The sequence below is a fragment of the Streptomyces sp. NPDC048182 genome, assembly GCF_043202555.1.
Lineage (GTDB): Bacteria > Actinomycetota > Actinomycetes > Streptomycetales > Streptomycetaceae > Streptomyces.
Window position 1 is genome coordinate 310725 of sequence record NZ_JBIDAQ010000004.1, and the last position, 110298, is coordinate 421022.

A 110298-nucleotide genomic window follows, 5' to 3' on the forward strand; every position below is an offset into this window, starting at 1 on the left:
TCCATCAAGGACCCCGCGCGACCCAAGGTCATCGACCGGGTGCAGGACAACGTCAACTTCGCCTTCTGGCACTCCGCGACCTTCAACCAGAAGGCGGACAAGGTCGTCTTCACCGACGAGTTGGGCGGTGGCGGCGCCGCCACCTGCAACGCGGAGATCGGTCCGAACCGCGGCGCGGACGGCATCTACGACATCACGGGCCGGGGCGACAGGCGCAAGCTGGTCTTCCGCAGCTACTACAAGATCCCGCGCCACCAGGCGGACACCGAGAACTGCGTCGCGCACAACGGCTCGCTGATCCCGGTCAAGGGCAAGGACCTCATGGTCCAGGCCTGGTACCAGGGCGGCGTCTCGGTGTGGGACTTCACGAACTCGTCCAGGCCGAAGGAGATCGCCTACTTCGAGCGCGGCCCGCTGAGCACCGAGACGCTGGACGTCGGCGGCTCCTGGTCGGCCTACTACTACAACGGCTACATCTACTCGAACGACATCATCAAGGGCTTCGACGTCCTGAAGCTGGACGACCGGCGCACCGACCCGGCGAAGCGCGTCCACCTGCGCGAGCTGAACACGCAGACACAGCCGGACTACTTCGACTGACCGGCGGCCGAAGGGCGGCCCCCAGAGCCGGTCGAGAAGAACCTCGACAGGTCCGTGTCGCACGTCTCGCCGGGCGCCTCGTCGCCCGGCGGGACCCCCAGTTCCCACGCGAGCCCGTAGCGCCCGAACAACTCGGCGCGCAGCACCGGCACCGGCATCGGCGCCCCCGGCATCAGCGCCGCGTACACCGCGCCCATCAGCAGCGCCCGCAGCATCGGGTAGTCCCGGTCCGCGTCGGGCGAGCCGTGCCGGGCCACGGTGTCCCGCAGCAGCTCCGCCAGCCGCTGCTGCTCCGGGCAGGCGACGAACCCCTCGGCCTGCAGCAGGCTCGCCATGTGCTGGCGCATCAGCACCGGCCGGTCCCGGGCGAGGCCCAGGATCGCGTCGATGGCGCGGGCCATGCGCTCCGGCCCCTCGGCGGTGCCCGGCTCGCGCTCCAGGGCCTCCTCCAGGGTGCGGTGCATCAGCCGGTGCACGGCGGACTGCACCAACTGGCGCTTGCCGGGGAAGTAGTAGGACACCAGACCGCGGGCCGAGCCCGCCCGGTCGGCGATGGCGCCGAGCGTGGTCGCGTCGTATCCGTGCTCGCCGACCAGTTCCACGGCGGCCTGCAGGAGCCGCTCTTTCGAACGTCTCCGCAACTCTTCATTGACCGAGGCGCTGCGCGGGGACATGCTGTACTCCTGCGTTGACTGGCTGCCAGCCAACTATACTCAGCGCAGGCGGCCGGGCCCCCTGCGGGTCCGTCACCGCTACCGTACGCTCTGGGCGGCGCGGGGGATCGTCCAGAGCGTACGGTCTGGCTGCTGGTTGCCCGAGGCTACGTCTCCCGGCGCGTCGGTTCCGTAACCCACCGCCCCGCCCACCGCCGGTGGGCCAGGACCGCCAGGCACACCACCAGGGCGCCGAGGAGCCAGCCGCCCAGCACGTCCGTCGCCCAGTGGACGCCCAGCCACACCCGGGTCGCCCCGACGCCGGCCACGCTGACCGCCGCCACGGCGAGGGCGGCGAGCCGGGGGCCGCGAGCGGCGCCGTAGTGGCCGAGCAGCCACACCAGGAGGCCGCACACGACGGTGACGGTCAGGGCGTGTCCGGAGGGGAAGGCCGCGTAGTGCGCGAGGTCCACCGGGTCGGGCCAGGCCGGGCGGGCCCGGTCCACGACCGCCTTCAGCACCTGCTGGAAGAGTCCGGCGGCGACGGCGGTCACCGCGAGCCACCCGGCGGTGAAGCGGTCCCCGCGCCGCCACCACAGCCACACCACCACCGCCGCGCACAGCAGGCGCATCGTCCAGGGGTCCCACACCCAGTCGCTGAGCACCCGCATCACCCGCGTCGCCCCGCGATGGCCCGTCGCCCAGCGGTGCGTGGTGTCCGCGATGTCGTCGTCCAGCCCGGTCAGGGGCGCCCATTCCACCGCGACCAGAGCCAGCAGCAGCGCCGAGCACAGCCCGAGCGCCCAGGCGGCGCGACGGGCGGTGCGGGACGGTGGGGGACCGGGCGGGGAGTCGACGGAGGACGTCTGCATTCCGCGATCCTCGCCGAACGGGGGTGCGCGGGGCCAATCCCGCGTGTCGGCCGCAGCGAGCGGGAGCGCCTCACGGGGTCACCCGGCCCTCACAGGTTCACCCGGTCCTCACGGGGTCACCAGCCCCTCACAGGGTCAGCAGCATCGCCAGCATCGCGATGCCCATCGCCAGCCGGCAGGCCCGCGCCAGCTCCGGGCGGTCGCCCCAGCCCGCTGCCGGACCGGCGCCCGCCACCGCGACGGCCGGTATCAGCCGCGCGCCGGTCAGCAGGACGTAGCCGGTGAAGTACAGCAGCAGCGCCGCCGTCAGCGCCGGGACGCCGGAGCCGCCCGTGCCGTGATGGTGGGGCGCTCCACCGGGTGCCGCGGCCATCGCCACCGCCATGTGGACCATGGCCGCCGCGCCGACGAGGTGATGCAGGTGACGCCGGCGCCATCGGGCCGCCCACAGGGCGCGCAGCCCCGCCGCGCCGAAGACCAGCGCGTACAGCGGCCAGGTCCAGCCGGGCGGGCTGAACACCGCGGCGGGCACGGCCATGGCGGCCATGCCGAACCCCATGAGGGCCTCGCCGCCCGCGGCGCGGCGCTGCTCCTCGACATCGCTGCGCATCCGCAGCAGGCAGTAGGCGCCGGTCGCCGCGCACAGCGCGACCAGCAGCCAGCCGGACGAGACCGGTCCGTGCACAGGGGGCCTCCCCGCTCGTCGCTCGACGGTCGGTCGAAGACCTGCCCGGGCGAGGCGGCGTGCACGCGGGCGCAAGGAGGCACGCGGGCGTGTGCGGGGGGAGCGCGATGCCCTCGGCCAAGTGCTTTATAGGTAAAACACCTGCTAATCTCCTTGCATGACCCCCCGCCTCCCGCTCGCCGGTGTACTGCGGACGCGCCGCCCCTCCGACATCTGGTTCAAGCCCGCCCTCAGCTCCGTCGCCGCCGTCGCCCCGCCCAACCTCGTCCTGCTGGCGCTCGGCCGGCTCGACCTGGCGATGTACACCATGGCCGGCTCCCTGTGCGCCCTCTACGCGCACAACCGCCCCTACGCCGCCCGCGCCGGCATCCTCGCCCGGGTGATCGTCGGCATGCTCGCCGGCGTGGCCGTCGCCCTGGTCACCGCCTCGCTCACCACGAACGCCGTCGTCCTCGTCACCGTCGGCGCCCTGCTGGCCGCCGCGCAGAAGGCGCTCTGCGACGCCACCCGGCTCGGCCCGCCCGGCAACGTCGTCCTGTGCTTCATCAGCTCCGCCTGCCTCTTCGTCCCGCAGAGCCTCGGCCAGATCCCCGGCCACCTGGCGCTCGGCGCGGCGGCGGGCGCCTGGGCCTGGCTGGTCTGCATGGCCCCCGCGCTGGTCCGCCCGCACGGCCCCGAACGCCGCGCCACTGCCCAGGCCCTGCGCGCCGCCGCCGCGTACGCCGCCACCGACGGCACCGCCGAAGGCCACGCCGCCGCCCGGGCCACCGGGTACACCGCAGTGCAGGCTGCCTGGCAGACGCTGCTCGCCCTGCCGGCCACCGGGCCCGGCGCCGCGGGACGGCACGCCCTGGAGCGGCTCGTCGTCCGCGCCGAGGTCGCCCTCGCCGCCCCCGCCGACACCGACCCGGAACCGCTGCGCGCCTGGGCCCGTGCGCTGCGCGGCACGCGCCGGGTCCCGCACACCGGCGCCCCCGGAGCGACCGCCGACGAACTGTTCGGCGTCGACGCCGAACGCGCCGCCGCACCCCCCTCGCTGCGCCGCCGGATCGGCCCGCTCGCCCCCCTGGCCCTGCGCACCGCCCTCGGCTGCGCGCTGGCCGGCTACGCCTCCCTGGCCCTCGGCGTCGGCCGCCCCTACTGGGCCCTGGTCACCGCCGCCGCCCTCTACCAGGCCAACCTCACCCTGACCTGGAGCCGGGCCGTGCAGCGCGTGGTCGGCAACCTCGCCGGAGTGCTGCTGTTCGCGGCGATCGTCCCGCTGGCCCACCTCGGGCAGGTGCTCCTCGTGCTGTGCTGCCTCGCCCTCAACTTCGGCGCCGAGGCGCTCATCACGCGCAACTACTGGCTCGGCAGCGTGTGCGTGACCCCCATGGCACTGCTGATCACCGAGTTCGCCGGCCCGCAGCACACCGGCGAGCTGATGACCGAGCGGGCGGTGGACACCCTGGTCGGCGCCCTGGTCGGCTTCCTGGCCGCCGTCGCCGTCACCAACCGGCGCGCCGGCGACCAGGTCGAGCGGGCGGTCACCGCCGCCGACCGCGCCCGCGAGCGCGCCGCCCGGCTGCTCGCCGAGCCGGCCCCCGCGGCCGGGGACCTGGAGGCCGCCCGCCGCGCGCTGAGCGGTGCGCTGGCCGGCCTGCGGGCCGCCGTGGAGGCCGCGTCCGGCGAGTGGTGGCAGCGGGCCCTGCCGCAGGAGCGGGTAGTGCTCGCCGAGCAGTCCGGACACCGTACGCTCGCCGGGATCGTGCGCCGCCAGGCGACGCGCCCCGCCGGGGACGCCGGCACGAGGACGGAGGACGTACGCCCATGACCACCCCCGAGGGCCGGACGAGCGGCGACGGGGACACCGTCGCAGCGGTGGTCCGGCAGTGGCGGGCCGTGCACCCGGATCTCGACACCGGCCCCATGGAGATCATCGGCCGCGTCAACCGCTGCGCCGCCCTGCTCCAGCAGGCCGAGGACGCCCCGCTGCGCCGCGCCGGTCTCAGCCGCGCCGAGTTCGACCTGCTGGGCGCGCTGCGCCGCACCGGGCACGAGCTGACCCCGGGCGACCTGGCGCGGGAGACCTTCTCCTCGGGGGCGGCCGTCACCAAGCGGCTCAAGCAGCTCACCGAGCGGGGACTGGTCGAGCGCCGCGCCGACACCCGCGACCGCCGGGTCGCCCACGTCGGCCTCACCGGCGTGGGGCGCGACCTGGTCGACGGCATCCTGCCCGACCAGCTCGCCTACGAGAGCGCCGTGCTCTCCGAGATCGGGGCCGCCGACCGGGAGGAGCTGGCCGCCCTGCTCGCCGCGCTCCTCGGCCGCCTCGAGGGCCGCCTGGACGCGCTGCGGTTCTGACGGCCCGCCGGGCCCGCGCTCAGGGCTCGTCGCCCGCCCGGTAGACGCCGAACATCGCGCCCTGCGGGTCGCGCAGCACCGCGATCCGCGGTCCCTCGGGCAGCGAGGTGGGTGCCATGAGCACGGTGCCGCCCCCGCCGGTGGTGTCGTCGGCGGCGGTGTCGACGTCGGCCACCGCGAAGTACGGCAGCCAGTGCGCCGGCACCTCGTGCGGGAACTTCTCGTCCATGGCGACCAGGCCGCCGAAGTCCGCACCGCCGACGCCCCACTGCGGATAGCCGGCGTCGCCGGTCACCGTCCAGCCGAACACCGTGGTGTAGAAGTCCTCGGCCCGCCCGGGCTCCCGGGTCAGCAGCTCCACCCAGCCCAGCGAGCCGGGCGCGTTGAACACCCCGGCTCCCGGGAACGCCCCGGCCTGCCACAGCTGGAACACCGCGCCCGTCGGGTCCTCGGCCACCGCGAACCGGCCCGAGTCGAGCACGTCCACGGGACCCTGCCGCACCGCCCCGCCGGCCGCCGTCACCTGTCGCAGCGCGGCGTCCGCGTCGGGCACGGCGAAGGAGACGCTCCAGGCCACCGGCTGCCCCGCCGCGTACAGCCGGGTCACCGCGGCCACGGCCGCCTCCCCCAGCCGGGCCAGGGTGTGGCCGCCCGCCTCCGGGCGGGGGTCGGTCTCGCACCGCCAGCCGAACAGCTCGGTGTAGAACCGCCGCGCCGCCTCCGGATCGCTGGTGCCCAGCTCGACCCAGCAGGGCCCGCCGGGCACCGGTTCATGCACCTTCATGACACCGGCCGTCCCTTCGGTAGCCCCCTGTTGCACGCTAAGTCGACCGCCCGGCCGGGGCCATCCAGAGGGCGCGGCGAGGCCCTAGATGCCGGGCCGGTAGCGCAGCGGATGGTCGGCCGGCACCTCCACGAGCACGATCGGCGTGCCGTCCGGGTCGGCGATCCACATCTCCACCAGCCCCCACGGCTCCTTGACCGGCGGCCGGACGATCTCCACGCCCGCCGCCCGCAGCTCCGCGTGGGCCGCCTCGGCGTCCTCGACCTGGAGCCACAGGCGTGGCCCCGGCGGTGCGGGCGCCTCAGCGCGCCCGGAGACCTCGAGGAAGCCGCCGCCCAGGAAGTAGACCGTGCCGCGCTCGGGCCCCTCACCGAACTCGCGCTGGACGGCGAGGCCGAGCTGCTCCCCGTAGAACGCGCGGGAGCGGTCGGGGTCGACGGGCCGGAGCAGGATCCGACTGCTGAGTACATGCACCATGCGTCCCGACCTTAGGGCCTGCCCGGCGGCGGCGTTACCCTCACAGGTGCCCGTGCCGCGCACCTGATCGAACCGGAGACGCCCCGCATGCACGCCGCCACCGCCCTGACCTTCCGCGAGGCCGCCGCCGCCGACGTGGCCGGGATCGTCGCGCTCGTCGAGTCCGCCTACCGCGGCGAGTCCAGCCGCGCCGGGTGGACCACCGAGGCCGATCTCCTGGAGGGTCAGCGCACCGATCCGGAGGGGGTCCTGGCGCTGGTCGAGTCGCCCGACTCGACGCTCCTCGTGGTGGAGCGCGACGGCGCGCTCGTGGCCTGCTGCCAGCTGGAGCACCGCGGCACGCACGCCTACTTCGGGATGTTCGCCGTCAGCCCGGCCCTCCAGGGCGCCGGCCTCGGCAAGCAGGTCATCGCGGAGGCGGAGCGGCGGGCCCGCGCCGACTGGGGCGCCACCGAGATGCACATGACCGTGATCTCGGTGCGCGACGACCTCATCGCCTTCTACGAGCGGCGCGGCTACGGCCGTACGGGCCGGATGAGCCCCTTCCCGTACGGCGACGAGCGCTTCGGGCTGCCCCGCCGGGCCGATCTGCAGTTCGAGCTGCTGGTCAAGCCGCTCGCCTGAGCCGCGCCGCGGCCCGGCGGCTCACGCGGTGAAGCGGCCGGTGCGGCGGATCTCCGGGAAGTCCGTGGTGGCGCCGTCCAGGCCGAGCGCCCGCACCAGCCGCAGGTGGTCCTGGGTGTTGACCACCCAGCCGCAGACCCTGAGGCCCGCCTTGCGGGCCCGCTCCACGACCTCGAGGGTGATCCGGGTGATGTCCAGGCAGAGCGTGCCGGCGCCCGCCGCGACCGCCCGGTCCACCACCTTGGGGCCGTAGTACTGCGCCACCAGCGCGGTGCGCACCCCGGGCACCAGGCGGGCGATCTCCACGATCGCCTCGTCGTGGAAGGAGATCACCTCCACCCGCTCCACCAGGTCCCGGCGGAGCATCACCTCGGCCAGCGTCCGGGCCGCCGCCGTGTCCTTGATCTCCGCCTGCACCGGCAGCGACACGGCGTCCAGCACCTCCTCGAAGACCGGGATCCGCTCCCCGCGCCCGGCGTCCAGGGCGCGCAGTTCGGCGAGCGTCTTGTCGGCGATCGCGCCGGTGCCGTCGGTCGTGCGGTCCACCTCCGCGTCGTGCATGACGACGAGCGCGCCGTCCTTGCTCAGGTGCAGGTCGAGTTCGACGACGTCCAGTCCGCCCTGTTCGGCGGCGACGAAGGAGCGCAGGGTGTTCTCGGGCTCGACGCCCATGGCTCCGCGGTGACCGATGGTGAGGAAGTTCAAGGCTCGACTCGCTTCCGTGGACGGCGGCGACGGCGGCACCGGCGGCTCTCCGGCCCCATCGGACGGTTTCCCCACGGCGACGCCCGCTATACGGCGGGAGGAGGGTGACCGGGCCGCACGGGAAATCGTGCGGCAGCTACGGGGGTCTGACAGGATAATTTTCGGGTACTCCCCTTGTCGGGAGAAAGCATCAACACATACGGTGTCCTGACGCAAGCTTCTCCCGTGGAGGATGGGTCATGACGGAAATTCTTGTGCAGGTGGGTGCGGAGGGGCAGATTCCTTCCGTGAGCAGGGTGGTGGAGCACCCGGCGTGGCCCGTGCTCAAGGGTGCCGTGGAGCGGATCCGGCCATGGCAGTCCAAGGACGGCTCGATCGACTTCGCCGCCGAGGGCGCCCCGGAGCGATCCGCCGCCGAGGCCGCCGTGCGCGAGGTCACCCGCTCCGTCGAGGACCTGTCCCCGCTCCTCCCGCACGACCGCGCCTACCACGAGGCCCTGGTGGCCGACCTCGGCCGCTGGGCCGACGGCGGCTTCGAGGTGCCCGACTTCCTGGACTCGCTGCTCGCCTTCCAGCCCGCGGCCGGCCGCGCCGACGGCCTCCAGCACCTCGTCGTCTTCCCGATGTACACGCAGAACGGCAACCCGGACCGCAACCTCGAGGCGGTCGTGCTGCGCATGGTCTGGCCGGACTGGCTGGCCGAGCTGGAGCGCACCCGCTACGACAACCCGCTGTTCTGCGGCATCACCTTCGAGGACTTCACCGCGGGCTACGACACCAACTCCGCGGTCCTCTTCCCCGAGACCATCGCCGTGCGCGAGGCTCCGGAGCGCTTCTCCTGGGGCGGCATCTTCTGCGACCGCGAGGCCGCCCGCTTCCGCCGCGTCACCGAGGCCGCCGTCGGCGTCCTGGGCCTGGAGCTGCCCGAGGACATCGCCGCCATGGTCGACGACCAGAAGCGCTGCGAGGCGGCCTTCGTGCTGTGGGACATGGTCCACGACCGCACCCACAGCCACGGCGACCTGCCCTTCGACCCGTTCATGATCAAGCAGCGCCAGCCGTTCTGGATGTACGGCCTGGAGGAGCTGCGCTGCGACCTCACCGCCTTCCGGGAGGCCGTGAAGCTCGCCGAGGAGGGCGTCCCGCAGGCCCGCGACGTGCAGTACGCCGTGCTGTTCGACCGCATGTTCCGCTTCCCGGTCACCGGCGAGCGGGTGCGCAACTACGACGGCCTCGGCGGCCAGCTCCTCTTCGCCTACCTGCACAAGCACGACGTCGTGCGCTGGACCGACAACAAGCTGTTCATCGACTGGCAGCGCGCCCCCCAGGTCACCAACCAGCTGTGCGCCGAGATCGAGACGCTCTACCGCGACGGCATCGACCGCCCCAAGCTGGTCCACTGGTTCGCCGGCTACGAGCTGGTCTCCACCTACCTGGCCCCGCACCCCGGCTCCACCTGGGCCAAGGGCCCCGACGCCCTCGACCTGACGCAGCCCCCGCGCAAGCTGGTCGACGACGTGCTGCCGGACGAGTTCCCGCTCAGCATGTTCTACGAGGCCCTGTCCAAGAAGCTGAAGAAGGTGATCGCCTCGACCAGGGGCATCACCGCGGACGGTGCCGAGCGGGCCGCCGCGTGAGCGACGGCACGGACGAGACGACTGAGGGCGCACGGGCTCGGGAGGCGAGGACCATGGGGAACGGGGCGAACGGGCCGCTGGACGGCGCGGTGATCGCGGTGGCCGGAGCGGGCGGACCCGCCGGCCGGGCCGCGGTGCTGCGGCTTGCCGAGGCGGGGGCGACCGTCGTCGGCTCCGACAACGACCCGGAGCGGCTGGCCGAGGCGGTGGACGCGGCCCGCTACGCGCACGGCGGCGCCGCCGTCACCGGCGAGACCGTCGACCTGCTCGACCTGGCGGCCACCTCCCAGTGGGCCGCCCGGATCGAGAAGGACTTCGGGCGCGTCGACGGCCTGGTCCACCTGGTCGGCGGCTGGCGCGGCAGCCAGACCTTCGCCAAGACCGACCTGGGCGACTGGGAGCTGCTCGAGAAGCTGCTCGTCCGCACCGTCCAGCACACCTCCCTCGCCTTCCACGAGCAGCTCCAGCGCAGCGACCGCGGTCGGTACGTGCTGATCAGCGCGGCCGGCGCGAGCAACCCCACCGCCGGCAACGCCGCCTACTCGGCCGCCAAGGCCGCCGCCGAGGCCTGGACGCTGGCCATGGCCGACTTCTTCCGCAAGGCGGGGGGCGAGCAGGGCCCGACCTCCGCGGCTGCCATTCTGGTGGTCAAGGCGTTGGTGCACGAGGCGATGCGCGCCGAGCGGCCCAACGCGAAGTTCGCGGGCTTCACGGACGTCACCGACCTCGCCGAGGCCGTCGCCGGGGTCTGGTCGAAGCCCGCCGCGGAAGTGAACGGAACCCGTCTGTGGCTGACCGAGAAGCCGTGAACCCCCCGAAGACCGACGCACGGCGCCACCACGACCCCGAGGCCCGCGGCTTCGCCAGCGACAACTACGCCGGCGCCCACCCGGAGGTACTGGCCGCCCTGGCCCTGGCCAACGGCGGGCACCAGGTGGCGTACGGCGAGGACGCGTACACCGAGAACCTCCAGCGGGTGATCCGCGGCCACTTCGGGGCGTCCGCCGAGGCGTTCCCGGTCTTCAACGGCACCGGCGCCAACGTCGTCGCGCTCCAGGCGGTCACCGACCGCTGGGGCGCGGTGATCTGCGCCGAGAGCGCCCACATCCACGTCGACGAGGGCGGCGCCCCCGAGCGCATGGGCGGCCTGAAGCTGCTCACCGTGCCCACCCCGGACGGCAAGCTCACCCCCGAGCTGATCGACCGGCAGGCGTACGGCTGGGACGACGAGCACCGGGCCATGCCCCAGGTCGTCTCGATCACCCAGAGCACCGAGCTGGGCACCCTCTACACGCCGGGCGAGATCCGCGCGATCTGCGAGCACGCCCACGCCCGTGGCATGCGGGTGCATCTGGACGGCTCCCGGATAGCCAACGCCGCCGCCTCCCTCGACGTGCCGATGCGGACCTTCACCAACGCGGTCGGCGTCGACCTGCTCTCCCTGGGCGGCACCAAGAACGGCGCGATCTTCGGCGAGGCGGTCGTGGTGCTGAACCCGGACGCCGTGCGCCACATGAAGCACCTGCGCAAGCTGTCGATGCAGCTGGCCTCCAAGATGCGCTTCGTGTCGGTGCAGCTGGAGGCCCTGCTGGCCAAGGACCTGTGGCTGCGCAACGCCCGGCACGCCAACGAGATGGCCCAGCGCCTGGCCGAGGGCGTGCGCGCCGTGCACGGCGTGGAGATCCTCCACCCGGTGCAGGCCAACGCGGTCTTCGCCCGGCTGCCGCACGAGGTGAGCGAGCGGCTCCAGCAGCGCTTCCGCTTCTACTTCTGGGACGAGGCCGCCGGCGACGTGCGCTGGATGTGCGCCTTCGACACCAGCGAGGACGACGTCGACGCGTTCGTGGCGGCCCTCAAGGAGGAGATGGCCGCCTAGCCCCGACTGCATAAGTATGCGCTCACTTGGAAAGTCATTGACGGTCGGGTGGGCGCATTCCTATGCTCTGCGGCATGCAGCTGATCCAGCAGGACCCCGATCTGTCCGCCTACTTGGACTCCGACGAGGTCATCGACCATCACCATCCGCTGGTGCGGGAGACGGCCACGCGACTCGCGGGGGACGCGAAGGACTCGTATGACTATGCGCGACGGGCCTTCGAGTTCGTGCGCGACACCATCCCGCACTCGCAGGACACCGGCGACCCGCGGGTCACCTGGCGGGCCTCCGACGTCCTGGGGCGGCGCACCGGCATCTGCCACGCCAAGGCCCACGCGCTGACCGCGCTGCTGCGGGCCGAGGTCATCCCGACGGCGCTGTGCTACCAGCGCTTCGACGTGCTGCACGGGCTCGTCGCCGTGCGCTTCGACGGGTCCTGGCACCGGCAGGACTCGCGGGGCAACAAACCCGGCGTCGACGCGCGCTTCTCGCTGGGCGGGGAGCAGTTGGCCTTCCGGCCCGACCGCGCGGCCGGCGAGGCCGACCTCCCGGAGCTGTACGCCGCGCCGCACCCGGCCGTCCTGGCGGCCCTGAAGGCGGCCGACGACCGGGAGCAGCTCTGGGCCACGCTCCCGGCGGCCCTCTGAGACCGGCGCCCCGGGCGGGCCGTCAGTGCGCCTGGGCCGTGCGCAGCTGCTCCGGCGTCGGGGCCGAGCCGCCGAGGTGGGCCGGCATCCACCAGGTGTCCTCCGCGCTCCTCGGGCGCACCGGGTAGGCGCGCTGCGCGGCCTCCAGGAGCTCCTGCACCCGCTCGCGCAGCCGGCGGGTCAGCGCCCCCGCGTACTGGTCGCGCGGGGCGTCCATCGGCTCGCCCACCCGGATGGTGACCGGGGTGTGGCTGCGCTTGAAGTTGCGCGGGTGGCCCTTGGTCCACAGCCGCTGGGTGCCCCACAGCGCCATCGGGACCAGCGGGACGCCCGCCTCCTGGGCCAGCCGCGCGGCGCCCGACTTGAAGCTCTTCAGCGTGAACGACTCGGAGATCGTCGCCTCCGGGAAGACGCCGACGATCTCGCCGGAACGCAGCGACTCCAGGGCGTGCGCGTACGCCGTCTCGCCCTGCTTGCGGTCCACCGGGATGTGCTTCATGCCGCGCATCAGCGGACCGGAGATCCGGTGCCGGAAGACCGACTCCTTCGCCATGAAGCGCACCAGCCGCTTCTGCGGCAGCGCGGCCAGGCCGTCGAAGATGAAGTCCAGGTAGCTGATGTGGTTGCTCACCAGCACGGCGCCGCCCGAGCGCGGGATGTTCTCCGCGCCCCGGAGGTCGATCTTGAGATCCCACACCTTGAACATGGTGCGGGCGAGACCGATCACCGGTCGGTAGACGAACTCTGCCATGGGCGGGTAGGGCCCTTCCTTCTCTGCCTGGGATCCTGGGAAGGGACTCCCAGCCGAAGTTACGCAGCCGTAGGTTTTGCGGCTTGTCGCAGATCGTGCCCGAAGAACGGCCCGGGAACCAGCCCCGGTGCCCGTACCCGGCGAGATCCTCATCACGTCCCCGGCGGGTCGGCGCCGGCGAACCGGGTACCGGGACCGGGAATGACCGGCCGCGCGCGTGCGCTGCACAGACGACGACTCGGACGGGCGGCGCGCGGCACACGCGGGCCCACCACGACAGGGCCGCGACGGCGGCGGAGCAGAGGGGTGCGCGTGCACGGGCGGGACGAGGGGGCGACGGTGCTCGGCGCGGGCGACCTGGGCCGGGAGCTGGGGGCGCGCGCCACGCTGGTGCAGTTCTCCAGCGCCTTCTGCGCGCCCTGCCGGGCGACCCGGCGCGTCCTCACCGAGGTGGCGGGCCTGGTGCCCGGCGTCGCCCACGTCGAGATCGACGCCGAGGCCCGCCTGGAGCTGGTGCGCGCCCTCGGCGTGCTGAAGACCCCGACGGTGCTGGTCCTCGACGCCACCGGCCGCGTCGTGCGCCGGGCCGCCGGACTGCCCCGCAAGGCCGACGTGATCGCCGCCCTCGGGGAGGCGGTGTGAGCGCCTCGCCCCGCCGGTCCGCCGCCGGGCCCGCGTTGCCCGCCCCGCGGCGGGAGGCGCACCCCGGCACCCAGGACCTGCTGCGAGCCGTCTTCCGGCGGCACCCGGCGGGCGTCGCCGTGATCACCGCCCCCGGGGAGGCCGGTCCGGTCGGCTTCACCGCCACCTCGCTCGCCTCCGTCTCCGCCGAGCCACCGCTGCTCTCCTTCGGCATCGCCGCCGGCGCCTCCAGCTGGCCCGCCGTCTCGCGGGCCGCGTACGTCGGCGTCCACCTGCTGGGGGAGCACCAGCAGGAGCTGGCGGCCCGCTTCGCCCGCAGCGGCGCCGACCGCTTCGGGCCGCCGACCGCCTGGCGCGAGGGCCCCGAGGGCGTGCCCGTCCTCGACGACGTGCCGGCCTGGCTGGTCTGCCGGGTCGCCGGGCGGGTCCCGGCGGGGGACCACCGCGTCGTGCTGGCGGAGATCGCACACGGCGACGCCACGGGGCCCGGCCGGCCGCTGGTGTACCACCGGGGGCGTTTCACCGGCCTGCCGGAATGATCCCGCGCGTTCTGCGCGGCGGTGGGATTCCGGTTACGCTGCGTTGCGAAGGTCACAGTTCAAAGCGCTTGCTCAGCGGGCATGAACTGGGTGTACTGACGAGTAATATTCCGGCCGGAGCGCGGGTCGCCCCGATCGGACCCGACCGGAATCGGCCGCTTGTGGCGCCTATGCTGCCTGCAAGCAGGCAGCACTGAAATGTCGATGCAGTAGGAGAGCCGGCGTGAGCTTGAGGATCGTTGTCACCGTGAAGTACGTGCCCGACGCCACCGGCGACCGGCACTTCGCCGATGACCTGACCGTCGACCGCGACGACGTCGACGGTCTGCTCTCCGAACTGGACGAGTACGCGGTCGAGCAGGCGCTGCAGATCTCGGAGAACTCCGACGACGACGTGGAGATCACCGTCCTGACGGTGGGTCCCGAGGACGCCAAGGACGCCCTGCGCAAGGCGCTGTCCATGGGCGCCGACAAGGCGATCCATGTCGAGGACGACGACCTGCACGGCACCGACGCCGTCGGCACCTCCCTGGTCCTGGCCAAGGCGATCGAGAAGGCCGGCTACGACCTGGTCGTCTCCGGCATGGCCTCCACCGACGGCACCATGGGCGTCGTCCCGGCCCTGCTCGCCGAGCGCCTCGGCGTCCCCCAGGTGACCCTGCTCTCCGAGGTCTCCGTGGAGGGCGGCACGGTCACCGGGCGCCGTGACGGCGACGCCGCCTCCGAGACGCTCGAGGCGTCCCTGCCGGCCGTCGTGTCGGTCACCGACCAGTCGGGCGAGGCCCGCTACCCGTCCTTCAAGGGCATCATGGCGGCCAAGAAGAAGCCGGTGGAGTCCTGGGACCTGTCCGACCTGGACCTGGAGGCCGAGGAGGTCGGCCTGGCGGGCTCCTGGACCGCGGTCGACGGCGCGGCCGAGCGTCCGGCCCGTACGGCGGGCACGATCGTCAAGGACGAGGGCGAGGGCGGCAAGCAGCTCGCCGAGTTCCTCGCGGGCCAGAAGTTCATCTAGGCCCCGATCCGTCCCCGCCCCCGCACCCTTCGCAAGCAGGAGAGAAGAAGTCCCATGGCTGAAGTTCTCGTCTACGTCGACCACGTGGACGGTGCCGTCCGCAAGCCCACGCTGGAGCTGCTGACCCTCGCCCGTCGCATCGGCGAGCCGGTCGCCGTCGCGCTGGGCGCCGGCGCCGGTGACACGGTCGCCGCGCTCGCCGAGCACGGCGCGGTCAAGGTCCTCACCCACGAGGCCGCCGAGTACGCCGACTACCTGGTCGTGCCCAAGGTCGACGCCCTCCAGGCCGCCCACGAGGCCGTCTCCCCGGCCGCCGTGCTCGTCCCGTCCTCCGCCGAGGGCAAGGAGATCGCCGCCCGCCTGGCGCTGCGCCTGGGCTCCGGCATCATCACCGACGCCGTCGACCTGGAGGCCGGCGACTCCGGTCCGGTCGCCACGCAGTCGGTGTTCGCCGCGTCGTACACCACCAAGTCCCGCGTCTCCAGGGGCACCCCGGTCATCACGGTCAAGCCGAACTCGGTCTCCGTCGAGGCCGCTCCGGCCGCCGGCGCCGCCGAGGCCCTGTCGGTGTCCTTCTCCGCGCAGGCCACCGGCACCAAGGTCACCGGCCGCACGCCGCGCGAGTCGACCGGCCGCCCGGAGCTGACCGAGGCCGCGATCGTGGTCTCCGGCGGTCGCGGGGTCAACGGCGCGGAGAACTTCGCGCTCATCGAGGGCCTGGCCGACTCGCTCGGCGCGGCCGTCGGCGCCTCCCGCGCCGCGGTGGACGCCGGCTGGTACCCGCACACCAACCAGGTCGGCCAGACCGGCAAGTCGGTCTCCCCGCAGCTGTACATCGCCTCCGGCATCTCCGGCGCGATCCAGCACCGGGCCGGCATGCAGACCTCGAAGACCATCGTGGCCATCAACAAGGACGCCGAGGCCCCGATCTTCGACCTGGTCGACTACGGCGTGGTCGGCGACCTCTTCGAGGTCGTCCCGCAGCTCACCGAGGAAGTGCAGACCCGCAAGGGCTGACCACTCCTCACGGACGCCGTCCGGCCGAGGCCCTCGCGATCGTCCCTGGTCGCGGGGGCCTCGGCATGTGCGCAGGATGGCCGGGACGGTGTTGACCGGGGGAGGGGCGGCAGATAACTTCGCTCTACGGATAATTGATTCCGGTCAGCGGAAAACAGGAGGGTGTCGGATGGGTCAGCAGGAGAAGGTGGCGACGAGTCTCGCGGGTGCCGTCAGCGAGGAGATCAGCGCCTCCCTCGCACCGGTGGACGCGGAGCTGGAGCGCCGCTACCCCGGCGACCCGGGGACCCGCCAGCCCGTCCACACCGTCTACGTGCCCGGCGACGCCTTCGCCGCCGACACGATCCGCACCTGGGGCGACCGCGCGCTGGCCGCCCTCGACCAGCACGCCCCCGACGCCGCGTCCTTCGCCGCCGTCCTGGGGCTTTCCGACGAGCTGGCCGAGCCGGTCTACTCCCGGGTGCGCGCCAAGCTGGAGCGCGAGCCGATCGAGGATCTGCGCGTCGACTTCGAGGACGGCTACGGCAACCGGTCCGACGCCGAGGAGGACCAGGCCGCCGCCCGCGCCGCCCGGCTGATCGCCGAGGCGTACGCGGAGGGCACCGCCGCCCCCTACATGGGCATCCGCATGAAGTGCATGGAGGCGGCGGTGCGCGACCGCGGCATCCGCACCCTCGACATCTTCCTCAGCGGCCTGATGGAGGCCGGCGGCCTGCCCGACGGCCTGGTCCTCACCCTGCCCAAGGTGACCTACCCCGAGCAGGTCACCGCCATGGTGCGCCTCGTGGCGGCCTTCGAGCAGGCGCGCGGCCTCGCGCCGGGCCGGATCGGCTTCGAGATCCAGATCGAGACCAGCCAGTCCATCCTCGCCGCCGACGGCACCGCCGCCGTCGCCCGCCTGATCCAGGCCGCCGAGGGCCGCGCCACCGGCCTGCACTACGGCACCTTCGACTACAGCGCCTGCCTCGGCGTCTCCGCCGCCTACCAGGCCAGCGACCACCCGGCCGCCGACCACGCCAAGGCCGTCATGCAGGTCGCCGCGGCCGGCACCGGCGTCCGCGTCTCCGACGGCTCCACCAACGTGCTGCCCATCGGCCCCACCGCCAAGGTCCACGACGCCTGGCGGCTGCACTACGGCCTCACCCGCCGCGCGCTCGCCCGCGCCTACTACCAGGGCTGGGACATGCACCCCGGGCACATCCCCACCCGGTACGCGGCCGTCTTCGCCTTCTACCGCGAGGGCTTCGAGCAGGCCGCCGGCCGCCTCGCCCGCTACGTCAGCCAGACCGGCGGCGACGTCATGGACGAGCCCGCCACCGCCAAGGCGCTCAGCGGCTACCTCCTGCGCGGCCTGGACTGCGGCGCCCTCGACATCGCTGAGGTCGCCCGCCTGGCCGGCCTGACCCGCGCCGACCTGGAGTCCTTCTCCGCCCCGCGCCGCGGCGACCTCACCGCCTCGGCGCAGTAGCACCCGCCGTGCCGCCGGCCGCCGCGCCGCTCACCCGGCCGGCGGCAGCTCCCCCGACCCCCGGGTGACCAGGCGGGTCGGCAGCTCGATGCGGTCGGGGGCGATCAGCGAGCCGTCCAGCTGGCGGAAGAGCCGCTCGGCGGCGGTGCGGCCGAGGGTGGCCGCGTCCTGGGCGACCACGGTGACGCCCGGCCGCAGCAGGTCGGCAAGCTCGATGTCGTCGAAGCCGACGAGGGCGACCGGGTGGGCGTGTTCGGCGAGCACCCGGACCACGGTGACCGTCACCCGGTTGTTGCCGGTGAAGATCGCGGTGACCGGCTCCGGGCCCGCCAGCATCTCCTCGGCCGCGCGCCGCACCCGCTCGGGGTCGGTGACTCCCAGGGAGATCCAGTCCTCCCGCACCGTGGTGCCGGCGTCCTCCATGGCCGCCCGGTAGCCGCGCAGCCGCTCGGCCGCGGTGTGGATGCGGGGCATGTCGCCGATGAAGCCGATCCTGCGGTGGCCGTGCGCGATCAGGTGGGCCACGCCGTCGCGGGCGCCGCCGAAGTTGTCCGACAGCACCACGTCCGCGTCGATCCGGCCCGCCGGGCGGTCCACGAACACGGTCGCGACGCCCGCCTTCAGCTCCGGCTCCAGATACCGGTGGTCGTCGCCGGCCGGGATCACCACCAGGCCGTCCACCCGCCGTGCGCACAGCGCGAGGACCAGCTCGCGCTCGCGGTCCGGGTCCTCCGCGCTGGAGCCGTTGATCAGCAGGGCGCCGTGCGCGCGGGCCACCTCCTCCACGGCCCGGCTGAGCGGCCCGTAGAAGGGGTCGGCGAGGTCCTCCAGGACCAGGCCGATGCTGGCGGTGCGGCCCTTGCGCAGCACCCGGGCGCTGTCGTTGCGGCGGAAGCCGAGCGCGTCGATGGCCTCGCGCACCCGCCGCTCCGTCTCGGGGGTGACGCCGGGCTCCCCGTTGACCACTCGCGAGACGGTCTTGAGCCCGACCCCGGCGCGGGCCGCCACGTCCTTCATCGTCGGCCGGTTGCCGTAGCGCGTCCCGGGGCGGGGCTGTGCGCGGCGATGCGTGTCGGGCACGGTGCGGTGTCCTGTCCTGTGGTCCCACGAAAGTGGCGATCATGCGGTTGTATGAGGGTGTGGCGTCGAGCATAGAGCCTGGACAACGTTGTCAGATTCGGGAGAGACTGTCCATCGTCATCCTGTGACCACCCCCGCCGTCCCTTGCCGACCCCTTTCGCCCTGGAGAAACCGACTCACATGCAGACCGACCTCGTGGCAGCGCTGGACATCGGCGGCACCAAGATCGCCGGCGCGCTGGTCGACGGCCACGGCCGGATCCAGGCGCGCGCGCAGCGGCCGACCCCCGCGCAGGAGGACGGCGAGAGCGTGATGCGGGCCGTCGAGGCGGTGCTCGGCGAGCTGACCGCCGCCCCGCTGTGGGACCGGGCCACCGCCGTGGGCATCGGCAGCGCGGGCCCGGTGGACGCCTCGGCCGGCACGGTCAGTCCGGTGAACGTGCCCGGCTGGCGCGAGTTCCCGCTGGTCCGGCGGGTGCGGGACGCCGTCGGCGGGCTGCCCGTCGAGCTGATCGGCGACGGCGTGGCCATCACCGCCGCCGAGCACTGGCAGGGCGCCGCCCGGGGGCACGACAACGCGCTGTGCATGGTGGTCTCCACGGGCGTCGGTGGCGGCCTGGTCCTCAACGACCGGCTGCACCCGGGCCCGACCGGCAACGCCGGGCACATCGGCCACATCAGCGTCGACCTGGACGGCGACCCGTGCCCGTGCGGCTCGCGCGGCTGCGTCGAGCGCATCGCGAGCGGCCCCAACATCGCGCGCCGCGCCCTCGCCGACGGCTGGCGTCCCGGTCCGGACGGCGACGCCTCGGCCGCGGCCGTGGCCGAGGCCGCGCGGCGCGGCGACCCGGTCGCGACGGCCTCCTTCGGCCGCGCCGCACAGGCCCTGGCCGCCGGCATCGCCGCCACCGCGACCCTGGTGGAGATCGACATCGCCGTGATCGGCGGCGGCGTGGCCAAGGCGGGCGAGGTCCTCTTCGCCCCGCTCCGCCAGGCCCTCACCCGCTACGCCACCCTGTCCTTCGTCCAGCGCCTCACGGTCGTCCCCGCCCAGATGGGTACCGACGCGGGTCTGGTGGGCGCGGCCTCGGCGGCCCTCACGAAGGCGGCGGAGAGCCGGGCGGCCCACGTCTGACCTGCGGTGCCTGCGCTTCTGACCTGCGGCGCCCACGCTTCCGGCCTGCGGCGCCCGCGCGTTCCGGCCGGGCCGTGACCGGGGGGCGGCCCCTGCCGTTGTGAGGGCATGAAGAAGCGCAGCATGCTCGCCATCGCCTCCCTGGCCACCGGCTTCGTCGTCGCGGCCGTCAGCCCCTCGCACGCCGCACCGGCCGACCTCCCGCTCCACCTCGACGTCCAGGACACGCTCGACGACGTCCAGCACACGGTCGCCACCGACAGCCTCCACGTGGACGACGACGCCCTGGGGCAGCTCGGCTGACGCCCGCCACCCTCGCGCACGGCGCCGACCCCTCCGGGGGCCGGCGCCGTCGTCGTACCGGCACCGCACCGCCCTCAACTGGGTGTGGTTTCCGTGGCAGGGTGGAGCGGGCAAGCCACAGGGGGCCAACAGAAGAGGGGGACTTGTGACCGTCGTCTGGATCAACGGCGCGTTCGGTGCGGGAAAGACCACCACCGCACGGGAGCTGATCGACCTGATCCCGCACAGCACGCTCTTCGACCCCGAGCACGTCGGCGGGACGCTCACGCACCTCCTGCCGCCCAAGCGCCTCGCCGAGACCGGCGACTTCCAGGACCTCCCGATCTGGCGCCGGCTGGTGATCGACACGGCCGCCGCCCTGCTCGCCGAGGTCGGCGGCACCCTGGTGGTGCCCATGACGCTGCTGCGCCAGGAGTACCGCGACGAGATCTTCGGCGGCCTCGCCGCCCGCCGCATCGAGGTCCGGCACATCCTGCTGGCCCCGGCCGAAACGATCCTGCGGGAGCGGATAGCCGGCCGCCCGGTGCCCGCGGACCTCCCCGACGGCGACCTGCGCGTGCGGCAGTGGGCCTTCGACCACATCGAGCCCTACCGCGCCGCCCTCGCCTCCTGGCTCGCCGCCGACGCCCACCCGGTCGACACCGGCGCCCTCACCCCGCACCAGGCGGCCGTCCGGATCGCCGAGGCCGTCGGCGACGGCACCGTACCGGCCTGCGACATCGTGCAGACCCCCGAGCCGTCCGCGGAGACCGTCGCCGCCGGCGTACTCCTCTTCGACGAGCAGGACCGGGTGCTGCTCGTCGACCCCACCTACAAGCCCGGCTGGGAGTTCCCCGGCGGGGTCGTCGAACGGGGCGAGGCGCCCGCCCGGGCCGGGGTCCGCGAGGTCGCCGAGGAGACCGGGATCCACCTCGCCGACGCCCCCGGCCTGCTGGTGGTCGACTGGGAGGCGCCCGCCCCACCGCGCTACGGCGGCCTGCGGCTGCTCTTCGACGGCGGCCGGCTTGCCCCCGCCGACGCCCGCCGGGTACTGCTGCCAGGACCCGAACTGCGCGCCTGGCGCTTCGTCACCGAGGACGAGGCCGCCCGCCTGCTGCCGCCGGTGCGCTACGCGCGACTGCGCTGGGCCCTACGCGCCCGGGAACGCGGGGCGCCCTTCTACCTGGAGGCCGGCACGCCGGTCGGCTGAGCGCCGGCCGACCGCGCCGGACGCACCGGACACACCGGACGCACCGGGCCCTTGGGCACGGCGTCAGCTCGCCGCGTAGTTCCGCAGGAACAGCGCCTCCGCCACCGACAGCCGCTCCAGCTCCTCGGGCGACACGCTCTCGTTCAGCGCGTGGATCTGCGCCTCCGGGTCGCTCAGCCCGATCAACAGGATCTCGGCGTCCGGATACAGCGCGGCCAGCGTGTTGCACAGCGGGATGGAGCCGCCCTGGCCGGCGTAGCTCATCTCCTGGCCCGGGTAGGCGACCGCCATGGCGTCGGCCATCGCCCGGTACGCCGGGCTGGTGTGGTCGGCGCGGAACGCCTGGCCCTGGCCGACCTGCTCCACGGCCACTCGGGCGCCCCACGGCGTGCGCGCCTCCAGGTGCGCCCGCAGCAGCTTGGTCGCGTCCGCGGCGTCCGTGCCCGGCGGCACCCGGAGGCTGACCGTCGCCCGGGCGCTCGCCTGCACCGACGGCGTGGCGCCGACGACCGGCGGGCAGTCGATGCCCAGCACCGTGACGGCCGGCCGGGCCCACAGCCGGTCGGCGACCGCGCCGGACCCGATCAGCTCCACGCCGTCCAGGACCCGGGCGTCCCGCCGGAACTGCCCCTCCTCGTAGGCGAGCCCGTCCCAGGTGCCGTCCGCGTCGAGACCGTCCACCGTGGTCGAGCCGTCCTCGGCGCGCAGCGAGTCCAGGACGCGGATCAGGGCGGCCAGCGCGTCCGGCGCCGCCCCGCCGAACTGACCCGAGTGCAGGTTGCCCGCCAGCGTGTCGACGCTCACCCGGAGCATCGTCATGCCGCGCAGCGTGGTGGTGACCGTCGGCAGCCCGGTACGGAAGTTGCCCGTGTCGCCGATGACGATCGTGTCGGCCGCGAGCAGCTCCGGGTGCTGCTCGGCGTAGCGCTCCAGACCGCCGGTGCCCTGCTCCTCCGAGCCCTCGGCGATCACCTTGACGTGCACCGGCACGCCGCCGTTCGCCTTCAGCGCGCGCAGCGCGAGCAGGTGCATCAGCACGCCGCCCTTGCAGTCGGCGGCGCCGCGCCCGTACCAGCGTCCGTCGCGCTCGGTCAGCTCGAACGGCGGCGTGTCCCAGCCCGCCTCGTCCAGCGGCGGCTGCACGTCGTAGTGCGCGTACAGCAGCACGGTGCGGGCGCCCTGCGGGCCCGGCAGGTACCCGTACACCGACTGCGTGCCGTCCGGGGTGTCCAGCAGCGCCACGTCCTCGAAGCCCTCGGCGCGCAGCGCGGTCGCGATCCAGTTCGCGGCGGCCTCGCTCTCCTCGCGCGGGAACTGGGCGAAGTCCGCCACCGACTTGAAGGCGACCAGCTCGGCCAGCTCCTCCTTCGCGCGGGGCAGCAGCGAGGAGACGGTCTCGGCGACCGGATGCGAGGACATGGGCACGCTCCTTGTGGGTGCGACGTTGTACCGATGCGAAGTTGTACCGGTGGGACGGCGGCGCGGTGGCCGACGGCGCCGGCGTACCGACCCCCGCGGGACGCGGTCCTGCGAGCGGCCCCCGCGCCGTCGATCCTCCCACAGCGGCCTGCGGCGGGGCCCGCCCGTAGGATGCGGGGGACAGGTGCGGGCATGCGGTTTGATCGGAGCAGTAGACCATCGTGAGCAGCGAGAACTCTTCGGCGGACGACGCGCGTCAGGTCTGGGACGTGGTCGTGGTGGGCGCGGGACCGGCCGGGGCCTCGGCCGCCTACGCGGCGGCGGTCGCGGGGCGGCGCGTGCTGCTGCTGGAGAAGGCCGAACTGCCCCGGTACAAGACCTGCGGCGGCGGCATCATCGGCCCCTCACGCGACACCCTCCCGCCCGGCTTCGACCTGCCCCTGAGGGACCGGGTGCACGCGGTGACCTTCTCCAACAACGGGCGTTTCACCCGGACCCGGCGCTCCCGGCAGATGCTCTTCGGCCTGGTCAACCGGCCCGAGTTCGACCAGCAGCTGGTCGAGCACGCCCAGAAGGCGGGCGCCGAGCTGCGCACCGGCGCCACGGTGACCCGGGTGGAGCAGCACGGCTCCTCGGTCCCCGACCGGCGCACGGTGGCGGTCGTGCTCCAGGGCGGCGAGACGGTCCTCGCCCGGGCCGTGGTCGGCGCCGACGGCAGCGCCAGCCGGATAGGAGCACACGTCGGGGTGAAGCTCGACCAGGTCGACCTCGGCCTGGAGGCGGAGATCCCCGTCCCGGACACCGTCGCCGAGGACTGGCGCGGCCGGGTGCTCATCGACTGGGGGCCCATCCCCGGCAGTTACGGCTGGGTCTTCCCCAAGGGCGACACGCTGACGGTCGGCGTCATCTCGGCGCGCGGCGAGGGCGCGGCGACCAAGCGGTATCTGGAGGACTTCGTCGGCCGCCTCGGCCTGGCCGGCTTCGAACCGGCCGTCTCCTCGGGGCATCTGACGCGCTGCCGTGCCGACGACTCGCCGCTCTCCCGCGGCCGGGTCCTCGTCTGCGGCGACGCGGCCGGGCTGCTCGAGCCGTGGACCCGCGAGGGCATCTCCTTCGCCCTCAGGTCGGGGCGGCTCGCGGGGGAGTGGGCGGTCAGGATCTCCGAGGCGCACGACGCGGTGGACGCGCGCCGGCAGGCGCTCAACTACGCCTTCGCCGTCAAGGCCGGGCTCGGCGTCGAGATGAGCGTCGGCAAGCGCATGCTGGCGATCTTCGAGCGCCGTCCGGGCCTCTTCCACGCCGCGCTGACCGGCTTCCGGCCGGCCTGGCGGGCGTTCCGCGACATCACCCAGGGGTCGACGACGCTGGGCGAGCTGGTGCGCAGCCATCCGCTGGCCCAGCGAGCCCTCGCCGCCACGGACCGCACGCCGACGGCTCCGACGGCTCCGGAGGCCCCGGCGGCCGGCGCGGATGCCGGGGGCGGCGGGAACGCCGGCGGCACCGAGGGCGGTGGGGGCACCGAGGGCGGCGGCGCGGAGCCGGCCGGGGGCGGGGTCACTTCCTGACCTCCACCCGGAAGACCGGGTGGTCGGGCGCGATGCGACGCAGCTCCGACTCGGGGGAGTCGGGGCCCACCCCGTTGAAGAAGACGCCGACCTCGGCCTTCCAGCGCTTGAGGTAGGCGCGGAGCACGGCCGGCTTGTCGTCGTCGGCGACCTCGGTGGCGGTGAACGCGTCCACCCGCTTGCCGAGCCGCAACTCGCCGCCGCCGGCCACCCGCATGTTGCGGGTCCACTGGACGTGCCCGCGCGGGGCGACCAGGTACTGCGCGCCGTCGACGGTCAGCAGGTTGACCGGGGTGGTGCGCCACTCGCCGCTGCTGCGGCCCCGGACGGCCAGCACGCGGGAGCCCCACACGCTGAGCCCGCGGCCGGTCAGCCAGGCGACGGAGCGGTTGAGGACGTGGACGGTGAACCAGCCGGGCTTGCGGACGTGCGGGGTCTGCGTGGACATGGAATCTCCCGTTGGATTGGTGCTCTCGCTTGTGAGCACTGCTCTCTTTCTTGCGTTCAGTCTGCCCGGCCGAGCGCTCCAATGCAAGAGCGGTGCTCTCGAAAGTGTGCACCGCTCACGAATGTGTGCGCTGCTCTCGATCCGTGGGAGACTGGCCGCATGAGCACAGACCGCAGCAGCACCGGCAGCACCGCACGAGGCGCCCGCGCCCGGGCCAGGGTCGAGGTCACCGCCGCCATCAAGGAAGCGGCCCGCAGGCAGCTCGCCGAGGACGGCCCCGCCAAGCTCTCCCTGCGCGCGGTCGCCCGCGAGCTCGACATGGTCTCCTCCGCCCTGTACCGCTACTTCCCCAGCCGCGACGACCTGCTGACCGCCCTCATCATCGACGCCTACGACTCCCTCGGCGCCGCCGCCGAGGCGGCCCGCGACACGGCGACGGCGGCCGGTGAGGGACCCGCCCGGCGCTGGACGGCGGTCTGCGAGGCGGTGCGCGCCTGGGCGCTCGCCCACCCCCACGAGTACGCCCTGATCTACGGGTCGCCGGTGCCCGGCTACACCGCCCCCCAGGACACCGTCCGCGCCGCCTCCCGGGTGGGCCTCGCGCTCATCGGCATCGCCCGCGAGGCGCACCGAGGCCGGGGCCTCGCCGTCCCCAAGCTCGTCGCGGAGCTGGAGCCGGAGGCCCGCCGCATGGCCGCCGACCTCGCCCCGGACCTGCCGCCGGCGGTGGTGGCCACGCTGGTGGCCGCCTGGGCGCAGCTGTTCGGGCTGGTCGGGTTCGAGGTGTTCGGCCAGTTCCACCGGATCGTGGAGGAACGGGCGCCGTTCTTCCGCCAGGCCGCGGCCGGCCTCGCCCGCACGGTCGGCATCGAGCACTGAACCCATCGGCCGGCATCGAGCACTGAGCCCACCCCCCGGGCACCGGGGCGGTACTCCCCGGGGAGTACGCCCGGCCACCGCGCGCGGGTGACGCCGTCGCCCGCCCCGGGCGTCTAGCGTGGCGGTCATGGACGGACAGCGCGCCCGCGAGGCCGAGGACGGTTGGCCGCGCGGCGACCGGCGGCCCCGGCGCGCGTGGCGGGGCCCGTGGGCCGACGAGGAGCCGCGCCGCCGGCGCCCGCCCTGGCGGTCCACGGTGCTCGTCACCGCCTTCGCCCTCACCGGCTCGCGGTTCGCCGCCCACGCCCAGCACGGGGACCGGGCGGCCCTCGACCCCCTCGCCTGGGCGCTGCTGGCCGGGGCCGGGGCCGTACTGCTCTGGCGGCGGAGCCATCCGGTCGCGGTCGTGGCCGGCACGGCCGCCGCCACCCTGCTCTATCTGGCCGCCGGCTACCCCTTCGGCCCGGTCTTCCTGCCGGTGGCCGTGGCCTCCTTCCACGCCGTCGTCGCCGGGCACCGCCGGGCCGCCTGGGCGGCGGTCGGGACCCTGTGGGCCGGGCAGCTCCTGCTGGCGCACTGGCTCTACCGGTGGCTGCCGCCGGCCGGGGACGGGGCCCCTCCCTGGGAGCAGCAGGCCGTCACCGCCACCTGGGCGGTGGCGGTCCTCGCGCTGGCCGAGCTGGCCCGGGTCAGGCGCGAGCAGTGGGCGCGGGAGCGGGCCGAACGGGCCGAGGCGGCCCGGCGTCGCGCCGACCGGGAGCGGCTGCGGATCGCCCGGGAGCTGCACGACGTCCTCGCGCACAGCATCTCGGTCATCAACGTCCAGGCGGGCATGGGCCTCGCACTGCTCGACACCGACCCCGAGCAGACCCGTGCCGCGCTCACCACCATCCGCGCCAAGAGCAAGGAGGCGCTCGGCGAGGTACGCCAGGTGCTCGGCACCCTGCGCGCCCCCGGGGGCGCGCCGCGCGCACCCGCTCCCGGCCTCGACCGGCTGCCCGAGCTGGTGGAGCAGGCGGCGGCCGCGGGTCTCACCGTCGAGGTCGAGGGCGAGCCGCCGCGGCTGTCGCCGGGCACCGGACTGGCCGCGTTCCGGATCGTCCAGGAGGCCCTCACCAACGTCGTACGGCACTCGGGGTCCCGGCGCGCGCGGGTGCGGTTCGGCCGGGACGGCGGCACCCTGCGGCTGCGCGTGGACGACGACGGGCCGGCGACCGGGGCCGAGGCGGGCGGCAGCGGGCACGGGCTGGCCGGCATGCGGGAGCGGGCGGCGGCGCTCGGCGGCACCATCGAGGCGGCCCGCGCCCGGACGGCGGCTTCCGGGTACTGGCCGAGCTGCCCGTCACCGCCGTGGTGCCCGCCGCGGCCGAGGAGGAGGAACGGTGATCCGCGTACTGCTCGCCGACGACCAGTCGCTGGTCAGGGCCGGCTTCCGGGCCCTCCTCGACGCCCAGCCGGACATCGCGGTGGCCGGGGAGGCGGCCGACGGTGACGAGGCGGCGCGGGCGGTGCGCGAACTGCGCCCCGACGTCGTCCTGATGGACATCCGGATGCCCGCCCTGGACGGCCTGGCCGCGACCCGTCGGATCACCGCCGACCCGGACCTCGGCGAGGTGAGGGTGGTCATGCTCACCACCTTCGAACTCGACGAGTACGTCTTCGAGGCGATCCGCTCGGGCGCCTCCGGCTTCCTGGTGAAGGACACCGAACCGGACGAACTCCTCCGCGCCGTAAGGGCGGTGGTCGCCGGGGACGCGCTGCTCTCGCCGGGCGTGACACGGCGGCTGATCGCCGAGTTCGCGGCGCGCTCGAAGGAGCCCGCGGCGGCGGGCCGGCTGGCCCTGCTCACGGAGCGGGAGCGGGAGGTGATGGCGCTGGTCGGCATGGGCCTGTCCAACGACGAGATCGCCCGGCGCCTGGTGGTCAGCCCGCTCACCGCCAAGACCCACGTCAGCCGCACGATGGTGAAGCTGGGCGCCCGGGACCGGGCCCAACTGGTCGTGCTGGCCTACGAGTCGGGCCTGGTCCGGCCGGGCTGGCTGGGCTGATCCGCGCGTCCGAACCGCAGCAGAACGCTCGCCACCCGCACGCCGAACACGGCGACGGCGACCACCAGGCCGGCCGCCACCAGTACCCGCCGCATCCCGGCCGGCGGTCCGAACACGTACGCCGGCCCGGCCACGGCACCGAACACCACCACCGCCGCGAAGGCCGCGCTGCACAGCGCGTACCCGATCTCCACGGTGATCGCGTCGCGTTCGCCCTGAGTGCGCCGTCCCTGACCGGTCGTCATACCGCCAGTCTTCCCCTAGGGGGGCGGGGCGGCAAGCGCCCCCTGTTCGCCTGCCGCCCCGCCGGTCCTGGGGATCTGCCCCGCACCCGGTGCCTAGTCGGGCACGGCCACCGGCTCCGGCTGCTCCAGCGGAGCACCCTGGGCGACCACGACCGACCCCCGCTTCGGGCGGGGCCGGCCGCGCAGCCCCGTGGCGCTGATCAGCAGGCCGGCCAGCGCGACGAAGGTGACCACGGTGAAGCCGGGCCGGTAGCTGTCGAGCAGGGCCTGGGGCGAGGCGGGCTCCGCGGGGGCGTGTGCGGTGATGACGGCGGTGACGACGGCCAGGAAGATCGCGCCGCCCACCTGGACGGAGGTGTTCAGCAGGCCGGAGACCATGCCCTGCTCGTGCTCCGGCACGCCGTTGGTGGCCTGCACGTTGAGCGAGGGGAAGGTGAGTGCGAAGGCCGCGCCGACCAGCAGCATGGTGGGCAGGACGACCGCCGCGTAGACCGGATTCAGGTCGATGCGCAGGAAGAGCAGGTAACCGGCGACCATCAGGGCGAAGCCCACCGCGGTCAGCCGCGCGGTGCCGAACCGGTCGATGACGGCGCCCATCTTGGTGGCGGACAGCGCCACCAGCGTGCCGGCGGGCAGGAAGGCCAGCGCGGTGTGCAGCGCCGACCAGCCGAGCAGCGACTGCGTGTAGAGGGTGACCAGGAACTGGAAGCCGATGTAGCTGCCGCAGAAGGTCAGCGCGCCTAGCTGGGCCCGCACCTGGGGTCCGGAACGCAGCACACCGAGCCGGATCAGCGGGCTGGGGCTGCGCAGTTCGACGGCGGTGAAGGCGGCCAGCAGCACGGCGACGGCGACGAAGGAGAGGATCGTGCGCGCCGACGCCCAGCCTGCCTCGGAGGCCCGCACGACGGTGAACACCAGCAGCAGCATCGCGCCGGTGCCGAGGACGGCGCCGGGCACGTCGTAGCCGCCGGTGCCGCGCTCCCGGCGACCGCGGGGCAGCAGCTTCAGGCCGGCGACGAGGGCGACGAGGGCGATGGGTGCGGGCAGCAGCATGGTCAGCCGCCAACTGGCCTCGGTGAGCAGGCCGGAGAAGACCAGGCCCATCGAGTAGCCGGTGGCGCCGCAGGTGGTGTAGATCGACAGGGCGCGGTTGCGCAGCGGGCCCTCGGCGAAGGTCGTGGTGATGATGGACAGTCCGGCGGGCGCGGTGAACGCCGCGCTCAGGCCCTTGACGAAGCGGCTGCCGATCAGCAGCGGCCCGGAGTCGACGAGGCCGCCGAGCAGCGAGGCCACCGCGAAGACGCCGAGCGCGATGAGGAACACCTGACGCCGGCCCAGCAGGTCGGCGGCCCGTCCGCCGAGCAGCAGCAGCCCGCCGTAGCCGAGGATGTATCCGCTGACGACCCATTGCAGGGACGCGGTGGACAGGCCCAGGTCGGCACCGATGGAGGGCAGCGCGACGCCGACCATCGAGACGTCGAGGGCGTCGAGGAACATCGCGGCGCAGAGCACCAGCAGGGTGCCCCACAGGCGCGGGGTCCAGCGCTCCTCGGCCCGGGGGGTGGTGGTGAGCGGAGAGGTCATGCCGGGAACCGTACATGCGCATGCATTGAATGCGTAGGCATTTAACGCTCGCGCAACGGGACACGGGTCGAGGGGCGGATGAGCCTCGGTGCAGAGGTCGCTCAGGGCGTGGACGCCGCCGCGCGCCGGGTGGCGAGCGCGACGAGCACGGCCACGCCCGCCAGCACCGCCACGCTGGTGAGCGCGGCCGGCAGCGAGAGCCAGTCGGCCATGAAGCCGATCGCGGGCGGCCCGAGGAGCATGCCGCCGTAGCCGAGGGTGGAGGCGGTCGCGACCCCGCTGGGGCCGCCCAGCGCCCCCGCCCGCTCCACCGCGACCGGGAAGATGTTGGCGAGACCGAGCCCGGTCACCGCGAAGCCGAACAGCGCCGCCCAGGTCGTGGGCGCGAGCGAGGCGAGCAGCATGCCGGCCACGGCGGTCGTGCCGCCCGCCACCACGGTCGGCGTCCGGCCGAGGCGCTCCAGCAGGGTCGTGCCGGTCAGCCGCCCGATGGTCATCGCCAGCGCGAAGCAGGAGTACCCGACCGCGGCCAGACCGGGCGAGGCGCCGAGGTCCTCCTTCAGGTGCAGGGCACCCCAGTCGGCCATGGCGCCCTCGCCGTACGCCGTGCACAGGGCGATCAGGCCGAAGGTGACCACGAGGCGCCGGGTGCGTCCGTCCATCCGGCGCGGGGCGCTCTCGGTGCGGGGCGTGTCGTCCGGGTCGGCGGCGGGCGGGCAGCGCAGCAGGGCCTGGCCGGCGACGAGGGTGACGAGCAGGCCGACCGCGCCGAGTCCGGCCAGATGCGTCACCGGCGACAGCGCCCCGGCGACCAGCCCGCCGAGACCGGCGCCGATCATGCCGCCCAGGCTGAAGGCGGCGTGGAAGCTCGGCATGATCGGCCGCCGTAGTGCGGCCACGAGATCGACGGCGGCGCTGTTGAAGGCCACGTTGATGCCCCCGTAGGCCGAGCCGAACACCAGCAGGACGAGGCCGAGCGCGAGCGCGGAGTGTGTGAGCGCCGGGAGCACGATGCTCAGGCAGAGCAGCACCGCGCAGGCGACGGTGACGGGGTGGCTGCCGTACCGCCGGCACAGCCGCCCGGTCAGCGTCATGGTGACGACGGCCCCCGCCGACACCCCAAGCAGCGCCAGCCCCAGCGCCCCCGACGAGGCGCCGGTCCGCTCCTTGATGTCCGGGATCCGCACCACCCAGCCCGCGAAGACGAAGCCGTCGAGGGCGAAGAAGGTGGTGAGGACGACGCGCAGGCGGGTGAGGTCGCGGGTGGAGGCCGGGACGGCGGTGTCCGAGGCGGGTTTGTTTATCAGCGGCACAAAGTCAGGCTAGGTGCCGCTGGGAGGTGGGGCAAGGGAGGGGGCGGCGGCCGTGATGCGGGGTGGGGCGCTGCCGGGGGGAGCCATAATGCGGGGCATGTCGCTGAGGGGAACCGATGCCTATCGGGACGTCGGCGCGCTGCCGGTGTTGGTGCGGCGAGCCGTCGAGGCGGCGCGGGCGCATGCGTTCGCGTTCTCCTGCCGGCCCGAACAGGGGCGTCTGCTCCAGGTGTTGGCCGCCGGGGGCGCCCCACCGTATCGCCGAGACCGGGACGGGGTGCGGTGTCGGTCTCGCCTGGCTGGCCTCGGGCGCGTCGGCGGGCACCCGGCTGGTCGGCGTCGAGCGCGACGCGGGGCGGGCCCGCGTCGCCGCCGACGTCTTCCGGGGCAGCGACCAGGTCGAGATCCTGCACGGCGACTGGCGGCGGATCGAGGAGCACGCCCCCTACGACCTGCTCGTGCTCGACGGCGGCGGGCAGGCCAAGGGGGACGGTGTCGCCGATCCCGCGCGCCTGCTCCGCGCCGGCGGCACCGTCGTCGTCGACGACTTCACTCCGGCCACCACCTGGCCACCGCGTTACGACGGCGCACCCGACCGGCCCCGGCTGCACTGGCTCGAGCACCCGGAGCTGCACACCGCGGAGCTCCGCCTCGCGGCCGACCTCGGTGTGCTCGTCGGTACCCGGCTGCCGCCGCGCTGAGCGGTCCCGCCGACCTCAGCGCGGCAGGCTGGCCAGCGCCGTCAGCAGGCGGTCGACGTCCTCCCCGTCGGTGTACGGGGCGAGGCCCACGCGCGTGCCGCCCTCGTCGCCGAGGCCCAGGTGGCGGGAGGTCTCCAGGGCGTAGAAGGAGCCGGACGGGGCGTCCACGGCATGGCTGGCCAGGTGCTGGGAGACCTCGGCCGGGCGCAGGCCCTCGACCGTGAAGAGGAGAGTGGGGGTGCGGTGCGCGGCGCGGGAGTGGAGCGTGACGCCGCCCAGGGCGGCCAGGCCCTCCTCGATGCGGGTGCGCAGGGCGTCCTCGTGGTGTTCCAGGGCGGCGAAGGACGCCGTCAGGCGGGCGCGGCGGTCGTGGCCGGGTGTGCCCGGGGCCAGATCGGCGAGGAAGTCCACCGCGGCGCGGGTGCCGGCCAGGAGTTCGTAGGGCAGGGTCCCCAGCTCGAAGCGCTCGGGGACGGCGTCGCTGGAGGGCAGCAGCTTGTCGGGGTGCAGGGTCTCCAGGAAGTCCGGGTCGGCCGCCAGCACGCCCAGGTGCGGGCCGAGGAACTTGTACGGCGAGCAGACCAGCGTGTCCGCACCCAGCGCCGTCAGGTCCACGGCGGCGTGCGAGGCGTAGTGCACGGCGTCCACATGCAGCAGCGCGCCGGCGCGGTGGGTCACGGCGGCGATGGCGGGGATGTCCGGGCGGGTGCCGATCAGGTTGGACGCGGCGGTGACCGCCACCAGGCGGGTCCGCTCGGAGAGGGCCGCCTCGATGTGCTCGGGAAGCAGTTCGCCGGTCGCCGGGTCGAAGTCCGCCCGGCGCACCGTCGCCCCGGCCGCCTCGGCCGCCTGGATCCAGGGGCGGACGTTGGAGTCGTGGTCGAGCCGGGTCACGACCACCTCGTCGCCCGGCCCCCAGCCCTTGGCGAGGGTCCGGGACAGGTCGTAGGCCAGCTGGGTGGCGCTGCGTCCGAGGACCACGCCCCGCGGATCGGCGGCCAGCAGGTCGGCCAGCGCGCCGCGTGCCTCGGCCACGAGGGCGTCCGCGTTGCGCTCACCCTCGGTGGTCCGGCCCCGGTTGGCCAGCGGGCGGGACAGGGCCTCCGCGATGGCGTCGATCACCGGCTGCGGGGTCTGCGTGCCGCCGGGTCCGTCGAAGCGGGCGGAGCCGGACTTCAGGGCGGGTATCCGGGCGCGGATCGCGGCGACGTCGAGGGTCATGGGGGCTCCTGCGGTTCCGGTGGGGGTGCTGGCCGCTCCCCATGGTCGCAGTGCGCCCCGCGCACCCGCCACGCCCCTACGCCGCCACCACACCGTGCCCGCGCAGCCGCCACGCCCCCTACGCCGCACACCGTCCCCGCGCACCCGCCACGCCCCTACGCCGCCACCACACCGTCCCCGTGCGCCGGCCGGCGTTCCCGGCCGCCGGGGTGGCGGTGGCGCCAGGTCCAGAAGACGGCGCAGGACAGCAGGGCCCAGCCGCCCAGGACCAGGTAGGGGAACAGGTGCTGGTGGCCCTGGAAGTACACGGCCGTGTGCTGCGCGTTGACCGAGGCGCCGGGCGGCAGCCACTGGCCGATGGTGCCCAGCGGGGAGGGCAGCAGCGGCCAGGAGACCGCGCCGCCGGAGGAGGGATTGCCGAGCAGCACCATCAGGCCCCAGGTCGGCAGCATCGCCCAGCGGCCGACCAGGGTGTTGAACATGGTGAAGACCATGCCGCTGGTGAACAGGGTGAGCGCGAGGATGGCCCACGACTCCGCGAACGGCAGCCGCAGCGCGCCGAGCAGCCAGTCCACCGTCGCGGCGATGGCGAAGGCGCCGAGCAGCGCGTAGGCGACGGTGAAGAGGATGCGTTCGAACGGGGTCAGCGTCCGGGCGTGCACGCTGAGCTGGATCGCCCCGACGAAGCCGATGATCACCGCGGCCAGCGAGATGTAGAAGATGGCGAGGCCGCGCGGGTCGCCCCGCTGGAGCGGGTTGACGTCCCGCACCGTGACCCGGACGCCCGTCTCCTTGCCCACCGCCGGGGCCGCGTCCGACAGCACCTGCGCCACCGAGGCGCCGGAGGCGCTGGACAGGTCCAGGACCGCGGTGCGGCCGTCGCCGCGGATCTCGAAGATCGCGAAGACCTGCTGGTCCTCCAGTGCCTGCCGGGCCCGGCCGGTGTCCCGGTAGGTGTGCACCTTCACGGAGGCGTTCAGCGCCTTCTCCAGACCGCCCAGGAACGCACGCCCGCGCGCCTGCTCGTAGCCGCCGACCACGGCCGTGGGAATCGAGCGGGGCGTCGGGTCGGCCATGGAGTACGTGTAGGAGCCGGCGAAGAGGCCGGCCGCCGCCGCGAGGATCAGCACCAGCACGACGGCCGGCCAGAACGGGGACTGCCGGAAGGCCGACCACCGCTCCCGGCGGGTCGGGGGGCGGGCGTGGGCGCCGTGGGTTCCGTGGGACGTCTCAGCCATGACGGGCGCTCTCCTGCGCGGGGCGGGGTGACACCTGGGGACCGGGGGCCGTCAGACGCGTACGAGCGGTGTGTCCACCAGGTGCTCCGCCACGAACCACGCCTGCAGTTCGTTGGTGCGCACCACGTCGGACACGAGCAGGTCGTTCGTCCCGTCGTCGCCCAGCTCCTGCGTGCGGGACGCGGCGTCGTGGCAGTCGGCCAGGATCAGCTCGTGCGCCTCCAGGAGGCGCGAGAGCATCGCCGGCACCTCCTCCACACCGTCCGGCGGACGGGGTACGGCGGTGAGTTCGGCGACATGACGGGGGTCGCCGACCGCGACGCCGCCCAGCGTCTGGACGCGCTCCGCGAGGGAGTCGATCAGCTCCAGCTGCTCGCCCGCGTGCTTGTCGAGGAGGAGGTGCAGCTGGTAGAACGTCGCCCCGCGCATCAGCCAGTGGTACTTCTTGTACAGGTCGTGCAGGATCCGGGTGTCCGCCAGGACCTTGTTGAGCCGCTGGCAGGAGTAGAGCCGGGTCTCCATGGAGAGCGCCACCGGGAACTGCTTGACGGTGCCGAACTCCTGGATCGTCCGGCCCTGCTGGTGCAGCCAGGGCTGGCTGCCGTCGGACCGGTGCGCCGCGCCCGACGACTGGGGTGTGTTCACGCCTGACTCCTTCGAAGGGGACCGAGAGATGTGAGCCCGCACCGGGGGACCGGATCCGGCCCCCCGCGTCAGTCGACCAGCCGTCCCCCGCGCCCGCAAACGGTGGCGCCCCGTACGGGCAGCGCCGGCCGCGTCACCGCGAGGGCCGCCGCGGCGCCGGCCAGGCCGAGGACGGCGCCCGCGGCCACGTCGCCGGGGTAGTGCACTCCCGTGTGCACCCGGGAGTAGCCGACGGCGGCGGCCAGCGCCCCCAGTGGCACCGCCAGGGCCGGCAGGACGACCCCGACCGCGGTGGCGAAGGCGACGGCCGAGGCGGTGTGCCCGGACGGGAAGGACGCCGAGGCCGGCATGGGCACGTACCGGTCCACCGACACCCGGGCCGCCTCCCGGTCCGGGCGGGCCCGGCGCACCAGCCGCTTGCCGAGCAGGTTGGCCGAGGCGGAGGCGATGGCGACGGCCCCCGTCCCGGCCAGCGCGGCCCGGCGGGGCCGCTCCCCGCCGAGCGCGAGGAGGGCCGCGACGGTGAGCGACACTTTGGAGTGGTCGGCGGCGTGGGACAGCCGCCGCAGCGCCCGGTCCAGCGTGGGCGTGGAGGTGGCGGCCACCGCCGCGTACAGGGCGCCGTCCACGGCCCGCAGATCCCCGAGCACGGCGCCGAGCGCCTCACGACGGGAACGGGCGGACGGACCCGGGGCGAGGTCGCCGGTGCCGGTGCCGGTGCCGGTGCTGGTGTCGGTCGGTTCGGTCATGGGCTCCTGCTCCGCGAGGCGGGCGGCGGCGGTCGTGCCGCGGCCGGTGCGACGGAGGGAACCGGGCTGGGCCCCCGGTCCCGTCGGCCCAGCCTCACGCGGATGCGATGGCACGGCTCCCCGGCCGGGACCGTACGGGCGACTCGGCGTCCGACGCCCGATGACGAGGCCGCCCGCGGACCGGTGTCGCGGTCGGCGGGCGGCTCGCGCGTGCCCGCGGGGTGGCCGCCCGTCCGGCACCGGCTAGAGGCGGTGGCGCCAGGCCACGGGCGGGAGCGTCTCAGCCCTGTGCCCGGAAGCCCCGCAGCCGCAGGCTGTTGGCGACCACGAAGACCGACGAGAAGGCCATGGCCGCCCCGGCGATCATCGGGTTGAGCAGCCCCGCCGCGGCCAGCGGCAGCGCGGCGACGTTGTAGGCGAAGGCCCAGAAGAGGTTGGACCTGATCGTGCCCAGCGTCCGGCGGGCCAGCCGGATCGCGTCCGCGGCGGCGCGCAGGTCGCCCCGCACCAGGGTGAGGTCGGCCGCCTCGATGGCGGCGTCCGTGCCGGTGCCCATGGCGAGGCCGAGGTCGGCCTGGGCGAGCGCGGCGGCGTCGTTGACCCCGTCGCCGACCATCGCCACCGAACGGCCCTCGCTCTGCAGCCGCTTGACGACGTCGACCTTGTCCTGCGGCATGACCTCGGCGAACACGTGCCCGGCGTCGATGCCGACCTCCGCGGCCACCGCCCGGGCGACCGCCTCGTTGTCCCCGGTCAGCAGGACCGGCGTCAGCCCGAGCGACCGCAGCCGTGCCACGGCCTCGGCGCTGGTGTCCTTGACCGCGTCGGCGACCTCCAGGACCGCCCGCGGCTCGCCGTCCCAGGCGACCGCCACCGCGGTACGCCCCCGGGCCTCCGCGTCGGCCTTGGTCCGGGCGAGCCCGGCCGGCAGCTCCATGGCCCACTCCGTCAGCAGCCGCTCGCGCCCCACCAGCACGGCATGGCCCTCGACGACGCCCTGCACGCCGAGGCCCGGCACGCCCGCGAAGTCCTCCGGCACGGGCAGCGTGCCGACCCGGTCGGCCGCGCCCGCCGCCACCGCCTGGGCGATCGGGTGCTCGGAGGCGTGCTCCAGGGCCCCGGCCAGCCGCAGGACCTCGTCCTCGGCGACCCCGTCGGCGGGGTGCACGGCCAGCAGGGTCATCCGGCCGGTGGTGACGGTGCCGGTCTTGTCCAGGACGACCGTGTCGACGCGCCGGGTGGACTCCAGCACCTCCGGGCCCTTGATCAGGATGCCGAGCTGTGCGCCCCGCCCGGTGCCGACCATCAGCGCGGTCGGGGTGGCGAGGCCCAGGGCGCACGGGCAGGCGATGATCAGTACGGCCACGGCGGCGGTGAACGAGGCGGTGGCACCCGCGCCGTTGCCGACCCAGAAGCCCAGGGTGGCCAGGGCCAGCGCGATGACGACCGGCACGAAGACGGCCGAGACGCGATCGGCGAGCCGCTGCGCGGCGGCCTTGCCGTTCTGCGCGTCCTCCACGAGCCCGGCCATCCGGGCCAGTTGGGTGTCGGCGCCGACCCGGGTCGCCTCGACCACCAGCCGACCGCCGGCGTTCACGGTCGCGCCGGTGACGGCGTCGCCGACCGCGACCTCGACCGGCACCGACTCGCCGGTGAGCATCGACGCGTCGACGGCGGAGGACCCCTCCACGACCGTGCCGTCGGTGGCGATCTTCTCGCCGGGACGGACCAGGAAGCGGTCACCGGCGCGCAGTTCGGCCACCGGGATCCGCTGCTCGCCCCCGTCCCGCAGCACGGTGACGTCCTTGGCGCCCAGTTCGAGCAGCGCCCGCAGCGCGGCCCCCGCCTTGCGCTTGGCGCGCGCCTCGAAGTAGCGGCCGGCCAGGATGAAGGCGGTGACGCCGGCCGCGGCCTCCAGGTAGATGTTCCCGGCGCCGTCGCCGCGGGCGACGGTCAGCTCGAAGGGGTGCGTCATGCCGGGCGTCCCCGCGCTGCCGAGGAACAGGGCCCACAGCGACCACAGGAACGCCGCCGAGGTGCCGACCGAGATCAGCGTGTCCATGGTGGCCGCGCCGTGCCGGGCGTTGGTGAACGCGGCCCGGTGGAAGGGCCAGGCGGCGTAGGTGACGACGGGCGCGGCCAGGGTCAGCGAGAGCCACTGCCAGTAGTCGAACTGCCAGGCGGGCACCATCGCCAGGACGACGACCGGGACGGCCAGCAGTACGGCGGTGGTCAACCGCTGCCTGAGCGGGCGCAGTTCGTCCGGCTCCCGCGTCTCGGCATCCGGTTCCGCCGCGCGGCGCGCGGGCTCCGGCTCGCGGGCGGTGTAGCCGGTCGCCTCGACGGTGGCGATCAGGTCGGGGACGGACACGTCACCGCCGTAGCTCACCTTCGCTTTCTCCGTCGCGTAGTTGACGGTGGCGGTGACGCCGTCCATCCGGTTGAGCTTCTTCTCGACCCGGGCGGCGCACGAGGCGCAGGTCATGCCGCCGATGGCGAGTTCCACCTCGGCAAGGGGGCCGGTCGTCACGGTGCTCATGGCTGCTCCTCGTGCGGGTCGGGGAATGCGGTGTCAGGCGCGGCCGGTCAGCTCGAAGCCGGCCTCGGTGAGGGCCGCGGCGACGGCGTTGTCGTCCGGTGCGGCGGTGCCGGTGACGGTGACCCGACCGGCGTCCCGCTGGACGTCCACGGCCGTGACGCCCTCCAGTGCGCCGACGGCCCGGCTGACCTTGCCCTCGCAGCAGCCGCAGGTCATCCCGGTGACGGCGTAGGTGGTGCGGACGGTGGGGGCGGTCGAGGTCATGGTTCCTCCTGCGGCTGGCCGGTTACGGGGCGGGGGTATGTCGCCCGTCGAGGTCATGTATACCCCTAGGGGGTACATGACGCAAGCGGCTGGATCACTTGACCCGATACCCTCAGGGGGTATGGTGAAGAACATGAGAAGGGCATCCGGACCGGCCGGGGCCCGCCTGTGAGGGGACCGCCGTCATGCGTACCGGAGTGAGGATCGCCGCATTCGCCACCGCCCTTGCCGCCAGCTTCGGCACGGCCTACGGCGTGGGTCAGGGCCTGGACCCGGTGGTCGCGGACAGTGCGGCCGCGCCGCACGAGGAGCACGCGGAGGAGACGTCGACGGCTCCGGGCGACGGGCACGCGGGCCATGAGGCGCCGCCGGCCGGCGGGCTGCAGATCACCGAGGGCGGCTACGCGCTGCACCTCGCCACCCCGCGTGTCCGCGCCGGCCGGCCCACCGAGCTGCGCTTCACCGTCCGGGACGACGCCGGCAAGCCCCTCACGGCCTACCGGCGCGAGCACGACAAGGAGCTGCACCTCATCCTCGCCTCGCACGACCTGGGCACCTTCCGCCACCTGCACCCGGTCCGGGCCGCCGACGGCTCCTGGAGCACCCCCGTCGACCTGCCGCGCGCCGGCGGCTACCGCGTCTTCGCCGACTTCACCCCCGCCCGTGAGGGAGCCCGCAATCTCGTCCTCGGCGCGGACCTCGCGGCCGGCGGCGACTTCGAGCCAGCACGGCTGCCCGCCCCCGGGCGGACCGCTCGCGTCGACGGCTACCGGGTCGACCTGGCCGGGTCACTGCACCCCGGCGAGGAGGGTGACCTGGCGTTCAAGGTCTCCCGCGACGGCCGGCCCGTCACCGACCTCCAGCCCTACCTCGGCGCCTACGGCCACCTCGTCGCCCTGCGCGCCGGCGACCTCGCCTACCTGCACGTCCACCCGAACGGCGCACCGGGCGACGGCTCCACCGAGCCGGGACCGGGGGTCTCCTTCGCCGCGACCGCGCCGAGCGCCGGCACCTACCGCCTCTTCCTGGACTTCCGCCACCAGGGCAAGGTCCACACGGCGGCCTTCACCGTGCGGGCAGGGGCGGCGGCGCCCACCGCGCCGGCACACTCCGAGGACGGGCACGGGCACTGACCCCCGCCGGAGGGCACACCGTGCCGCCCGGGCCCCGCCACCGGCTCACGCCGTGACGACCCGGACCCCCGCCTCCTCGAAGGCGCGGACCGCCGCCGGGTCCGCCGCCTCGTCGGTCACCAACGTGTCCACCGCCCCGGCCGCGCAGATCCGGGCGAACGCGCGCCGGCCCAGCTTGCTGGAGTCGGCGGCCACCACCACCCGCTCGGCGCGCTCGCACAGCAGCCGGTTGATCCCGGCCTCCGCCTCGTCGTGCGCGGCGGCGCCGTGCTCGGCGTCGAAGGCGACGACGCCGAGCACCGCCACGTCCAGCGTGATCTGGCCCAGCACGCCGTCCGCCAGCGGCCCGATCAGCTCGTAGCTCTGCGCCCGCGCGACCCCGCCGGTCACCACGATCTTGAACTGTGGCCGCACGGCCAGCTCGTTGGCGATGTTCAGCGCGTTGGTGACCACGGTCAGCGCGGGTGTGCCGCCCGCCAGGTCGGCGCGGACCGCCAGCGCGCGGGCCACCTCGGTGGTGGTCGTGCCGCCGGTCAGTCCGACCGCCTCGCCCGGCGCCACCAGAGCGGCCACCGCCTGCGCGATCCGCTGCTTCTCGGAGGCCCGGCGGGCCGTCTTGTAGCGCAGCGGCAGCTCGTACGACACCCCGTGCACGACCGCGCCGCCACGCGTGCGCACGAGCATCTGCTGCTCGGCGAGCCGGTCGAAGTCGCGCCGGATCGTCGCCGCCGACACCTCCAGCTCGGCCGCCGCCTCCTCGACGTCCAGCCGGCCCCGCTCCACGAGCAGCTCCAGCAGCGCCTTCCAGCGGGCGTCGCGCGACATCCGCGCCTCCGTTCCTCGATCTTCCGCCGACCCTAGACCCCTCGGCGGCACCCGGCCGAGCCCGACGGAGACGTCTTCCCAGAAGTGCTTGATTGTGATTGAAAGCTCGCTATATCTTGCAGGAACAAGCAGCAGGACTCAGTGACGCGATGCGGGGAGTGTGCGGGCATGACATACGTCGAGGACGAACTCACCAGCCAGCCCGAATGCTGGACCAGGGCCGCCGAGGAGGCGGCGCGGCACGCGGCGGCGCTACCGGCGGCCGGTGAGCGGGTGGCCGTGGTCGGCTGCGGCACCTCGTACTTCATGGCCCAGTCGATCGCCGCGCTGCGCGAGGACGCCGGGCAGGGCGAGACGGACGCCTTCGCCGCCTCCGAGTTCCCCCAAGGCCGCGCGTACGACCGGATCGTCGCCCTCACCCGGTCCGGCACCACCACCGAGGTCCTCGACCTGCTGCGCGCCGCGCGCGGACGCACCCGCACCGTCGCGCTCACCGCCGACCCCGCCACGCCCGTCATGGACGCCGCCGACGACGTGGTGGTCCTCGACTTCGCCGACGAACGCTCGGTGGTGCAGACCCGGTTCGCCACCACCGCCCTCACCGTGCTCCGCGCCCACCTCGGCCTGCACACCGAGGCCGCCGTCGCCGACGCCCGCACCGCGCTCGCGGACCCGCTGCCCGCCGGTCTCGTCGAGTGCACCCAGTTCGCCTTCCTCGGCCGGGGCTGGACCGTCGGCCTGGCCAACGAGGCGGCGCTGAAGATGCGCGAGGCGTCGCTGTCCTGGACCGAGGCGTACCCGGCGATGGAGTACCGGCACGGGCCCATCAGCGTCACCACCGCCGGCACGGCCACCTGGATGTTCGGCGAGGCGCCCGAGGGCCTGGCCGAACAGGTCGGCGCCACCGGCGCGTTGTGGGTGCCCGGCGGCCTCGACCCGCTCGCCGAACTGGTCCGCGCCCAGCGCCTCGCCGTCGCCGTCGCCGCGGCCCGCGGCCTCGACCCCGACCGGCCCCGCCACCTCACCCGCTCGGTGATCCTCACCCCGGACGCCCTCACCCCCTGACCCCGCCCGGGGAACGACAGGGAGCAGCAGGGGAGAAGCAAGGGAGAAAGTCCGTGCCCCTCGTGCCCACCGGCGACCTGGTCGGTCGCGCCGCAGCCGCGCGCCGTGCCGTCGCCGCCTTCAACGTCATCACCCTGGAACACGTCGAGGCCGTCGTCGCCGGCGCCGAGTCCGTGCGCGCGCCCGTCGTGCTCCAGGTCAGCGAGAACGCCGTCAAGTACCGCTACGGGCGCCTGTTGCCGCTGGCCCGCGCGGCCGTCGCCGCCGCCGAGGGCGCCGCCGTCCCCGTCGCCCTGCACCTGGACCACGTGCAGAGCGACGCCCTGCTGCGCCAGGCCGCCGACGCCGGCTTCGGCTCGGTGATGTACGACGCCGCCCGGCTGCCCTACGAGGAGAATCTCGCCGCCACCCGCGCCGCTGCCGACTGGGCGCACGCCCAGGGGCTGTGGATCGAGGCGGAACTGGGCGAGGTCGGCGGCAAGCCGGGGCAGGGCGGCCGGGCCGGCAAGCCGCTCGACGCCCACGCGCCCGGCGCCCGCACCGACCCGGCCGAGGCCCGCTCCTTCGTCGCCGACTCCGGGGTGGACGCCCTGGCCGTCGCCGTCGGCAGCACCCACGCCATGACCACCCGCACCGCCGCCCTCGACCACGACCTGGTCAAGGCGCTGGCCGGCACCCTCGACGTCCCCCTCGTGCTGCACGGCTCCTCCGGCGTGCCGGACGCCGAACTCGCCGCGGCGGTCGCGGGCGGCATCGCCAAGGTCAACGTCGGCACCGCGCTCAACGCCGCCATGACCGGCGCGATCCGGGAGTACCTCGCCGCCCGCCCCGAGGCCGTCGACACCCGCGGCTATCTCACGGTGGGCCGGCAGGCCATGGTCCGCACCGTTGAGGAACTGCTCCGGGTGGTGGCCGGGTCCGAGGAGCCGCCGGCTACCGCTTGACGGCCCTCAGCACCACGAACTTCCGGTCGCCGGCCACCAGGTGGCTGTTCCCGAACAGCCGCCGCAGCTTGAGGTGGTGACCGAGGTGCCGGTTGCCGACCACCCACAGCTCGCCGCCCGGCCGCAGCACCCGCCGCGCCCCGGCGAACATCCGCCACGCCGTGGCGTCCGTGGTCGCCTGGTGGGAGTGGAAGGGCGGGTTGTTGAGCACCAGGTCGGCACTGCCGTCGGGCACGCCTTCGAGGCCGTCGCCGACCCGGAACTCCGCGCGTCCCGCCGCGCCGTTCGCCTCCCAGGTGTCCCGCGCGGAGGCCGCGGCCTGGAAGGACTCGTCGGTGAAGAGCACCTCGGCGGCGGGGTCGGCCAGGCTCACCGCGGTGCCGACCACGCCGTTGCCGCAGCCGAGGTCGACCACCCGGCCGCCCCGGGTCCCGGGCAGGTGCGCCAGGAAGAAGCGGGTGCCGATGTCGAGCCGGTCGGCGCAGAAGACGCCGGCGTGGGCGACGACCGGGCGGCCCGAGAGCACGCCGACGTCGTCGGGGAGGCGGTAGCGCAGCGGCCAGGGCGCGGCGGGGCGCGTCAGCGCGGGATCGGGCGTGCTGAAGACGAGCCGGGCCTTCCGCACCGCGAGGGAGGTCCGGGTCGGTCCGACGATCCGCTCGAAGAGCCGCAGCGTCGAGGTGTGGATCTCCTTCACCATCCCCGTGCCGACGACGACCGTCCCCGCGTGCACGCCGGGCGCCAGCCGCAGCAGCTGGTCCTCCAGGAGCGCCAGGCTCTTGGGCACCCGCACCAGGAGCACGTCGATCCGCTCCGGCGGCGGGTCCTGGGTGGTGAACAGCCGCGCCGCGTCCCCCGCGAAGCCGTTGCGCCGCAGGTTGGCCCGCGTGGCCTCCTGCGCGAGGCAGGAGTCGGTGATCTGCACCGGCCGGTGCTCCGCCAGCGCCGTGGTCAGCGCCCCCCAGCGGTCCCCGACCACCACGACCGTGCCGGACAGCGCCACCCCCTCGTCGGCGAGGTGCCCGAGCAGATAGGCGTCGGAGGCGTCCCAGGCGCGCAGCGGGTCGCGCGGCTCCTCGGGGAAGCGGGCCAGCACGCGTTCGCCCCACGGGGTGGTCATACGGTCGTCACGGTCGCTCATGGTGCCGCCCAGGCTAGCCGAGCCGCAGCTCAGGCCATGCCCGCGGCGGTTGCTCCCGTGACCGGTGCTCCTCCGACCGGTCGTGCACCATGGACACCATGGACGCCGAGCTGTTCCCCAGGGACCGCGCCGAGGTCGCGCCCGGCGCGGTGCACATGCCGGACTGGCTGGACGCGGCCCGGCAGCGGGAGACCCTGGCCGCCTGCCGCGACTGGGCCCGCCCGCCGGCCGGCCTGCGCACCGTGCGCACCCCCGGGGGCGGCACGATGACCGCCCGGCAGGTCTGCCTCGGCTGGCACTGGTACCCGTACGCCTACGCCCGCACGGTGGCCGACGGCGACGGCGCGCCGGTCAAGCCCTTCCCGCCCTGGCTGGACGACCTGGCCCGCCGCGCCGTGGCCGACGCGCTCGGCACCGAGGCGGTGCCGGCGGAGCCGTACGACATCGCGCTGATCAACTTCTACGACGCCGACGCCCGCATGGGCATGCACCGCGACGCCGACGAGCGCTCGACGGCGCCGGTGGTCTCGCTCAGCCTCGGCGACACCTGCGTCTTCCGCTTCGGCAACCCCGAGACCCGCACCCGCCCCTACACCGACGTCGAGCTGCGCAGCGGCGACCTGTTCGTCTTCGGCGGCCCGGCACGGCTCGCGTACCACGGTGTGCCCCGGGTGGAGGCGGGCTCGGCGCCGCCCGAGTTGGGGCTGACCGGCAGGGTCAACATCACGTTGCGGGTCAGCGGTCTGGGAGAGGGCCGCAGCGGCGGATCATGACAGACTCGCCCCCATGACCGGCAAGGCGGATCCCCGGGCGGCGGGGGACGGAACCACCTCCAGGACGCGGCTGGACCGCGGGCGCGGCGCGCTCGGACCCGCGCTGGAACTCGTGCACACCGGCCGTGCCCCCACCCGGGCGGTGCTCACCGCCGAGCTGGGCGTGACCCGGGCCACCGCCGGCGCGGTCGCCGCCGAGCTGGAGGCCCTCGGCCTGATCCGGGTCGACGCCCGGCCCACCGCCGCGACCGGCTCGCAGGGCCGGCCCTCGCACCGCCTCTCCGTCGCCGAGGACGGCCCCGTGGCCCTCGCCGCCCAGGTGCACGCCGACGGCTTCCGGGCGGCGCTGGTCGGCCTCGGCGGCCGGATCGTCGCCACCACGCCCGGCTGCGAGGTCGTCGACGCCGACCCGGCGAAGGTGCTGGCCTCGGTGATCGAGGCGGGCGCCGGGCTGCTGCGGGAGAGCGGGCGGCGCTGCGTCGGCGCCGGCCTCGCCGTGCCGTCCGCGGTGGCCGAACCGGACGGCCTGGCCCTGAACCCGCTGCACCTGGCCTGGCCGGCCGGCGCCCCGGTGCGCCGGATCTTCGCCGAGCAGGTGCGCGCCGCCGGCCTCGACGGGCCCGCCTTCGCGGCCAACGACGTCAACCTCGCCGCCCTCGCCGAACACCGGCACGGCGCCGGGCGCGGCGCCCGCGACCTGCTGTGCGTGGCCACCGGGCACCGGGGTGTCGGCGGCGCCCTCGTCCTCGACGGCCGCCTGCACACCGGCAGTTCGGGCCTCGCCCTGGAGGTCGGCCACCTCACCGTCAACCCCGAGGGCCGGCCCTGCCACTGCGGCAGCCGCGGTTGCCTGGACGTGGAGGCCGACCCGCTGGCCTTCCTCACCGCGGCAGGGCGCTCCCCGGGCCCCGAGTACTCGCTGCTCAAACAGTCCGAGGACCTGATCCGCGGGCACTACGACGACCCGACGGTCCGGGCCGCCGCCGAGGCCCTGATCGACCGCCTCGGCCTCGGCCTCGCCGGCCTGGTGAACATCCTCAACCCGGACCGCATCGTCCTCGGCGGGCTGCACCGCACCTTGTTGGAGGCCGACCCGGAGCGGCTGCGCGCGGTCGTCGCCGACCGCAGCCTGTGGGGGCAGAGCGGCGGGGTGCCGATCCTGTCCAGCGGCCTCTCCCACAACAGCCTGGTCGGCGCCGCCGAACTGGCCTGGCAGCCGGTCCTGGACGACCCGCTGGCGGCACTGAGCTGAGAACTGGCCGGAATGCGGGGGCCCCCGGGTGATCGCGACGACGACGATGCCCTCGTCGCCCTCCAGGACGGCACGGCCGAGCGCGGTCAGCGCCACTCCGCGGCGAAGGCCCGCGCCGGGTTCGTGGTGAGGATGTGCCGCACCGTCTCCTCGCCGACGGCCCGCGCCAGCCGGGGCGCCACGCGGCGCAGCAGATGCGGCATCCCGGGGCCGCCGGAGACGGAACGCGCGGCGGCCGTCGTCGTGTCGCCGCCGAGGAGCAGCCGGTCCCCGTACCCGGCCTCGGCGAGGTCCCGCACGGCGTCGGGCATCCGCCAGTCGGTGGCGTGGTGGGTGCGGGACGGCCCGTCGAAGGCGAGCCAGCAGCCGGACTCGGCTGCCTGCCGGTGCACTTGGGCGTCGGGGAAGCGGTTGAGGTGGCCGAGGATCACCCGGTGCGGCGGCACTCCCAGGGTGTCGCACAGCAGCTCCAGGACGTCCAGCGGCGCGGTGCCCAGCTCCAGGTGGACGGCGATGGGGGCCCCGGTGGCGTGGTGGGCCTCGGCCGCGGCGGCCATGGTCCAGCGGGCGTGCGCGTCGAGCGTGTGGAAGCCGCCCGCCACCTTGACGAGCCCCGCGCGGACGCCCGAGTCGCCGATGCCCTCGGTCAGTTCGGCGACGAACACCTCGGCCAGCGCCGGTCCGGCCAGCCGGGCCAGGGTGTCCGCCGCGTAGTGGACGTCCTGGTGCAGCCCCGTCGCGGCCACCAGGTGCACCCCCGACGCCCGGGCCAGCGCGGGCAGTTCACCGGCGCGCCGGCCGAGTCCGTACGGCGTCCACTGCACGACGGCCCGGCCGCCCAGCTCCCGGAACGCGGCCAGCTCCGCGCGTGCGTCCGGGACACTGTCCAGCTCCTGGCCGGGCAGCCGGGGGCTGGCGAAGAACAGGTGGTCGTGCGCGTCGCACACGCCCAGCTCCTCCGGCGGCAGGTCGCCGAGGACGGTGCGCACCCGGCTCACCACTGCCGTCCCCGGGGCAGCCGGTCCCGCTCGGGCGCGCTGACGTGCAGCACCTGGTAGACCTCACCGTCGGTGACGGGGGGCGCCTCTTCGGCGAAGAGCGCGAAGTGGACCAGCTCCCAGCGGCTCGTGTCGACGGCCACCGCGGCGCTCGACGCCCCCCGGTCCTCGACGAACTGCTCGGCGGTACGCGCGGCCCGCGCCGCCCACTCGGCGATCGGCACCCCCTCGGGGGCGGGCTGCCGGCGGCGCAGCGCCGTGCGGGCGGGGACGCCGGCGGCGTCGCCCTCGGCGTAGGCGAGGCCCGTCCACTGGCGGACGGCCGGCCGGCCGAAGTCGTCGGCGGGCCGCTGGAAGGGGCCGCCGAAGAGGAAGGCGTTCATGCCCTCCAACGTGTTCCAGAGGTAGAAGGGCGCGTACTGGTTGACCGGCGAGCCGTCCCGTCCGCGCTCGCGGATCAGATACGCCTTGGTCCCGAGGCCGGTCCAGTCGTCGAGGAGGTGCCCGGTGCGGGCCACCCGGTCGCGGACGACGTCCATCGGATAGTCGGCGGGCAGGGTGAACTCGTACTGCATGGCGTGCATCGCGGATGTCCTCAGGCGGTCGTGTGGTGGTGGTCGACGTGGGCGCCCCAGTCGATGGTCGTGCCGTCCGCCGCGGCCTCCACGACGGCGAGATGGCTCATGAAGGTGTCCGGTCCGGCGCCGTGCCAGTGCCACTCGTCCGGCTCGATCCACACGGTGTCGCCCGCCCGGATCGTCTCCACGGCACCGCCTCGCCGCTGCACCCGCCCCTCCCCGCGCAGCACGTGCAGGACCTGGCCGTGCGGGTGGCGGTGCCAGGCGGTGTGCGCGCCGGGCGCGAAGTGGACGTCGAACATCCGCAGCCGGGACGGCGGCGCGGGGGCGGCCAGCTCGTCCAGCCAGACCGAGCCGGTGAAGTGCTCGGCCGGCCCCTGCTGGGCGTGCGGGTGCTCTCGGGTGATGTGCATGGGCGTGATCTCCCTCAGGGTGGGGCTCAGTGAACGGGCAGGGTCAGGAAGCCGACGGGCGGGCCGCGGCGAGCAGCGTGAGCAGACCGCGCACGGCCGTGTCGAAGGCGTCCGGGGAGCCGGCGGCGCGGGCGAGGACGTAGCCGCCCTGCACGGTCGCCACGACGGTCGCGGCGATCTCGGCGCCGTCCAGCGACGGGGCGAACTGCCCCTGCTCGCGGCCCTCTTCGACCAGCCGGGCGATCCGGTCGCGCAGCCAGTCGAGGGTCTCGCGGACCGGGGCGCGCAGCGCCGGGTCGGCGATCACGTCGGGATCCATCGTCAGCCGCCCGACCGGGCAGCCGCGCAGCACGTCCCGCTCGCGCAGCAGATACGCCTCGATCCGCTCGTACGGCGTCCCGGGTCCGTCGAGCAGCGCCCCGGCCGTCGCCCGCATCTCCTCGGCGGTGCGGCGGATCGCGGCCAGGGCGAGGTCGGGCTTGCCCGTGAAGTGGTGGTACATACTGCCCTGTCCGGCCTCCGCGCGCTCCAGGATGGCCTTGGGGCTGGTGCCCACGTAGCCGCGCTCCCACAGCAGCTCGCGGGTGGACTCGATCAGGCGCTCCGAAGTGCTCATGGCAGGACTGTACATACTAGTAGTTACAGAAGTCCAGGCGCGGCCGACGGGACGCTGCCTACTCCCCGGGAGGTATGCGCGGTGCCGTCGGCCGGACGACGACGCGGACCGGCGCGCGGAGGAGGCTCGGAGGCGAGACGGACGAGAGCGCGCGGCGAGCGCGCGTCAGGAGGTGGACGCCATGCAGAGCCTGGCGAACTTCGGCGACGGCGGGCCCGGCCCGTGGATCCTGCTCTTCCCGGTGGTCTGGGTGCTGGTCATCGGCGGGGGCGTCGCGCTGCTGCGCCGCACGGTGTGGCGCGGGCGCCGCGGTCCCGGCGCCTGGCCCGGCGCGCGGACGGTGGCGGACGACTCGCCCATCGCCGTCCTGGGCCACCGCTTCGCCACCGGTGACATCGACGAGGACGAGTACTGGCGCCGGCTCTCCGTGCTGGACGAGCGGTTCGGCCGGACGGGCCGGGACGGCGCCCGGTGAGAGCGGGCCCGCCCGGCCTCCCCGGCGGGGTCACCGCCCGGTCAGCCGGCAACGGCCGACCGGGCGGGAGCGGGGTGCCCTCTGCCGAGGTCCGGGGCGGCGCCGGCCTCCGCGAACGCGGCGGCGGGCACCTCCTCGACCAGGCGCCGCGGCGAACGGCCGGCGACCGGGGGCAGGCCGGCGGCCGGCAGCGTGAACCAGACGACCTTGCCGGAGTCGCCCTCCGGCCGGGCGCCCCAGCTCTCGCTCATCGCGGCGACCATCGCCAGACCGCGCCCGCAGGTGGCCAGCGGCTCCGCGTCGTCCACCACGGGCAGCCGCGGATCTCGGTCGCGCACCGAGACCTTGAGCCGGTGCGGGACCAGCTCCACCTCCACGGTGCAGGTCTTGTCGGGCCTGGCGTGCAGGTGGACGTTGGTGAGCAGTTCCGTCACGCCGAGCACCGCCCGGTCGATCAGGAAGTCCATGTGCCAGTAGCGCAGTTGCGCAGAGACGATTCTGCGGACCTGGCCGATCCGCGACGGCAGGGCTTGCAGCTCCACCGTGCACTGTCTGCTTGGGTGACTGATCACGGCTGCGACTCCCCGACATAGTGGCCCGGAAGAACACGGAGTTCGGATCCAGCAGGGCGCGCGGCGATCGCCGCCTGCTGTGCGGCCGGCGGGCTGGTTCGCAGCGTTGTCGCCGGTAAACCCAGAGTGACGTGGGACCAGCGTGACGCACGGGGTCCAAGAGCGCAACTCACCCGCATCTCAGCCGCGACGGCCCGACGCCCTGCGCACCGCTTCGATGAAGCGGCGGGCCGCGGGCGGGCCCGGCTCGCCGGGTGCGGGGTCGCGGTCGCCGAGGGTCAGCGAATACCGGGTGCCGTTGACGTCGGCAAGGGCCCGGCCCTGCTGGGCGAACCAGGGCCGGGAGGCGCGCACCGCCTTGACCGGTGCGCTGTCGATCTCGCTGCCGTAGCTGGTGAGCAACTCCAGCCTGCCGCCGCTGATCCGGACCTGGCCGGCCCGGGTCAGCGAGCGCAGCCGCTTGCCGATCCGCACGCCTGTGGCCCTGAACTCCGGCTCCGCCATGCCGCCGCTCCCTCGTACGCGTCGGTGTCCGGACCGTGCCGCCGCGGCGGGTCCGACACCCGGCTCGTGTCGTACTCCAGTGTGCGCCCGCGACGAGGCCCCCGACCTCGCCGCAGGCAGTCTGCCCGTCCCCGGCGGCGAGCACCAGTGCGCGCCGTCCCTTTCCGCCGCCCGCCCGGAGCACTCGCGCGAATGCGCCCCCCTGTCCCCGCGCCCCGCCCGCCCCAGGGACGCCTTGGGGGCGCTCAAAGGGACGTTTATGCAGGTGAGAAGCGTGCGGAAGGTGCCTATGATCGGGGGGTCGGCCGCGCGAGGCGCCGTCGGCGCGCAGCGTAAGGAGCCCTTCGTCGTGAGCACCCCCCAGCAGTCCAGGACCGGCGCCACCCTCGACGTCGACCACAGCGACGGCGCCTACCGCGCCTGGCTGAAAGACGCCGTCCGCAAGGTCCAGGCCGACGCCAACCGCTCGGCCGACACACATCTGCTCCTCTTCCCGCTGCCGGAGGAGTGGGGCATCGACCTGTATCTGAAGGACGAGTCGACCCACCCCACCGGCAGCCTCAAGCACCGGCTCGCCCGCTCGCTGTTCCTGTACGGCCTGTGCAACGGCTGGATCCGGCCGGGCCGGCCGGTGATCGAGGCGTCCAGTGGTTCCACCGCCGTCTCCGAGGCGTACTTCGCGAAACTGATCGGCGTGCCCTTCATCGCGGTCATGCCCCGCACGACCAGCGCGGAGAAGATCCGCCTGATCGAATTCCACGGCGGGCGGTGCCACTTCGTGGACGACTCGCGGCGCATGTACGAGGAGTCGGCCCGCCTCGCGACGGAGACAGGTGGCCACTACATGGACCAGTTCACGTACGCCGAGCGCGCCACCGACTGGCGCGGCAACAACAACATCGCCGAGTCGATCTTCCGCCAGCTGCGCCTGGAGCGGTTCCCCGAGCCGGCCTGGATCGTCGCCACCGCGGGCACCGGCGGCACCTCGGCGACCCTCGCGCGGTACGTGCACTACATGCAGCACGACACCCGGATCTGCGTCGCCGACCCGGAGAACTCCTGCTTCTTCGAGGGCTGGACCACCGGCGACCCGGACGTCACCTGCGACTGCGGCTCCCGTATCGAGGGCATCGGCCGGCCCCGGATGGAGCCGAGCTTCGTGCCCGGCGCCATCGACCGCATGATGAAGGTGCCCGACGCGGCCAGCGTCGCCGCCGTCCGCGCCCTGGAGGGGGCCCTCGGTCGCAAGGCGGGCGGCTCGACCGGCACCGGGCTGTGGAGCGCGCTGAAGATCGTCGCCGAGATGGTCGCCGACGGGCGGCACGGCAGCGTGGTCACCCTGCTGTGCGACCCGGGAGACCGGTACCTCGACAAGTACTACTCCGACGCCTGGCTCGCCGAACAGGGCCTGGACATCGGGCCGTACACGGCGGCCATCGACGCGCTGCTGCGGACCGGCACCTGGCCCGGCTGAGACCGTGACCGCGACTACGCCCCCGCGATGCGCCGGTCCAGCGCGGCGACGGCGTCCCGGAAGGCGCGTCCCAGGCGCGTGCGGGCCAGTCTCAGGGCGAACCGGAAGGGGGCCGTGCCGTCCGCGGCGAACGTCCACTGCACCCGGGTGCCGGTGCCGGCCGGCGTCAGCCGCCACTCCTCGGCCAGGGCACGGGCACCGGGCGCGTTGGTGAGGTCGACGCGGTAGGCGTACACCTCGGGCCGGCGGGCGGCCAGCACGGTCTCCACGAAACGGGTGCCGCCCCGCAGCCGGACCTCGCGCCCCGCACCGTCCCCTATCGGCCGGGCGAACGTCACCGCCGGGAACCACGAGGGCCAGCCCGGCACGTCCTCGGCGAGCGCCCGGAAGACCGCCTCCGGCGCCGCGGCGACCTCCCGCGCGAAGACCAGCCGTACCGGAGCCGCCTCGACGAAGCCGAGCCCCACCGGACGCAGACGGCGAGCCATGGACGACACCCCCTCAGGACGAGCCGCACACCCCGGCCCTCGGCCGGGTGGCGTCACCCTAGCCGGAGGTACGGCAGGTGTCAGCGGGGCCTCGGGTCACTCGCCGGGGTCCGGCTCGCCCGCCACGACCAGCTCCAGGTGCTCCGCGATCTCCACGCGCGTCTCCGGCGGCAGCCCGGCGTCGGTCACCAGCGTGTCCACCCGCTCCAGTGCCGCGAACGAACTCAGCCCCACCACGCCCCACTTGGTGTGGTCGGCGACGACCACCACCCGCCGGGCCGACTGCACCAGGCGCCGGTTGGTCTCGGCCTCCGCGAGGTTCGGCGTCGACAGGCCGGCCTCGGCCGATATGCCGTGCACGCCGAGGAAGAGCATGTCGAAGTGGAGCGTCGCGATGGCCTGGTCGGCCACCGGCCCCACCAGCGAGTCGGACGGGGTGCGCACCCCACCGGTCAGCACGACCGTCGCCGCGCCCGGCCGCGCACCCGAGGTGCGCTGCGCCGCGTGGAAGACGTCGGCGACCCGCACCGAGTTGGTGACCACCGTCAGGTCCGGCACGTCCACCAGGCGGTGCGCCAGCGCGAAGGTCGTGGTGCCGCCGGACAGGGCGATCGCCGCGCCCGGCGCGACCAGTTCGGCGGCGGCCCGCGCGATGTCCTCCTTGGCGGTCGGCTCCAGGCCCGACTTGGCCTCGAAACCCGGCTCGTGAGTGCTCGCCGCCACCACCGGAACGGCCCCGCCGTGCACCTTCTCCAACACGCCCTGGCGGGCCAGCGCGTCCAGGTCGCGGCGCACCGTCATGTCCGACACGCCGAGCCGGCGGGTCAACTCGTTGACCCGGACACCGCCCCTGCGGCGCACCTCGTCCAGGATCAGGGCGCGGCGCTGCTCCGCGAGGAGGTTCGCGTTCTCACTCACGTACGCCTCGGTCCTTTCACCGCACACTCCCCGTCCGGGCGGACGCCCATCCTCGCACGCCGCAGGGGGCGCCGCCCCACCGGCCGTACGGCGCGAGCATGCCACCTCCGTCGCGGCGGCACCGCCCGTCCCACGTTCGGGGAGATTCGGCGCGCGGCGGGCGCTTCCCGGCCGCCGGGCCTGGATCCTGGGGACCGCACGACCACAGCCGACAGCGGGTCAGGGGGTGCGGACCATGGAGCAGGCCCGGCGCGGGGCCGGCGCGCCCGGCACCGCCCTGGAACTGCTGGTGCACGGCGTGGGCGGCACCAGCCCGGCGGCGATGCTGGACGACCCGCGGACCGTCCGGATCACCGGCGACGACACGGCGGCCCTCTTCCGCCGTGCCGAGGACGCCGACGCCGAGCGGCGCCCCGAGGACTACCGGGACCGCCCGGTGCCCGAGGCGTACGTCTGGTGCAACCTCACCTCCGGCGACGGCACCCGCGCCCTGTGGCTGCTGCTCCTGCCGTTCATGGTGGTCAACCTCGCCCACTGGATGCGGCCCACCGCGCACGGCCGGGTGCGGACGGTCCGGCTGTACGGGCTCCTGGTGCGGCTGGCCGGACTGACCCTGACGGTGCTGCTGGTCGCCGCCGCCTGCGAGGTGGCGCTCGACCTGGTGGCCTGGCAGTGCGCGGGCACCCGGGCGTGCGCCGAACGCCACTCCTGGCTGGGCTTCCTCTCCCCGGCGGGCTCCTCGGCCGGCTGGTGGAGCCTGCCCGGCCGCCGGCTCGCCCTCGCCGCGACGGCGCCGGCCGCGCTCACCGCGCTGCTGTGGTACCTGTCGCTGCGCACCTGGCGGGCGTACGAGTCGCAGCCGCCGGTGGGGGAGGGCGACTCGGGTGAGTCCGCCGCCGCGGGCGGTGCCGGGGAGGAGGCCGGCGCCACCGCGCTGGGCCGGCCCGGCTTCTGGTACGGCCGCCGCCTGGTGGCCCGGTTGCGGGCCGCGCACACCGCGGCGTCCCTGCTGACCGTCACCGCCGCGCTCGTCCTGCCGGCCGCCCGCTTCGACCGCGGGCCGCGCGGGACCGTGGTCCTCGATGTGTCGGGCCGGGTCCTGGAGGGGGCGCTGGCCGCCGGGGCGGTCGCCGTGGTGGCGGTGGTCTGCCGCCGGGGGCGCAGCGAGGCGCGCCCCGACCGGGAACCGGAGACCCGCCTGGTGCGCCGGCTGCCGCTCGCCGCCCTGGTCCTGTTCGTCCTCGCCCTGCCCTACGCCGGCTGGGAGCGCCCGGGCTGGGCCTCGTCGGGACGGCTGACCGGCGGCGGTCCCGGCTTCGGCGGCATCGCCCTGGTGCAGGGCGTGCTGGTGATCGCCCTCGCCGTCGTGGCCCACCTGCTGCACCGCCGGCTGCCCGACCCCCGGGCCGCCCTGCGCGGCCTCGGCGGCCCCGCCGTCGCCCTGCTGGCCTGCGCGCTCGGCGGGGTGATGTCGGGCGGCGTCGCCGGGCGCGTGTCCGACTGGCTGGACGGTACCGGCAGCTCGCTCGACGGGCCGCCCGTCGTACTGACCTGGCAGGCGTCGGTCATCCCGCCGCTGCTCGTCGTCGTGCTGCTGCTCGCCGCCGTACTCGCCCGGCGGACCTGGCGGCTGGCTCGCGCCGAACGCCGGGCGGTGGCCGCCGGGCACCCCGCGGCGGCCGACGACCCCGCCCGTACCCGCCGCATCGCCACCGCCCGCGCCCTGGCCGCCCTCACCGACCAGGGGCCGCCGGTCCTCGCCGTCACCTCGGTCGCGACGCTGCTGCTCGGCGCCGGCGCGCTGGCCGGGGCCCTCGCCACCGGCCGGGCACCGGCCGACGCCGCCCGCGAGGCGCCCGCCTTCGTGCACGGCGCCGCCGAGACCGCGCAGGCCCTCGGCTCCTGGCTGATCGGCGCCGGCTTCATACTGTTCGTCACCTGGGGCCGGCGCGCCTACAAGGACGCCGCCGCGCGGCGCACCGTCGGCATCCTCTGGGACGTCGGCACCTTCTGGCCGCGTGCCGCCCACCCCTTCGCGCCGCCCTGCTACGCCGAGCGCGCGGTGCCCGACCTGACCTGGCGGATGGCGACCTGGACCCGCGCCACCGGCGGCCGGCTGGTCGTCTCCGGACACTCCCAGGGCAGCGTCCTCGCCGCCGCCGCGGCCTGGCAGCTGTCCCCCGCCGCCCGCCGCCGGGTCGCACTGCTCACCTACGGCTCACCCCTGGAGCGCCTCTACGGCCGCTGGTTCCCGGCCCATTGGGGGCCGGCCGCGCTGGCCGCCCTGCACCGCGAGGTCGACTGCTGGCGCAACCTGTACCGGCTCACCGACCCCATCGGCGGCCCCGTCCGGCTGCCCGGTGAGGCCGGCCCCGCCGTGGACCGGGCACCGCTCGCCGACCCGGTGGCCTACGGCCGCACGGCCCGGCACCCGCTGCCCGCGCCGATCCTCGGCCACTCCGACTACCAGGCCGACCCGGCCTTCGCCGAGGAACGGCACCGCCTCCTGGCCCGCCTGCGCCCGCCGGCGGACCTACCGGCACCGCGCGAGACCGCCCCCTAGGAGACCTGGGGCAGGTCCTCGGCAAAGAGCAGGGTCAGGTCGTCGGTCGTGGGGTCGGGGAGCTGGGCGACGCGGCTCGCGTGGCGTTCGACCATGGCCTCGAAGGTCTGCCGGGCGGTGCGGCCGTTGCCGAAGGCCGGGCCCTTGGGAAGCTTGGTGAAGTACTCCGCCAGCGCCTCGGCGGCGCCCGGCGCCAGCCGGTACTCGTGCTCCTCCGCCTGCTGCTCCACGATCCGCAGCAGCTCGCCGGGGCCGTAGTCGCCGAAGGTGATGGTCCGGGAGAAGCGGGAGGCCACGCCCGGGTTGGCGGACAGGAAGCGCTCCATCTCCGCCGTGTAGCCCGCGACGATCACCACCACCGCGTCCCGCTGGTCCTCCATCAGCTTCACCAGTGTGTCGATGGCCTCCTTGCCGAAGTCCCGGCCCGCGTCCTCGGGCGAGAGCGCGTACGCCTCGTCGATGAACAGCACCCCGCCGCGCGCCCGCTGGAAGGCCTCCTGGGTGCGGATCGCCGTGGAGCCGATGTGCTCGCCGACCAGGTCGACCCGGGACACCTCCACCAGGTGGCCCTTCTCCAGTACGCCGAGGGCGGCGAGGATCTCCCCGTAGAGCCGGGCGACGGTGGTCTTGCCGGTGCCGGGGGAGCCGGTGAAGACCAGGTGCCGCTTGACCGAGGCCGCCTTCAGGCCCGCCTTCTGCCGGCGCCGGCCCACCTCGATCATGTCGGTGAGCGCCCGGACCTCGCGCTTGACGCTGTCCAGGCCGACCAGCGCGTCCAGTTCGCCGAGCACGGCCTGCGAGGTGCGGGCGGGCTCCGCGGGCGCGGGGCTCGCGGCCGGCGGCCCCGGTTCGGCGGTGCGCTGCCCGGGGATCGAGCCGAGCAGCCCGGGGGAGTGGGGCGCGCTCTGCACGGCCGTCTCCCGCACGGGGGGCGCGGTGCGGCTGCCGTTGCCGCCGCTCTCGTCGCTGGAGCAGTCCTCGACCTGCGGGCCGGACTCCGGGCCGGCGTCCGGACCGGAGTCGGCGAACTCGTAGCCGCCGCGCGCGCACCGCTCCGTGCGGCACTTGCGCAGGCTGGTGCGGCAGCCGTCTATCACGTGGAAGCCGTAGCCCGCGCTGCCGGTGACCCGGCAGTCCACGAAGCTGCCCCGGCCGCCGGCCGAGACGTACACCCCGGCCTCCGAGGGGCCCTCGACCGTGCAGCGCTCGATGACCGGGTCGGCGCCCTTGGTGACGATCACCCCGGTGCGGTTGCCGTCCAGGGTGCAGTTGTTGAGCGTGCCGCCGCTGCCGTGGTCGCGGAACCAGGCGCCGGTCGCGGCGTCCCGGATGCGGCAGTCGTCCAACTGGGCGGTGGCGCCGTCGCTCACGGACACCGCGGTGTTGCGCACCTGGGAGAGGTCGCTGTCCACGACGTCCGCGCGGGAGCCGCGGTCCAGGACGAACAGCGCGTCCGGCACGTCGTGCACCCGGCAGGAGTCCAGGACCGCGGTGGCGCCGTCGCTGACCCACACCGCCGGATAGTCGCCGGTGGAGTCGAAGATCTCGCACTGGTTGGCGTCCACGCGGGTGCCCGGGTCCCACACCGACAGGCCGTTGCGCCCGAACTGCCGCACGGTGGTGCGGGTCAGGGTGAGGACCGAGCGGGAACGCAGGTCCACCGCGTTCTCCGGAATGTCGTGGATGCGGCAGTCGGCGAGGGTGAGCACCGCGTCGGTGTCGAGGGTGACGCCGTCGGCGGTGGTGCGGTGCACGTCGCAGTCGGTGAGGTGGGCGGTGGCCCGGCCGGTGACCTGGACGCCGCTGCCGCGCACCTCGTAGATCTCGCAGCCCACCGCCTCCAGGGCCGCGTGCTCACCGGTCACCGTGATACCCGAGCCCGCCGCCTGGTGGATACTGCACCGCTCCAGGCGGGGGTGCGCGCCGGAGCGCACCGCGACGCCCGCCTGGCCGGCCGAGACGACCTCGCACTCCTCGAACACGCCCCCGCCGCCGTCGACCACGGCGATGCCGAGGCCGGCCGGATTGTCGACCGTGCAGCGCCGCACCGTCGGCCGGGCGCTGCCGCGCACCTCGATGCCGGACGCGGAGCGGGTGACCACGCGCAGGTCGAGCAGCTCCGGGGTGCCGTCCTCGACCAGCACCGCGGGCGCCGCCGCGTCCTGGCCCTCCACGTGCAGGTCCTGCACGACGGCGGAGGCCCGCACGGTCAGCGGAACGCCGTCGGCGGGGGCGATGCGCACCGAGCCCTGGGCGCCCTCGGGGCCGCGCAGCGTGATGGACCGCTGCACGACGAGGTTCTCCCGGTAGGTGCCGGGGGCGACGGTGAGGACGTCGCCGTCGGCCGCGGCCTCCAGGGCGGCGGCCAGCGATGCGTACTCCCCCGTGCGGCGCCGCCACCGCGAGGTGCCGGTGTGCGTCACCTGGACCGTGCCCTGTGCCATGGCGTTGCTGTGCCCCCACCTCGTCGTACGCGGGTCGTCCCCGATCGGTTCGGCCGGTCCACCGTAGCGTGCGCGCGGAGGGCGGGTTGACCGGAGGCGGAACCCCGGCCGGGACCTGCCGGGCCCTAGCTGCCCGCGCCGGTTCTGCCCCAGTCCGGTCCCGCGCGCTCCCACTCGCGGTCCAGGCGGGCGTGGCGGCGGCGGACCATGCGCCACAGGGTGACGCGCCGGGCGGTCTCCACCAGGGCCGCCGCCGCCAGGGCGGTGCCGGCCGCGGCGAGCACGGCGTGGACCGTGGCGGCGGCCGGGTCCAGGGGGCGGGCCACCGGCCCGCCGTGCGCGTCCGTCCACATCGGGAAGTGCCCGCCGCGGTGCGGGCGGGCGCCGCCCGCGACGACCGGCCCCTCGTGCCGCGAGCCGTCCGGCCCTCTCCAGGCGGCTATGACGCGGCTGCGCACGGCGCCGCCCGAGGCGCTTTCCGGATCGACGTCGAGCGGGGAGTGTTTCACCTCGCGGACCACGGTGGCCGTCACCCGGTGCCGGGCCGCCTGCTGTTCGCGGGCCGACCGCTGGAGCGCCTCCTCGGTCACGCCGCCCACCAGGACGCCGGCCAGCGGCGCGAGCACGAGGATCAGCACCAGGCCCGCCAGCGCCAGCCACGCCTCGGCCAGGTCGGTGGCGCGGCGCAGCGGATTGTGCCGCCACCGCCACAGCCCACTGATCGTCCGCACCGCCCGCACCCCCTCGCTCCGTGCCGACCCGCACCGCGACCCGTGGCCGCCGGTCCCGCCCGGGACGCGGAGCCCGCGCACGGCTCACCGGATCAACGCGCGGGCCGCGGGGACGGTTCCCGCGATCCGCGGGCGGAGCGCGTCACTCGAGGACGCGCACCGGATCGCCGACGCGGACGGTGCCGGCGGCGACCGGCACCAGATTCTGCCCGAAGACCAGCCGCCCCTCGATCAGCCGGTGCCGGCCGAGGCTGTACAGGGGTTCCTTGCCCCGCGCCGCGGTCACCTGGTCGGTGGTGGTCACCACGCACCGCCCGCACGGCTTGGCCACCCGGAACACCGCCTCCCCGACGGCCAACCGCGTCCAGCCGTCCTCCGCCCACGCCTCGGAGCCGGTGACCACCAGGTTGGGCCGGAAGCGGTCCATGGGCAGCGGGCCCTCGGCGGCGTGCGGGCCGTGCGCGATCAGCGAGTTGAGGGCCTCCAGGGAGGCCGTCGAGGTGAGCAGCAGCGGGTAGCCGTCGGCGAAGGTGACGGTCTCGCCGGGCAGCGCGAACTCCGGGTCGACGGCCCGGCGCGTGGCGGGTTCGTCCAGGTACACCAGCCGCACGTCCGCCCCGACATGGGCGCTGCACCAGGCGTGCGCGGCCGGGTCCTCGGCCGGGACGGCCTCCAGCTTGTCGCGGAAGATCTGCACCGGCACGGTCGCGCCCGGGCCGCTGCCCGCGGGGCGCGGCGGCGCCACCGTCAGCGGCTCGAGACCGGGCGCGGACAGCCGGACGCCGCCGCCGGGCACGAGCTCGGCGGCGGCCAGGGTCAGGCGGGGCTGCTGGCGCTGGGTGACGACCTTCCCCCAGGCGTCGACCAGCATCCAGCGGCGGTCCCCCACCAGCCCCCACGGCTCCACCACGGCCTCACCGGGCGCCAGGCCGGTGAGGGCCTTGACCGGGTGGACGTGGATCGACAGCAGTCGCGTGTTCCCCATGGCGCCATCCTGCCAGGCGGCGCCGACGGGCCCGCGGGGCGGCTCAGTAGCCGCGGTACTGCTGGTTGCCGTACGGGTCCTGGTACGGCGCGGCCGGGGCCGGCCGGGGGGCGGCGGGGCGCATCGCCTCGTAGCCCGCCGGCACCGGCGCCGCCGGACGCGGCTGCTGGTACTGCTGCTGCGGGAACTGCTGCTGGTACTGGGGCTGCTGCGGCCCCGGGTAGCCGCGCGGCGCGCTCGCCTGCTGCGGGATGTACGCCGCGGGCGCGTGCTGGAGCGGCGCGGGCTGCGGCATCTGCTGCGGGTACCCGTAGGACGGCTGGACGGGACCGGCCGGGAGGGCGGGCAGCGCCGACGGCAGCGCGGGCAGGTGGCTGCTCGGCGCGTCGTACGCGGCGGGGACCCGGATCGGGGCGATCTGCGGGGTGCCTCGCTCGGCCACGAGCGAGTCGTAGATCGGGGTGTCCGGGAAGGAGGCGGAGTAGTAGCCGCCGCCATAGGAGGAGCGGGGGGAGGTCATGGCACATAAGTTAAGCCCACGATGTGCTGGTTGGGGAGACCGATAAGAGGGTTGTTTTACGCCTCGGTAGCGCCCGGCGATACATCAATGCGAGCGAACTCGGTGAAAAGGGGCGCCAAAAGCCGCGATCTTGAGGTAAAGGACGCGTTACCGGCGGTCCACCAGCACGGCGGCTAGGTTGGGCGCGGACAGTCGACGCAGGACCGGGACCGGCCCGGCGCGCGCACACCCGAGGGGGCGGACATGTCAATGTCGAAGGGGTCGAACACCCAGGTGCCGACGGCGGCACTGCGGGTCGAACTGGGCTGGCGGTCCGGCCCCGGCGTGCCCGACGCGGACGCCTCCGCGCTGCTCCTGGTCGGCGGGAAGGTCCGCTCCGACGCGGACTTCGTCTTCTACAACCAGCCCGCGCACTCCTCCGGCGCCGTCCGCCACGAGGGCAAGCGGGACGCCGGCGGCCGGGTCACCGACAGCGTCCTGGTCGACCTCGCGCGCGTGGAGCCCGCGATCGAGACGGTGATCGTGGCCGCCTCCTCCGACGGCGGATCCTTCGGGCAGGTACCGGAGTTGTACATCGAGGTCCGGGACGCGGCCTCGAACACCGTCGTGGCCCGCTTCGACAACCCCGGCGCGAGCGTCGAGACGGCCTTCGTGCTCGGCGAGTTCTACCGCCGCCAGGGCGCCTGGAAGTTCCGGGCCGTCGGCCAGGGCTACGGCAGCGGCCTGGAGGGCCTCGCCACGGACTACGGCATCACCGTGGACGAGCCGCAGCAGGCACAGGCCCCCGCACCGCTCGCCCCGCCGCCCCCGCCGGCGGCGCCCCCGGCCCCGGCGCCCACGTACGGCGCCCCGGCACCGACCTATGGCGCCCCGCCCCAGCAGCCCTACGGCGCCCCCGCCCCCGCGCAGCCCTACGGCGCCCCGCAGCAGCCCCCCGCCCCCGCCCAGCCGGTGAACCTCACCAAGGTGACGCTGACCAAGGCGGCCCCGGCGGTGTCGCTGACCAAGCAGGGCGGCACCTCGGGCGCCATGCGCGTGAACCTCAACTGGGAGGTCCGCAAGCAGTTCTCGGGCTGGGGCCGCAAGCTGGGCCGCTCGGTCGCCATGCACAACGACCTCGACCTCGACCTGTGCTGCCTGTACGAGCTGAGCGACGGCAGCAAGGGCGTCGTCCAGGCCCTCGGCAACGCCTTCGGCGCGCTGCACCAGCCGCCCTTCATCCACCTCGACGGCGACGACCGCACCGGCGCCGTGTCGAGCGGCGAGAACCTCACCATCAACCTCGACCAGCAGCGCCACTTCCGGCGCATTCTCGTCTTCGTCACCATCTACGAGGGCGCCCGCTCCTTCGCCGACCTGCACGCCACGGTCACCCTCCAGCCCCAGTACGGCGCCGCCGTCGACTTCTCCCTGGACGAGTGCACGGTGCCCTCCACGGTGTGCGCCCTCGCGCTGATCACCAACACCGGCGACGACCTGGTCGTCCAGCGCGAGGCCCGCTACCTGGTGCCCGAGCGCGGCGTCAGCCCGCAGCGCACCGTCGACTACGCCTACGGCTGGGGCATGAACTGGACCCCGGGGCGCAAGTGACCGGCGCCCGGGCGGGCGCTCAGCCCTCCTCGGGCACGGCCTCGGGGAGGGCGTCCGGACGGGCGTAGGTGCGGCCCTTCCAGGCCGCGCCGCGCCCCCGGTAGTGCTGCACCGCCGAGTCGACCGTCATCCCCAGGTACAGCGACGCGGTGAACGGCAGCAGCGGGGCGAGCCACAGCGGCTGCCGGTAGTAGCGCAGCAGCGGCGCGTACGTCCCGGCCATCACCAGCCAGGCGGCGCCCCCGAGAAGCGCCGTCGCCGCGTTTCCGGTGACCGCGCCCACGGCCACCGCGAGCGGCGGCACCAGGTAGACCAGCACAAGACCCGCCACGGTCCCGGCGAGGAGCAGCGGCTGGTGCCGCAGCTGCGCGTAGGCGCTGCGCGAGACCATCCGCCACAGGTCGCCGAGCCGGGGATAGGGGCGCACGCTGTCCACCCGGTCGGCGAGACCCAGCCAGACCCGCCCGCCGCCGCCCTTGACCGCGCGGGCGAGCGCCACGTCGTCGATCACCGCGTGCCGGATGGCGTCCGGGATCCGGGCCCGCTCGGCGGCCCGCGTCCGCAGCAGCACGCAGCCGCCGGCCGCGGCAGCCGTCCGGCCCCGGCGGGCGATCCACCGGAAGGGGTAGAGCTGCGCGAAGAAGTACACGAAGGCGGGCACCACGAGCCGCTCCCAGCCGCTCTCCACCCGCAGCCTGGCCATCTGCGAGACGACGTCGAAGCCGCCGGGCCCGGCCGCCGCGACCAGCCGGCGCAGGCTGTCGGGGGCGTGTGCGATGTCCGCGTCCGTCAGCAGCAGGAACTCGGGCTCCCGCGCGCGTGCCAGCGCCATGCCGTGCCGCACTGCCCACAGCTTGCCGGTCCAGCCGGCGGGCGGCTCCCCGGGCGAGGCCACGGTGAGCGGCAGGCCCGCCGCCCGCCGGGCCAGCTCGCGGGCCAGTTCCCCGGTGCCGTCCGTGCTGCCGTCGTCGATCAGGAAGACCTCCGCCCGGCCCGGATAGTCCTGCGCGAGCAGCGACGGCAGGCTCGCCGGCAGCACCGCAGCCTCGTCGCGGGCCGGCACGACGACGCACACGGACGGCCACTGAGCCGGCTCCGCCGCGGGTGGCAGCCGGACGTCCGTACGCCAGAAGAAGCCCTGGGCCAGCAGCAGCCACAGCCAGGCGGCGAGGGACACGGCGGATACGGCGGTGGTCCACACATCGGCGCTCACGTGCGCAGTCTGCCCCACCGCCCGGGCCGGGCAGGGCCCATCGACTATGGTGGCCGGGTGAAGATCGCGCTCATGGACTCCGGAATCGGCCTCCTGGCGGCCACCGCCGCGGTGCGACGGCTGCGACCGGACGCCGATCTCGTGCTCTCCCTCGACCCCGACGGCATGCCCTGGGGCCCGCGCACCCCCGAGGACCTCACCGGGCGCGCCCTGGTCGTCGCCGAGGCCGCGGCAGCGCTCCGTCCCGACGCCCTGATCGTCGGCTGCAACACCGCCACCGTGCACGCGCTGCCCGCGCTGCGCGCCGCGTTCGAACCGGAGCTGCCGGTCATCGGCACCGTCCCGGCGATCAAGCCCGCCGCGGCCGGCGGCGGCCCGGTGGCCATCTGGGCGACGCCCGCCACCACCGGCAGCCTCTACCAGCGCAACCTCATCGCCGAGTTCGGCGGCGGCGCGCCCATCACCGAGGTGCCCTGCCCGGGACTCGCCGAGGCCGTCGAGCACGCCGACGCCGCGGCGATCGACGCCGCCGTCGCCGCGGCCGCCGCGCTCACCCCGGACGACACGACCACCGTCGTCCTCGGCTGCACCCACTACGAGCTGGTCGCCGAGCGCATCCGTGCCGCCGTACAGCGCCCCGGCCGCCCGCGTCTCGTCCTGCACGGCTCCGCCGGCGCGGTCGCCGCCCAGGCGCTGCGCCGGATCGGCTCCGCGCCCGAGCCGGCGGCCCCGGCCACCGGCACCCTCACCGTGCTGCTGAGCGGTCGCGAGGGCCCGCTGCCCGCCACCGCGCCGGCCTACGCGGAGGGCCGGCTGCTGCGCGCGGTCACGCCCGCCCGCTGAACCCCCGCGCCCGGTCGGCCCAGTCACCCCGCGCGACGAGGCACCCGCGCTGCGGAATCTGAGTAACCTCAATGCCATGAGGCATCGCCCCGGCGAGAACGCCCCCCTGCCGTACATCTGGACCGGCCGCGCCACCAACCGGGTCCAGTGGCTGCTGGCGCTGGCCGGCGCCGCCTGCCTGGCGCTCGGCATCGCGCTGGCCGTCGACTCCGGCTGGGAGTCCGGTATCGCGCCGCTGGCCATGGCGGTCGTCGGCTGCATCGCGGCCGGGCTGCTCGTCCTCTTCGGCACCCTGGCCTTCGTGCACGTCGCGCTGCGCGTCGACCAGGACTGCCTGGAGGTGCGCTGCGGCCACATCGGACTGCCGCGGCGCCGCATCCCCTTCACCGACGTGGTCGCCGCCGAGTTCGCCCCGCTGGTCACGCCCCGGCACTGGGGCGGCTGGGGGTACCGCTGGCGGCCCGAGAAGGGCACCGCGGTCGTCGTGCGGCGCGGGGAGGGCGTGGTGCTGCGGCTGTGGGACGGCCACACCTTCACCATCACCGTGGACGACGCCGAGGCGGCGGTCCGGGTGATCACGGACCGCCTGCGCCCGAGGACGCCCGGCCCCGCGCACTGACGGGAGCCGCGGAGGGACCGGTTCCGCCGCGCCCGGCCGGGCCCGCCCCATCGCCCGCGCCCCCGCCGCCCGCGCTGTGAACGGCGAAGACACCCGCCGTACACTCCGTGGGTGACCGTCACCGCCACCACCGTGGACGAGCCGGACCGGCTGGAGCCGCGGACTGCGCGCCCGTCCCGGATCCCCGCCCGGCTCCAGCGCCTCCTGCCGGCCCTCTGCTCCGCGCTCTGCGGCGTGTTGCTCTACCTCAGCTTCCCGCCGCGCCCCCTGTGGTGGCTGGCGCTGCCCGCCTTCGCCGGCTTCGGCGGCCTGCTGCGCGGCCGGAGCTGGAAGGCGGGCCTCGGCCTCGGCTACCTCTTCGGCGCCGGCTTCCTGCTGCCGCTCCTGGTGTGGACGGGTGTGGAGGTCGGGCCGGGCCCCTGGCTGGCCCTCGCCCTGATCGAGGCGGTCTTCGTCGCGCTGGTCGGCGCGGGCGCGGCGGCCGTGTCCCGGCTCCCGGCCTGGCCGGTGTGGGCGGCGGCGCTGTGGAGCGCCGGCGAGGCGGCACGCGCGCGGGTGCCGTTCGACGGCTTCCCTTGGGGCAAGGTCGCCTTCGGGCAGGCCGACGGCGTGTTCCTGCCGCTCGCCGCCGTCGGCGGCACCCCGGTGCTCGGCTTCGCGGTCGTCCTGTGCGGCTTCGGCCTGTACGAGGCCGTGCGCCTGGCCGTACGCGCCCGCCGCGGGCACGCCGTCACCAGGGGCGCGGCGGTGGCCGCCCTGCTCGCCCTGGCCGCCCCCCTGGTGGCCGCCGTGGCCGCCCGGCCGCTGGTCAGCGACGCGGCCGAGGACGGCACCGCCACCGTCGCCGTGATCCAGGGCAACGTGCCGCGCGCCGGCTTGGACTTCAACGCCCAGCGCCGGGCCGTGCTCGACCACCACGCGCGCGAGACGGAGCGGCTGGCCGCCGAGGTGCGGGCCGGGAAAGTGGCCCGACCCGACCTCGTCCTGTGGCCGGAGAACTCCTCCGACATCGACCCCTTCGCCAACCCCGACGCCTACGCCGTCATCGACCACGCCGCCAAGGCGATCGGGGCGCCCGTCTCGGTCGGCGCCGTGGTGGACCGCGACGGCAAGATGTTCAACGAGCAGATCCTCTGGGACCCGGCCAAGGGCCCCGTGGACAGCTACGACAAGCGGCAGATCCAGCCGTTCGGCGAGTACCTCCCGCTGCGCCCGCTCATCCACGCCATCAACGACGAGTGGACCTCCATGGTCCGCCAGGACTTCAGCCGCGGCACCGAACCGGGCGTGTTCACCATGGCCGGCGCCCGCGTCGGCCTGGTCACCTGCTACGAGGCGGCCTTCGACTGGGCGGTGCGCTCGGAGGTCACCGACGGCGCCCAGCTGATCTCGGTGCCCAGCAACAACGCGACCTTCGACCGCAGCGAGATGACCTACCAGCAGCTCGCCATGTCCCGCGTCCGCGCCGTCGAGCACAGCCGGACCGTCACCGTGCCGGTGACCAGCGGCGTCAGCGCGATGATCATGCCCGACGGGCGGATCACCCAGAAGACCGGCATGTTCGTCGCGGACTCCCTCGTGCAGAAGGTCCCGCTGCGCTCCTCCGAGACCCCCGCCACCCGCCTCGGCGTCGCGCCCGAGATCGCCCTGGTGCTGGTCGCCGCCGGCGGGCTCGGCTGGGCCGTCGGTGCCGGAGTACGCGCGAGGCGAGCCCGTTAGGGTCGGGCGCATGGCTACTCCCGACTTCATCCACGCGGTACGCGCGTCCGCCGGCCGACAGCTGCTGTGGCTCCCCGGGGTCACCGCCATCGTCTTCGACGACGACGGCAGAGTGCTCCTCGGCCGGCGGTCCGACACCGGGCGCTGGTCGGTGATCGGCGGCATCCCGGACCCGGGGGAGCAGCCCGCCGCCTGCGCGGTGCGCGAGGTGGAGGAGGAGACCGCAGTGCGGTGCGTGGCCGAGCGGGTGGTGCTCGTCCAGGCGCTCGATCCGGTCACCTACCCCAACGGTGACATCTGCCAGTTCATGGACATCACCGTGCGCTGCCGGGCGGTGGGGGGCGAGGCCCGGGTCAACGACGACGAGTCGCTGGAGGTCGGCTGGTTCCCGGTGGACGCGCTGCCCGACCTCCAGGACTTCGCGGTGTTCCGGATCAAGCAGGCCATGGCCGACGGCCCCACGTGGTTCGACCCCAAGGAAACACCCTGAAGTCGACCCCACGAAAACGCCCTGAAGTATGGGGCGTGCCCACATGGGGTGAGGGATGGGCACTGCCTAGGGTCGGGACATGACCTCCCCCAGCGTCCTCCCGGCCCCCCACGCCTCGCCCCTCGACCTCGCCGGCCGCACCGCCCTCGTCACCGGCGCCGCCGGCGGCATCGGCCGCGCCTGCGCGCTGCGGCTGGCCGCGGCCGGGGCCGAGGTGCGGGCCGTCGACCGGGACGCCGAGGGGCTCGACGCCCTCGCCGAAGGGGCCCGGGGCCTGGCCGGCGCGGTGGACCTCCAGGTCCTGGACCTGACCGACCTGGACGCCGCCGAACGCGCCGCCGCGGGCACGGACGTCCTGGTGAACAACGCCGGGATCCAACTGGTGCGACCGCTGGAGGAGTTCCCGCCGGACGTCTTCCACACCGTCCTCACCGTGATGCTGGAGGCGCCCTTCCGCCTCATCCGCGGCGCCCTGCCGCACATGTACGGGCAGGGCTGGGGCCGGATCGTCAACATCTCCTCCGTGCACGGACTGCGTGCCTCCGCCTACAAGTCGGCCTACGTCGCCGCCAAGCACGGTCTGGAGGGGCTGTCGAAGACCGCCGCTCTCGAAGGCGCCGCCCACGGTGTCACCTCCAACTGCGTGAACCCCGCGTATGTGCGCACCCCGCTGGTGGAGCGGCAGATCACCGACCAGGCCAGGGCGCACGGCGTCCCCGAGGAGCAGGTGCTCTCCGAGGTGCTGCTCGGGGACAGCGCCCTGCGGCGGCTCATCGAGCCGGAGGAGGTCGCCGAGGCCGTGGCCTACCTCTGCGGCCCGCACGCCTCCTTCGTCACCGGCACCTCACTGGTCCTCGACGGCGGCTGGACGGCGCACTGAACGCCAGGGGCGGGGTGGGCGTCCAGGGGTTCGGCGGTCGCCGTCCGGTTGTCCGCTGGTCCGGCGGCCGCGGGACGGTTGTCCGCAGGTCCGGCGGTCGCGGGACGGTTGTCCACAGGGCTGCCGGGCCGGGACCGGGATGAGCGATCCTGTGACCATGCCCCGCGACCACGCGCAGCCCGCCGCGCGCCCCGCCCCGCACGCCGACGAGCCCGGCGGCCCCGACGCCCCGGCCCCGCCCGGCGTCGAGACGCCGTTCCTGGAGCTGCTCGCCCGCGGCGCGTCCGCCGACGCCTACGAGCAGCCGGTGCTGCTGGCCCGCGCCGAGGGCGCACCGGCCGGGCGGGTCGCCACGCTGGAGCGGGCCAAGGGACTCGCGCTGCGCGTCCGCTCCGATCTGGAGGACCGGCGCCGCCGGGAGGCCGAGCTGTCCGCGCTGTTCGAGACGGCGCACGATCTCGCCGGGCTGCGCGACCTGGACGCCGTGCTGCGCGCCATCGTGCAGCGGGCCCGCTCGCTGCTCGGCACCGACGTGGCCTACCTCAGCCTCAACGACCCGGCCCGCGGCGACACCTACATGCGCGTCACCGAGGGCTCGGTCGCGGCCCGCTTCCAGCAGCTCCGACTCGGCATGGGGGAGGGGCTCGGCGGTCTCGTCGCGCAGACGGCCCGCCCCTATGTCACCGACGACTACTTCGCGGACGCCCGCTTCCAGCACACCCGCGCCATCGACGCGGGCGTGCGGGACGAGGGGCTCGTCGCCATCCTCGGCGTCCCGCTCACCCTCGGCCACCACGTCATCGGCGTGCTCTTCGCCGCCGACCGGCGGGCCCGGGTCTTCGAGCGCGAGCAGATCGCCCTGCTCGGCTCCTTCGCCGCCCTCGCCGCCGCCGCCCTGGACGCCGCGAACCTGCTCGCCGAGACCCGCTCCGCGCTGGCCGGCCTTGAGCATGCCAACGAGATCATCCGCGACCGCAGCGGAGTGATCGAGCGGGCCTCCGACATCCACGACCGGCTCACCGAACTGGTGCTGCGCGGCGGCGGCGTGCACGACGTGGCCGCGGCCGTCTCCGAGGTCCTGGCCGCCACCGTCGACTTCACCGAGTCCGCCGCCGCACCCGCCCTCGAGGAGTCCCGCGCCGAGGGGCACGCGGTGCGGCACGGGGACGACTGGATCGCGGCCGTCGCCGCGGGCGGCGAACAGCTCGGCGCCCTGGTGCTGCGCGACCACCCCGGGCTCGACCCCGTCGACCAGCTCGTCCTGGAGCGCGCCGCGATGGTCACCTCCCTGCTGCTGCTCGCCCGGCGCTCCGCCGCCGAGGCCGAACAGCGGGTGCGCGGCGAACTGCTCGACGACCTCCTGGACGCCCGGGACCGCGACCCCCGCCTGCTGCGCGACCGCGCCCGGCGGCTGGACGCCGACCTCGACGCCACCCACGTGGTGCTCGCCGCCCGCATCGACGCCCCCGCGCCCGACGCCGGGCAGGAGGCGGACGCGCGCCGCCGCCTGTGGTCCGCCGCCTCCCACCTGGCGGCGACCCGGCAGGGCCTGGCCGCCGCCCGGGACGGCGGCACCGTCCTGCTGCTGCCCCTCGCCGAGGGCGACGCGGCCACCGAGCTGGCCCGCCGCACCGCCCTGCACCTGGGCACCGCCGTCCACGAGGCGGTCACGGTCGGCGCCTCCGCCCCGCTCACCCACCTCACCGGCCGGCCCGACGCGGTCGCCGCCGCCTACACGGAGGCCGGGCGCTGCCTGGACGCCCTGCGCCTGCTCGGCCGCCGCGGGGACGGCGCCGCCGCCGAGGACTTCGGGTTCCTCGGCCTCCTGCTCGCCGGGGAGCGGGACGTGACCGGCTTCGTCCGGCGCACGGTCGGCGAGGTGGTCGCCTACGACGAGCGGCGCGGCACGGACCTGCTGCGCACCCTGGACGCCTACTTCGCCTGCGGGATGAGCCCCGCGCGCACCAAGGACGCGCTGCACGTCCACGTGAACACCGTCGCCCAGCGCCTCGAACGCGTCGGCCGCCTCCTCGGCGCGGACTGGCAGAGCCCGGCCCGCGCCCTGGAGATACAACTGGCCCTGAGACTGCACCGCCTGTCGGCCCCCGCACCCCGCTGACCCCCGCACGCCCCGGGGCGCACGGGGGCCGGCACCGGCCCGGCCCGCTCAGACGGTGGTCCGCGCGTCCTTCGCCGCCGGGGCCGCCGACGCGTCCCGGGGCCCGTCCCCGCCCGCGACCGCGTCGAGATCACGGTGCCGGGTCTCCCGGGCCACGCCCACCGCGACCAGGGTCAGCACGGCCGCGCCGATGACGTACAGGGCGATCGGCGTGGAGCTGTCGTACTCGGACAGCAGCGCGGTGGCGATCAGCGGGGCCGGCGCGCCCGCCGCGACCGAGGCGAACTGGGCGCCGATGGAGGCACCGGAGTAGCGCATCCGGGTCGCGAACATCTCGGAGAAGAAGGCGGCCTGCGGCGCGTACATCGCGCCGTGCAGCACCAGGCCCACCGTCACCGCCAGGATCAGCGGGCCGAAGCCGCCGGTGTCGGTCAGCCGGAAGAACGGGAACATCCACAGGGCCACCCCGGCCGCGCCCAGCAGGTACACGGGCCGGCGGCCGACCCGGTCCGACAGCGCGCCCCAGGCGGGGATGACGGCGAAGTGCACCGCCGAGCCGATCAGCACCGCGTTCAGCGCGGTCTGCTTGGAGACGTCGGCCGAGGTGGTGGCGTAGACGAGGATGAAGGCGGTGATGACGTAGTAGCTGATGTTCTCCGCCATCCGCGCGCCCATCGCGATCAGCACGTCGCGCCAGTGGTGCCGCAGCACGGAGACCAGCGGCAGCGGCTCGGCCTCCTCCGACGTCCGGGCCTCGGCCCGCGCCAGCGCCTGCCGGAAGACGGGCGACTCGTCCACGGAGAGCCGGATCCACAGGCCGACGACCACCAGCACCCCGGAGAGCAGGAACGGAATCCGCCAGCCCCAGCTCTCGAAGGCGGCGTCCGAGAGCACGGCCGTCAGCAGGGAGAGCACCCCGGTCGCCAGCAACTGCCCGGCCGGCGCCCCGGTCTGCGGCCAGGAGGCCCAGAACCCGCGCCGCCGCGCGTCCCCGTGCTCGGACACCAGCAGCACCGCACCGCCCCACTCACCGCCCAGCGCGAAGCCCTGCACCAGCCGCAGCACGGTCAGCAGCACGGGAGCGGCCGTGCCGACGGTCGCGTGCGTCGGCAGCAGCCCGATCGCGAAGGTCGCGCCGCCCATCAGCAGCAGGCTCAGCACGAGCAGCCTCTTCCGCCCGAGCCGGTCGCCGAAGTGCCCGAAGACCAGCGCCCCCAACGGGCGCGCGGCGAACCCGACGGCGTAGGTCAGGAAGGACAGCAGCGTGCCGACCAGCGGGTCGGAGCCCGGGAAGAACAGCTTGTTGAACACGAGCGCGGCGGCCGACCCGTAGAGGAAGAAGTCGTACCACTCGATGGTCGTGCCGATGAGCGAGGCGGCGACGATGCGCTTGAGGTTCGACGGGGCGGGCGGGGAGGTTGCGGGCGACGACATCGGCACCACTTCCTGGCGTTCGGCGGGGACGTTTGGGTGTCGCCATACCGTAGGAACGGGCAGGTGAGCGGCGTATGTGGTGGGGCACCATAGTTCTGGCCGCCGGGGAGCGCGCGAACACCATGAGCGGCCCGCTCCGCGCGCGTCCGTCGGATCTCCACCCACCGGTCCACCCCTGGGTCCAGGTGCGAGAACGCCTTCCGCAGCAGGCTTTGGGACATGACATCGACCGAGTGGATCACCGACATCGCCCTCGTCCTCGTCGTCTTCCGGCAACTGCGGGAAGGTCGCCTGGACCTGAAGACCTTCGTCGTCCCGCTGGCCATCGTGGCCTTCGTGGCCCGCCAGTACCTGCACTCGGTGCCGACCGGCGGCAACGACCTGGTCCTGATCGGCACGCTGATGGCCGTCGGCGCCGCACTCGGCATCGCCGGCGGGGTCTTCACCCGGATCCGGGTGTCCGGGGAACACCTCCTGATCAAGGCCGGCGCCGTCTCCGCCGCGCTCTGGGTGGCGGGCATGGGGGCCCGCATGGCGTTCCAGCTGTGGACCGAGCACGGAGGCGGCGACGACGTCGCCCGCTTCAGCCTCACCCACCACATCACCGGCGGCCAGGCCTGGGTGGCCGCGTTCGTCCTGATGGCGCTGACGGAGGTCGTGACCCGGCTGGCCACCATCTTCCTCCGCGGCCGGCGGGTGGCGGCCGGCCGGCACCCCGCGGCCACCGGCCTCGTCCCGAGCGTCGAGCGGGGCGTCTGACGGTGGGCTATGGTCACGCCGTGGCAGCGCCCGCACGACGTCCGGACCCCGCCCCCTCACCGGGGGCCGGGCACCCGGCGGCCCTCCGCCGGGACCCCCGCACGCACTGGGTCGTGACCCTGGTCGTGATCGCGTGCTCCTTCGCGACGGTCCGGCCGCTGGGGGTCACCGGGCAGGGTCTGGCCGTCGCCGTGCTGCTCGTCCTGTGCTCGGCGGCGCTGCTGTCCCGGCACCTGTCCGACGACCGGCTGCCGCCCCGGCGGGCCCTCCTGGTCCTGGCGTCGGGCCTCGTCGCCTCGGTCGCGCTCATCGGAGCCGGCCGGTCCGGCTCCAGCTACCTCTTCGCGTACTTCCTCGTCGGGCACATCGGCTACCGCTTCCCCCTCCGGCTCTCGCTCCCGCTGGCCGCCGCGACCGGTCTGCTGTGCGCTGCGGTGCTCCACTTCCACCTCGGCCCGGGGCACACCCTCCTGCCCTGGGGACTGGGACTCGCCTCGGGCCTGCCCGTGGTGGCGGGCATCCTCGGCCGCAGCAGGCAGCGCGCCGTGGACGCGGTGATCGCGGCGGCGGAATCCTCCGAGCGCGCGGCACGGGCCGAGGCGGAGGCCGCCGCACTGACCGAGCGCGGCCGGATCGCCCGGGACGTGCACGACGTCCTGGCCCACTCGCTCGCCGGGATCAACATGCAGCTGGAACTCGCCGACGCCCTGCTGGACACCGGCGACCTGGACCGGATCCGCGAGGCGAACCGCACGGCGCACGCCCTGGTCAAGGAGAGCCTCCGGCAGGCGCAGTGGACCGTGCACGCCCTGCGGGAGGACTCCCTGCCGCTGGTCGAGACCCTGGCCGCGCTGCTCGAGTCGTCCGGCCTCGGCAACACCCTCACGGTCTCCGGCGCCGTGCGGGAGCTGCCGGCCCGCACGACGCAGGCCCTGCTGCGGATCGCGCAGGAGGCGGTGACCAACGTCGGCCGCCACGCCCCCGGAGCCCAGGTGACGGTGGAGCTGGCCCACGCCGGGACGACGACCCGCCTGAGCGTCCGCAACGGGCCCGGCACCCGCGAAGCGGCTCCCGGGACCGGCAGCGGGATGGGACTGATCGGCATGCGCGAACGGGTCGCCCTGCTGGGCGGCACCGTCACGGTGGGCCCGCTCACCGAAGGACCGGACACCGGCGGCTGGCACGTGGAGGCGGAGATCCCCGATGAGTGACGCGACGAGTGACCAGGACGGGACCACCCAGCGGCTGAGGGTCGTCGTCGCCGACGACCAGGCCGCCGTGCGGGAGCCCCTCGCGGCGGTCCTCGCGCTGTCGCCCGGCATCGACGTGGTCGCCGCCGCGGCCGACGGCGACCAGGTACTGGCCGCCGCGGCGTCCGGACCGGTGGACGTGGTCCTGATGGACCTGCGCATGCCGCGGACGGACGGGATCGAGGCGACCCGCCGGCTGGCGGCGGAGCACCCCGGCGTGGCGGTGGTCGTGCTGACCACCTACGCCGACGACGACTCCGTCCTGGCCGCCCTGGGCGCCGGCGCCCGCGGCTACCTGACCAAGAACGCCGGCCGCGAGGACATCGTGCGCGCCATCCGCGCGGCCGGCGCCGGCCAGTCCGTCCTCGACCGCGAGGTCCAGGACCGGCTGCTGGCGGCCCTGCGCACCACCGCGCCGGGGATCCCCTCGGCACTGCCCGAGGACATCACCCCACGCGAACGCGAAGTGCTCGCCCTCATCGGCCGGGGCCTGCCCAACCGCGCCATCGCCGAGCACCTCTTCATCAGCGAGGCCACGGTGAAGACGCACATCAACAACCTCTTCGCCAAGGCGGGCATCAGGGACCGCGCCGACGCCGTCCGCCGCGCCATCGCCGCCGGTCTGGCCTGACCCGGTCAGCCCCGCCCGCAGCGCGTCACGCGTCCGGGACGAGCGGATGGGCGCGGTGGCGGTGGAGCACCAGGGGGCCGGCGTCCGTGTCGTGGGACGCCTCGACGGGGCTGCCCACCAGCAGCGTGTGGTCGCCCACCTCGACGGCCCGTTCGAGGGTGCAGGTGAACACGGCGGCCGAGTGGGCGAGCACGGGCTGGCCGTCCCGGACGGAGTGCGCGACCCCGTCGAAGCGCCGCAGGGCGTCGCCCCGGGCGAAGCGCCGGTAGAGGTCGCGCTGCTCCCAGGAGACGACGTTGACGGCGAAGCCGCCGGTGCGCAGGGCGTGCAGCAGGGTGCGGCTGGTGTTCGCGAGCGACACGAGCAGCAGGGGCGGCTCCGCGGAGAGCGAGATGACGGAGTTGACCGTGCAGCCCAGCGGCCCGTCCGGACTCTGCGTCGTGATGATGCTGACGCCGCTGGGGAGATGGGTCATGGCGGCGCAGAAGGCGTCCCGCTCGACGCGCGGCCGGGCGAGGGGCTCGGTGCCGGCGGCCGGCGGCAGGGGTGGGGCGATGGGGGCGGGCAGGCTCATCGGGGGACTCCTCAGGAGGCGGGAAGCAGCGGGGGCGGCGCGGCGGACGCGGGGTCGGACAGCGGGCGGAGCACCGGGTTCAGGGCCTCCTCCACGGCGCGCACGCGCGCGTGGAGTTCGTCGCGGGTGTCGGCGCCGACGACGACGTGGCCGGGGCGTTCGTGACTGTGCTGCCAGACCGGGAGGTGGTCGCCGGGGCGCGCGTGCACCTCCAGCTCCACCACGCCGTCGAGACCGCGGCAGCGGTCCGGATCGGTGAGGCCGGCGAGGACGGCGTCCTCCCAGGGGAAGTAGTGGACGGCCGCGTGGGCGAAACGGGGCAGCGGCTCCTCGGCGGCGGCCACGCCGGGCAGCACCGAGCGGACGGCCAGCTCGTACTGGTCGAGCCCGGTGACCAGCCGGGTCAGCAGCGGGATCCGGTCACCGCCGGCCCGGGTGTGCGTCTCGATCACGTGGACGCGGCCGTCCTCGATCTTGACCTCGGTGTGCGTGGCGCCCCGGTCGACACCGAGGGCGTCCAGGCAGCGGCGCACCTGCTCCTCGACGCGGGCGCGCACCCGCGGGTCAAGGGGCGCGGGGCTCTCGTGGCCGGTCTCGATGAAGCGCGGACGTCCGCTGGTGCGCTTGGCGGTCACGCCGAGGACGCGGTGGCCGTCCGGTCCTGAGACCGCCTCCACGCTGTACTCGGGGCCGCTGACGAACCGCTCCCAGAGCAGGCCGCGCAGCTCGTCGCGGCCGGCCAGGTGGTCGGCGGGACCGGCCAGGTAGCGCACACCGCGGCTGCCGGCGCCCCGGACGGGCTTGGCGATGAGCGGGAAGTCGTCCGGGTCAGGTTCGTCCTCGCCGACGATGCCGAAGGCGGGGCCGGGGCAGGTGGCCTGCAGCGCCCGGCGCATGACGAGCTTGTCCCGGGTGCGCAGCACGGCGCCCACCGACACCGACGGCAGCGCGAGCGCCTCGGAGAGCAGCGCGGCCGGGAGCAGGCCGAACTCCGTGAAGGAGAGCACCGCGGCGGTGTCGCGCGGCAGCGGGACCTCGAGCAGCGAGGTCGGATCGTCGCGGTAGGGGACGCGGTGGACGGCGAGGACGCCCGGTCCCGCCTGCGGCAGCGGCTCGCTGGGGTCGACGATCCAGAGGAAGGGGACGCCCAGACGGGTCAGGGTGGCGTGGCCCTCGGCGGGGCGGGCGCCGACGAGGACGACGGGCGGGTGGGGGTGGTGTCTCGTCATCGGAGCTCCTTGACCGGGGCCACTGCGGGGGCGTCGTGCAGCTGGGCGGTGAGGGCGGCCCGGTCCGTCTTGCCATTGCCGTTCAGGGGGAGTTCGGACCTCACGTGCAGGAAGGCGGGGACCATGTACGAGGGCAGCCGGCCGCGGAGCGCGGCGAGCAGCACGTCGGGGTCCGGACCGGTGCCGGTGCACACGGCGTGCAGTTCGGTGCCGCCGTGGGTGGTGGGCAGGGCGAGGACCACGGCGTCGTGCACGTCCGGGTGGTCGCGCAACGCCGACTCGATCTCCCCGAGTTCGACCCGGTAGCCGTCGACCTTCACCTGGTGGTCGAGGCGGCCGAGGTGGAGGTACCCGTGCGGGTCGGCCGGGCGGACCCGGTCGCCGGTGCGGTACCACATGCGGGCCGGAACCGCGGTCGCCGGACCGGCGTCGGGGCCGCCCGTCGGGGGAGTGGCGCCGGCGGGGTCGGCGGGGCGGTCGCCATCCAGGTCCCAGAAGCGTCCGGCGTTGTCGGCCGGGTCCAGGTAGCCCGGGAAGCGCTGGGGCCCCCGGACGCACAGCTCGCCCTCCTCGGCCGGCCGTCCCGCGGCGTCCAGGACGCGGTGCTCCAGGTGCGGGTAGACATGGCCGATCGGCACGGTCCCGTTGGCGGTCGCGGGCCAGTCGGCCGGGTCGGTGGAGAGGCCGAACTCCGAGCAGGTGATGGTCAGTTCGGTCGGACCGTAGAAGTTCTCCAGCCGCGACGCCGGTGCCGCCGCCTGCCATGCCCGGGCCTGCTGGAGGGTGAGCGGCTCCCCCGCGAAGAGGCTGTGCCGCAGGCCCGGCATGGCGCCGGGGCGCAGCGCCCGCATCCGGCGGGCGAAGGAGATCACCGACGGGACGGAGCACCAGTGGGTGAGGCGGCGGTCGTTCACGAACCGCACCGGCGCCAGGATCTCGTCGCGGCTCGGGACGACCAGCGTCGCACCGCCGCCCCACGCGGTGAACATGTCGAACACCGAGACGTCGAAGGTGAGGTCGAAGGTCTGGGAGAGCCGGGAGCCGGGCCCGACCTCGTAGCGCTCGATGACGTGGGCGAGGTAGGGGGCCACGTTGCCGTGCAGGACCGGCACCCCCTTGGGGGCACCGGTGCTGCCGGACGTGAACAGGATGTAGGCGGGCGCCCCCGGCTCCCCGGGGCGCGGCTCCGCCCCGGCGGGCGCGTCGGTGGCCGCGTCGGCCAGGTCGAGCAGCGGCACGGGCATCCCGTCCGCCTCCCCGGTCCCGTCGGTCAGCACCAGGTCGAGCCCGGCACGCCGGGCGACGGTGGCGTTGCGGGCCGCGGGCCAGGCGGTGTTGAGGGGAACCGCCGTGGCGCCGAGCCGCTGGACGGCCAGGTAGCCGGCGTACGTGGCGGGCCGCCGGCCGGCCAGCAGACCGACGCGGCGGGGCCCGTCGGGGCAGGCCCGCAGGATGCCGGCCGCCACCCGGGCGCTGTACTCGTCCAGCTCCCGGTAGGTCAGCGTCTGCCCGCCGGCCTCCAGGGCGACGGCCTCGGGCCGGCGCTCGGCCGACGCCGCGAACCACGCGTGCAGGGTGCCGGGGTGGTCCCCGGTGCGGGTGGTCACCAGGCCACCCGCGCGGTCGCGGCGGCGGGCTGGTGGATGATCACGTCGAACGGGCCGAGCGCGCTGAGGATGCGGTCGAAGGCGGTGCGCACCAGCGAGGCGCGGGGCCTGCCGCGGGCCGCCGACTGGGCGGCGTAGCGCAGCGAACGGGACAGCTCGCCCCACGCGGCGGCGGTCGCCGGCTCGGCGCGGTGCAGGTACTGGTGGTGGCGTGCCGCCGCCCAGAGGTCCTCGGCGTAGCGGACCTGGGCCTCCGGGTCGGACGGCAGCAGGTCGCGCAGGAGGGTGAGCGAGGCGGCGGTGCCCCGCACCCAGTCGCCCGGGCGCGGGTCGAAGCGGCCGGCGCCGTGCTCCAGCCAGCGGTGGTTCCCCGGGTCCGGCACCCAGGCCGCGCCGCCGCCGAGGGCGTACACGTCACGCTGGTGCAGCACCGGGTCCAGACCCGGCAGCGGGGCGAGCAGCGCGCGCAGTCCGGCCTCGTCGACCCAGCCGCGGTGCGGCTCCTGGTGGCCCTCGGGCAGCAGCGCGTCGAAGTCGTCGACCACCAGCCAGCGGTCGTCGTCGCGGGCGGCGAGCCGCAGCCAGTGCGGCACGTCCCGCACCAGGTACGACGGACTCCACGGCAGGTTCCGGCAGTTGGCGACGGCGAGGACGTCGCCCCGGCGGGCGAACTCGCCCCGCAGGGCGGACAGGGCGTCCTCCCAGCGCCGCGCGCCGCGGTAGCCGAAGTCGGGGGCCACCCGTTCGTGGTGACTGAAGGCCAGGGACCCGCCGAGACCGTCGCGGCGGACGGAGAGCGTGAAGCCCTCCGCCAGCCGCTGCTCCGCGGCGGGGTCGGTCAGGTGGAGGTGTTCCTTGAGGTTGGTGGTGTAGCAGCTCAGGGCGTCAGCGGGCACGGAGGTCTCCAAACGCGCAGCTCACGGGGTGGACGCTGAGGTGACGCAGGGCGATCCAGGTGAGATCGCCCTGGGTGCCGGTGCGGGGCCGCACCGGGATGTCGAGGGACCAGGGGCGGCCGGCGATACCGGTGCCGTCGGCCTTCACGCAGGCCTCCTGCACGGTCCACACCCAGGCGAACTCCAGGGCGCGGCGGCCGGCCGGCAACCGGGCCAGGTCCGCGGTGCGTTCGCGCAGGCAGCGGCGGGCCAGACCGGGGGACGGGCCGGGGCCGTGCGGCAGCTGGACATCCACGCCGACCCGCCGGCCGGGAGCCACGGCGGCGGCGACGAGGTCACCGCCCGCGGCGTCGTCCGCGCCGTCGTGGGAGAGGCTGACGCCGACGCCGTCCAGTCCCGCCAGCACGGGCCGGCCGTGCGGACCGGCGGCCAGCGGGACGTCCTCGGCGCCGGGGCGGACCTCGGCGAGCAGGGCGCGCAACAGCCCCCGGGCGGCGAGGGACTGGCGGCGCTGCCACGGCGGCCGTCCGCCGACGTCCGCCAGGTCGGCGGGGTGGGTGCTGGGGGCCGCCGACCGTGCCCAGGCGACCCACACGCCCGGCGCCGCCTCGACGGTGACGGGTCCGGCCGGCGCGGCGGGCGTCGGAGCGGGGGCCGCCGGTGGGAGGCCGGCCGGAGCCGCGGTGGTCGTCACGACGCCGCCCCCAGGGGCCTGGAGAGCACCTGCTCCGCCTGGTCGGCGACGGCGGCGAGCACGGTCTCGGTGCTGCCGCCCGCGATGCCGAACAGCGCGGCCTCCGCCCGCCGGTGCTGCATGCCCGCGTGGGCGAAGCCGTCGGCGCCGCACAGGTGGGCGCAGACGTCGAGGACATGGTCGGCCGTCTCCCCGGCGGACGCCTTCACCAGCGCGGCAGCGGTGTGGTCGTGCTCGGCGGCGACGGCGGGGCCCAGTGCCTCGACGAGCGCCTCCAGTTGGCGGGTGCGGACCAGGGCGGCGGCCAGCCGCTGGCGGATCGCGGGCCGCTCCCACAGGCCGCGGGCCGCCAGCCGGTCCCGGGTGTCGGCCAGGGCCCGGCGGCAGGCGGCCGCCGCCCACATGCCGCCGGCGAGGCGCTCCACCGCGATGTGCCGGGCGAACAGGGCGAGTCCGCGCCCCGCGCCGCCCACCGGCCCGCCCCCGAGCACCGGCACGCCGGCCAGGTGGAGGTGCCCGGTGCCCGACCCCGCGAAGTAGGGTCCCGGCGCCGCCTCGACGCGAACCCCGGGGTCGTCGGCCGGCACGAGGTACCAGGTGAAGTTGGTGAAGTGCGGGCCGGGACGGCGGCGGGCCAGGACGAGCAGCAGGTCGGCGTGGGCCGCGTTGGTGATCCACCGCTTGGTGCCGTGCAGCACCGTGCCGCCGGCCGTCTCCTCGGCGTGCGTCGACAGGGCGGTGAGGTCGGAGCCGGGGCCGCTGTCGGTGGCGGCCAGGGCCACGACCGACCGGCCGTGGAGCATCCGCCGGGCGACCTCCGCCGCGGCCGGCCCGCGCCGGCCCGCCTCCGCGAGCAGCGGCAGCACGGTCGCGGCCTGGACGCAGACGGACAGCAGCGGCCCGGTGCCCTCCGCCGCCTCGGCGCGGGCGATCAGGTCGCGCAGCCGGCCGGGCACGACGCCGTGCTCGGGCGCCCCGTCCCGGTAGATCCCGCGCAGGGCGCCCTCGGAGCCCAGGCGCGCCCACAGCTCGGCTCCCGAGCCGGACTCCGCAGGCCCCGGCAGTCCTGGTCCCGCCTCGGAGTCCACTGCCTCCAGGACCTCAGGCAAGGCGCACCTCCGCGTCGAGGAGGGTCAGCTTGCCGTCGGCCAGCAGCAGCCGGTCGTTGCTGAAGTTGAGGCTCGCCGACCGCAGGTCGCGCAGGGCGCGCTCCAGCGCGACGGGCGAGTCCCGCAGATAGCCGTGGCGCAGCCCGACCGTGTCCACCAGTTCCTGCACCGCCGTGTGGCACTGCTCGGACGCGGTCACCTTCAGGCCGTTGACCAGCAGTTGGACGCGCGGCCGTGACACGTCTTCCCGCTCGACCACGTCCAGGGTGTGGTCGAGCAGCGCGGCGACGGCCTCCAGGCGGTGCCGCACCCGGGCCAGCCGGGTGAGCAGCAGCTCGGAGTCCAGGTCGGCGCCGCCGCGGGTCCGGCCGGAGCGGAGCATGCGCACGGTGCGGGCCAGCGCCCCCTCGGCGGTGCCCAGCCAGGAGGCGCTCCAGCCGAGGTGGGCGAGGGGGCCGAAGGTGTGCGCGACGATGTCGCGGAAGCGGCCGTGCTCGCCCACGACCTGGTGGCCGGGCACCGTGCCGCGCAGGTGGAGCGCGCCGCTGTGGCTGGCCCGCATGCCGTGCGGGTCCCAGCCGCCGGCGGCGGCCACCTCCAGCTGGTCCCGGTCGGCGTAGACCAGCGAGACGTCCTGCTCGTTCCCGGAGCCCGGACTGCGCATGGTGACGAGGAAGCCGTCGGCGTGCGCGCCGCCGGTGACGATCGGCGCGAAGCGGTCCATGACCAGGTGGCCCGCGCGCTCCTCCAGGGGCGCGCAGGCGCTGAGCAGCGCGCCGCCCTTGCCGGCCTCCGTGGTCACCGACGCCAGGTAGACCTCGCCCGCCCCGATCCGGGGCAGCAGCTCGGCGCGCAGCGGGCCGTCGGCGTGCCGCACCACCGCCGCCACCTGCTGGCAGTGCATCGCGAAGACCATGGCGAGCGACATGTCCTCCCGGCCCAGCCGCCGGGTGGCGGTCAGCACGTCGCCCAGGCCGCCGCCGAGTCCGCCCTCGGCGGCCGGCACCAGCAGGCCGAGCAGCCGGGTGCGGCGCAGCGCCTGAAGGGCCTCCGCCGGGAACACGGCCTCGGTGTCGGTGCGGCGCGCGTGCTCGGCGGTGACCGCGGCCACCTCCTCGACCAGCGGCGCGAGCGGGGCGCCGGCCCCGCCCCGGTCGTCGCCGGCGGCGACGACCGGGGCGGGCGCGGAGACGGTGGCGGTCACGCCGCGACCTCGGCGGTGCGCGCGGCCTCCACGGCCCGCCACAGCGAACCGGCGGTGGCGAAGGTCGACTCGTTGAGGTCGTCGTCGGGCAGCGAGATGTCCATCTCGTCCTCGATCGCGAACAGCAGGTCGACCGACTTCATGGAGTCGAGGCCCAGGTCGCGCAGCGGGGTGTCCTCGGTCAGCGGCTGCTCCTGGAGGCGGGGCAGGTGGTCACGGAGCAGGTTCTCGAACACGGCGTCCATGGCGGTTCAGTCCTTCCGGGTGAGCGTGAGGCGGGTGGCGTGCGGTACGGCGTCGCCGTCGACGGCGACTTCGAGCGGGGCCGGGTGGCCCAGGAAGGCGAGCAGGCTGGCGGAGAGCCCGTAGGCGCCGACGTTGGGCACGGCGAGCAGGTCACCGGGGCGCAGCGGGGGCAGTGGGGCCTGCCGCGCCCAGGTGTCGAGCGGGGTGCACAGCGGGCCGGTGACCAGGGTGGGCCGCGGTTCGCCGCGTTCCGCCCCGCCGGTGAGCAGGGTCGGGTTGAGGGGCGGCAGGCGGCGCAGGCCGGCCATGCCGCCGAGGTGGTTGATGCCGGACTCCAGGACGGCGACGTCCCGGCCGTGCGACCGCTTCACGTCGAGGACCCGGGTGATGAGGGTCCCGGCGGTGGCCACCAGGTGGCGGCCGGACTCGTACGCCGGACGGGGCGCGCCGTCGCGCCAGCCGGGCGCGGACGCGTCGAGCAGCTCGGCGAGCCCCTCGCGCAGGCCGGTCAGGTCGGCCGCCTCACCCTCCTTGGCGAAGGGGGCGCCGAAGCCGCCGCCCAGGTCGAGGGTGGTGTCCAGCCGCGCCGTGTACGGGGCCAGGACGGCGCGCAGCCGGGCCGCCGTGGCGAGCGACTGGTGGAACTGCGCCAGCAGGTCCGGTACGTGGCTGAGGTTGGTGCCCATGTAGAGGTGCAGGCCGGTGACCTCGGCGTGCGGGCGGTCCCCGAACCGCTCGGGCTCGTCGGCGATCCAGCCCGTGTCGGCGCCGAACTGGGAGGCGACGCCGGTCATGGCGAGGCCCTGTCCGGCGGCCGGCCGGTCGTCGTTGACGCGCAGCAGCGTCCGCACCCGCACCCCCGCCCGGCCGGCGAGCCGGTCGAGCTGGTCGAGGCCGGTGGGGGAGTCGGCGCAGAACTCGCGGACCCCCGCTCGAAGGGCCCGGGCGATGTCCTGGTCGCGCTTGCCCGGCCCGGTGTACAGCACCTGTGCGGCGTCCCACCCGGCGGCGAGCGCGGCGTCCAGCTCGCCGGGGGAGCACACCTCGGGCAGGGTGCCGGCCTCCCTGAGGGTGCGCAGGACGCCGGGATGGGAGTTGGCCTTCAAGGAGTAGTAGAGATCGGCCGGTTCGGGCAGGGCTCCGCGCAGCCGGGCGGCGTTCTCCCGGACGCGCGCGAGGTCGTACACGTAGGCGGGCGTCTCGGCGCCGGCCTCCAGGGCGGCGGACACCGCCGCGGGCAGGGCGCCGGGGACGGCCCCGGCCCCGGAAGCGGCCCCGGGCGCGACGGCGGTGACGGTGGCGGTGTCAGACAAGGCTGGCCACCTCCCGGGCGAGCGCCTTGCGGTCGACCTTGCCGTTGCGGGTCAGCGGCAGCGCCGGCAGCGGCACGCAGCGCCGGGGCACCTTGAACTCCTCGATCTCCTCGCCCATGGCGTCCAGGACCTCTGCCGGCCCGCGCTCGGAGACCACCACCAGGACCGCGGGCGAGCCCTCGGCCGGCGGCAGGACGGCCGCCTCCTCGACACCCGCCACGCGCCGGGCCGCGGCCTCCACCTCGGTGGCGCTGACCCGGAACCCGCGCTCCTTGTAGAGGTCGTCGCGGCGCCCGGCGAAGTGGACGAAGCCGTGCTCGTCGAGCCAGCCGTGGTCGCCGGTGCGCAGTTCGGGGAAGAGCCCGTCGCGGCGCGGGAACCGCTGGGCGGTCAGCTCCGGGCGGCGCCAGTAGCCGGCCATCACGTTCGGCCCCCGCACCACCAGTTCACCGGTCTCGCCGGGAGCGAGCCGCTCCCCGTCCGGGCCGGCCGCGTAGATCTCGGTGCCGGGCAGGGCCCGCCCGCAGCTGCCGGGGTGCTCCAGGTCCGCGTCCGGCGGGTTGATGGCGGCGCGCTTGCACTCGGTGAGCCCGAACATGAGCTGCACCCGCAGCCCCGGGACGGCCGCCCGCAGCACGGCGAGGGGCTGCGGGGGCATCGCGGCGCCGGTGTTGGTGAGCAGGCGCAGCCGCAGCGAGTGGTCGGGCCTGCGGCGCACCAGTCTGGCCAGGGTCTCGGCGACCGCGGGCACGGAGGCGAGGACGGTGGCGTCCGCGGCCTCGATGTTGCGCAGCAGGGTGGCCCCCACCTCGGCGGGCATCCCCAGCCGCACCCCCGCTCCGCTCAGGGCGCCGAGGAAGAGCTGGTACAGGCCGTAGTCGAAGGAGAGGGGGAGGGGGCTGTAGACCACGTCGTCGGGGCGGTAGGCCAGCTCGCCCTGGATGGCGTGGACGGCGAACAGGGCCTGCTGGTGGGTGCTCACCACGGCCTTCGGGGCGGCCGTGGTGCCGGAGGTGTAGATCAGGCAGACCGGGTCGACCGGGAGCGGCGCCTCGGAGCCGGGCGCGTCGGCACCGGCGTCCGGGTCCTGGCCGCGCGGTACGTCGGAGAGCCGGACGGCGGTGATGCCGCGCTCGTCGGCCAGACGCCGGGCGTCCTCGTCGTCGGCGATCAGGAGCGCCGGTTCGGCGTCGTCCAGGACGTGCGCCAGGGCCCGCCCCCGGGTCTGCTCGTGCAGCAGGGCGAAGGGGGCGCCGATCCGGGAGGCGGCGTAGACGACGACGGCGACCTCGACGGCCGAGGGCGCCACCACCACGACGCGCTCGCCGCGGCGGACGCCGAGGGCGCGCAGCCAGGAGGCGGCCGCCCGGCTGGCGCGGGCGAGTTCGCCGTGGGTGAGGGAGTCCTTGGAGGTGGTCAGGGCGGGCGCGTCCGGCGCGCGGTGCGCCGCGCCGTCGATGAGGTCGTGCAACAGGTTCACGGCGTCTCCCGGTGGGCGCGGGCGGCGATGCGGCACAGCCCGTCGAGGTCGTGGAGGTTCTCCGGGACGAGATCGTCGGCGTCGAACTCGACGCGCAGCCGCTCCTCGACGCGCTCGACGATGTCGACCATGCGGAAGGAGCCGAAGCCCGGTACCTCGGTCAGCGGCCGGCCCGCCAGCAACTCGGCGGCGGTGACGCGCAGGACGGCGGCGGCTTCCTCGGCGACGACCGTGCGCAGGGCGCCGTCGTCCGCACCGCCGGCGTCCGGCGCGGCGAACACCCGGGTGTCGGCGTGCAGCAGCTCGGCGAGCCGCTGCAGCGGACCGGCGGGTTCCGGCCGGCCGCGCTGGACCCGGCGGTGGGCGAGGAAGGTCTGCTCCGCCAGCTTGCCCCAGGACGCCACGTGTTCCTCGGCGCCGGGCGCCGGGATCCCGGCGGCGGCACGGTGCGCGGCGTGCAGGCGCCGGGCCCGGGTCAGCAGCCAGGTCTCCAGCGTGAGCCGGGCGAGTGCCGCCTCCCGGTCGGGGTGCTCCCGGTAGGCGCGCACGTAGGTCTCGACGGCCGCCGCCGTGGCCGGGACGACCGCGGTGGCGTCCTGCGGGGGTCCGGCAGGGGCGACGCGGAAGGCGCGTGCCCCGCCCGGCAGTGCGGCGGCCAGTTCGGCCTCGGTGAGGGTCCAGGTGCCAGGGCGGGCCGGACCGTAGGGGGTGTCGTTGTGGTAGCCGTCGCGCACCACGGCCCGCCCCGCGGCGTCCCGGCCGAGCAGGAAGCTGTGGTCCATGTGGGCGTGACCGTGGTACGGCACCCAGGGCAGGTGGAAGGCGTCGGCGACCACGTACACGGTGCCGGGGTCGGCGGGCGGGGTGCCGGTGCCCGGCGGGAGCGTGACCCGTGAGGTGACCAGCAGGCCCAGGGCCGCCGCGGTGTGCTCCACGTGGGTGCCGGTGGCGGGCTCGACGGTCGGCAGGGCGCCGGGAGCGTCCTCTCGCGGCGCGAACTCCAGGCGTGCCCCGAGGGCGAGCGGCGACACGCCGTGCTCGGAGCGGGCCAGCCAGGCCAGGTTCACCTGGAGGCAGTCGAGGAGTTCGGCGTGCAGGTCCTGCGGTACGGCGGACTCCGGGACGGCGGTCTCCGGTGCGGCCGGCGCGAGGTCCGGCACGGCGGGCTGGGGAACGGCGGGGGCGGTCATCGCACCTCCCCGTAACCCACGGCGGCGCCCGCGGGACGACCGGCCGGCCCGGCGGGCGGGACCGTGACCCGGCCGGGTGCCCCGGCGGCGTCCGCCGGCGCGTCGAGACGCGCGAGGCCGGCCACGGCGTCGGCGAGTGCCGCCGGGTCCGGGGCGCGGTCGGTCAACTCGTCCTGCAGGAACTGCTGGTAGGCGCCGAGGTCCAGGTAGCCGTGGCCGCTGACGCAGACCAGGACGCCGGTACGGGCGCGGGGGGCGTCGCCGTCCCCGCCGCCGTCACCCGCCGCGCGGGCCGCTGCGGCCAGGGCGTGCCCCGACTCCGGAGCGGGCAGCGTCATCTCCGCCGTGGTGAAGGCGCGGCCCGCGGCGAGCGCGGCGACCTGGTCGACGGCCGTGGCGGAGACCTGGCCCGCGTGCCGCATCGCGGAGATCACCTTGGCGGCCCCATGGTAACGCAGGCCCGCCGAATGGGAGTCGGGGATCGCGTAGTCGCTGCCGATGGTGTACATGGCCTCCAGCGGGGACGAGCCGGTGGCGTCCGTGCGGTCGTAGGCGTACACGCCGCGGGTCAGCTTCGGGGTGGTGCTGGACTCCGCCGCGATCAGGGCCGGCGCCTCGGTGCCCTCGGCGGCGGCCCGGGCGTGGAACGGCAGGGCGATGCCGCCGAAGTTGGAGCCCGCGCCGACGCAGCCGACCACCGCGTCGACCGCGCCGCCCTCCTCGGCGAGCTGGTCGATGGCCTCCAGGCCGATCACCGACTGGTGCAGGATGCTGTACGTCTCGCCGCTGCCGATGCAGAAGGCCGCACCGTCGGTGCGGGCGGCGTACTCGACGGCCTCGCCGATCGCGAGGGAGAGGCTGTTGCCCGCCGAGCGTCCGGAGCGGGCGACCTCGGTGAGCGTGCTGGGACTGGAGATGACGCGGGCGCCGAGCATCCGCATCAACACCCCTCGGTACGGCTTGCGTTCGAGGCTGCCGCCGACCATGAAGACGGTGCAGCGCATGCCGAAGCGGGCGCAGGCGGCGGCCAGCGCGGTGCCCCACTGGCCCGCCCCCGTGCCGGTGACCAGCTCCTGCACACCTGCCCGGTGGTAGTAGTACGCCTGGGCCAGCGCGGTGTTGAGCTTGTGGCTGCCGGAGATGTTGCCGCCCTCGTACTTCACCCAGATCGGCACCCGGGCGCCCACCGCCTCCTCGAAGGCGCGGGCCCGCCAGAGCGGGGTGGGGCGGAACCGCCGGTACGCGGCGGCGACCTCCTCGGGGATGTCCCAGTACTCGCGGGACTGCACGCTCTGGCGGAGGAGTTCCATCGGCAGGTTCGCCTGGACGCTGCCGCCGCCGCCCTCGGTGGCGGAGCGCTGGGTGCGGTCGGCCGGCAGCGGCTGCCCGAGGTGGGGCAGGACGCTGCGCCAGCGGGTGGGGACGGCGGTCATGCGGCGGCCTCGCTGCTCTGCTCGACGATCGCGGCGATGTCGGCGACGGTCGTGAAGGACCTGCCGACGAACAGCTCGTCGGAGAGGAAGACGCCGGTCTCCTCCTCGATCTGCACGAGCAGGCTGATCAGGGTGAGGGAGTTGATGTTCAGGCGGTCGCCGTTGAGCGGCTCGTCGTCCCTGAGGCCGTCCGGGTCGACGGGGGGTTCGGAGGCCGCCGCGGCGACCTTCTTCACGACGCTCGTGAAGCGGGTGGACGTGGGGTGCGCGTGCTGCATGGCATTCCTTCACGGAGGAGCGGGAGGCGGGTGCGTGAATGTCGCTCTGAGTGATCGAGCGGGTGCTTAGAGCGAGGAGCGAGGGCAGTCGTGTGCGCCGCCCGTGCGGCGGAGGCAGCGCGGTGTCCCGCCGGGGCGGGAGGGGCGGTGAGCGGGAGGGCCGGCCGGTCGGTGCCGGTCAGCGGGCGGCGGTGGCCGCGATCGTGCTACATCGTTCCCGGTCGGACGCGGGGGTGTGTGCCCCGGCGTGCGCCTGGCGGCCGGTGAACTCCTGGACGTGCATGCGCAGTTGCTTCAGGTGCGGGGCGCGCAGGACACCGAAGTGGTCGGTGTCCAGGGAGCGGACGGAGACCTCCGTGAGGTGTGGCGCCCAGCGCCGGGACTGCTCCGGGTCGTCGCTGCCGGTGCAGGTGACCAGCAGGGTCCGGCCGGGGTGCCGGCCCTCGGCGCGATGGGCGGCGCGGGCGCCGAGGTGGGCGTCCACGGTGCGTTCCGTACGGGCGAGCGCGTCCGCGTCCAGTTCGGTGGCGGCCTCGCTCAACACCTGGTCGCGCACGGCCCGGTACACCTCGGGCCCCTCGCCGACCGGAGCCGGGCTGCTGTCGATGAGGGCCAGGTCGGGTACGCGCCCGGCGGGCATGCGCCGCGCCGTCTCGAAGGCGAGGATGCCGCCCAGGGACCATCCGACGAACAGGCCGGGCGGGGCGGGGAGCGTGGCCACCAGCTCTGCGTAGCGGTCGGCCATGTCCGGGATGCTGGTGTCGGGTTCCTCCCCCTCCTCCAGCCCCAGGGCGCGCACGCCGTACACGGGACCGTGGCGGGAGAGGTGGGCGACGAGGCCCAGGTAGGGAAGGAGTCCGCCACCCAGCGGGTGGAAGACGACGGTGCCGAGTGTGCCGGGCCGCCTCCCCAGCGGCACCAGCAGCGGCCTGCCTAAGGCGGCCCTCGTTGCGGTCTTCGCGCTACGGCTCACGGAAATCCCCCGGCTCGGACCTGCGGGCGGGGCCGGACGGCCTCGTCCCGGTGGTGCGTGGAGCGCTGAAACACCGCGGGGTTTTCCGGACGGCGTGGTGCGTGCCGCGCTCCGGACGACCCCCGGGCTTCCGCTGACCCCGGTTCACCCCGCTCGCGGAATTCACACATGGCGGACCGGTAAGTGTGACCTACATCTCATTCGTCGACGTGGAGTGATCGCCCGGTTCTCCTGCGCGTTCGCCTGTCGGTCCACGTCACGACCGGCGACGGGCCTCCGCGGCCGCTCGCGGAGCCGTGGCCGGTTCCGTACGGTGCCCCCGCCGGCGGGACATGAATCCGGCTCAGTGGGCATACCTGTCGTGTCCGGCGCCATCCCCGCATCCGTTCGGATCGATCCCCCCGCCGCCGCGCGGCGAGGAAGGGCCGCAATGTCTCACCTCCTCTTCGTGGAGACCACGGGTCTGGGTGTCCAGGCACTCGCCCACGCGAAGCGACGCGGTCACACCGTGACCTACCTGCACTGCCCCCTGTACGACTTCACCGCCACCCCGGCCCAGCGCAGAGAAGCCGTCGAACTCGCCGATCACACCGCCTCGTTCGCCGATCCCCTGGACGGCGAGGCGGTCTTCGGGGCCCTCCTCGCCTCGGGAGCGGATCCCTCCGGCGTCGACGCCGTGCTCTCCACCCTGAGCTACGGAGCACAGGCCGCCGCCGACCTCGGCGCCCGCATCGGCGCGCGCGGCACGTCACCGGCCGGCACCCTCGCGGCCCGTGACAAGGGCGAGTGCCGCCGCGTCCTGCGCGAGAGCGGGGTGCCGAGCGTCGGCTTCCGCGTCGTCACCGACGAGGCCCAGGCGCTGGAGGCCGCCGACGCCATCGGCTACCCGGTGATCGTGAAGCCGGTCCTCGGCATCGGCAAGGCCGTCACCTCCATCGCCCGCGACCCCGCCGCCGTCCGCGCCCACTTCACCGCCGCCGCGGCGGACCGCGCCGGGCTCACCGAAGGCATGGCCCGGCAGCTCGACGAGCGGTACCTGGTCGAGGAACTCGTCTCCGGCGACCTGTACTCCGTGGAGGTCGCCGCGTCCGAGGGGCGCCTGGTCCCCCTGGTGTGCGCGAGCCGGAAGGTGAGCCGCGAGAACCCGGTCCTCGAACTGGGCTGCACCGTCCCGTCCGGGCTGCCCGCCGCCGACGAGACCGCGCTCGGCGACTACGCCGTCGAGGTGTGCCGCGCCCTCGGGCTCGACCTGGGCATCTTCCACGTCGAGGTGATGCACACCCCGTCCGGCTTCCGGCTCATCGAGGTCAACCCGCGGCTGACGGGCGGCTCCCTGCCCGACACCATCAGCAGCGTCGCCGGCGTGGACGTCTTCGGGCTCCTGGTCGACCTGTTCCTCGGCGCGCCACTGCCGGACGGCCCGCTGCCCCTGGACGGCGCGGCCTCGCACTCGTTCCTCGCGGCACCGGAGAAGTCCACCGTGCCCGCCACCCTCCCCGAGGACTGGTTCGCCCCGTTCCTCGGCCGACTCCACTCCGGCTACGCGCGGGTGCGGCCCGGTGACGTCGTACCGCCGATGCGCACCAACTTCGACTCCTTCGCCATGCTGCGCGCCCTCGCCCCCACGCCCGCCGCGGCCGAGGCGGCGTGCCGGGCGGTCAAGGCCGACATCGAGAGCCTGTTCGGCTTCCCGCTGCTGGCCGAGCAGACCCGCACCCCGGCCCCCCTCGCGTGAGGCGCGACGACGGCCGGCGGGCCACCGCGGGCACCACCGGCACCGGTGCGTCCGGGCACGGCGACCGTGCCCCGGCGGACGGGGACGACACGGCCGACCGCCACGAACACGCCGAGGACGAGGCCGCGTCCGGCACCCCGGCCCCGGGGGCGCCGGCGGCGCGGCGGGGCCTCTCGCTCGCCGTCTACCTCACCTCGGCGACGCTCGTCCGCTCGGCGAGCGGCGGCGCGCCCGTCGCGCTCGTCGCGCTGACGCTCGCCCGGCCCGGGCACGGCGGGGCAGCGCTCGGCGGCGTCCTGGCGGCGCTGCTCACCCTGCCCAACGTCGCCGGGCCGTGGATGGCGCGCTGGCTGGAGGAGGCCCGGGACCCCAGGCTGCGGCTGGCCGCCGCGTTCACCGTCTTCGGGCTGATGCTCGCCGGGACCGGCCTGACGCTGGGTCACCTGCCCGTCGCCGTGGTGGGCCTGCTCGTGATCGTGGGCGGTCTCTGCGACCCGCTGATGACCGGAGGGCTCAGCAGCCGGCTCGCCCTGATCGTCGGCGAGGACACCCGGGCCCAGCGCCGGGCCGAGGGCTGGGACTCGGCGACCTACGGGACCAGCAACATCCTCGGTCCCGCCGTGGTGGCCGCGATCACCGCGCTGACCGGAGCCCTGACCGCCGTGGTGGCGCTGGGCGCGGCGGGCGTGGTGGCCGGCCTGCTGATGTTCGCGCTGCCGAGGGAGCACCGGACCGCCGCCGCGCGACAGCGGTCGATGCCCGTGCGGGACGCCCTCAAGGTCATCGTCCGGCGCGGTCCGCTGCGCCGCGTCATGGTCGCCACGATGATCACCTCGGTGAGCACCGGGGGCGTCATGGTGATCGCGGTGGTCTTCGGCCGCAACCTCCAGGGCTCGGCCGGCGCGGGCGCCGCTCTCGGCGCCGCCTACGGTGTCGGCAACCTCTGCGGGGCGCTGCTCACCGGCGCGTTCCCGCTCACCGGCGAACCGGAGCGCTGGGTGCTGCGGCTGATCGCCGCCAACGCCGTGGCCGTCGGCCTCTGCGCGCTGGCGCCGGGTTATGTCCTCGCGCTGGTGACCTTCGCCCTGGCCGGCGCGACCAGCGCGGTCCTGTTCACCGCCACGCTGGCGGTGCGGTCGGTCTACTCCCCGCCGGGCGCCCGGGCGCAGGTGTTCGTGACGATGGCCGGGCTGAAGATGGCCGCGGGTTCGGCCGGCACGGCCCTGGCGGGCACCCTGGCCGGCATCGGTCCCCGCCTCGTCCTGTGCCTGAACGCCCTCGTGGTCGCCTCCGCCGTCACCATCGCCCTCGCCGACCTCCGGCTCACCCGCCGCCGGTCGGCGGGCGAGCCGGCCGAGGACACGGGGGACGCGGGGGACGCCTCACCGGACGGTGGTGCCTGAACGGATCTCGGGAGCCGGTTCGTGCGGTGCGGAGCCCCCGGCGCGGCACGGCACAGCCGGCCGCCGCCGGGGGCTCCCCGAACAGCACCTCGAAGGGGCGGGGGGTCAGCCGGTGTACGCCTCCAGTTCCGAGAGCTGGGCGGCGGGCCAGCCGGTGTTGGCGGTGACGGTGACCCGCAGGTACCGGGTCGCGGTGCCGGGCAGGGTGACGGTCGCGGTGTTGCCGCTCGACGGGTTGAAGGTGTAGCCGGCCGAGGGCTTGAGGGTGGTGTACGTGCTGTTGTCGGTGCTGCCCTGGACGCTGAGGGTCTGGGTGCGGGTGGCCCAGGCGGCGGCCGGCGGCAGCTTCAGGACGACGCGCTTGACCGCCTTGGCGGCCCCGAGGTCGACGGTGACCGACTGGGGGAAGGCGTTGTTCGCGCTCTCCCAGTAGGTGCTTGCGTTGCCGTCCACGGCGTTGGCCGCCGGGTAGACGTCGACGTGGCTTGACTCGGCGACCGGCCGGTTCTTCGCCAGGTTCACGGTGGGGTCGGTCGGGGGGTCGGTCGGCGGATCGGTGGGCGGGTCGGTCGGGGGCTGGGTGCCGCCGCCGGGTACGCCGTTGTTGGTCCACACCGGCGCGGGCCAGGTGCCGGTGCAGGCCGGCGGGTCGGCGTACCAGCCGCTGTTGCCGCTGCCGCGGGTGATCTGGAAGCCGCTGCCGACGCAGTTGTGGATCGGGTTGGCCTGGGCGATGTGCGTCGCGGTGACATTGGTGAAGCTCGCGGTGCCCGGCGCCTGGATCTGCAGGGCGTACGTGCCCGCCCCGTCGATGCGTACGTTGGTGAAGTGCAGCCCGCGGGTCGCGCCCTCGATGTTCATGATGGCGGCGTAGGAGCTGTCGAGGATCTCGCTGTCGCGGACGTCGATGTTCGCGTCGAGCGCCTCGTTCAGACCGCTGAACCAGACCGCGCCGACCCCGAACTGCCAGTTGTAGTCGCTGTTGCCGGTACGGATCAGCGTGTTGCGCGCCGCAGTGATCGTGCCCGCGACCGCCGTGCCCTGACCGGAGTTGACGCCCGGGTAGCGGTTGGCGATGTGCAGGCCGCCGCCGTTGGTGATGGTGTCCGACATGACGTTGTCGGAGAGGGTGATGTCCCGGCCGCCGTAGGTGACGATGTTGTTGGCCAGGATCGGCAGGACGACCGTGTTGAAGGTGAACTTGTTCTTCACGTTCGGGACGCTCTCGGCCCACATCGCCAGCCCGTCGTCACCCGTGTTGCGCACGAAGGTGTTGGTGACGGTGGAGTTGGTGACGCCCATGTGGAAGTTCACGCCGTCGGCGGTCTGGTCCAGGATGCGGCTGTTCTTGATGGTGAAGTTGTCCATCGGGCCGTCCATCCAGGCCCCGCACTTGGTGTGCTGCATCCACACGTTGTCGACCGTGGAGTTCGACAGCGCGCCGCCGATGGCGTTGACCTGGTCGTTGTCCACGCGCTCGCGGATGTCGCCGATGATGGCGAAGTCCTTCAGGACGACGTTCCTGCTGCCGCCCTGCGCCGCGTACTTGCCGTACACGCCGACGGCCTTGGACCGGTCGGAGGGGTCGCGGCCGGTCAGCACGGTGTACCAGGGGCCCGCGCCGGCCAGGGTCACCTGGTCCACGACGATGTGGTCGCGCACCTGGAAGGTGCCCTGCGGGAGGTACACGGTCCGGCCCTGGGCCTGGCCCGCGGCGACCGCGGAGCGGATCTTCGCCGTGGAGTCGGTGGCGCCGGTCGGGTCGGCGCCGTAGTCGGCGACCACGTCGATCGCCCCGGAGGGCTTGGCGATCGGGGCGCCCACCTGCTCGAAGTCGGCGAGGTCGATGGTGAACGTCGGCGACTGGCTCACCGACGACACCTGCAGGCGGATCTTGGTGCCGGCCGGCAGCGTCGAGCCGAGCAGGGTCCGGGTCTCGTCGTAGAAGTGGTGCGGGTTGCTGTCGCCGGGGTTGTTGTTGAACGGGTATCCGCCGTAGTACCAGCCGTACTTGGAGGTCACGGGGACGCTCTTGAGCTGGTTGCCGTTGACCTTGACGTCGAGGGCGGCGTCCCGGCCGGTGCCCGCGGCGTTGTCCGGCAGCGAGTAGCGGAACGACATGGCGTTCGCCGGGGCGGTCAGCGTGAACTCGACGTACTCGCCCACCGCGTCCAGCGTCACCGCCTGCCGTCCGGACGCCTCGGAGGGCAGCCGGCCGTAGAGCCGGTCGGGGCCGATCAGGGCGCCGTTGGTGGTGGCGTACTCGGCCTCCAGCTCCTTGAAGGGGACCGTGGCGCCGCGGCCGGGCACCCCGATCGGGGAGGGAGCGGGCACGCCGCCCGCCGCCGTGGCGCTGGGAGCGGACAGCGCCAGGGTGACGACCGTGCCGGCCGCGGCGAGGGCCAGGGACAGGGAGGCGGAGAGCACGCGGCGCAGTGGTCTGCGACCGCGGCTCGGGGGACGTGGGGGTGATGAGTTCATGACATGCGTCCTTCAGCGGCTCGTGAGGAGCGGACGCGAAAAGGCTAGAAGTGCTGACGCAGGAAGTCTATGAGCGTGCGCAAGAAACAAAGAATGAGCCGCAAAACCGTGAATGGACAGCAGAACCACGAGAGCGGCGCCCCCGGGGCGGGGGCGCCGCTCAAGCGGTCGCTCGTCGGATCAGGGCCCTACTTCGCGCCGAGCCCGGCGTCCGCGACGGCCGGCTTGCCCTCGGCCTCGAGGACCTTGTTGAGCGGGGCGAGGTCGTAGATGCCCCTCAGGTCGGGCTTCTCCAGCAGGCCGGCCTTCACCGCGTGCTGCGCCTCGATGTCGAGGGTGGCGGCCAGCGGGTCGTCCAGGAAGGCGATCGACTTCCAGGCCGGGTCGAGGACCTCGGCCGGCAGCGCCTTGCCGGACAGCTTCTCCAGGGCCTTGTTCGCGGACGCCTTGGCCTGGTCGGGGTTGGCGTTGATCCAGGCGTTGGTCTTCACCGAGCCGCGCAGCACCGCCTCGACGACGTCCGGGTGCGCCGTGAGGAACTTCTGCGACACGATGATGTTGGTGATCACGAACTTCTTGTCCGGCCACAGGTCGCGCTCGTCGAGGAGCACCTTGCCGCCCTGGGCGACCAGCTTCGAGGCGGTCGGCTCGGGCACCCACCCGCCGTCGATGGAGCCGGACTTGTAGGCGTCGGGCGTGACCTTGTTGTCCGTGCGCACCACCTTGACGTCGCCGGCGCCGCTCTGCGCGTCGACCTTCCAGCCCTTCTCGGCTATCCAGTTGAGGAACGCCACGTCCTGGGTGTTGCCGAGCTGCGGCGTGGCGATCTTCTTGCCCTTGAGGTCGTCCACGGTCTTGATCTTGTCCGGGTCGACCACGAGCTTCACGCCGCCGGAGGCGGAGCCGCTGATGATGCGCAGGCTCTTGCCCGCCGCCTTGGTGTAGCCGTTGATGGCGGGGGAGGGGCCGATCCAGCCGATGTCGATGGACCCGGCGTTCAGCGCCTCGATCTCGGAGGGCCCGGCGTTGAAGGTCGAGGACTTGATCGTGGTGCCGCCCAGCTCCTTCTGGAACAGGCCCTCCTGGACGCCCACCAGCGCGGTGGCGTGCGTGAGGTTGGGGAAGTAGCCGATCCTCACCTCGCCGGCGGAGAGCTTCTCGGCGCCGGCGGCGACCTCGCTCTTCTTGCCGTCGTCGTCGGAGTCGGAGCCGTAGCCGCAGGCGGTGAGCAGCAGGGGGAGCGTCGCGGTGACGGCGAAGACGCGCAGGGCGGTGAACGGTCTTGCGGCAGACACGGAGGTGTCCTCTCAGGGATGGTCGAGCGAGGGTGGATGAGCGGAAGGGGGCCGGCGACGGGGCGGCGGACGGTGCCGCGTGCCGGGCCGGCTTCGGGCGCGGAGGAAGGCTCAGGCGGACCGGTGGGGCCGACAGGGCCGGCAGGGCCGAGGGGACCGGTGGGTCCGACAGACGGCGCTGGAGGTACGGCCGAGATCGATGTGGCGGCGCGAGGTCAGACGGGGCAGCGGGCTGTGCGCGCGTTCGGGCGTTCGCATGGCCACCCCCTGATCCCTAGGTTTCCTACCTGATTGATGGGGATCGTGGCAGAAGACGGCGCTCACCCCAAGAGGGTGTTCGCATGCTGGACCGTTCCATCTCGCAATATGGGCGACGGGCTTTCGGACGGCTCCGGTCAGGGGTTGACCCAGGCGTCCGGGGTGTCGGTCAACGCCTCGACGCTGGCGGGGAGTTCGGCCGCGGCCACGTCGGCGAGCGAGACGCCCTCCAGGATCTCGCGGACGTTGGACCTGAGGGCGATCCACAACGGCAGCAGCGAGGCGGCGGGGCCGGAGTACGACAGGTCGGGCGGGCGGACCCCGCGCACCGAGACCAGCGGGCCGTCCACGACGCGTATCACGTCGGCGATGCTGATGCTCTCGGCCGGCTTGGCCAGGCGGTAGCCGCCGTTGCCGCCGCGCCGGCTGACCACCAGGCCGCCGCGGCGCATGTCGTTCAGGATGCCTTCGAGGAACTTGTGCGGAATCTCCTGGGCGTCGGCGATGGCCTCGGTCTTGAGGGGCTCGTCCTCCCGGGACGCGGCGAGCTGCAGCGCGGCACGTACCGCGTAGTCCGCCCTGGCTGAGATCCGCATACCGGCCATTATCCCGCACGCCACCGCCGGGCCCCGCCCGGGTCCACGCCCCTGCCCAGGTCGGAACCTGGGCCCGGGCCGGACCCCGTTGGCGCAGGCCCAGCGCCCGCCCCGGGCCGAGCGTCTGGCCTGGGCCGAGCCTCCGCGCTGTGCCGAGCGTCCGCCCGGGGTCGAGCCTGCGTCCAGGTCGGAGCCTGTGGCCGAGGCCGAGCGTTCGCCCGAGGCCGGGCGCCCGACCGCGTCCGGGGTGGCGGTCAGGTCGGCAGGACGAACGGGGGGTGCGCCCCGCTCAGGAAGTAGTCGCCGACGTCGCGCAGGCGGGGCCCGACCGGCTCGTGCAGCGACTGCGTCCTGGCGTTGCGCCAGAAGCGGTCCAGGCCGAGGCGGGAGGAGGCGGCGCGGGCGCCGAGGAGGTCGAGGGCGCGGGCGGTGGACTCCCGCGCCGCCCCGGCCGCGGCGGCCTCGGCCATCGCCACCAGCACCGACAGCTCCGCGTACTCGTCGTAGGTCAGGTCCTCGCCGCGCCGCACGCCGCGTCGCACGGCCTCGCGCGCCTGGTCGGCCAGGGCGGACGCCGAGCGGGTGAGGACGGTCAACTCCCCGTAGGCGGACAGCGCCTGGGGGTCGATGGCCGGGCCGGCGGCCCGGTCGGGCACGGAGATGCCCCGGCTGTACTCGCGCACCTCGGCGAGCACGCCCTCGGCGACGCCGAGCCGGAGCTGGACGGTGAGCAGCCGCCCCACCGGGGAGACCAGGGCCGTCCGGGGCGACAGGACGGCCTCGTCGGCGGAGAGCGAGCCGAGCACCTCGTCGGCGGCGACCGGGACCCCGTCGCACTCCACGCTCCCGCCGCCCGCGAGGCGCTGCCCGAAGGCATCGGCGTCGCCGACCACCGCCAGGCCCGGGTGGGCGGGGTCCACCGTCACGGCGACCGGCTCGCCGGTGTCCGCCCGCACCGCCCGGACGGCTACCCGGTCGGCGACCAGCACCCCGGCGGCGTAGCTCTGCCGGCCGTGCAGCACGTGCCCGTGGCCGCTCCGGGTCAGCACCAGCGGCGCCTCCTGCCGGGCGAGGCCGCCGCCCCAGCACCACTGGCCCGCCGCGGACCACTGCTCGGTGCGGGCCCCCGCGACGGGGCCCGCGAGGAACCCGGCGCTCCAGGACAGGAAGTAGTGGCTGCCGAGCAGTTGGCCGATCGCGGCGTCGGCGGCGGCGATCTCCCGGACCACCGCGTAGGCCGTGGCCCAGTCGGCGCCGCCGCCACCGGAAGACACCGGCGCGAGCAGCCCGAGCAGTCCCGCCTCGCGCAGCCGGGACACCTCGTCGAAGGGGACCTTGCCCGCCTGCTCCCGGGCCACCGCGTCGGTGGCCAGGTCGTCGGCCGTCTCGCGGGTCACCCGCAGCCAGTGCGCGCGGCCGGGTCCGGCCGGGCCGGGCGGTGCGGCGGGCCCTGACGGTGCGGCGTGGCCGGACAGCGCGGGGGCAGCGCCCATGGCAGGGGACTCCTCAAGGTCGCGGGCGGCGGGCGGCGTCGGGGCTCGTCCGCCGTTCGGGGGCCGCCCGGTCGGGCGTGTACTTGTAGCCCAGGCGCCGCACGGTGACGATCCGCTGCCGGTGCGCCGCACCGAGCTTGCGGCGCAGACGCGCGACGTGGACGTCGACGGTGCGCCCGTCCCCGACGTGGTCGTACCCCCAGACGGCGCCGACCAGCTGCTCGCGCGAGTGCACCCGGTGGGGGTTGCGCACGAGGTGGGCCAGCAGCTCGAACTCCAGGTAGGTGAGGTCGAGTTCGCGGCCGTCGACCTCGGCGGAGTGCAGCGCGGGGTCGATGCGCACGACGTCGTCGCGGGTGCGCGGCGCGGCCGGCGGGGCGGGGGAGGCCGCAGACGCCGGCGGGGCGAGGGGACGGATCTCCGGGAGCGGGCGGTCCTTCGCGAACAGCTCGGCCGGGTCGGTGCCCTCCGGGACGAGCACCAGGTAGCCGACGAGCGGGGCGGGGCCCTCGTCCGCGGCGCGATCGGGCGACGGATCGCCCACCAGGCGGAGGCGGCGTGGATCGGGCAGGGGGGAGGCGGTGGGAGCCGGGAGTGCCGTGGTCATGGCGTGGTCCTTCTGGAACGGGGCAGAGCCTCACCGAGAAGGGCGAGGCGGCGGGAGAAGGGGCATCACACGCGACAGCAGGCGGCGCTGACGACGTGACCAGAGTCGACATGCCGACGACGAACGAGTCGTTGCTGCGTGGGGGCCATGGTCCTCATCCTGTGCACCCGCGCGGCGAGCCGTCAAGAGTTCCCTAGTAAATCAGTAGGGATAATGGGGATGCGTCTCACCAGGCGAAACAACGGGCGTCTCCGGGAGAGGGCGGTTCAGGAGGCAGGCGTCGGGCGCGCGGACGGCCGGCATCGCGGCGGACACCGCTGCCGCCGCCCACCGGCGCGTACGACGCCGCAGGGTGACCGCACGCCGCTGCGCGTCCGTGCTGCTCAATTGGTCGCATGAACGCCGAGCAGCGCTTGGTCATCCGCGGACACATCGACTTCGGTCGGGTGCGGTCCGCCCCCTGTCGCGCCTGACCCGCCGGCCGACGACCGCCACTTCGGTCCCTCCCCGCCGCCGCCCGCCGGACGCGCCCCATCGCCCCGAGGTCCCGGCGTCAGCGCCTTGGGTGGCCCCCGTTCTCCGCTGCCCCGTTCCCCACCCATCCGCCCCGAAGGAACCCCATGGCCACCGTCCTGTCCGCTTCCGGACGTCCCTCCGCCACCTCCCACACCGTTCGGCTGCGGCGCCACCTGGACGCCCGGCTCGCGGCCCAGGGACACGAGGTGATTCCCCTGGACGCCCGCACTCTGCCCGCCGATGCCCAGCTCGGCGCCGACTTCACCCACCCGGCGATCGTCCGGGCCGCCGGCCTCTTCGACCGGGCCGACGGCGTCGTGATCACCACGCCGATCTGCAAGGCCGCCTACTCCGTGCTGCTGAAGTCGCTCCTCGACCTGCTGCCGCAGTACGCCCTCACCGGCAAGACCGTGCTGCCCCTCGCCACCGGCGGCTCCACCGCGCACGTCCTGGCCATCGACTACGCCCCCCGCCCGCCGACCGCTGAGGAGCAGCACCATGCCCGGCATCCCCCTCGGAGTCCTCGACCTCGTCCCGATCCCGTCCGGCTCCACCGCGGCCCAGGCGCTGCGCAACACCGTCGACCTCGCCCGGCGGGCCGAGGAGTTCGGCTACCGGCGCTACTGGTTCGCCGAGCACCACCTCAACCCCGGCGTGGCCGGCACCTCGCCCGCCCTCCTGATCGCCCTCGCCGCCGCCGCGACCTCCACCCTCCGCGTCGGCTCCGGGGCGGTCCTGCTCGGCCACCGCACCGCCCTGTCCACGGTCGAGGAGTTCGGCCTGCTCGACGCCCTGCATCCCGGCCGCCTCGACCTCGGCCTCGGCCGCTCCGGCGGCGGTCGCCCCCCGGGCGCCGGCGCGGCCACGGCGCCGGGGCCCCGTCCCGCCCCGGCCCCGGTGGTCGACGGACACGCCCCCAACGGCCTGCGGATACCGGGCCGCTTCTCCCCGGCGCACCTGCTCGCCTCCCCGCGCTTCCGCTTCCAGCAGCGGCTGCTGCGCCAGCCCGGCGCCGAGCCCCAGGAGTACGGCGAGCAGGTGGACGACATCCTCGCCCTGCTCGGCGGCGACCTGCGCGGCCCGGACGGCACCGAGGCGCACGCTGTGCCCGGCGAGGGCGCCGACCTCCAGGTGTGGATCCTCGGCAGCAGCGGCGGCGAGAGCGCCGAGGTGGCGGGCCGGGGCGGCCTGCGCTTCGCCGCCAACTACCACGTCTCCCCGGCCACCGTCCTGGAGGCGGCCGAGGGCTACCGGGCCGCGTTCAAGCCCTCCCGCCACCTGGACGAGCCCCATGTCGCCGTCTCCGCCGACGTGGTGGTGGCCGAGGACGACGCCACCGCCCGCGAACTGGCCGCCGGCTACGGCCTGTGGGTGCGCAGCATCCGCAGCGCGGAGGGCGCCATCCCCTTCCCGACCCCCGACGAGGCCCGCGCCCACGAATGGACCGCCGAGGACGAGGCCCTGGTCGCCGACCGGGTCGAGACCCAGTTCGTCGGGAGCCCCGGCCACGTCGCCGACCGGCTCCAGCAGCTCCAGGAGGCCACCGGGGCCGACGAGCTGATCGTCACGACCATCACCCACGGCCACGCCGACCGGGTGCGCTCCTACCGGCTGCTCGCCGAGGAGTGGCGGCGTCGCGGGCTTCAGTAGATGTTGGCCTCCACCTCGGGGCCGTCGCCGCGGGCGGCGTCGATCGACAGGATCACCAGCCCCGCCTCGATCCGCCCCGCCGCGACGGCCGCCGCGGTGGACGACCCCAACCGCTCGGCCTCGGCGAAGGCGCGCAGCTGGTTGAGGGTCATGTGGTTCTCGGGCATGCCCGCACTGTAAGGCCGGTGTCCGGCGCCGCCCCGGAGCACGTTGCATGACCATGCGATGTCATGCATACTCTTCCTATGTCCAAGGTCCTCACCTCCCTGCCCGCCGGCGAGCGCGTCGGCATCGCCTTCTCGGGCGGCCTCGACACCTCGGTCGCGGTCGCCTGGATGCGCGACAAGGGCGCCGTCCCGTGCACCTACACCGCCGACATCGGTCAGTACGACGAGCCCGACATCGCCTCGGTGCCCGAGCGTGCGACGGCCTACGGCGCGGAGCTCGCCCGCCTCGTCGACTGCCGCGCGGCGCTGGTCGAGGAGGGTCTTGCCGCGCTGACCTGCGGCGCGTTCCACATCCGCTCCGGCGGGCGGGCGTACTTCAACACCACGCCGCTGGGCCGCGCCGTCACCGGCACGCTGCTGGTGCGCGCGATGCTCGAGGACGACGTGCAGATCTGGGGCGACGGCTCGACCTTCAAGGGCAACGACATCGAGCGGTTCTACCGCTACGGCCTGCTCGCCAACCCGCAGCTCAGGATCTACAAGCCGTGGCTGGACGCCGACTTCGTCACCGAACTGGGCGGCCGCAAGGAGATGTCGGAGTGGCTGCAGGCCCACGACCTGCCCTACCGGGACTCCACGGAGAAGGCGTACTCCACGGACGCCAACATCTGGGGCGCCACCCACGAGGCCAAGACCCTGGAGCACCTGGACACCGGCGTGGAGACCGTGGAGCCCATCATGGGCGTGCGGTTCTGGGACCCGGCGGTCGAGATCGACCCCGAGACCGTCACCATCGGCTTCGAGCAGGGCCGCCCGGTCACCGTCAACGGCAAGGAGTTCGCCTCCCCCGTCGACCTGGTGATGGAGGCCAACGCCATCGGCGGCCGGCACGGCCTCGGCATGTCCGACCAGATCGAGAACCGCATCATCGAGGCCAAGAGCCGCGGCATCTACGAGGCCCCCGGCATGGCGCTGCTGCACGCCGCCTACGAGCGGCTCGTCAACGCGATCCACAACGAGGACACCCTCGCCCAGTACCACGCCGAGGGGCGGCGCCTGGGCCGGCTGATGTACGAGGGCCGGTGGCTGGACCCGCAGGCCCTGATGATCCGGGAGTCGCTGCAGCGCTGGGTCGGCTCGGCGATCACCGGCGAGGTCACCCTGCGGCTGCGGCGCGGCGAGGACTACTCGATCCTCGACACCACGGGCCCGGCCTTCAGCTACCACCCGGACAAGCTGTCCATGGAGCGCACCGAGGACTCCGCGTTCGGCCCGGTCGACCGGATCGGCCAGCTCACCATGCGCAACCTCGACATCGCCGACTCGCGCGCCAAGCTGGAGCAGTACGCCGGCATCGGTCTGATCGGCAGCGCCGGTACGGCCGTCGGAGCCGGCCAGGCGGCGGCGACCGGACTGATCGGCGCCATGCCCGAGGGCGGCGCCGAGGCCATCGCCTCCCGCGGTGAGGTCTCCGAGGAGGACGAGCTGCTCGACCGCGCGGCGATGGAGTCCGGCACCGACTGACCGGCGCGGCGGACCGGCCTGCGCCGGAAGGTCAGCCGGCCCGCCACCCCGGGATCGTCGGCAGCACCCGCTCGGCGACGCGCAGCAGCGCCGCGTCGTCGGGCGGCACGGCGTCCTCCCGCCAGAGGCTGATCTCGTAGGAGCCGCCCTTGTCCTTCGGGTCCATGGCGACCGTCAGGGTCCTGGCGGTTCCGTTCGGGCCCGCAGCGGTGCCCTTGGGGGCGCCGAAGTCGATGGAGAAGGTCGGGGTGCTGCTCAGCGTGGCCGGCCGGCCGAGGACGGTCCGCAGTTCCGAGTCGTCGCCGAAGAGCTCATGGGCCTCGGTGACCGACAGCCGGTCGTAGGTCGCGGACACCTGGACCGCGTACGTGGCGAAGCGGACGGTCGACTCGGGGGTGCGGATCTCGGTCTTCGCGCCCGCCGGCCGGAACGAGCTGTCGCCGCCGTCCGCCGTCTCGGCCTTCTCGCCCGGGACACCGAGGAGCGCCGCCAGGTCCGGGCGGTTCAGCGCGGTGCACAACTGGTCGCCGGAGACATGCCCCGACGGCGCGCGGTCGCGCGGGGTGGGGCTGGACGGCGTGCAGGTCGCCGCGGGCAACTCCGCGGTGGAGGCGGCGGCCGAGCCGGGCCCCAGGAGGTGCCACAGTCCGTAGCCCACCACGCCGCCCACCAGCACCAGCGCCATGATGGCCTGCACCCACGGGTTCCCGTCCCGTTCGGCCGCCGAAGATCCGTCTGTCACGTACTCGTCCCCGCCCCGTGTCCGGCGCGCGCCCCCCGCGCGCCGGAGCAGGTTATCTGATCTTCGATCAGACGGCCGGTGCCGGGTACGTCGGGTACTCCACGCCCGACACGTGCTGCACGACGCGGACGACCTGGCAGGAGTAGCCGAACTCGTTGTCGTACCAGAGGTAGAGGATCGCGTTGTCGCCCTCGACCTTCAGCGCGCCCGCGTCGACGATCGAGGCGTGGCGCGAGCCGATGAAGTCGCTGGAGACCGCGTCCGGGGCGCTGATGAAGTCGATCTGGCGCTTGAGCGGCGAGGTCAGCGACACCTCGCGCAGGTGGTCCAGGACGTCCTCGCGGGTCGTCTCGCGGGCCAGCTGGAGGTTGAGGATGGCGATCGAGACGTCCGGCACCGGCACCCGGATCGAGCTGCCGGTGATGGGCGCCTTCAGCTCGGGCAGCGCCTTGGCGACCGCGGAGGCCGCGCCGGTCTCGGTGATCACCATGTTCAGCGGCGCGCTGCGGCCCCGCCGGTCCGACTTGTGGAAGTTGTCCAGCAGGTTCTGGTCGTTGGTGAAGGAGTGGACGGTCTCCACGTGCCCGCGCAGCACGCCGTACTCGTCGGTCATCGCCTTCAGCGGCGGCACGATGGCGTTGGTGGTGCAGGAGGCGCAGGACAGGATCCGCTCGTCCGGCTTGACGGTGTCGTGGTTGACGCCGTGCACGATGTTGGGGACGTCGCCCTTGCCCGGGGCGGTCAGGACCACCTTGTCGATGCCGGGCCGCAGGTGCTTGGACAGGCCCTCGCGGTCGCGCCAGCGGCCGGTGTTGTCGATGAGGATGGCGTCCTTGATGCCGTACGCCGGGTAGTCCACGGTCGTCGGGTCGTCCGAGTAGATGACCTGGATCTCGTTGCCGTTGGCGATGATCCGGCCGCGCTCCTCGTCCACCGTGATGGTGCCCTGGAACTGGCCGTGGATGGAGTCGCGGCGCAGCAGCGAGGCGCGCTTGACCAGGTCGCCGCCGCCGCTGTCGCGGACCACGACGGCGCGCAGCCGCAGGCCGTTGCCGGAGCCGGCCTTCTCGATCAGCAGCCGGGCGAGCAGCCGGCCGATCCGGCCGAAGCCGTAGAGGACGACGTCCCGCGGCTCCCGGCGCTCGATCTTGTTCGCGCCGGTCGCGCCGGCGACGGCCTCGGCGGTGAACTCCTCCACCGACAGACCGCGGTCGTCGGTCCGGTGGGCCTCGGCGAGCAGGCCGATGTCGATCTGCGAGGGGCCGAGGTCCAGGGCGGTGAGGGCGCGCAGGAAGGGCATCGTCTCGGTGACCGACAGCTCGACGCCGGCGATCTGCCGGGCGAAGCGGTGGGTCTTGAGGATGCTCACCACCGACTTGTTCACCAGGGAACGGCTGTGCAGCAGGACCGTGACGTCCTGCTCCCGGTGCAGCCTCCCGATCATCGGGATCATCGATTCCGCGGTCTCTTCGCGGTGCTTCCAGTTGGTGAACGAGTCGTCGTTGACAGTCACGTCTCTATCTTTCGAGCTAGGCGGCGCTCATATGCTAACCCCACCGCCCAGCTGATCGATCAAGCGGGTCCCGCCCCGGAGTCGGTGCTCAGCCAGGCCAGTGCCGCCACGGCCAGCGCCCGCACCCCGGTGTCGAGGGTGGGCTGGAGGACCGGCGCGAAGGACGAGCTGTGGTTGGTCGGGATGTCCTGCCCGACCGTCCCCTTCCGCTCGGCCTCGGCGAACCGCTCCGGGTCGGTGCCGCCGATGCCCCAGTAGGTGTACGGCACCCCGAAGGCGTTCGGCAGCTCGCTCATGTCCTCGCTGGCGGTCTGCAGGGGGAGGGTGTGCGCCGCGTCCCCGAAGTGGGCGGCGAAGGCGTCGGCCACCCTGGCGGTGACGTCGGCGTCGTTCACGGTGGGCGGGAAGGCGTTGAGGTGCTCGATCTCCGGCTCGGCCGGGGCGCCGGACGCCTGGGCCTCGGCGCGCACGATCCGCTCGATCGCGGCCAGCACCCGCCCCCGGGTCTCCTGGTCGTAGGTGCGCACGTTGAGCTGGAGCACCGCCTCGTCGGGGATGATGTTCGGCCCAGTGCCCGCCTGGACGCTGCCCACCGTCACCACGGCCGGGGTGGTGGCCGCCGTCTCCCGGGAGACCACCGTCTGCAGCCGCAGCACGCACATCGCCGCCATCACCACCGGGTCCACCGCCGCCTGCGGCGCCGAGCCGTGGCCGCCCCGGCCGCGCAGGGTGACCCGCAGGTTGTCGGCGGCCGAGAGCACCGAGCCGGCCCGGGTGCCCACGTAGCCGGCCGGGTAGGGCAGCACGTGCTGGGCGAGGACCACGTCCGGGCGCGGCACCTTGTCCGTCAGCCCGTCCTCGACCATGGCGCGGGCGCCGTCGCCGGGCTCCTCGGACGGCTGGAAGAGCACCACCAGTGTGCCCCGCCAGGCGCCCGTGGCCGCCGCCATCAGCCGGGCGAAGCCCACCATGCAGGCCACGTGCACGTCGTGGCCGCAGGCGTGCATCACCGGCCGCCGCACGCCGTCGGCGCCGGTGCCGGTGGCGGTCGACGCGTACGGCAGGCCCGTCGCCTCGCGCACCGGCAGCGCGTCCATGTCGGCGCGCAGCATCACCGTGGGCCCCGAGCCGCGCCGCAGGACGCCGGTCACGCCGGTGCCGCCGATGCCCGTCGTCACCTCGTAGCCGAAGCCGCGGAGCGCCTCCGCGGCCTTCGCGGCGGTGCGGTGCTCCGCCAGGCCCAGTTCGGGATGGGCGTGCAGGTCGCGGTAGAGGTCCTCGACGTCCGGCCGGATGCCGTCCAGACCGGACAGCACGGCGTCCACACTGGCCTCGGCGGTCATGGCGCGCCCTCCTTCTCCCCGGCCCCGCCGGGTGACTCGGCTCTCGCGTCAGCGAAACACCCCGGTGGGCGGCCCGCAACCGTCCCCGGCGCGGGGGATTGGCCGGTCGGCGACCGGGTACGCGAGCCAGAACCGTCCCCGCGCCACACGCACAGGGGCGGGCCGTACCACCGCCGCTAGCAGGGAATCTGTCATGGAAACACCCGCGAACGACAACACCGTCTCGCCCGCCCAGCGGGCCCTGGACACGCTCGCCGAGAACACGCAGGACACGGCGGCGCTCGACACGCTCGCCGGCAGCGACGTGCTCGTCCCGGTGCCCGACGACGCGAACGACCAGGACGCCGCCGATCCCGGGATGCTGGCACTGCCCGTCCTCGAACAGCAGGGCGGCCGGCAGGTGGTGCCCGTCTTCACCTCCGAGCTGGAGATGGCCGACCTGCTGCCCTACGTCTCCCGCTACCGCCTGGTGCCGCTCGGCGCGCTGGCCGCGCAGTGGCCGGCCGACGACCTGTCGCTGTCCATAGACGCCGGCTCCGAGCACCGCCTCACGCTCACGTCCGACGGCGTGCGCACCTTGCTGGCCCGCTCCTGAGGCAGGCCTGCCCCTCGGTGACCGCAGAGCCCGCCGGCTTCCCGCCGGCGGGCTCCCGTACGTCTGCGTCGCCGCGCGCCTACGCCTCGCCGAGGGTGCGGTCGAGCACCGCTCGCTGGAGCGGGAGCACCTCGGCGTGCAGGTCGCGGCCCCGGTCGGTCAGCGCGACCCACACGCCGCGCCGGTCCTCGACGCACAGCGAGCGCTCGACCAGCCCCTCCTTCTCCAGCCGGGCGATCAGGCGGGAGAGCGCGCTCTGGCTGAGGTGGACCCGGCCGACCAGGTTCTGCACCCGGCACTGGTCGCCCTGCTCGGGCGCGGTGGTGGCGAGGATGTCGAGGACCTCGAAGTCGCTCGCGCCCAGGCCGTGGGGATGCAGCGCGCGGTCGATCTCGCACATGGTGCGCGCGTGCACCGAGAGGATCTCCCGCCACTGCTCCGCCAGCCGCGACCCGGCCGTTGTGACTGCCATACCTGCACGGTAGCACCGGCGTCCCACTTATTTGACTGTGCAACTAGTCTTCGGGGCCGTGCGTGCGGGGGTGGCGCCGGGGCGGACACAGCCGGATGTAGTAAGACGGGTGCTCATGAGCGCCATCAGCATCGGTCAGGCCGTCGTCCTCGGAGCGGTGGAGGGGGTCACCGAGTTCCTCCCCGTCTCCTCCACCGGGCATCTCAAGATCGTCGAGGGGCTGATGGGCATCCCCGTCGACGACGACGCCGTGGTGGGCTTCTCGGCCGTCATCCAGGTCGGCGCGATCGCCGCGGTGCTCGTCTACTTCTTCAAGGACATCGTGCGCATCGTCGCCGCCTGGCTGCGCGGCCTGACCGACCGGGAGCAGCGCTACCACCACGACTACCGGTTCGCCTGGTGGGTGATCTTCGCGACGCTGCCGATCGTCGCCGTGGGCCTGGCGGCGAAGCCGCTCATCGAGGGCCCGCTCGCCTCCCTGTGGGTGGTCGCCGGGTCGCTGATCGCCGGGAGCGGCGTGATGTACGCGGCGGACCGGCTCGGCCGGCACAAGCGGGGCGAGGACGACACCTCGCTCACGGACGCCATGCTGGTCGGCGGCTCGCAGATCCTCGCCCTGCTCTTCCCGGGCTTCTCCCGCTCCGGCGCCACCATGTCCACCGCCCTGCTGCGCGGCCTGGACCGGCTGGCCGCCACCCGGCTCTCCTTCTTCCTCGGCATCCCGGCCCTGACCGGCGCCGGGATCTACGAGCTGAAGGACGCCCTCGGCACCGGCGCGGGGGCCGCCCCGCTGGCCGCCGGCACGGCCGTCTCCTTCGTGGTGGCGTACGCCTCCATCGCCTGGCTGCTGCGGTACATCGCCAAGCACACCTTCAACGCCTTCGTGCTGTACCGGATCGCGGTGGGAGTCCTGCTCTTCGGGCTGCTCGGCACCGGCGTCCTGCACGGCTGACCGCCCGCCCGCGTACCCGGACTCAGTCCCGGCGCCGGCCGCGCAGGCCCAGGTGCAGCCCCAGGGCCACGGCGCCCGCGCCCAGGCCCGCGGCGCCCGCGACGGCGCCGGTGGCCGCCCAGTCCGTCGCCGCAGCCCGCTCCGGCCCGGCCGCTGCCGGGGTGGGCACGGCCGCGGGTCCGGGCCGGGCCCGGTCGCCGGCGTCGAGGGAGCCGACCGGGTCGACCCGGCCGGCCGCCGCGAAGCCCCAGTCGAGCAGCGAGCGGGTCTCCTCGTACACGGCGTGGCCGCCGCCGTCCTGCGGGTTCATCACCGTCACCACCAGCACGCGCCCGCCGCGCCGGGCGGCGGCGACGAGGGTGTTGCCGGCGTTGCTGGTGTAGCCGTTCTTGATGCCGATCAGACCCGGGTAGCGCTCGACGCCGTCGGCGCCGGTGAGCAGCCGGTTGGTGTTCTTGATCCCGAACGTCTCCCCGTGCTCGCCGGGGAACATCGCGTCGACGGTGGCGCAGTACCGCGCGAAGTCCGGGTTGCGCAGCCCGGCCCGCCCGAACACCGCCAGGTCGTACGCCGAGGACACCTGCCCCGGGGTGTCGTAGCCGTCCGGCGAGAGGACGTGGGTGTCCCGGGCGCCCAGGTCACGCGCCCGCGCCTGCATCCGGGCGGCCGTGGCGGACCAGCCGCCGGTGAGGTCGGCCAGCACGTGGACGGCGTCGTTGCCGGAGTTCAGGAAGACGCCGTTCCACAGGTCCGAGACGCGGTAGGTGCCCCCCTCGGTGACGCCGACCAGGCTGCTGCCCGGGCCGACCTCGGCCAGTTCGCGCGCGCTGACCTGGTGGCGGACGCCCCCGGGCAGGGCCGGCAGCACGGTGAGGGCGAACAGGGTCTTCAGGGTGCTGGCGGGCGGCAGCCTGCGGTGCGCGTCGTGGGCGGCCAGCACGTCGCCGCTGCCCGCGTCGGCCACCACCCAGGACAGGGCGGAGACTTCCGGCACCTCCGGCGCTCCCGGGCGGAGCCGGACCTGGGTGCCGGGGCGGTCCAGCGCGGACGGCGGGGCCGCCGCCGGGGAGCCGCCCGTCCCGGCGGGGTCCGGGCGCCCCGCGCGCGCGGCCGCGGCGCCGGGCAGCAGCGCGAGCAGGCCCGCGGCGCAGAGGGCGCAGGTGGTGCGGACCGTCCGGGATGAGAATCCGATAGTCATATCGCACAACGTAGGAAGGGGGCGCCGGAACGCCACGCCGGCCCGGCCGAGCCGCGCGGGCGCTCACCCGGATGCCGTACACGCCGGCCCGGGGTGCCTGGCCGGCCGTCGGTACACGCCGGAACAGAGGACGCGCCGGAACAGAGGACACGCCGGAACAGAGGACGCCCGGACCGCCGTCAGTCCGCCGGCAGCGTCGGCTGGACCTGCCGCAGGAACGCCGCGTTGTCCGGCGTGCGGCGCATCCGCTCGAGGAGGGTCTCCGCGGCGGACGGGACGTCCCGCCCGGCCAGCACCCGGCGCAGGCCCCGCACGGCGGCCGACTCGGCGGCGGAGAGCAGCAGCTCCTCCCGGCGGGTGCCGGAGCCGGCCGGGTCCACGGCGGGGAAGACCCGGCGCGTGGCCAGCTCGCGGTTGAGCCGCAGCTCCATGTTGCCCGTGCCCTTCAGCTCCTCGAAGAAGAAGTCGTCGGCGCGCGAGCCGGTCTCCACCAGGGCGGTGGCGAGGATGGTGAGCGAACCGCCCTCCTCGGCCTGCCGGGCGGCGCCGAAGAACCGCTTGGGGCCGAGCAGCGCACCCGCGTCGACGCCGCCGCTCAGCGTCCGGCCGCCGGAGGAGGCGGCGTTGTTGTGTGCCCGGCACAGCCGGGTGAGGGAGTCGAGCAGGATCACGACGTCCTCGCCGGCCTCCACCAGCCGCTTGGCCCGCTCGACCACGAGGTCGGCGAGGGCGATGTGCTCCCTGGCGCCGCGGTCGAAGGTGGAGGCGTAGACCTCGCCGGCCACCGAGCGCCGCATGTCGGTGACCTCCTCGGGGCGCTCGTCCAGGAGGACGACCATCAGCCGGGCCTCGGGATGGTTGCCGGCGACGGCCGCGGCGAGCTGCTTGAGCAGGATGGTCTTGCCGGCCTTCGGCGGGGCCACGATCAGCCCGCGCTGCCCCTTGCCGACCGGGGCGAGCAGGTCGGTGACCCGCCCGGTGAGGCCGGCCGCGGGGTGCTCCAGGCGCAGCCGGCGGTGCGGGTGGACCGGGGTGAGCTCCGCGAAGTGCGGCCGGCGGCCCGGTGCGCCCGCCGCGCGTCCGCCGACCCGGACGACGTCGGCCAGGGTGCGGCGGTCACCGCGCACGCCCTCGACCAGGTCGCCCTTGCGCAGGCCGTGGCGTCGGATCAGCGCGGGGGAGAGGGCGGGGTCCGCCGGGTCGGGGAGCAGGCCCGGGCCGCGCAGCCGGCCCTTCCCGCCCGCCTCGACGTCGAGGACGCCGGTGACGGTCTCGGCTGGGGACTGCTGTACCGGGGGGTGTTCGAGTGTGGTGGTCATGGGATCGGTCCTTTCGCGGACACGGGCACGAGACATGCGTGAGGAAGGGGAAGCCGCGCGAGGGGTCGGACGACACGCCTCGGGATACGGCGGAGAAGCGCCTCGGAGACAGCGGGGAGAGGCCCCGCTCACGAGGTGGTGCTGAGAAGCGGACGCGCCGGGAAGGGCGGGTCGGCGATCGAAGAGGCACCGGGCCCAGAACGGGCGGAATAGAGGTGCTGCCCGAACCGTACCACCCCGACCGGCACCGCGCCAGGAAGCGGCTCCCCGGAGCGGCGGCCCGGCCCCGCCCCGACCGCCGCCTAGGCTGGCCGGATGTTCAGTCCCGGAGGCCCCACCCTGCGCGAACTCGCCGTCCAGGCGCTGTCGTCCGTCGAGCGCGGCTACGACCTGCTCGCGCCGAAGTTCGACCGCACCCCGTACCGCACGCCGGCCCCGGTGCTCGACGCGGTGGCGGACGCGCTCGCGCCGCTGGGACCGTTCGGCACCGGGCTCGACCTGTGCTGCGGCACCGGGGCGGGCCTGGACGTGCTGGCCCGGCTGTGCCGGGACCGGGTGACGGGCGTCGACTTCAGCGCCGGGATGCTGGCCGTCGCGGACCGGCGCGCCGCGCCCGGCGCGCCCGCGGCCTCCCTGGTGCGGGCGGACGCCAGGGCCCTGCCCTTCCGGCCCGCCTTCGACCTGGCGGTCAGCTTCGGGGCGTTCGGGCACTTCCTGCCCCGCGAGCTGCCGGGGCTGTTCGCGGGGGTGCACGCCGTGCTGCGGCCGGGCGGCTGCTTCGCCTTCCCGGTCGCCGCCCCGCCGCGCCCCGGCTCTCCCGGCTACTGGACACTGCTGGGCTTCGACGCCGCGATGCGGGTGCGCAACGCGGTGTGGCGCCCGCCGTTCGTCATGTACTACCGGACCTTTCGCCTCGGCGAGGTGGGCCGGGAGCTGGCGCGGGCCGGCTTCCGGACCGAGCTGCGTCCGCTGCCCTCCTTCGGCCGCCGGGCCGACGGCAGCCCGCGCGTGCGGCTGGTGACGGCCTGGCGGACGGGGGCGGCTCAACCCGCGGCGGGCAGGGTGAACTCGTAGACCAGCAGCTCCGGTTGGGCGTCGACCACCAGGTCGGTGATCTCCAGTGGGCGCGCGTACTGGTCGTGCACCCGCCGGGTGACCCGGACCGAGGGCGCGTCGGAGAGCGGGCTGATCGTGTCGCGGTGATGCAGCGTCAGGCCGGCCCGGCGCATCCAGTCGTAGGCCCGCCGCAGCTGCGCCACGGCGGTTCCGTCGGCGCGGTCGCGGTAGCGGGCCAGCTCCTCGACCTCGGCCAGCGCCACCGCGGAGAACGAGGTGACGGCCGTCCGCCGGCCGCTGCC

The 110298-nt window shown here is 74.9% G+C and carries 107 protein-coding genes and 3 pseudogenes (2 of these 110 running past the window's edge); 47 read left to right on the forward strand and 63 right to left on the reverse strand.

Annotated elements, in window-relative coordinates; translation table 11 throughout:
• Positions 1–600, forward strand: the 3' end of a protein-coding gene (locus ACGFZL_RS10130; RefSeq protein ID WP_393690409.1) for an LVIVD repeat-containing protein. Its footprint begins 864 nt before the window's first position; the window shows 600 of its 1464 coding nt (coding positions 865–1464); the start codon falls outside the window, past its left edge; the stop codon is at positions 598–600.
• Here ACGFZL_RS10130 and ACGFZL_RS10135 read toward each other — a convergent pair.
• From ACGFZL_RS10135 to ACGFZL_RS10145, 3 genes are all read right to left on the reverse strand, one after another.
• Complete coding sequence (locus ACGFZL_RS10135) at positions 588–1274, reverse strand: TetR/AcrR family transcriptional regulator (protein WP_393690410.1); 687 nt, start codon at positions 1272–1274, stop codon at positions 588–590. The two genes, ACGFZL_RS10130 and ACGFZL_RS10135, sit on opposite strands and share 13 nt — an antisense overlap.
• A gap of 146 nt (positions 1275–1420) precedes the next feature.
• On the reverse strand, positions 1421–2125 hold the full coding sequence (locus ACGFZL_RS10140) for a phosphatase PAP2 family protein (protein WP_393690411.1): 705 nt from the start codon (positions 2123–2125) through the stop codon (positions 1421–1423).
• Positions 2126–2252: 127 nt separating this feature from the next.
• On the reverse strand, positions 2253–2810 hold the full coding sequence (locus ACGFZL_RS10145) for a DUF5134 domain-containing protein (RefSeq protein ID WP_393690412.1): 558 nt from the start codon (positions 2808–2810) through the stop codon (positions 2253–2255).
• Positions 2811–2967: 157 nt separating this feature from the next.
• On the opposite strand from ACGFZL_RS10145, the gene ACGFZL_RS10150 reads away from it, so the two are divergent.
• Together ACGFZL_RS10150 and ACGFZL_RS10155 are read left to right on the forward strand one after the other, a co-directional pair.
• Entirely contained in the window at positions 2968–4623 is a 1656-nt protein-coding gene (locus ACGFZL_RS10150; RefSeq protein WP_393690413.1) for an FUSC family protein, read from the forward strand.
• Positions 4620–5153 (forward strand): MarR family winged helix-turn-helix transcriptional regulator, encoded by a 534-nt coding sequence (locus tag ACGFZL_RS10155; RefSeq protein WP_393690414.1) that lies wholly within the window; start codon positions 4620–4622, stop codon positions 5151–5153. Before ACGFZL_RS10150 ends, ACGFZL_RS10155 begins: the two co-directional genes overlap by 4 nt.
• A gap of 19 nt (positions 5154–5172) precedes the next feature.
• Here the strand turns inward: ACGFZL_RS10155 and ACGFZL_RS10160 are convergent, their stop codons facing one another.
• Complete coding sequence (locus ACGFZL_RS10160; RefSeq protein ID WP_393690415.1) at positions 5173–5937, reverse strand: VOC family protein; 765 nt, start codon at positions 5935–5937, stop codon at positions 5173–5175.
• An 84-nt stretch (positions 5938–6021) separates the two neighbouring features.
• The gene (locus ACGFZL_RS10165; protein ID WP_393690416.1) at positions 6022–6414 is read right to left on the reverse strand and encodes a VOC family protein; all 393 of its coding nucleotides are present in this window, start codon (positions 6412–6414) and stop codon (positions 6022–6024) included.
• Positions 6415–6501: 87 nt separating this feature from the next.
• On the opposite strand from ACGFZL_RS10165, the gene ACGFZL_RS10170 reads away from it, so the two are divergent.
• Positions 6502–7038, forward strand: coding sequence for a GNAT family N-acetyltransferase (locus ACGFZL_RS10170; protein WP_393690417.1), 537 nt, complete (start codon positions 6502–6504; stop codon positions 7036–7038).
• A 21-nt stretch (positions 7039–7059) separates the two neighbouring features.
• Here the strand turns inward: ACGFZL_RS10170 and ACGFZL_RS10175 are convergent, their stop codons facing one another.
• Positions 7060–7743: a glycerophosphodiester phosphodiesterase gene (locus tag ACGFZL_RS10175; RefSeq protein ID WP_393690418.1), complete on the reverse strand. Its 684-nt coding sequence runs from the start codon at positions 7741–7743 to the stop codon at positions 7060–7062.
• A 239-nt stretch (positions 7744–7982) separates the two neighbouring features.
• Between ACGFZL_RS10175 and ACGFZL_RS10180 the strand changes: the two genes are divergently transcribed.
• The 4 genes from ACGFZL_RS10180 to ACGFZL_RS10195 all read left to right on the forward strand — a co-directional run bounded on the left by ACGFZL_RS10180 (position 7983) and on the right by ACGFZL_RS10195 (position 11903).
• Complete coding sequence (locus ACGFZL_RS10180; RefSeq protein WP_393690419.1) at positions 7983–9380, forward strand: DUF6421 family protein; 1398 nt, start codon at positions 7983–7985, stop codon at positions 9378–9380.
• Positions 9381–9433: 53 nt separating this feature from the next.
• A complete protein-coding gene (locus ACGFZL_RS10185; RefSeq protein WP_393690420.1) occupies positions 9434–10189 on the forward strand; it encodes an SDR family NAD(P)-dependent oxidoreductase in 756 nt (251 codons plus the stop codon).
• The gene (locus ACGFZL_RS10190) at positions 10186–11256 is read left to right on the forward strand and encodes a threonine aldolase family protein (RefSeq protein WP_393690421.1); all 1071 of its coding nucleotides are present in this window, start codon (positions 10186–10188) and stop codon (positions 11254–11256) included. The genes ACGFZL_RS10185 and ACGFZL_RS10190 overlap by 4 nt, the downstream gene beginning before the upstream one ends.
• Positions 11257–11330: 74 nt before the next feature.
• Positions 11331–11903, forward strand: coding sequence for a transglutaminase family protein (locus tag ACGFZL_RS10195; RefSeq protein WP_393690422.1), 573 nt, complete (start codon positions 11331–11333; stop codon positions 11901–11903).
• A gap of 22 nt (positions 11904–11925) precedes the next feature.
• Here ACGFZL_RS10195 and ACGFZL_RS10200 read toward each other — a convergent pair whose 3' ends face one another.
• Positions 11926–12654 (reverse strand): lysophospholipid acyltransferase family protein, encoded by a 729-nt coding sequence (locus ACGFZL_RS10200; RefSeq protein WP_393690423.1) that lies wholly within the window; start codon positions 12652–12654, stop codon positions 11926–11928.
• 306 nt (positions 12655–12960) lie between these two features.
• Here ACGFZL_RS10200 and ACGFZL_RS10205 point away from each other — a divergent pair, with 306 nt between their 5' ends.
• The 5 genes from ACGFZL_RS10205 (at position 12961) to ACGFZL_RS10225 (ending at position 17332) form a co-directional block, all read left to right on the forward strand.
• On the forward strand, positions 12961–13296 hold the full coding sequence (locus ACGFZL_RS10205; protein WP_355169104.1) for a thioredoxin family protein: 336 nt from the start codon (positions 12961–12963) through the stop codon (positions 13294–13296).
• A 35-nt stretch (positions 13297–13331) separates the two neighbouring features.
• Entirely contained in the window at positions 13332–13835 is a 504-nt protein-coding gene (locus ACGFZL_RS10210) for a flavin reductase family protein (RefSeq protein ID WP_393690609.1), read from the forward strand.
• A gap of 223 nt (positions 13836–14058) precedes the next feature.
• On the forward strand, positions 14059–14847 hold the full coding sequence (locus ACGFZL_RS10215) for an electron transfer flavoprotein subunit beta/FixA family protein (RefSeq protein ID WP_393690424.1): 789 nt from the start codon (positions 14059–14061) through the stop codon (positions 14845–14847).
• A gap of 54 nt (positions 14848–14901) precedes the next feature.
• Complete coding sequence (locus ACGFZL_RS10220) at positions 14902–15864, forward strand: electron transfer flavoprotein subunit alpha/FixB family protein (RefSeq protein WP_393690425.1); 963 nt, start codon at positions 14902–14904, stop codon at positions 15862–15864.
• 169 nt (positions 15865–16033) lie between these two features.
• The gene (locus tag ACGFZL_RS10225; protein WP_393690426.1) at positions 16034–17332 is read left to right on the forward strand and encodes a DUF6986 family protein; all 1299 of its coding nucleotides are present in this window, start codon (positions 16034–16036) and stop codon (positions 17330–17332) included.
• Between the two features lie 30 nt (positions 17333–17362).
• Here the strand turns inward: ACGFZL_RS10225 and ACGFZL_RS10230 are convergent, their stop codons facing one another.
• The gene (locus tag ACGFZL_RS10230) at positions 17363–18412 is read right to left on the reverse strand and encodes a LacI family DNA-binding transcriptional regulator (RefSeq protein ID WP_393690427.1); all 1050 of its coding nucleotides are present in this window, start codon (positions 18410–18412) and stop codon (positions 17363–17365) included.
• A 180-nt stretch (positions 18413–18592) separates the two neighbouring features.
• On the opposite strand from ACGFZL_RS10230, the gene ACGFZL_RS10235 reads away from it, so the two are divergent.
• The 3 genes from ACGFZL_RS10235 to ACGFZL_RS10245 all read left to right on the forward strand — a co-directional run bounded on the left by ACGFZL_RS10235 (position 18593) and on the right by ACGFZL_RS10245 (position 21038).
• Positions 18593–19546 carry an ROK family protein gene (locus ACGFZL_RS10235; RefSeq protein WP_355169094.1) on the forward strand — a complete coding sequence of 318 codons (954 nt, stop codon included), beginning with the start codon at positions 18593–18595 and terminating at the stop codon, positions 19544–19546.
• Positions 19547–19654: 108 nt separating this feature from the next.
• Entirely contained in the window at positions 19655–19849 is a 195-nt protein-coding gene (locus ACGFZL_RS10240; RefSeq protein ID WP_355169092.1) for a hypothetical protein, read from the forward strand.
• Positions 19850–19994: 145 nt separating this feature from the next.
• On the forward strand, positions 19995–21038 hold the full coding sequence (locus ACGFZL_RS10245; RefSeq protein WP_393690428.1) for an NUDIX domain-containing protein: 1044 nt from the start codon (positions 19995–19997) through the stop codon (positions 21036–21038).
• A gap of 63 nt (positions 21039–21101) precedes the next feature.
• On the opposite strand, the gene ACGFZL_RS10250 is transcribed toward ACGFZL_RS10245, so the two are convergent.
• Positions 21102–22457, reverse strand: coding sequence for a dipeptidase (locus tag ACGFZL_RS10250; protein WP_393690429.1), 1356 nt, complete (start codon positions 22455–22457; stop codon positions 21102–21104).
• 221 nt (positions 22458–22678) lie between these two features.
• Here ACGFZL_RS10250 and ACGFZL_RS10255 point away from each other — a divergent pair, with 221 nt between their 5' ends.
• Positions 22679–24022, forward strand: a complete 1344-nt coding sequence (locus ACGFZL_RS10255; protein WP_393690430.1) for a geranylgeranyl reductase family protein — start codon at positions 22679–22681, stop codon at positions 24020–24022.
• Here ACGFZL_RS10255 and ACGFZL_RS10260 read toward each other — a convergent pair.
• A complete protein-coding gene (locus tag ACGFZL_RS10260) occupies positions 24012–24470 on the reverse strand; it encodes a nitroreductase/quinone reductase family protein (RefSeq protein ID WP_355169084.1) in 459 nt (152 codons plus the stop codon). The genes ACGFZL_RS10255 and ACGFZL_RS10260 overlap by 11 nt on opposite strands.
• Positions 24471–24629: 159 nt before the next feature.
• Here ACGFZL_RS10260 and ACGFZL_RS10265 point away from each other — a divergent pair, with 159 nt between their 5' ends.
• From ACGFZL_RS10265 to ACGFZL_RS10275, 3 genes and pseudogenes are all read left to right on the forward strand, one after another.
• Positions 24630–25349 carry a TetR/AcrR family transcriptional regulator gene (locus tag ACGFZL_RS10265; RefSeq protein WP_393690431.1) on the forward strand — a complete coding sequence of 240 codons (720 nt, stop codon included), beginning with the start codon at positions 24630–24632 and terminating at the stop codon, positions 25347–25349.
• A 127-nt stretch (positions 25350–25476) separates the two neighbouring features.
• A pseudogene (locus ACGFZL_RS10270) lies at positions 25477–26735 on the forward strand (sensor histidine kinase).
• On the forward strand, positions 26732–27397 hold the full coding sequence (locus tag ACGFZL_RS10275; protein ID WP_393690432.1) for a response regulator: 666 nt from the start codon (positions 26732–26734) through the stop codon (positions 27395–27397). The pseudogene ACGFZL_RS10270 and the gene ACGFZL_RS10275 overlap by 4 nt, the downstream one beginning before the upstream one ends.
• Here the strand turns inward: ACGFZL_RS10275 and ACGFZL_RS10280 are convergent.
• From ACGFZL_RS10280 to ACGFZL_RS10290, 3 genes are all read right to left on the reverse strand, one after another.
• Positions 27358–27642, reverse strand: a complete 285-nt coding sequence (locus tag ACGFZL_RS10280) for a DUF6332 family protein (RefSeq protein ID WP_393690433.1) — start codon at positions 27640–27642, stop codon at positions 27358–27360. The genes ACGFZL_RS10275 and ACGFZL_RS10280 overlap by 40 nt on opposite strands.
• Positions 27643–27735: 93 nt before the next feature.
• A complete protein-coding gene (locus ACGFZL_RS10285) occupies positions 27736–29226 on the reverse strand; it encodes an MFS transporter (RefSeq protein WP_393690434.1) in 1491 nt (496 codons plus the stop codon).
• 101 nt (positions 29227–29327) lie between these two features.
• Positions 29328–30539 (reverse strand): MFS transporter, encoded by a 1212-nt coding sequence (locus ACGFZL_RS10290; protein ID WP_393690435.1) that lies wholly within the window; start codon positions 30537–30539, stop codon positions 29328–29330.
• A gap of 97 nt (positions 30540–30636) precedes the next feature.
• Between ACGFZL_RS10290 and ACGFZL_RS10295 the strand changes: the two are divergent.
• Positions 30637–31240: pseudogene (locus tag ACGFZL_RS10295) on the forward strand (O-methyltransferase).
• 15 nt (positions 31241–31255) lie between these two features.
• Here the strand turns inward: ACGFZL_RS10295 and ACGFZL_RS10300 are convergent.
• From ACGFZL_RS10300 to ACGFZL_RS10325, 6 genes are all read right to left on the reverse strand, one after another.
• Complete coding sequence (locus ACGFZL_RS10300) at positions 31256–32461, reverse strand: cysteine desulfurase-like protein (RefSeq protein ID WP_393690436.1); 1206 nt, start codon at positions 32459–32461, stop codon at positions 31256–31258.
• A 155-nt stretch (positions 32462–32616) separates the two neighbouring features.
• Positions 32617–33699: an ABC transporter permease gene (locus ACGFZL_RS10305; RefSeq protein ID WP_393690437.1), complete on the reverse strand. Its 1083-nt coding sequence runs from the start codon at positions 33697–33699 to the stop codon at positions 32617–32619.
• A gap of 51 nt (positions 33700–33750) precedes the next feature.
• Positions 33751–34344 (reverse strand): DNA starvation/stationary phase protection protein, encoded by a 594-nt coding sequence (locus tag ACGFZL_RS10310; RefSeq protein WP_355169064.1) that lies wholly within the window; start codon positions 34342–34344, stop codon positions 33751–33753.
• Between the two features lie 68 nt (positions 34345–34412).
• Positions 34413–35093 (reverse strand): phosphatase PAP2 family protein, encoded by a 681-nt coding sequence (locus tag ACGFZL_RS10315; protein ID WP_393690438.1) that lies wholly within the window; start codon positions 35091–35093, stop codon positions 34413–34415.
• A gap of 280 nt (positions 35094–35373) precedes the next feature.
• Positions 35374–37632: a heavy metal translocating P-type ATPase gene (locus tag ACGFZL_RS10320; RefSeq protein WP_393690439.1), complete on the reverse strand. Its 2259-nt coding sequence runs from the start codon at positions 37630–37632 to the stop codon at positions 35374–35376.
• 33 nt (positions 37633–37665) lie between these two features.
• Complete coding sequence (locus tag ACGFZL_RS10325; protein ID WP_355169058.1) at positions 37666–37896, reverse strand: heavy metal-associated domain-containing protein; 231 nt, start codon at positions 37894–37896, stop codon at positions 37666–37668.
• A 185-nt stretch (positions 37897–38081) separates the two neighbouring features.
• On the opposite strand from ACGFZL_RS10325, the gene ACGFZL_RS10330 reads away from it, so the two are divergent.
• Complete coding sequence (locus ACGFZL_RS10330) at positions 38082–39029, forward strand: hypothetical protein (RefSeq protein ID WP_393690440.1); 948 nt, start codon at positions 38082–38084, stop codon at positions 39027–39029.
• Positions 39030–39074: 45 nt separating this feature from the next.
• Here ACGFZL_RS10330 and ACGFZL_RS10335 read toward each other — a convergent pair whose 3' ends face one another.
• Complete coding sequence (locus ACGFZL_RS10335; protein WP_355169055.1) at positions 39075–39854, reverse strand: DeoR/GlpR family DNA-binding transcription regulator; 780 nt, start codon at positions 39852–39854, stop codon at positions 39075–39077.
• A gap of 168 nt (positions 39855–40022) precedes the next feature.
• Here ACGFZL_RS10335 and ACGFZL_RS10340 point away from each other — a divergent pair, with 168 nt between their 5' ends.
• A complete protein-coding gene (locus ACGFZL_RS10340; protein ID WP_393690441.1) occupies positions 40023–40919 on the forward strand; it encodes an SIS domain-containing protein in 897 nt (298 codons plus the stop codon).
• A gap of 53 nt (positions 40920–40972) precedes the next feature.
• Positions 40973–41863: a ketose-bisphosphate aldolase gene (locus ACGFZL_RS10345; RefSeq protein WP_393690442.1), complete on the forward strand. Its 891-nt coding sequence runs from the start codon at positions 40973–40975 to the stop codon at positions 41861–41863.
• Here ACGFZL_RS10345 and ACGFZL_RS10350 read toward each other — a convergent pair.
• Entirely contained in the window at positions 41853–42983 is a 1131-nt protein-coding gene (locus ACGFZL_RS10350; protein WP_393690610.1) for a methyltransferase, read from the reverse strand. The two genes, ACGFZL_RS10345 and ACGFZL_RS10350, sit on opposite strands and share 11 nt — an antisense overlap.
• Before the next feature lie 119 nt (positions 42984–43102).
• Here ACGFZL_RS10350 and ACGFZL_RS10355 point away from each other — a divergent pair, with 119 nt between their 5' ends.
• Positions 43103–43777 (forward strand): alpha-ketoglutarate-dependent dioxygenase AlkB, encoded by a 675-nt coding sequence (locus ACGFZL_RS10355; RefSeq protein ID WP_355169337.1) that lies wholly within the window; start codon positions 43103–43105, stop codon positions 43775–43777.
• Between the two features lie 13 nt (positions 43778–43790).
• Complete coding sequence (locus ACGFZL_RS10360; protein ID WP_393690443.1) at positions 43791–45029, forward strand: ROK family protein; 1239 nt, start codon at positions 43791–43793, stop codon at positions 45027–45029.
• Positions 45030–45115: 86 nt separating this feature from the next.
• Here ACGFZL_RS10360 and ACGFZL_RS10365 read toward each other — a convergent pair whose 3' ends face one another.
• From ACGFZL_RS10365 to ACGFZL_RS10380, 4 genes are read right to left on the reverse strand one after another with little or no spacing between them, the layout of a single operon-like run.
• Positions 45116–46027: a phosphotriesterase gene (locus tag ACGFZL_RS10365; protein ID WP_393690444.1), complete on the reverse strand. Its 912-nt coding sequence runs from the start codon at positions 46025–46027 to the stop codon at positions 45116–45118.
• Complete coding sequence (locus ACGFZL_RS10370; protein WP_393690445.1) at positions 46024–46611, reverse strand: DUF4865 family protein; 588 nt, start codon at positions 46609–46611, stop codon at positions 46024–46026. The genes ACGFZL_RS10365 and ACGFZL_RS10370 overlap by 4 nt, the downstream gene beginning before the upstream one ends.
• An 11-nt stretch (positions 46612–46622) precedes the next feature.
• Positions 46623–47018 (reverse strand): cupin domain-containing protein, encoded by a 396-nt coding sequence (locus tag ACGFZL_RS10375; RefSeq protein ID WP_393690446.1) that lies wholly within the window; start codon positions 47016–47018, stop codon positions 46623–46625.
• Positions 47019–47061: 43 nt separating this feature from the next.
• Complete coding sequence (locus ACGFZL_RS10380; RefSeq protein WP_393690447.1) at positions 47062–47634, reverse strand: TetR/AcrR family transcriptional regulator; 573 nt, start codon at positions 47632–47634, stop codon at positions 47062–47064.
• A 181-nt stretch (positions 47635–47815) separates the two neighbouring features.
• Between ACGFZL_RS10380 and ACGFZL_RS10385 the strand changes: the two genes are divergently transcribed.
• Positions 47816–48109, forward strand: coding sequence for an SHOCT domain-containing protein (locus ACGFZL_RS10385; protein ID WP_393690448.1), 294 nt, complete (start codon positions 47816–47818; stop codon positions 48107–48109).
• Between the two features lie 41 nt (positions 48110–48150).
• Here ACGFZL_RS10385 and ACGFZL_RS10390 read toward each other — a convergent pair whose 3' ends face one another.
• Entirely contained in the window at positions 48151–48651 is a 501-nt protein-coding gene (locus ACGFZL_RS10390; RefSeq protein WP_355169038.1) for an ATP-binding protein, read from the reverse strand.
• A gap of 210 nt (positions 48652–48861) precedes the next feature.
• Positions 48862–49185: a hypothetical protein gene (locus tag ACGFZL_RS10395; protein ID WP_355169036.1), complete on the reverse strand. Its 324-nt coding sequence runs from the start codon at positions 49183–49185 to the stop codon at positions 48862–48864.
• A 349-nt stretch (positions 49186–49534) separates the two neighbouring features.
• Between ACGFZL_RS10395 and ACGFZL_RS10400 the strand changes: the two genes are divergently transcribed.
• Positions 49535–50659 (forward strand): PLP-dependent cysteine synthase family protein, encoded by a 1125-nt coding sequence (locus ACGFZL_RS10400; protein WP_355169034.1) that lies wholly within the window; start codon positions 49535–49537, stop codon positions 50657–50659.
• A 14-nt stretch (positions 50660–50673) separates the two neighbouring features.
• Here the strand turns inward: ACGFZL_RS10400 and ACGFZL_RS10405 are convergent, their stop codons facing one another.
• The gene (locus ACGFZL_RS10405) at positions 50674–51147 is read right to left on the reverse strand and encodes an SRPBCC family protein (RefSeq protein ID WP_355169032.1); all 474 of its coding nucleotides are present in this window, start codon (positions 51145–51147) and stop codon (positions 50674–50676) included.
• A 96-nt stretch (positions 51148–51243) separates the two neighbouring features.
• Positions 51244–52065: a DeoR/GlpR family DNA-binding transcription regulator gene (locus ACGFZL_RS10410; protein WP_355169030.1), complete on the reverse strand. Its 822-nt coding sequence runs from the start codon at positions 52063–52065 to the stop codon at positions 51244–51246.
• Between the two features lie 235 nt (positions 52066–52300).
• On the opposite strand from ACGFZL_RS10410, the gene ACGFZL_RS10415 reads away from it, so the two are divergent.
• The gene (locus ACGFZL_RS10415; protein WP_393690449.1) at positions 52301–54628 is read left to right on the forward strand and encodes a hypothetical protein; all 2328 of its coding nucleotides are present in this window, start codon (positions 52301–52303) and stop codon (positions 54626–54628) included.
• Here ACGFZL_RS10415 and ACGFZL_RS10420 read toward each other — a convergent pair.
• The 4 genes from ACGFZL_RS10420 to ACGFZL_RS10435 all read right to left on the reverse strand — a co-directional run bounded on the left by ACGFZL_RS10420 (position 54625) and on the right by ACGFZL_RS10435 (position 59308).
• Positions 54625–57072, reverse strand: a complete 2448-nt coding sequence (locus ACGFZL_RS10420; protein ID WP_393690450.1) for a right-handed parallel beta-helix repeat-containing protein — start codon at positions 57070–57072, stop codon at positions 54625–54627. The two genes, ACGFZL_RS10415 and ACGFZL_RS10420, sit on opposite strands and share 4 nt — an antisense overlap.
• A 125-nt stretch (positions 57073–57197) precedes the next feature.
• Complete coding sequence (locus ACGFZL_RS10425) at positions 57198–57803, reverse strand: hypothetical protein (protein ID WP_393690451.1); 606 nt, start codon at positions 57801–57803, stop codon at positions 57198–57200.
• 142 nt (positions 57804–57945) lie between these two features.
• Entirely contained in the window at positions 57946–58788 is an 843-nt protein-coding gene (locus tag ACGFZL_RS10430; RefSeq protein WP_393690452.1) for an MOSC domain-containing protein, read from the reverse strand.
• A 43-nt stretch (positions 58789–58831) separates the two neighbouring features.
• Positions 58832–59308, reverse strand: a complete 477-nt coding sequence (locus tag ACGFZL_RS10435) for a DUF6643 family protein (RefSeq protein ID WP_393690453.1) — start codon at positions 59306–59308, stop codon at positions 58832–58834.
• A gap of 249 nt (positions 59309–59557) precedes the next feature.
• Here ACGFZL_RS10435 and ACGFZL_RS10440 point away from each other — a divergent pair, with 249 nt between their 5' ends.
• Positions 59558–60898: a TerD family protein gene (locus tag ACGFZL_RS10440; RefSeq protein WP_393690611.1), complete on the forward strand. Its 1341-nt coding sequence runs from the start codon at positions 59558–59560 to the stop codon at positions 60896–60898.
• Between the two features lie 19 nt (positions 60899–60917).
• Here ACGFZL_RS10440 and ACGFZL_RS10445 read toward each other — a convergent pair whose 3' ends face one another.
• Positions 60918–62129, reverse strand: coding sequence for a glycosyltransferase (locus ACGFZL_RS10445; protein ID WP_393690454.1), 1212 nt, complete (start codon positions 62127–62129; stop codon positions 60918–60920).
• Positions 62130–62168: 39 nt separating this feature from the next.
• Between ACGFZL_RS10445 and ACGFZL_RS10450 the strand changes: the two genes are divergently transcribed.
• From ACGFZL_RS10450 to ACGFZL_RS10475, 6 genes are all read left to right on the forward strand, one after another.
• On the forward strand, positions 62169–62954 hold the full coding sequence (locus ACGFZL_RS10450; protein ID WP_355169016.1) for an aspartate/glutamate racemase family protein: 786 nt from the start codon (positions 62169–62171) through the stop codon (positions 62952–62954).
• 76 nt (positions 62955–63030) lie between these two features.
• Positions 63031–63573, forward strand: coding sequence for a hypothetical protein (locus ACGFZL_RS10455; RefSeq protein ID WP_355169014.1), 543 nt, complete (start codon positions 63031–63033; stop codon positions 63571–63573).
• A 111-nt stretch (positions 63574–63684) separates the two neighbouring features.
• On the forward strand, positions 63685–65292 hold the full coding sequence (lnt, locus tag ACGFZL_RS10460; protein ID WP_393690455.1) for an apolipoprotein N-acyltransferase: 1608 nt from the start codon (positions 63685–63687) through the stop codon (positions 65290–65292).
• Between the two features lie 10 nt (positions 65293–65302).
• Positions 65303–65782: an NUDIX domain-containing protein gene (locus ACGFZL_RS10465; protein WP_355169010.1), complete on the forward strand. Its 480-nt coding sequence runs from the start codon at positions 65303–65305 to the stop codon at positions 65780–65782.
• Between the two features lie 79 nt (positions 65783–65861).
• Complete coding sequence (locus tag ACGFZL_RS10470; protein WP_355169008.1) at positions 65862–66662, forward strand: 3-hydroxybutyrate dehydrogenase; 801 nt, start codon at positions 65862–65864, stop codon at positions 66660–66662.
• Positions 66663–66819: 157 nt separating this feature from the next.
• Positions 66820–68781: a helix-turn-helix domain-containing protein gene (locus tag ACGFZL_RS10475; RefSeq protein WP_393690456.1), complete on the forward strand. Its 1962-nt coding sequence runs from the start codon at positions 66820–66822 to the stop codon at positions 68779–68781.
• A gap of 48 nt (positions 68782–68829) precedes the next feature.
• On the opposite strand, the gene ACGFZL_RS10480 is transcribed toward ACGFZL_RS10475, so the two are convergent.
• Positions 68830–70215 (reverse strand): MFS transporter, encoded by a 1386-nt coding sequence (locus ACGFZL_RS10480; RefSeq protein ID WP_393690457.1) that lies wholly within the window; start codon positions 70213–70215, stop codon positions 68830–68832.
• 219 nt (positions 70216–70434) lie between these two features.
• Between ACGFZL_RS10480 and ACGFZL_RS10485 the strand changes: the two genes are divergently transcribed.
• Genes ACGFZL_RS10485 through ACGFZL_RS10495 form a run of 3 tightly spaced genes read left to right on the forward strand, consistent with a single transcriptional unit; the run spans position 70435 to position 72855 of the window.
• The gene (locus ACGFZL_RS10485) at positions 70435–70974 is read left to right on the forward strand and encodes a hypothetical protein (protein WP_393690458.1); all 540 of its coding nucleotides are present in this window, start codon (positions 70435–70437) and stop codon (positions 70972–70974) included.
• A gap of 20 nt (positions 70975–70994) precedes the next feature.
• Positions 70995–72185 carry a sensor histidine kinase gene (locus ACGFZL_RS10490; protein ID WP_393690459.1) on the forward strand — a complete coding sequence of 397 codons (1191 nt, stop codon included), beginning with the start codon at positions 70995–70997 and terminating at the stop codon, positions 72183–72185.
• Complete coding sequence (locus ACGFZL_RS10495) at positions 72178–72855, forward strand: response regulator (protein WP_393690460.1); 678 nt, start codon at positions 72178–72180, stop codon at positions 72853–72855. The genes ACGFZL_RS10490 and ACGFZL_RS10495 overlap by 8 nt, the downstream gene beginning before the upstream one ends.
• Positions 72856–72880: 25 nt before the next feature.
• Here ACGFZL_RS10495 and ACGFZL_RS10500 read toward each other — a convergent pair whose 3' ends face one another.
• From ACGFZL_RS10500 to ACGFZL_RS10565, 14 genes are all read right to left on the reverse strand, one after another.
• Positions 72881–73429, reverse strand: a complete 549-nt coding sequence (locus ACGFZL_RS10500; RefSeq protein ID WP_355168996.1) for a flavin reductase family protein — start codon at positions 73427–73429, stop codon at positions 72881–72883.
• An 11-nt stretch (positions 73430–73440) separates the two neighbouring features.
• Positions 73441–74658, reverse strand: a complete 1218-nt coding sequence (locus ACGFZL_RS10505) for an ATP-grasp domain-containing protein (RefSeq protein WP_393690461.1) — start codon at positions 74656–74658, stop codon at positions 73441–73443.
• Positions 74655–76265 carry an AMP-binding protein gene (locus tag ACGFZL_RS10510; RefSeq protein ID WP_393690462.1) on the reverse strand — a complete coding sequence of 537 codons (1611 nt, stop codon included), beginning with the start codon at positions 76263–76265 and terminating at the stop codon, positions 74655–74657. The genes ACGFZL_RS10505 and ACGFZL_RS10510 overlap by 4 nt, the downstream gene beginning before the upstream one ends.
• Positions 76262–77161: a hypothetical protein gene (locus ACGFZL_RS10515; RefSeq protein ID WP_393690463.1), complete on the reverse strand. Its 900-nt coding sequence runs from the start codon at positions 77159–77161 to the stop codon at positions 76262–76264. Before ACGFZL_RS10515 ends, ACGFZL_RS10510 begins: the two co-directional genes overlap by 4 nt.
• Entirely contained in the window at positions 77151–77855 is a 705-nt protein-coding gene (locus ACGFZL_RS10520) for a 4'-phosphopantetheinyl transferase family protein (RefSeq protein WP_393690464.1), read from the reverse strand. The genes ACGFZL_RS10515 and ACGFZL_RS10520 overlap by 11 nt, the downstream gene beginning before the upstream one ends.
• On the reverse strand, positions 77852–78964 hold the full coding sequence (locus ACGFZL_RS10525; protein WP_393690465.1) for an acyl-CoA dehydrogenase family protein: 1113 nt from the start codon (positions 78962–78964) through the stop codon (positions 77852–77854). Before ACGFZL_RS10525 ends, ACGFZL_RS10520 begins: the two co-directional genes overlap by 4 nt.
• Positions 78957–80168, reverse strand: coding sequence for an acyl-CoA dehydrogenase family protein (locus tag ACGFZL_RS10530; RefSeq protein WP_393690466.1), 1212 nt, complete (start codon positions 80166–80168; stop codon positions 78957–78959). The genes ACGFZL_RS10525 and ACGFZL_RS10530 overlap by 8 nt, the downstream gene beginning before the upstream one ends.
• Positions 80165–80413, reverse strand: a complete 249-nt coding sequence (locus ACGFZL_RS10535; protein WP_355168982.1) for a phosphopantetheine-binding protein — start codon at positions 80411–80413, stop codon at positions 80165–80167. Before ACGFZL_RS10535 ends, ACGFZL_RS10530 begins: the two co-directional genes overlap by 4 nt.
• A gap of 6 nt (positions 80414–80419) precedes the next feature.
• Positions 80420–81727: a type III PLP-dependent enzyme gene (locus ACGFZL_RS10540; RefSeq protein WP_393690467.1), complete on the reverse strand. Its 1308-nt coding sequence runs from the start codon at positions 81725–81727 to the stop codon at positions 80420–80422.
• Positions 81720–83207: a class I adenylate-forming enzyme family protein gene (locus ACGFZL_RS10545; RefSeq protein WP_393690468.1), complete on the reverse strand. Its 1488-nt coding sequence runs from the start codon at positions 83205–83207 to the stop codon at positions 81720–81722. Before ACGFZL_RS10545 ends, ACGFZL_RS10540 begins: the two co-directional genes overlap by 8 nt.
• Positions 83204–84397, reverse strand: a complete 1194-nt coding sequence (locus ACGFZL_RS10550) for an acyl carrier protein (RefSeq protein WP_393690469.1) — start codon at positions 84395–84397, stop codon at positions 83204–83206. Before ACGFZL_RS10550 ends, ACGFZL_RS10545 begins: the two co-directional genes overlap by 4 nt.
• Entirely contained in the window at positions 84394–85830 is a 1437-nt protein-coding gene (locus ACGFZL_RS10555) for a TrpB-like pyridoxal phosphate-dependent enzyme (RefSeq protein ID WP_393690470.1), read from the reverse strand. Before ACGFZL_RS10555 ends, ACGFZL_RS10550 begins: the two co-directional genes overlap by 4 nt.
• Positions 85827–86108, reverse strand: a complete 282-nt coding sequence (locus ACGFZL_RS10560) for an acyl carrier protein (protein WP_393690471.1) — start codon at positions 86106–86108, stop codon at positions 85827–85829. The genes ACGFZL_RS10555 and ACGFZL_RS10560 overlap by 4 nt, the downstream gene beginning before the upstream one ends.
• 178 nt (positions 86109–86286) lie before the next feature.
• The gene (locus ACGFZL_RS10565) at positions 86287–87081 is read right to left on the reverse strand and encodes a thioesterase domain-containing protein (RefSeq protein WP_393690472.1); all 795 of its coding nucleotides are present in this window, start codon (positions 87079–87081) and stop codon (positions 86287–86289) included.
• A 430-nt stretch (positions 87082–87511) separates the two neighbouring features.
• On the opposite strand from ACGFZL_RS10565, the gene ACGFZL_RS10570 reads away from it, so the two are divergent.
• Entirely contained in the window at positions 87512–88816 is a 1305-nt protein-coding gene (locus ACGFZL_RS10570; protein WP_393690473.1) for an acetyl-CoA carboxylase biotin carboxylase subunit family protein, read from the forward strand.
• Positions 88813–90219: an MFS transporter gene (locus tag ACGFZL_RS10575; RefSeq protein ID WP_393690474.1), complete on the forward strand. Its 1407-nt coding sequence runs from the start codon at positions 88813–88815 to the stop codon at positions 90217–90219. The genes ACGFZL_RS10570 and ACGFZL_RS10575 overlap by 4 nt, the downstream gene beginning before the upstream one ends.
• A gap of 105 nt (positions 90220–90324) precedes the next feature.
• Here the strand turns inward: ACGFZL_RS10575 and ACGFZL_RS10580 are convergent, their stop codons facing one another.
• The 6 genes from ACGFZL_RS10580 to ACGFZL_RS10605 form a co-directional block, all read right to left on the reverse strand.
• Complete coding sequence (locus ACGFZL_RS10580) at positions 90325–92700, reverse strand: discoidin domain-containing protein (protein WP_393690475.1); 2376 nt, start codon at positions 92698–92700, stop codon at positions 90325–90327.
• Between the two features lie 188 nt (positions 92701–92888).
• Positions 92889–93995 carry an aliphatic sulfonate ABC transporter substrate-binding protein gene (locus tag ACGFZL_RS10585; protein ID WP_393690476.1) on the reverse strand — a complete coding sequence of 369 codons (1107 nt, stop codon included), beginning with the start codon at positions 93993–93995 and terminating at the stop codon, positions 92889–92891.
• Between the two features lie 111 nt (positions 93996–94106).
• Positions 94107–94253 (reverse strand): putative leader peptide, encoded by a 147-nt coding sequence (locus tag ACGFZL_RS10590; protein WP_393690477.1) that lies wholly within the window; start codon positions 94251–94253, stop codon positions 94107–94109.
• A gap of 137 nt (positions 94254–94390) precedes the next feature.
• Positions 94391–94849: an Rrf2 family transcriptional regulator gene (locus ACGFZL_RS10595; protein WP_355168958.1), complete on the reverse strand. Its 459-nt coding sequence runs from the start codon at positions 94847–94849 to the stop codon at positions 94391–94393.
• Between the two features lie 254 nt (positions 94850–95103).
• The gene (locus ACGFZL_RS10600) at positions 95104–96342 is read right to left on the reverse strand and encodes an acyl-CoA dehydrogenase family protein (protein ID WP_393690478.1); all 1239 of its coding nucleotides are present in this window, start codon (positions 96340–96342) and stop codon (positions 95104–95106) included.
• Between the two features lie 13 nt (positions 96343–96355).
• Positions 96356–96949, reverse strand: coding sequence for a winged helix-turn-helix domain-containing protein (locus tag ACGFZL_RS10605; RefSeq protein ID WP_393690479.1), 594 nt, complete (start codon positions 96947–96949; stop codon positions 96356–96358).
• Between the two features lie 620 nt (positions 96950–97569).
• On the opposite strand from ACGFZL_RS10605, the pseudogene ACGFZL_RS10610 reads away from it, so the two are divergent.
• Together ACGFZL_RS10610 and ACGFZL_RS10615 are read left to right on the forward strand one after the other, a co-directional pair.
• A pseudogene (locus ACGFZL_RS10610) lies at positions 97570–97941 on the forward strand (NAD(P)H-dependent oxidoreductase); the annotation flags it as partial.
• 22 nt (positions 97942–97963) lie between these two features.
• Entirely contained in the window at positions 97964–99115 is a 1152-nt protein-coding gene (locus tag ACGFZL_RS10615) for an LLM class flavin-dependent oxidoreductase (RefSeq protein WP_393690480.1), read from the forward strand.
• Here ACGFZL_RS10615 and ACGFZL_RS10620 read toward each other — a convergent pair.
• Positions 99109–99282 carry a hypothetical protein gene (locus tag ACGFZL_RS10620; RefSeq protein WP_393690481.1) on the reverse strand — a complete coding sequence of 58 codons (174 nt, stop codon included), beginning with the start codon at positions 99280–99282 and terminating at the stop codon, positions 99109–99111. The genes ACGFZL_RS10615 and ACGFZL_RS10620 overlap by 7 nt on opposite strands.
• Positions 99283–99360: 78 nt before the next feature.
• Here ACGFZL_RS10620 and argG point away from each other — a divergent pair, with 78 nt between their 5' ends.
• A complete protein-coding gene (argG, locus tag ACGFZL_RS10625) occupies positions 99361–100806 on the forward strand; it encodes an argininosuccinate synthase (protein ID WP_393690612.1) in 1446 nt (481 codons plus the stop codon).
• Between the two features lie 31 nt (positions 100807–100837).
• On the opposite strand, the gene ACGFZL_RS10630 is transcribed toward argG, so the two are convergent.
• The 3 genes from ACGFZL_RS10630 to ACGFZL_RS10640 all read right to left on the reverse strand — a co-directional run bounded on the left by ACGFZL_RS10630 (position 100838) and on the right by ACGFZL_RS10640 (position 104404).
• The gene (locus ACGFZL_RS10630) at positions 100838–101548 is read right to left on the reverse strand and encodes a DUF6215 domain-containing protein (protein ID WP_393690482.1); all 711 of its coding nucleotides are present in this window, start codon (positions 101546–101548) and stop codon (positions 100838–100840) included.
• Positions 101549–101615: 67 nt separating this feature from the next.
• Complete coding sequence (locus ACGFZL_RS10635) at positions 101616–103061, reverse strand: glyceraldehyde-3-phosphate dehydrogenase (protein WP_393690483.1); 1446 nt, start codon at positions 103059–103061, stop codon at positions 101616–101618.
• A 59-nt stretch (positions 103062–103120) separates the two neighbouring features.
• Positions 103121–104404 carry an amidohydrolase gene (locus ACGFZL_RS10640; RefSeq protein ID WP_393690484.1) on the reverse strand — a complete coding sequence of 428 codons (1284 nt, stop codon included), beginning with the start codon at positions 104402–104404 and terminating at the stop codon, positions 103121–103123.
• Between the two features lie 193 nt (positions 104405–104597).
• Here ACGFZL_RS10640 and ACGFZL_RS10645 point away from each other — a divergent pair, with 193 nt between their 5' ends.
• Positions 104598–104999 carry an SseB family protein gene (locus tag ACGFZL_RS10645; RefSeq protein ID WP_355168928.1) on the forward strand — a complete coding sequence of 134 codons (402 nt, stop codon included), beginning with the start codon at positions 104598–104600 and terminating at the stop codon, positions 104997–104999.
• A 79-nt stretch (positions 105000–105078) separates the two neighbouring features.
• Here ACGFZL_RS10645 and ACGFZL_RS10650 read toward each other — a convergent pair whose 3' ends face one another.
• Positions 105079–105471, reverse strand: coding sequence for a MarR family winged helix-turn-helix transcriptional regulator (locus ACGFZL_RS10650; protein ID WP_393690485.1), 393 nt, complete (start codon positions 105469–105471; stop codon positions 105079–105081).
• A gap of 115 nt (positions 105472–105586) precedes the next feature.
• On the opposite strand from ACGFZL_RS10650, the gene ACGFZL_RS10655 reads away from it, so the two are divergent.
• Positions 105587–106423 carry an undecaprenyl-diphosphate phosphatase gene (locus ACGFZL_RS10655; protein ID WP_393690486.1) on the forward strand — a complete coding sequence of 279 codons (837 nt, stop codon included), beginning with the start codon at positions 105587–105589 and terminating at the stop codon, positions 106421–106423.
• 22 nt (positions 106424–106445) lie between these two features.
• Here ACGFZL_RS10655 and ACGFZL_RS10660 read toward each other — a convergent pair whose 3' ends face one another.
• Complete coding sequence (locus ACGFZL_RS10660) at positions 106446–107621, reverse strand: D-alanyl-D-alanine carboxypeptidase family protein (RefSeq protein ID WP_393690487.1); 1176 nt, start codon at positions 107619–107621, stop codon at positions 106446–106448.
• Positions 107622–107800: 179 nt separating this feature from the next.
• The gene (gene rho, locus ACGFZL_RS10665; protein ID WP_393690488.1) at positions 107801–108940 is read right to left on the reverse strand and encodes a transcription termination factor Rho; all 1140 of its coding nucleotides are present in this window, start codon (positions 108938–108940) and stop codon (positions 107801–107803) included.
• 315 nt (positions 108941–109255) lie between these two features.
• Between rho and ACGFZL_RS10670 the strand changes: the two genes are divergently transcribed.
• On the forward strand, positions 109256–110014 hold the full coding sequence (locus ACGFZL_RS10670) for a class I SAM-dependent DNA methyltransferase (protein ID WP_393690489.1): 759 nt from the start codon (positions 109256–109258) through the stop codon (positions 110012–110014).
• On the opposite strand, the gene ACGFZL_RS10675 is transcribed toward ACGFZL_RS10670, so the two are convergent.
• Positions 109984–110298: the 3' portion of a GntR family transcriptional regulator gene (locus ACGFZL_RS10675; RefSeq protein WP_355168918.1), read on the reverse strand. 459 nt of this gene lie beyond the right edge of the window; 315 of the gene's 774 nt are visible here — the last part of the coding sequence; the start codon falls outside the window, past its right edge — the gene reads right to left on this strand; it ends in the stop codon at positions 109984–109986. The genes ACGFZL_RS10670 and ACGFZL_RS10675 overlap by 31 nt on opposite strands.

What these genes read in the sequence shown, in the direction of transcription:
- ACGFZL_RS10135 (WP_393690410.1), bottom strand. Translation starts at nt 1,274, where the DNA reads ATGTCCCCGCGCAGCGCCTCGGTCAATGAAGAGTTGCGGAGACGTTCG.
- ACGFZL_RS10140 (WP_393690411.1), bottom strand. Translation starts at nt 2,125, where the DNA reads ATGCAGACGTCCTCCGTCGACTCCCCGCCCGGTCCCCCACCGTCCCGC.
- ACGFZL_RS10150 (WP_393690413.1), top strand. Translation starts at nt 2,968, where the DNA reads ATGACCCCCCGCCTCCCGCTCGCCGGTGTACTGCGGACGCGCCGCCCC.
- ACGFZL_RS10155 (WP_393690414.1), top strand. Translation starts at nt 4,620, where the DNA reads ATGACCACCCCCGAGGGCCGGACGAGCGGCGACGGGGACACCGTCGCA.
- ACGFZL_RS10160 (WP_393690415.1), bottom strand. Translation starts at nt 5,937, where the DNA reads ATGAAGGTGCATGAACCGGTGCCCGGCGGGCCCTGCTGGGTCGAGCTG.
- ACGFZL_RS10165 (WP_393690416.1), bottom strand. Translation starts at nt 6,414, where the DNA reads ATGGTGCATGTACTCAGCAGTCGGATCCTGCTCCGGCCCGTCGACCCC.
- ACGFZL_RS10170 (WP_393690417.1), top strand. Translation starts at nt 6,502, where the DNA reads ATGCACGCCGCCACCGCCCTGACCTTCCGCGAGGCCGCCGCCGCCGAC.
- ACGFZL_RS10180 (WP_393690419.1), top strand. Translation starts at nt 7,983, where the DNA reads ATGACGGAAATTCTTGTGCAGGTGGGTGCGGAGGGGCAGATTCCTTCC.
- ACGFZL_RS10185 (WP_393690420.1), top strand. Translation starts at nt 9,434, where the DNA reads ATGGGGAACGGGGCGAACGGGCCGCTGGACGGCGCGGTGATCGCGGTG.
- ACGFZL_RS10195 (WP_393690422.1), top strand. Translation starts at nt 11,331, where the DNA reads ATGCAGCTGATCCAGCAGGACCCCGATCTGTCCGCCTACTTGGACTCC.
- ACGFZL_RS10200 (WP_393690423.1), bottom strand. Translation starts at nt 12,654, where the DNA reads ATGGCAGAGTTCGTCTACCGACCGGTGATCGGTCTCGCCCGCACCATG.
- ACGFZL_RS10220 (WP_393690425.1), top strand. Translation starts at nt 14,902, where the DNA reads ATGGCTGAAGTTCTCGTCTACGTCGACCACGTGGACGGTGCCGTCCGC.
- ACGFZL_RS10225 (WP_393690426.1), top strand. Translation starts at nt 16,034, where the DNA reads ATGGGTCAGCAGGAGAAGGTGGCGACGAGTCTCGCGGGTGCCGTCAGC.
- ACGFZL_RS10235 (WP_355169094.1), top strand. Translation starts at nt 18,593, where the DNA reads ATGCAGACCGACCTCGTGGCAGCGCTGGACATCGGCGGCACCAAGATC.
- ACGFZL_RS10240 (WP_355169092.1), top strand. Translation starts at nt 19,655, where the DNA reads ATGAAGAAGCGCAGCATGCTCGCCATCGCCTCCCTGGCCACCGGCTTC.
- ACGFZL_RS10250 (WP_393690429.1), bottom strand. Translation starts at nt 22,457, where the DNA reads ATGTCCTCGCATCCGGTCGCCGAGACCGTCTCCTCGCTGCTGCCCCGC.
- ACGFZL_RS10260 (WP_355169084.1), bottom strand. Translation starts at nt 24,470, where the DNA reads ATGTCCACGCAGACCCCGCACGTCCGCAAGCCCGGCTGGTTCACCGTC.
- ACGFZL_RS10265 (WP_393690431.1), top strand. Translation starts at nt 24,630, where the DNA reads ATGAGCACAGACCGCAGCAGCACCGGCAGCACCGCACGAGGCGCCCGC.
- ACGFZL_RS10280 (WP_393690433.1), bottom strand. Translation starts at nt 27,642, where the DNA reads ATGACGACCGGTCAGGGACGGCGCACTCAGGGCGAACGCGACGCGATC.
- ACGFZL_RS10285 (WP_393690434.1), bottom strand. Translation starts at nt 29,226, where the DNA reads ATGACCTCTCCGCTCACCACCACCCCCCGGGCCGAGGAGCGCTGGACC.
- ACGFZL_RS10300 (WP_393690436.1), bottom strand. Translation starts at nt 32,461, where the DNA reads ATGACCCTCGACGTCGCCGCGATCCGCGCCCGGATACCCGCCCTGAAG.
- ACGFZL_RS10305 (WP_393690437.1), bottom strand. Translation starts at nt 33,699, where the DNA reads ATGGCTGAGACGTCCCACGGAACCCACGGCGCCCACGCCCGCCCCCCG.
- ACGFZL_RS10315 (WP_393690438.1), bottom strand. Translation starts at nt 35,093, where the DNA reads ATGACCGAACCGACCGACACCAGCACCGGCACCGGCACCGGCACCGGC.
- ACGFZL_RS10320 (WP_393690439.1), bottom strand. Translation starts at nt 37,632, where the DNA reads ATGAGCACCGTGACGACCGGCCCCCTTGCCGAGGTGGAACTCGCCATC.
- ACGFZL_RS10325 (WP_355169058.1), bottom strand. Translation starts at nt 37,896, where the DNA reads ATGACCTCGACCGCCCCCACCGTCCGCACCACCTACGCCGTCACCGGG.
- ACGFZL_RS10330 (WP_393690440.1), top strand. Translation starts at nt 38,082, where the DNA reads ATGCGTACCGGAGTGAGGATCGCCGCATTCGCCACCGCCCTTGCCGCC.
- ACGFZL_RS10335 (WP_355169055.1), bottom strand. Translation starts at nt 39,854, where the DNA reads ATGTCGCGCGACGCCCGCTGGAAGGCGCTGCTGGAGCTGCTCGTGGAG.
- ACGFZL_RS10340 (WP_393690441.1), top strand. Translation starts at nt 40,023, where the DNA reads ATGACATACGTCGAGGACGAACTCACCAGCCAGCCCGAATGCTGGACC.
- ACGFZL_RS10350 (WP_393690610.1), bottom strand. Translation starts at nt 42,983, where the DNA reads ATGACCACCCCGTGGGGCGAACGCGTGCTGGCCCGCTTCCCCGAGGAG.
- ACGFZL_RS10355 (WP_355169337.1), top strand. Translation starts at nt 43,103, where the DNA reads ATGGACGCCGAGCTGTTCCCCAGGGACCGCGCCGAGGTCGCGCCCGGC.
- ACGFZL_RS10360 (WP_393690443.1), top strand. Translation starts at nt 43,791, where the DNA reads ATGACCGGCAAGGCGGATCCCCGGGCGGCGGGGGACGGAACCACCTCC.
- ACGFZL_RS10370 (WP_393690445.1), bottom strand. Translation starts at nt 46,611, where the DNA reads ATGCACGCCATGCAGTACGAGTTCACCCTGCCCGCCGACTATCCGATG.
- ACGFZL_RS10375 (WP_393690446.1), bottom strand. Translation starts at nt 47,018, where the DNA reads ATGCACATCACCCGAGAGCACCCGCACGCCCAGCAGGGGCCGGCCGAG.
- ACGFZL_RS10380 (WP_393690447.1), bottom strand. Translation starts at nt 47,634, where the DNA reads ATGAGCACTTCGGAGCGCCTGATCGAGTCCACCCGCGAGCTGCTGTGG.
- ACGFZL_RS10385 (WP_393690448.1), top strand. Translation starts at nt 47,816, where the DNA reads ATGCAGAGCCTGGCGAACTTCGGCGACGGCGGGCCCGGCCCGTGGATC.
- ACGFZL_RS10395 (WP_355169036.1), bottom strand. Translation starts at nt 49,185, where the DNA reads ATGGCGGAGCCGGAGTTCAGGGCCACAGGCGTGCGGATCGGCAAGCGG.
- ACGFZL_RS10405 (WP_355169032.1), bottom strand. Translation starts at nt 51,147, where the DNA reads ATGGCTCGCCGTCTGCGTCCGGTGGGGCTCGGCTTCGTCGAGGCGGCT.
- ACGFZL_RS10415 (WP_393690449.1), top strand. Translation starts at nt 52,301, where the DNA reads ATGGAGCAGGCCCGGCGCGGGGCCGGCGCGCCCGGCACCGCCCTGGAA.
- ACGFZL_RS10420 (WP_393690450.1), bottom strand. Translation starts at nt 57,072, where the DNA reads ATGGCACAGGGCACGGTCCAGGTGACGCACACCGGCACCTCGCGGTGG.
- ACGFZL_RS10430 (WP_393690452.1), bottom strand. Translation starts at nt 58,788, where the DNA reads ATGGGGAACACGCGACTGCTGTCGATCCACGTCCACCCGGTCAAGGCC.
- ACGFZL_RS10435 (WP_393690453.1), bottom strand. Translation starts at nt 59,308, where the DNA reads ATGACCTCCCCCCGCTCCTCCTATGGCGGCGGCTACTACTCCGCCTCC.
- ACGFZL_RS10440 (WP_393690611.1), top strand. Translation starts at nt 59,558, where the DNA reads ATGTCGAAGGGGTCGAACACCCAGGTGCCGACGGCGGCACTGCGGGTC.
- ACGFZL_RS10455 (WP_355169014.1), top strand. Translation starts at nt 63,031, where the DNA reads ATGAGGCATCGCCCCGGCGAGAACGCCCCCCTGCCGTACATCTGGACC.
- ACGFZL_RS10465 (WP_355169010.1), top strand. Translation starts at nt 65,303, where the DNA reads ATGGCTACTCCCGACTTCATCCACGCGGTACGCGCGTCCGCCGGCCGA.
- ACGFZL_RS10470 (WP_355169008.1), top strand. Translation starts at nt 65,862, where the DNA reads ATGACCTCCCCCAGCGTCCTCCCGGCCCCCCACGCCTCGCCCCTCGAC.
- ACGFZL_RS10475 (WP_393690456.1), top strand. Translation starts at nt 66,820, where the DNA reads ATGCCCCGCGACCACGCGCAGCCCGCCGCGCGCCCCGCCCCGCACGCC.
- ACGFZL_RS10480 (WP_393690457.1), bottom strand. Translation starts at nt 70,215, where the DNA reads ATGTCGTCGCCCGCAACCTCCCCGCCCGCCCCGTCGAACCTCAAGCGC.
- ACGFZL_RS10485 (WP_393690458.1), top strand. Translation starts at nt 70,435, where the DNA reads ATGACATCGACCGAGTGGATCACCGACATCGCCCTCGTCCTCGTCGTC.
- ACGFZL_RS10495 (WP_393690460.1), top strand. Translation starts at nt 72,178, where the DNA reads ATGAGTGACGCGACGAGTGACCAGGACGGGACCACCCAGCGGCTGAGG.
- ACGFZL_RS10500 (WP_355168996.1), bottom strand. Translation starts at nt 73,429, where the DNA reads ATGAGCCTGCCCGCCCCCATCGCCCCACCCCTGCCGCCGGCCGCCGGC.
- ACGFZL_RS10505 (WP_393690461.1), bottom strand. Translation starts at nt 74,658, where the DNA reads ATGACGAGACACCACCCCCACCCGCCCGTCGTCCTCGTCGGCGCCCGC.
- ACGFZL_RS10535 (WP_355168982.1), bottom strand. Translation starts at nt 80,413, where the DNA reads ATGGACGCCGTGTTCGAGAACCTGCTCCGTGACCACCTGCCCCGCCTC.
- ACGFZL_RS10550 (WP_393690469.1), bottom strand. Translation starts at nt 84,397, where the DNA reads ATGACCGCCCCCGCCGTTCCCCAGCCCGCCGTGCCGGACCTCGCGCCG.
- ACGFZL_RS10555 (WP_393690470.1), bottom strand. Translation starts at nt 85,830, where the DNA reads ATGACCGCCGTCCCCACCCGCTGGCGCAGCGTCCTGCCCCACCTCGGG.
- ACGFZL_RS10560 (WP_393690471.1), bottom strand. Translation starts at nt 86,108, where the DNA reads ATGCAGCACGCGCACCCCACGTCCACCCGCTTCACGAGCGTCGTGAAG.
- ACGFZL_RS10570 (WP_393690473.1), top strand. Translation starts at nt 87,512, where the DNA reads ATGTCTCACCTCCTCTTCGTGGAGACCACGGGTCTGGGTGTCCAGGCA.
- ACGFZL_RS10580 (WP_393690475.1), bottom strand. Translation starts at nt 92,700, where the DNA reads ATGAACTCATCACCCCCACGTCCCCCGAGCCGCGGTCGCAGACCACTG.
- ACGFZL_RS10590 (WP_393690477.1), bottom strand. Translation starts at nt 94,253, where the DNA reads ATGCGAACGCCCGAACGCGCGCACAGCCCGCTGCCCCGTCTGACCTCG.
- ACGFZL_RS10595 (WP_355168958.1), bottom strand. Translation starts at nt 94,849, where the DNA reads ATGCGGATCTCAGCCAGGGCGGACTACGCGGTACGTGCCGCGCTGCAG.
- ACGFZL_RS10600 (WP_393690478.1), bottom strand. Translation starts at nt 96,342, where the DNA reads ATGGGCGCTGCCCCCGCGCTGTCCGGCCACGCCGCACCGTCAGGGCCC.
- ACGFZL_RS10605 (WP_393690479.1), bottom strand. Translation starts at nt 96,949, where the DNA reads ATGACCACGGCACTCCCGGCTCCCACCGCCTCCCCCCTGCCCGATCCA.
- ACGFZL_RS10615 (WP_393690480.1), top strand. Translation starts at nt 97,964, where the DNA reads ATGCCCGGCATCCCCCTCGGAGTCCTCGACCTCGTCCCGATCCCGTCC.
- ACGFZL_RS10620 (WP_393690481.1), bottom strand. Translation starts at nt 99,282, where the DNA reads ATGCCCGAGAACCACATGACCCTCAACCAGCTGCGCGCCTTCGCCGAG.
- argG (WP_393690612.1), top strand. Translation starts at nt 99,361, where the DNA reads ATGTCCAAGGTCCTCACCTCCCTGCCCGCCGGCGAGCGCGTCGGCATC.
- ACGFZL_RS10640 (WP_393690484.1), bottom strand. Translation starts at nt 104,404, where the DNA reads ATGACCGCCGAGGCCAGTGTGGACGCCGTGCTGTCCGGTCTGGACGGC.
- ACGFZL_RS10645 (WP_355168928.1), top strand. Translation starts at nt 104,598, where the DNA reads ATGGAAACACCCGCGAACGACAACACCGTCTCGCCCGCCCAGCGGGCC.
- ACGFZL_RS10650 (WP_393690485.1), bottom strand. Translation starts at nt 105,471, where the DNA reads ATGGCAGTCACAACGGCCGGGTCGCGGCTGGCGGAGCAGTGGCGGGAG.
- ACGFZL_RS10655 (WP_393690486.1), top strand. Translation starts at nt 105,587, where the DNA reads ATGAGCGCCATCAGCATCGGTCAGGCCGTCGTCCTCGGAGCGGTGGAG.
- ACGFZL_RS10660 (WP_393690487.1), bottom strand. Translation starts at nt 107,621, where the DNA reads ATGACTATCGGATTCTCATCCCGGACGGTCCGCACCACCTGCGCCCTC.
- rho (WP_393690488.1), bottom strand. Translation starts at nt 108,940, where the DNA reads ATGACCACCACACTCGAACACCCCCCGGTACAGCAGTCCCCAGCCGAG.
- ACGFZL_RS10670 (WP_393690489.1), top strand. Translation starts at nt 109,256, where the DNA reads ATGTTCAGTCCCGGAGGCCCCACCCTGCGCGAACTCGCCGTCCAGGCG.